At 44.0% G+C, this 115343-nt stretch carries 71 protein-coding genes and 2 riboswitches; of the genes, 23 read left to right on the plus strand and 48 right to left on the minus strand.

The genetic code is table 11. The annotated features are described in order from the left end of the window. Positions 1 to 75: 75 nt before the first annotated feature. Both AAHF22_RS18600 and AAHF22_RS18605 read right to left on the minus strand, forming a co-directional pair. A complete protein-coding gene (locus AAHF22_RS18600; RefSeq protein ID WP_347326528.1) occupies positions 76 to 294 on the minus strand; it encodes a hypothetical protein in 219 nt (72 codons plus the stop codon). A gap of 86 nt (positions 295 to 380) precedes the next feature. Continuing rightward, the gene (locus AAHF22_RS18605; protein WP_347326529.1) at positions 381 to 1253 is read right to left on the minus strand and encodes an AraC family transcriptional regulator; all 873 of its coding nucleotides are present in this window, start codon (positions 1251 to 1253) and stop codon (positions 381 to 383) included. 306 nt (positions 1254 to 1559) lie between these two features. Between AAHF22_RS18605 and AAHF22_RS18610 the strand changes: the two genes are divergently transcribed. The 3 genes from AAHF22_RS18610 to AAHF22_RS18620 all read left to right on the plus strand — a co-directional run bounded on the left by AAHF22_RS18610 (position 1560) and on the right by AAHF22_RS18620 (position 4551). Next, a complete protein-coding gene (locus AAHF22_RS18610) occupies positions 1560 to 2621 on the plus strand; it encodes a Gfo/Idh/MocA family protein (protein ID WP_347326530.1) in 1062 nt (353 codons plus the stop codon). Then, positions 2618 to 3475: a sugar phosphate isomerase/epimerase family protein gene (locus tag AAHF22_RS18615; RefSeq protein WP_347326531.1), complete on the plus strand. Its 858-nt coding sequence runs from the start codon at positions 2618 to 2620 to the stop codon at positions 3473 to 3475. The genes AAHF22_RS18610 and AAHF22_RS18615 overlap by 4 nt, the downstream gene beginning before the upstream one ends. Before the next feature lie 206 nt (positions 3476 to 3681). Beyond that, positions 3682 to 4551 carry a sugar phosphate isomerase/epimerase family protein gene (locus tag AAHF22_RS18620; RefSeq protein WP_347326532.1) on the plus strand — a complete coding sequence of 290 codons (870 nt, stop codon included), beginning with the start codon at positions 3682 to 3684 and terminating at the stop codon, positions 4549 to 4551. An 880-nt stretch (positions 4552 to 5431) separates the two neighbouring features. Here AAHF22_RS18620 and AAHF22_RS18625 read toward each other — a convergent pair. Continuing rightward, positions 5432 to 6124 (minus strand): LysE/ArgO family amino acid transporter, encoded by a 693-nt coding sequence (locus AAHF22_RS18625; RefSeq protein WP_347326533.1) that lies wholly within the window; start codon positions 6122 to 6124, stop codon positions 5432 to 5434. Between the two features lie 414 nt (positions 6125 to 6538). Between AAHF22_RS18625 and pdxR the strand changes: the two genes are divergently transcribed. The 3 genes from pdxR (at position 6539) to AAHF22_RS18640 (ending at position 10327) form a co-directional block, all read left to right on the plus strand. After that, positions 6539 to 7993 (plus strand): MocR-like pyridoxine biosynthesis transcription factor PdxR, encoded by a 1455-nt coding sequence (pdxR, locus tag AAHF22_RS18630; RefSeq protein ID WP_347326534.1) that lies wholly within the window; start codon positions 6539 to 6541, stop codon positions 7991 to 7993. A 434-nt stretch (positions 7994 to 8427) separates the two neighbouring features. Next, positions 8428 to 9084 (plus strand): class D sortase, encoded by a 657-nt coding sequence (locus AAHF22_RS18635; protein ID WP_347326535.1) that lies wholly within the window; start codon positions 8428 to 8430, stop codon positions 9082 to 9084. Positions 9085 to 9284: 200 nt separating this feature from the next. Next, positions 9285 to 9368, plus strand: a riboswitch (cyclic di-GMP riboswitch). 48 nt (positions 9369 to 9416) lie between these two features. Beyond that, a riboswitch (cyclic di-GMP riboswitch) is annotated at positions 9417 to 9504 on the plus strand. A gap of 13 nt (positions 9505 to 9517) precedes the next feature. After that, positions 9518 to 10327, plus strand: coding sequence for a transglutaminase-like domain-containing protein (locus tag AAHF22_RS18640; RefSeq protein WP_347326536.1), 810 nt, complete (start codon positions 9518 to 9520; stop codon positions 10325 to 10327). Positions 10328 to 10734: 407 nt separating this feature from the next. Here AAHF22_RS18640 and AAHF22_RS18645 read toward each other — a convergent pair whose 3' ends face one another. Together AAHF22_RS18645 and fdhF are read right to left on the minus strand one after the other, a co-directional pair. Next, a complete protein-coding gene (locus AAHF22_RS18645) occupies positions 10735 to 11310 on the minus strand; it encodes a helical membrane plugin domain-containing protein (protein WP_347326537.1) in 576 nt (191 codons plus the stop codon). Continuing rightward, positions 11294 to 14278, minus strand: coding sequence for a formate dehydrogenase subunit alpha (fdhF, locus tag AAHF22_RS18650; RefSeq protein WP_347326538.1), 2985 nt, complete (start codon positions 14276 to 14278; stop codon positions 11294 to 11296). The genes AAHF22_RS18645 and fdhF overlap by 17 nt, the downstream gene beginning before the upstream one ends. 788 nt (positions 14279 to 15066) lie before the next feature. On the opposite strand from fdhF, the gene AAHF22_RS18655 reads away from it, so the two are divergent. The 4 genes from AAHF22_RS18655 (at position 15067) to AAHF22_RS18670 (ending at position 19308) form a co-directional block, all read left to right on the plus strand. Beyond that, a complete protein-coding gene (locus tag AAHF22_RS18655) occupies positions 15067 to 16596 on the plus strand; it encodes a methyl-accepting chemotaxis protein (protein ID WP_347326539.1) in 1530 nt (509 codons plus the stop codon). Between the two features lie 386 nt (positions 16597 to 16982). Further along, entirely contained in the window at positions 16983 to 17666 is a 684-nt protein-coding gene (locus tag AAHF22_RS18660) for a futalosine hydrolase (RefSeq protein ID WP_347326540.1), read from the plus strand. After that, the gene (locus AAHF22_RS18665; protein WP_347326541.1) at positions 17667 to 18503 is read left to right on the plus strand and encodes a 1,4-dihydroxy-6-naphtoate synthase; all 837 of its coding nucleotides are present in this window, start codon (positions 17667 to 17669) and stop codon (positions 18501 to 18503) included. A 652-nt stretch (positions 18504 to 19155) separates the two neighbouring features. Further along, entirely contained in the window at positions 19156 to 19308 is a 153-nt protein-coding gene (locus AAHF22_RS18670; protein WP_347326542.1) for a DUF1540 domain-containing protein, read from the plus strand. 619 nt (positions 19309 to 19927) lie between these two features. Here the strand turns inward: AAHF22_RS18670 and AAHF22_RS18675 are convergent. From AAHF22_RS18675 to AAHF22_RS18695, 5 genes are all read right to left on the minus strand, one after another. Beyond that, positions 19928 to 21679, minus strand: a complete 1752-nt coding sequence (locus AAHF22_RS18675) for a methyl-accepting chemotaxis protein (protein WP_347326543.1) — start codon at positions 21677 to 21679, stop codon at positions 19928 to 19930. Between the two features lie 372 nt (positions 21680 to 22051). Beyond that, positions 22052 to 22897, minus strand: a complete 846-nt coding sequence (locus AAHF22_RS18680; RefSeq protein WP_347326544.1) for a rhamnogalacturonan acetylesterase — start codon at positions 22895 to 22897, stop codon at positions 22052 to 22054. A 374-nt stretch (positions 22898 to 23271) separates the two neighbouring features. Continuing rightward, entirely contained in the window at positions 23272 to 25314 is a 2043-nt protein-coding gene (locus AAHF22_RS18685; protein WP_347326545.1) for a QueT transporter family protein, read from the minus strand. Next, a complete protein-coding gene (locus tag AAHF22_RS18690; protein WP_347326546.1) occupies positions 25289 to 26194 on the minus strand; it encodes an ABC transporter ATP-binding protein in 906 nt (301 codons plus the stop codon). The genes AAHF22_RS18685 and AAHF22_RS18690 overlap by 26 nt, the downstream gene beginning before the upstream one ends. Next, entirely contained in the window at positions 26187 to 26591 is a 405-nt protein-coding gene (locus AAHF22_RS18695; RefSeq protein ID WP_347326547.1) for a GntR family transcriptional regulator, read from the minus strand. Before AAHF22_RS18695 ends, AAHF22_RS18690 begins: the two co-directional genes overlap by 8 nt. A 278-nt stretch (positions 26592 to 26869) precedes the next feature. Here AAHF22_RS18695 and AAHF22_RS18700 point away from each other — a divergent pair, with 278 nt between their 5' ends. Beyond that, complete coding sequence (locus AAHF22_RS18700) at positions 26870 to 27277, plus strand: GNAT family N-acetyltransferase (RefSeq protein ID WP_347326548.1); 408 nt, start codon at positions 26870 to 26872, stop codon at positions 27275 to 27277. 288 nt (positions 27278 to 27565) lie between these two features. Here AAHF22_RS18700 and AAHF22_RS18705 read toward each other — a convergent pair whose 3' ends face one another. From AAHF22_RS18705 to nrdI, 13 genes are all read right to left on the minus strand, one after another. Further along, the gene (locus tag AAHF22_RS18705; protein ID WP_347326549.1) at positions 27566 to 27898 is read right to left on the minus strand and encodes a thioredoxin family protein; all 333 of its coding nucleotides are present in this window, start codon (positions 27896 to 27898) and stop codon (positions 27566 to 27568) included. An 896-nt stretch (positions 27899 to 28794) separates the two neighbouring features. Continuing rightward, on the minus strand, positions 28795 to 29904 hold the full coding sequence (locus tag AAHF22_RS18710; RefSeq protein WP_347326550.1) for an endo-1,4-beta-xylanase: 1110 nt from the start codon (positions 29902 to 29904) through the stop codon (positions 28795 to 28797). A gap of 134 nt (positions 29905 to 30038) precedes the next feature. Next, the gene (locus tag AAHF22_RS18715) at positions 30039 to 32693 is read right to left on the minus strand and encodes an endo-1,4-beta-xylanase (protein WP_347326551.1); all 2655 of its coding nucleotides are present in this window, start codon (positions 32691 to 32693) and stop codon (positions 30039 to 30041) included. Positions 32694 to 32815: 122 nt separating this feature from the next. Continuing rightward, positions 32816 to 33718, minus strand: coding sequence for a carbohydrate ABC transporter permease (locus AAHF22_RS18720; RefSeq protein WP_347326552.1), 903 nt, complete (start codon positions 33716 to 33718; stop codon positions 32816 to 32818). 11 nt (positions 33719 to 33729) lie between these two features. Beyond that, entirely contained in the window at positions 33730 to 34620 is an 891-nt protein-coding gene (locus tag AAHF22_RS18725) for an ABC transporter permease (protein WP_371834088.1), read from the minus strand. A 190-nt stretch (positions 34621 to 34810) separates the two neighbouring features. Further along, positions 34811 to 36460, minus strand: a complete 1650-nt coding sequence (locus AAHF22_RS18730) for an ABC transporter substrate-binding protein (RefSeq protein ID WP_347326554.1) — start codon at positions 36458 to 36460, stop codon at positions 34811 to 34813. Between the two features lie 652 nt (positions 36461 to 37112). Next, the gene (locus tag AAHF22_RS18735) at positions 37113 to 38675 is read right to left on the minus strand and encodes a response regulator transcription factor (protein ID WP_347326555.1); all 1563 of its coding nucleotides are present in this window, start codon (positions 38673 to 38675) and stop codon (positions 37113 to 37115) included. A 12-nt stretch (positions 38676 to 38687) separates the two neighbouring features. Further along, positions 38688 to 40604 (minus strand): sensor histidine kinase, encoded by a 1917-nt coding sequence (locus tag AAHF22_RS18740; protein WP_347326556.1) that lies wholly within the window; start codon positions 40602 to 40604, stop codon positions 38688 to 38690. Positions 40605 to 40610: 6 nt separating this feature from the next. Beyond that, on the minus strand, positions 40611 to 42506 hold the full coding sequence (locus AAHF22_RS18745) for a response regulator (protein ID WP_347326557.1): 1896 nt from the start codon (positions 42504 to 42506) through the stop codon (positions 40611 to 40613). Between the two features lie 712 nt (positions 42507 to 43218). Further along, positions 43219 to 44187: a class 1b ribonucleoside-diphosphate reductase subunit beta gene (gene nrdF, locus AAHF22_RS18750; RefSeq protein ID WP_347326558.1), complete on the minus strand. Its 969-nt coding sequence runs from the start codon at positions 44185 to 44187 to the stop codon at positions 43219 to 43221. Between the two features lie 465 nt (positions 44188 to 44652). After that, positions 44653 to 45120, minus strand: a complete 468-nt coding sequence (locus AAHF22_RS18755; RefSeq protein WP_347326559.1) for a VOC family protein — start codon at positions 45118 to 45120, stop codon at positions 44653 to 44655. A gap of 203 nt (positions 45121 to 45323) precedes the next feature. Then, positions 45324 to 47408, minus strand: coding sequence for a class 1b ribonucleoside-diphosphate reductase subunit alpha (nrdE, locus tag AAHF22_RS18760; protein ID WP_347326560.1), 2085 nt, complete (start codon positions 47406 to 47408; stop codon positions 45324 to 45326). Continuing rightward, positions 47395 to 47763, minus strand: a complete 369-nt coding sequence (gene nrdI / locus AAHF22_RS18765) for a class Ib ribonucleoside-diphosphate reductase assembly flavoprotein NrdI (protein ID WP_347326561.1) — start codon at positions 47761 to 47763, stop codon at positions 47395 to 47397. Before nrdI ends, nrdE begins: the two co-directional genes overlap by 14 nt. Before the next feature lie 986 nt (positions 47764 to 48749). On the opposite strand from nrdI, the gene AAHF22_RS18770 reads away from it, so the two are divergent. The 3 genes from AAHF22_RS18770 (at position 48750) to AAHF22_RS18780 (ending at position 53174) form a co-directional block, all read left to right on the plus strand. After that, entirely contained in the window at positions 48750 to 49829 is a 1080-nt protein-coding gene (locus AAHF22_RS18770) for a glycoside hydrolase family 64 protein (RefSeq protein ID WP_347326562.1), read from the plus strand. A gap of 475 nt (positions 49830 to 50304) precedes the next feature. Further along, positions 50305 to 52134, plus strand: a complete 1830-nt coding sequence (locus tag AAHF22_RS18775) for an ATP-dependent nuclease (protein WP_347326563.1) — start codon at positions 50305 to 50307, stop codon at positions 52132 to 52134. Positions 52135 to 52160: 26 nt separating this feature from the next. Further along, positions 52161 to 53174, plus strand: a complete 1014-nt coding sequence (locus AAHF22_RS18780; RefSeq protein WP_347326564.1) for a DNA cytosine methyltransferase — start codon at positions 52161 to 52163, stop codon at positions 53172 to 53174. A 230-nt stretch (positions 53175 to 53404) separates the two neighbouring features. On the opposite strand, the gene AAHF22_RS18785 is transcribed toward AAHF22_RS18780, so the two are convergent. Continuing rightward, positions 53405 to 55741, minus strand: a complete 2337-nt coding sequence (locus AAHF22_RS18785) for a rhamnogalacturonan lyase (protein ID WP_417629382.1) — start codon at positions 55739 to 55741, stop codon at positions 53405 to 53407. 1013 nt (positions 55742 to 56754) lie between these two features. On the opposite strand from AAHF22_RS18785, the gene AAHF22_RS18790 reads away from it, so the two are divergent. After that, positions 56755 to 58098 (plus strand): nucleobase:cation symporter-2 family protein, encoded by a 1344-nt coding sequence (locus AAHF22_RS18790; RefSeq protein ID WP_347326566.1) that lies wholly within the window; start codon positions 56755 to 56757, stop codon positions 58096 to 58098. Between the two features lie 221 nt (positions 58099 to 58319). Here AAHF22_RS18790 and AAHF22_RS18795 read toward each other — a convergent pair whose 3' ends face one another. From AAHF22_RS18795 to AAHF22_RS18830, 8 genes are all read right to left on the minus strand, one after another. Beyond that, positions 58320 to 60323 carry a glycoside hydrolase family 31 protein gene (locus tag AAHF22_RS18795; RefSeq protein WP_347326567.1) on the minus strand — a complete coding sequence of 668 codons (2004 nt, stop codon included), beginning with the start codon at positions 60321 to 60323 and terminating at the stop codon, positions 58320 to 58322. Positions 60324 to 60344: 21 nt separating this feature from the next. Then, positions 60345 to 60536, minus strand: coding sequence for a hypothetical protein (locus AAHF22_RS18800; RefSeq protein WP_347326568.1), 192 nt, complete (start codon positions 60534 to 60536; stop codon positions 60345 to 60347). A 92-nt stretch (positions 60537 to 60628) separates the two neighbouring features. After that, complete coding sequence (locus AAHF22_RS18805) at positions 60629 to 61522, minus strand: carbohydrate ABC transporter permease (protein ID WP_347326569.1); 894 nt, start codon at positions 61520 to 61522, stop codon at positions 60629 to 60631. Beyond that, the gene (locus AAHF22_RS18810; protein ID WP_347326570.1) at positions 61523 to 62419 is read right to left on the minus strand and encodes a carbohydrate ABC transporter permease; all 897 of its coding nucleotides are present in this window, start codon (positions 62417 to 62419) and stop codon (positions 61523 to 61525) included. It abuts the gene before it with no gap. Positions 62420 to 62478: 59 nt separating this feature from the next. After that, complete coding sequence (locus tag AAHF22_RS18815; protein ID WP_347326607.1) at positions 62479 to 63735, minus strand: ABC transporter substrate-binding protein; 1257 nt, start codon at positions 63733 to 63735, stop codon at positions 62479 to 62481. Positions 63736 to 64204: 469 nt separating this feature from the next. Continuing rightward, positions 64205 to 65740 (minus strand): response regulator, encoded by a 1536-nt coding sequence (locus AAHF22_RS18820; RefSeq protein WP_347326571.1) that lies wholly within the window; start codon positions 65738 to 65740, stop codon positions 64205 to 64207. A gap of 30 nt (positions 65741 to 65770) precedes the next feature. Continuing rightward, the gene (locus AAHF22_RS18825) at positions 65771 to 67528 is read right to left on the minus strand and encodes a sensor histidine kinase (protein WP_347326572.1); all 1758 of its coding nucleotides are present in this window, start codon (positions 67526 to 67528) and stop codon (positions 65771 to 65773) included. 607 nt (positions 67529 to 68135) lie between these two features. After that, a complete protein-coding gene (locus tag AAHF22_RS18830) occupies positions 68136 to 72071 on the minus strand; it encodes a CBM35 domain-containing protein (RefSeq protein ID WP_347326573.1) in 3936 nt (1311 codons plus the stop codon). Between the two features lie 670 nt (positions 72072 to 72741). On the opposite strand from AAHF22_RS18830, the gene AAHF22_RS18835 reads away from it, so the two are divergent. Together AAHF22_RS18835 and AAHF22_RS18840 are read left to right on the plus strand one after the other, a co-directional pair. After that, positions 72742 to 73257 (plus strand): hypothetical protein, encoded by a 516-nt coding sequence (locus AAHF22_RS18835; RefSeq protein WP_347326574.1) that lies wholly within the window; start codon positions 72742 to 72744, stop codon positions 73255 to 73257. A gap of 492 nt (positions 73258 to 73749) precedes the next feature. Further along, the gene (locus AAHF22_RS18840) at positions 73750 to 74535 is read left to right on the plus strand and encodes a Cof-type HAD-IIB family hydrolase (RefSeq protein WP_347326575.1); all 786 of its coding nucleotides are present in this window, start codon (positions 73750 to 73752) and stop codon (positions 74533 to 74535) included. Between the two features lie 361 nt (positions 74536 to 74896). Here the strand turns inward: AAHF22_RS18840 and AAHF22_RS18845 are convergent, their stop codons facing one another. The 4 genes from AAHF22_RS18845 to AAHF22_RS18860 form a co-directional block, all read right to left on the minus strand. Next, positions 74897 to 75946 carry a FecCD family ABC transporter permease gene (locus tag AAHF22_RS18845; protein WP_347326576.1) on the minus strand — a complete coding sequence of 350 codons (1050 nt, stop codon included), beginning with the start codon at positions 75944 to 75946 and terminating at the stop codon, positions 74897 to 74899. Next, positions 75927 to 76961 (minus strand): FecCD family ABC transporter permease, encoded by a 1035-nt coding sequence (locus AAHF22_RS18850; RefSeq protein ID WP_347326577.1) that lies wholly within the window; start codon positions 76959 to 76961, stop codon positions 75927 to 75929. The genes AAHF22_RS18845 and AAHF22_RS18850 overlap by 20 nt, the downstream gene beginning before the upstream one ends. Further along, the gene (locus AAHF22_RS18855) at positions 76961 to 77998 is read right to left on the minus strand and encodes an ABC transporter substrate-binding protein (RefSeq protein WP_347326578.1); all 1038 of its coding nucleotides are present in this window, start codon (positions 77996 to 77998) and stop codon (positions 76961 to 76963) included. The genes AAHF22_RS18850 and AAHF22_RS18855 overlap by 1 nt, the downstream gene beginning before the upstream one ends. A 610-nt stretch (positions 77999 to 78608) precedes the next feature. Beyond that, the gene (locus AAHF22_RS18860; RefSeq protein WP_347326579.1) at positions 78609 to 80456 is read right to left on the minus strand and encodes an AraC family transcriptional regulator; all 1848 of its coding nucleotides are present in this window, start codon (positions 80454 to 80456) and stop codon (positions 78609 to 78611) included. A gap of 563 nt (positions 80457 to 81019) precedes the next feature. On the opposite strand from AAHF22_RS18860, the gene AAHF22_RS18865 reads away from it, so the two are divergent. Together AAHF22_RS18865 and AAHF22_RS18870 are read left to right on the plus strand one after the other, a co-directional pair. After that, positions 81020 to 81910, plus strand: coding sequence for an alpha/beta hydrolase (locus AAHF22_RS18865; RefSeq protein ID WP_347326580.1), 891 nt, complete (start codon positions 81020 to 81022; stop codon positions 81908 to 81910). 180 nt (positions 81911 to 82090) lie between these two features. After that, complete coding sequence (locus AAHF22_RS18870; RefSeq protein ID WP_347326581.1) at positions 82091 to 83269, plus strand: hypothetical protein; 1179 nt, start codon at positions 82091 to 82093, stop codon at positions 83267 to 83269. A 711-nt stretch (positions 83270 to 83980) separates the two neighbouring features. On the opposite strand, the gene AAHF22_RS18875 is transcribed toward AAHF22_RS18870, so the two are convergent. The 5 genes from AAHF22_RS18875 to AAHF22_RS24005 all read right to left on the minus strand — a co-directional run bounded on the left by AAHF22_RS18875 (position 83981) and on the right by AAHF22_RS24005 (position 96794). Then, positions 83981 to 85552: a cellulase family glycosylhydrolase gene (locus AAHF22_RS18875; protein WP_347326582.1), complete on the minus strand. Its 1572-nt coding sequence runs from the start codon at positions 85550 to 85552 to the stop codon at positions 83981 to 83983. Positions 85553 to 86846: 1294 nt separating this feature from the next. Beyond that, positions 86847 to 88967: a glycoside hydrolase family 6 protein gene (locus AAHF22_RS18880; RefSeq protein ID WP_347326608.1), complete on the minus strand. Its 2121-nt coding sequence runs from the start codon at positions 88965 to 88967 to the stop codon at positions 86847 to 86849. 608 nt (positions 88968 to 89575) lie between these two features. Then, the gene (locus AAHF22_RS18885) at positions 89576 to 89959 is read right to left on the minus strand and encodes a hypothetical protein (RefSeq protein WP_347326583.1); all 384 of its coding nucleotides are present in this window, start codon (positions 89957 to 89959) and stop codon (positions 89576 to 89578) included. 271 nt (positions 89960 to 90230) lie between these two features. Next, on the minus strand, positions 90231 to 92984 hold the full coding sequence (locus AAHF22_RS18890) for a DUF2357 domain-containing protein (RefSeq protein ID WP_347326584.1): 2754 nt from the start codon (positions 92982 to 92984) through the stop codon (positions 90231 to 90233). Positions 92985 to 93644: 660 nt separating this feature from the next. Continuing rightward, a complete protein-coding gene (locus AAHF22_RS24005) occupies positions 93645 to 96794 on the minus strand; it encodes an MrcB family domain-containing protein (protein ID WP_347326585.1) in 3150 nt (1049 codons plus the stop codon). 317 nt (positions 96795 to 97111) lie between these two features. On the opposite strand from AAHF22_RS24005, the gene dptF reads away from it, so the two are divergent. Genes dptF through AAHF22_RS18915 form a run of 4 tightly spaced genes read left to right on the plus strand, consistent with a single transcriptional unit; the run spans position 97112 to position 107326 of the window. After that, entirely contained in the window at positions 97112 to 98917 is a 1806-nt protein-coding gene (gene dptF / locus AAHF22_RS18900) for a DNA phosphorothioation-dependent restriction protein DptF (RefSeq protein WP_347326586.1), read from the plus strand. Positions 98918 to 98921: 4 nt separating this feature from the next. Further along, positions 98922 to 100328: a DNA phosphorothioation-dependent restriction protein DptG gene (dptG, locus tag AAHF22_RS18905; protein WP_347326587.1), complete on the plus strand. Its 1407-nt coding sequence runs from the start codon at positions 98922 to 98924 to the stop codon at positions 100326 to 100328. Next, positions 100309 to 105516, plus strand: coding sequence for a DNA phosphorothioation-dependent restriction protein DptH (gene dptH, locus AAHF22_RS18910; protein ID WP_347326588.1), 5208 nt, complete (start codon positions 100309 to 100311; stop codon positions 105514 to 105516). The genes dptG and dptH overlap by 20 nt, the downstream gene beginning before the upstream one ends. 43 nt (positions 105517 to 105559) lie before the next feature. Continuing rightward, positions 105560 to 107326 (plus strand): DUF262 domain-containing protein, encoded by a 1767-nt coding sequence (locus tag AAHF22_RS18915; protein ID WP_347326589.1) that lies wholly within the window; start codon positions 105560 to 105562, stop codon positions 107324 to 107326. Positions 107327 to 107354: 28 nt separating this feature from the next. Here AAHF22_RS18915 and AAHF22_RS18920 read toward each other — a convergent pair whose 3' ends face one another. The 7 genes from AAHF22_RS18920 to AAHF22_RS18950 form a co-directional block, all read right to left on the minus strand. Then, positions 107355 to 108488: a cysteine desulfurase family protein gene (locus AAHF22_RS18920; protein ID WP_347326590.1), complete on the minus strand. Its 1134-nt coding sequence runs from the start codon at positions 108486 to 108488 to the stop codon at positions 107355 to 107357. 17 nt (positions 108489 to 108505) lie between these two features. After that, positions 108506 to 108883: a DNA sulfur modification protein DndE gene (gene dndE / locus AAHF22_RS18925; RefSeq protein WP_347326591.1), complete on the minus strand. Its 378-nt coding sequence runs from the start codon at positions 108881 to 108883 to the stop codon at positions 108506 to 108508. Beyond that, positions 108880 to 110877 carry a DNA sulfur modification protein DndD gene (gene dndD, locus AAHF22_RS18930; protein WP_347326592.1) on the minus strand — a complete coding sequence of 666 codons (1998 nt, stop codon included), beginning with the start codon at positions 110875 to 110877 and terminating at the stop codon, positions 108880 to 108882. Before dndD ends, dndE begins: the two co-directional genes overlap by 4 nt. Positions 110878 to 110895: 18 nt before the next feature. Further along, positions 110896 to 112386: a DNA phosphorothioation system sulfurtransferase DndC gene (gene dndC, locus AAHF22_RS18935; RefSeq protein WP_347326593.1), complete on the minus strand. Its 1491-nt coding sequence runs from the start codon at positions 112384 to 112386 to the stop codon at positions 110896 to 110898. Beyond that, positions 112376 to 113470: a DNA sulfur modification protein DndB gene (gene dndB, locus AAHF22_RS18940; RefSeq protein WP_347326594.1), complete on the minus strand. Its 1095-nt coding sequence runs from the start codon at positions 113468 to 113470 to the stop codon at positions 112376 to 112378. The genes dndC and dndB overlap by 11 nt, the downstream gene beginning before the upstream one ends. A 262-nt stretch (positions 113471 to 113732) precedes the next feature. Next, on the minus strand, positions 113733 to 114527 hold the full coding sequence (locus tag AAHF22_RS18945; protein WP_347326595.1) for a TrmH family RNA methyltransferase: 795 nt from the start codon (positions 114525 to 114527) through the stop codon (positions 113733 to 113735). Continuing rightward, positions 114527 to 115189: a potassium channel family protein gene (locus AAHF22_RS18950; protein WP_347326596.1), complete on the minus strand. Its 663-nt coding sequence runs from the start codon at positions 115187 to 115189 to the stop codon at positions 114527 to 114529. The genes AAHF22_RS18945 and AAHF22_RS18950 overlap by 1 nt, the downstream gene beginning before the upstream one ends. Positions 115190 to 115343 lie beyond the last annotated feature (154 nt).

The raw sequence follows: 115343 nt of genomic DNA on the forward strand, positions 1-115343 counted from the left end.
CTTCTGCTTCTGCTTCTGCTTCTGCTTCTGCTTCTGCTTCTGCTTCTGCTTCTGCTTCTGCTTCTGCTTCTGCTTCTATCGCAAATTATACACCAGCAGTGCTAATGCAAACATCACAATCGATACCACCAGACACCACATCGCCCAGCGCATACGCTGTCTTTTACGGGCACGTCGTTCCTCCGCGACCGCTTCGTCCGCCTCGCTAATATAGCCGCCACCCATCCAGGAGCTGCTTAGAAACACAGCCCCTGCCATCGCTATCAAACCTGCCCACATCAATCCATTTAACATACCGTTCTGTTCCCCTTTTCCAGTTCTGAATCCAGCCTTCTATCGATTCTAGCTATTATTTAAAGCACAATTATGCAAATGCCACTTCATACCCGTCCCGCTCTTGCCTCTGAAGGCGCCTTATCCCGATATTTCTTAAACGTTCGGCTAAAATATGAAATATCGTTATACCCTGCCGCCATCGCCACCTCCGACACGGTCATACCTGTATTTAACAACAAATATTCCGCCCGATTAATGCGCACCTGATTTACATATTCCGTTACCGTGCGTCCGGTCAATTCACGGAACAATCGGCTAAAATGAAATCGACTCAAGCCTGCTAGATCGGCAAGCTGTTCAATCGTCATTTCGTCCCCATAATGCTGCTCAATATGCTGCAAAATCGGTGTAAACCGTTCCACATTGCGCATCCGATGCTCGGTATGGCGCCAGTCGGATAGATCGTCAACGTAATTACGCACAAGTAACGCAAGCAATCTGTACATCAACGACTTCACCGCCAGTTCATGCCCAATCCGGCGATTGCGAAACTCATCGATAATGTCCTCCATACATCGTTGCAGCTGCGCATCACCGCGAATACAACTATGAAATAACAGTCGATTTTGCGTCATCGGTGTAATAAAACGTGTCTCCACCGCATCCTGTAAGGGACTTTGTAGCGATTGCAAATCAGCGATCAGTGCATAATACACAAGCTCACCCGATAGGCTAATCCCCTGATGCAGATCATTGCTATTTAGCACAATCAGATCGCCAGCCGCCACTTGGATCGGCTTAGCATTACACTCGATGATCGCCTCACCACGCTCCACATACAGAAATTCCATATGACGATGCCAGTGATGCGGAAATAACACCTGCCCATATTCACGCGAACCGCAAAAATTAACTTTAATCGGAAATGAAGGGTCCGGCATACTCATCGGTTCTTGCAAATTGACAGGCCAATTCATCAGAGGAACCTCCTTTGCCAATGAAGTTAGTGCTATATTACGATTTTAAAAAAGCAAACAATCTGTTGCCTGAATTTCTCTTGCTCTTTTACAAAGGTTATCTTTTTGTTCGTGATTCTATGTCTTCTTTTCATTATACTTGATTTTTATTTCAGCTACACAGAAACGGTCTAAAAACGCTCTCAAAATAGCACAATAATACAAATAAACCGCACGTCCATTCATGCTCCAATAGGGTAAACGATTATATAATCCGAATAAATCATCCAGCTACATATTCAGCCCATGAGAACAGGAGAGTCGATCATGACAAAGACGATTGGAATTGGTGTTATTGGGACGGGCAGTATTTCGGAGTTTCATCTCGGTCCATATGCAAGACATGAAGGGGTAACGATTTATGGAGTGTGTGACCAAAATCTGGAGCGTGCGCAAACGGTAGCGGCAAGCTACGAAGGTGCGCGTGCGTATAGCAACTACAATGAATTGCTTGCTGATCCGAATATTGACGCGGTTAGCATCTGTACATGGAACAATACACATGCTGAAATTAGTATTGCTGCACTGCGAGCAGGCAAGCATGTGCTGGTGGAGAAGCCGCTCTGTCGGACGATGGAAGAAGCGCAGCAGATTGCGGCGGCGGTTCAAGAAACCGGCAAGCTGCTCATGGTCGGTTTTGTGCGTCGTTATGATAACAATGCGCAACTGCTCAAGCATTTTAGCGATCAGGGTGATTTTGGCGATATTTATTATGCAAAAGCCTCGTATATTCGCCGCTTTGGTAATCCCGGCGGCTGGTTTAGTGATATTGAACGTTCAGGTGGCGGACCACTCATCGATATCGGTGTGCATGTGATCGATCTATGCTGGTATTTGATGGGCAGACCGGAGCCATTATCCGTAAGCAGCAATACGTATTATGAGCTAGGTAACCGTGCTCATATTCAGCACTTATCCCACTACAAAGCAGCCGATTATGATGCAACTAAAAATGACGTTGAAGATATGGCTAACGTCATGATTCGCTTTAAAAATGGTGCTTCACTGCTCGTCGACGTGAGTTTCAGCCTACATGCCCGTGAAAATGAAGGCATGATCAAGCTATATGGCAGCAAAGGCGGCTTTGAAGTCGATCCGACATTATCGATCACGACGGAAAAATACAATACCGTGCTGAATGTGCAGCCACAGGTCGATCATCCAAGCTTTGATTTTGCGACCGCATTTGATAACGAAATTCGTCATTTTATCGAATGTGTGCGTACAGGCAGTCAGCCGATCAGTCCGGTTGAAGATGGCGTGCATATGATGCGGATGCTAACTGGCATTTATGAATCCGCACGCTTACGCCGGGAGGTGATTCTGTGAAGCTTGGACTGAGCACATACAGTCTGCACGGTAAGCTTGTTTCAGGTGAAATGACCGTGCCGGATGTGATCGATTACGCGGCAGAACATGGCGCAGAGCATGTGGAGATCGTACCGCTTAGCTACAATTTGACCGAGCAACCGGAACTGCTGGAGCAGATTGTAGCGCGTGCACAACAGCGCGGAATTGAGCTATCCAATTACGCGATCGGAGCTAATTTTCTCAGCGATGATGATCAGCAAGTCGAGCGGGAAATTCAGCGTGTGCTGCGTGAAGTGGATATTGCGGCGGAGCTAGGTGTGAAACTGATGCGGCATGATGTAGCTTCTTCACCGGATGTATCGATTGCGAACTTTAATCGGCATCTGGATTCGCTCGCTGCCGCCTGTCGCCGTATTGCTGACCATGCGGCACGATACGGCATCACCACAAGCGTGGAAAATCACGGCTATCTCATTCAACACGCGGATCGAGTGCAAATGCTTATTCAGGCGGTTGATCGTTCGAACTATAAAACAACACTCGATGTGGGCAATTTCGTCTGCGCAGATGAGCAGCCGCTGGCTGCTGTGCAGAAAAATCTGCCTTTTGCCTCGATGGTGCATGTGAAAGACTTTTATATTCGTCCAGCGCATCGTCCTCCAGGTGCAGGCTGGTTTACGAGCACGAGTGGAATGTATTTGCGCGGCGCGATTATCGGTCATGGCGATCTGGATATATGGGAAATTCTATGTTTGATCAAGTCATCCGGTTATGACGGTTATGTATCGGTCGAATTTGAAGGGATGGAAGATTGCCTGCACGGAGCCGCAATCGGTCTGGACAATGTACGCCGAATTTGGGATGCAGTGTAACCAAGTCATCGTGCCTTAAACGCTCTCAGGTAGAGACATGTATGGAAACAACCTGACTTTTACGTTCGTCCTCCTCTCTATATTGTTACTCCATCTATATATTCATCCTCATCTACGGATCAACTATATCTTTTCCACTTATCACCTGTATTATTCCATTGATCGAAACGATAGGGATTCGATCGATAGCGAAAGGATGGGACATCATGACAGCACTGGGCAAAATCGGCGTCATTGCCGATGCATTTAAGCTGGATTTGCATAGTAATCTTCGAAAAGCACGTGAGGTTGGTGCAGACGGTGTACAACTCTGGGCAACCGAAGGCGCAATGAACCCGGATCATTTGAATAGCGAGCAACGACGGGAATTAAAATCGTTTATTCAAGAGCTGGGACTTGAGGTGTCCGCACTGTGCGCCGATTATGGCGGTCACGGTTTTCGCCAGGAAGCGGATAATCGCTGGAAAATTGAACAATCCAAAAAGGTAATGGCGCTCGCACTAGAGCTTGGAAGCCCGATTGTAACGACTCATATCGGCATCATTCCAGCGCAAACGAGCGATCCCGAATATGCAATTATGCAAAGAGCATGTAACGAGCTAGCTTCTTTCGCCTCAAATATGGGTGGTTATTTTGCCATCGAGACAGGCCCTGAGCCTGCTGAACGCTTGAAAGTCTTCCTTGACTCACTCGATCATAAGGGCGTCGCTGTTAATTTTGATCCGGCGAATATGGTGATGGTGACTGGCGACGATCCGGTACAGGGTGTTCATATACTGCGCGAATATATCGTGCATACCCATGTGAAAGACGGCATCCGCACAGCCGAGGTCAATCCGTATGATGTGTATGGTGATCTGAGCCATGAGCAGATTGCTGCGTTTGAAGATGGTAGCATTGGCTTTCGTGAGGTAGCGCTTGGTGAAGGAACCGTCAATTTCCCTGCTTATTTTGCCGCATTGCAGGCGATTGGCTATACCGGCTATTTGACGATTGAGCGCGAGGTCGGTAACCAGCCGGAGCAGGATATTCGGCAAGCGGTAGAGTTTATTCGCGGCTGTAAAGTGAATAGCTGAAGCTTCGTGCTTTAGATGTCATAACTGCTAATTTAAGATCACATGTAAATGATACACAAATGACGATCGTCAACGATAAATGAAGAGCCAGAGCCTAGAGTGATCGGTTCTGGCTCTTTTTCATCATATTGTATTCGTTATCTAGTTGTTCTACATTATTTACTAGTTTACATTCTATCGTCTATATTCGTGTATACACTGATTACCTGCTACTACATTTCACAGCTAACCTTATACTTTTTATACTATGCTCTGTCATCCTAACTCTATTATTTTCAGATGTAACCTAATTTCACTTTGCAAAAATCCCTTCTCACTGTATCCCATGTTAGGAGATCACTAACACTGGAGCAGTATGATATTTTGCTTCGCAAAAATCCTTTTTCAGTTCACCCCGTGTTAGGAGATCGCTAACACTGGAGCAGTACGATATTTTGCTTTGCAAAAATCCTTTTTCAGTTCACCCCGTGTTAGGAGATCGCTAACACTGGAGCAGTACGATATTTTGCTTTGCAAAAATCCTTTTTCAGTTCACCCCGTGTTAGGAGATCGCTAACACTGGAGCAGTACGATATTTTGCTTTGCAAAAATCCTTTTTCAGTTCACCCCGTGTTAGGAGATCGCTAACACTGGAGCAGTACGATATTTTGCTTCGCAAAAATCCTTTTTCAGTTCACCCCGTGTTAGGAGATCACTAACACTGGAGCAGTACGATATTTTGCTTTGTAAAAATCCTTTTTCAGTTCACCTCGTGTTAGAAGATCGCTAACACTGGAGCAGTACGATATTTTGTTTCGCAAAAATCTTTTTTCAGTTCACCCCGTGTTAGGAGATCGCTAACACGGGACATGCAGATCTACACTCTATCCTACACCACTACTCACGAACCGATCATCCAGCGCAACTCGCCATATAAACTTACTAACAAATACAGCGCAATTCCCCAGATCAACAGAGCAGAGCTGCGATTCAGCCATTGGAACCATCGCCCTGTCTGATCCAAGCGACCGATCGTCATCCCTGCCACCGCCAGCAGCACAAACCATAACCACGACACAATGATACAGGTCAGCGTAAATGCCCAGCGCTCCCCACCTTCATAACGCAGCGAGCTTGTACCGATCACACCAATCGTATCCAGCAGCGCATGTGGATTCAAAAGTGATACCGACAGCGCAAACCCGATTTGTCGTTTGGCGTTCATTGGCATAGTTGCTGCCGTATCGAAAGCTTTTGTAGATTGTGTCCGTTCATTTTGCTCAGCCATCGGCAGATGAGGCGATGGTGCAGCAGCGCTTTTCCATGTCACCCAGCCCATATAGATCAAAAACAATACACCCCCACCCATCAACATGAGCTTGACGCCGGGCAGTCCAAGCACAATAACCGACACGCCTCCAACGGCAACGCTAATTAACAGCGTATCACATAGTCCCGCGGTCATCACGACAGGAAGCACAGCACGCCATTTGCGCTGAACGATACCCTGCTGAAAAATAAACACATTTTGCACACCTAGCGGTAGAATTAATCCTAACGCCAGTATAAAAGCATGTACCACTACACCAGCCATATATTCCTCCCCCTTTTACATAAAGCCCATTGTATCAATGCGGATCGTACCCTCCAACAGCCAAATCGAAATCCGCTATACCAGCCAAATACTTTATGTAAAATAGCCTGCACCCCTGTAACCTGATCGGTCTCTATTTAAATCCGATTATCCATACGATATACGCAATCCGATATACGTGCCCCGTCTGCAAATGATAGCTCCAACGTATATACGTATAAGTCCACTCTGAACAGTATACCTTCACCTGTTATACTGAAATATATAGCGTTAAGCATCGTTTATCGTAAACTAACATCAATCGCAAGATGCGAGCGATGAACCGTTTTCTGGATATGAAGAGCCAAAAGGTCATCTTCGTTTGCGGCAACAGCTCGTTCATTGTGCATCGTTTATCGTAAAGGGGAATCCGTCATGAGCAAATCCAAGCTACGCTGGCTGCTGGAGCGTGACCAGACATTACCGCTCTATCGTCAAATTGAACAGCAGCTACGGCAACGTATTAGTAACGGCGAATGGCCTGTCGGCACGCGTCTGCCTTCACAGCGTAAGCTAGCAGAGCAGCTAGGTGTGAATCGCAGTACCGTGACACAGGCGATTGACGAGCTTGCTTCCTGGGGGATCATAGCGGGAAATAAAGGTGGCGGCACACGAGTAGTCAATAATACATGGAATCGTCTGGCAGCAAACACAATTAACTGGGATCGCTATGTCGAGTCAGGAGCGCATCAACCGAATTTGCCAGCGATTCGTCAGATTAATGAAGCGGAATATCGTGCTGACATCATTCGTACAGGAACCGGTGAACCTGGTCCAGAGCTGCTGCCCACAGCGCGGATTCGCCATATTCTGGCAGATGCGAGCGATGAACCGTTTCTTGGCTATGAAGAGCCAAAAGGTAATCTTCGTTTGCGGCAACAGATTGTTCATTATGTAGCAAAACAAGGGATTCAGTGCAGTCCAGAATCGATTTTGATCGTTTCCGGTGCGCTACAAGCATTACAATTGATTGCCATTGGACTGCTTCAACGTCCTTCCAGTATTGTGGCTGAAGCGCCCTCTTATATTCAATCGGTACGTGTGTTCCAGTCTGCCGGCATCGGTGTCCATCGTGTCGCTATGGATGCGCAGGGGATCAAGATGAGTCATTTACGCCAACAGTTGACCGAGCATCAGCCTGGTTTATTGTACACGATTCCAACCTTTCATAATCCGACCGGGACGATCATGTCCAATGAACGTAGAGCCGAATTGCTGGAGCTTTCCAGTAGCTTATCTTTGCCTTTAATTGAGGACGATGTGTATCGTGAGCTGTGGCTGGATGAGGAACCGCCGCCACCGCTCAAGTCGCAGGATCGTCACGGTAATATTTTATATCTAGGCAGTTTATCAAAAATGATGTCGCCCGGCATTCGTGTAGGCTGGATAATCGCTCCTGTGCCTGTCATCGACCGACTTGCTGATATTAAAATGCAAACCGACTATGGCTCCAGCGGTCTCTCCCAGTATGTAGCCACACGCTGGCTGGCAGATGGACACCAGGCACAGCACCAGGCATGGCTACGGGAACAGCTTCAAGCACGGCGCGACCGATTGCTTGCTGCATTGGAATATCATTTTGGCGATATCGGGGCATGGAATGTACCGGCAGGCGGCTTTTATATTTGGCTGCGTCTACCTGTAACCGTTCATGTGCATCGTCTGTTCAAGCTGGCACTTCGCGAACGCATTCTGATCCATCCGGGCTATATGTATGATCGTGCGGCTGCTCATCATATCCGATTGTCGTATTCCTATGCTGAGATGGGACAACTGGAGCATAGTATACAAAGATTGCGCCAGCTCGTTAAGCAATGTATGGATGTGTAAACCTCTCATTCTGGCTTTTTCTATCTAGCTTTTTCTATCTAGCTGTTTCTACCTTATCCACATGCCACTTATACGTTATTGCTGATCGCTTCTTAACTTGTTTACCTGTCACTTGTTTGCTTATAACCGGTTTACTTGCCGTTTATTCAGTTGTCACTTGTTCATTTATCGCTTACCTGTATACAAGTTCATCTGATAAACGGGTATGTTATAAACGTTCATCCTTTACCATCTAACGATCACAATAATTTCACACCAGAATAATCCATTTTTTAAAAATAAACGTAGATATTCATATAATATTGATCATTATTTGAATCATTAGCTGAAAAGCGCTTTAATAGTATGTAAGGAGCTTAGCATTTGCAAACATCTAGTGCAGATCACACTTTTCAATACTTGTTCAAAATGTTAGAAAGGGGGCTATATTATCCGTGAAAAAATGGTCATATCTGCTCATTATGCTAGGCATTGCGGTTCTACTTTATCCTAAAGCATCCGAATGGTACGCCGACTGGCAACAGGAACGCTTGCTTGCCCAGGCGGAACAAAGTGAACAAGCTGGCTCAAGCGCCGGAAAAAATAATTTAAAAAATGAATATTCTCGCGTAAATGCTCTACTAAATGAAGGGTCTGCTGCCGATAATAACAATAGTGCTGATTCAGCTCTTACAGCGGCGGCTCAAGGCGACATCATCGGGATTATTACGATTCCTGTTATCGATGTGAAATTGCCGATCGTTGAAGGCGCTACGCGCGACAATATGCGCAGTGCTGCGGTACACATTTCCGAGACAGACCAGCTTGGGACTATTGGTAACTTTGCTGTTGCTGCTCACCGTGCTCATAAGTATGGACGACTGTTTAATCGTCTAAACGAACTCAAGCTTGAAGATACGATTCAGATTGAGGCGCAGGGGCATGTATACACCTATACAGTAGATCAAATTCACATTGTGGAACCTACAGATGTATCGGTGTTAAACGCAAATGGTAAGGAGCAAGAGTTGACGCTCGTTACGTGTGATCCGCTCATTAATCCGACCCATCGACTGATCATTCACGCTCATCGAACCGATCAGCAAAGCTGATTTTTGCAACAGGGACTAAAGTATTATTCATTTCGCGTATTTTGACGAATAGGGATTGTGATTTTCGCAAAAAGTGCTATGATTAGGTTGTGGTTACTCAGTAACTTTTTACGAACACTACAAGAACTAATTTCTCTGTTATTTGATATCGTGTACCTGGTACACATTCGCATAGCTTGAACGAATAGATCAAAGCTTTTGCACGATAATGGCAAACCTGTTGAAAAGCAGGGACGCAAAGCTATAGGGCCTTACTCATTGTGAGTTGGCAGCCAGCTACCGAATGGATAAGCTTTTTTTGTACGCTATAATTACCAATTTTTATAAAACTTAGACGATAATGGCAAAACTATTGAAAAATAGTGACGCAAAGCTAAAGGGCCTTACTTGCACCTCGCAAGTTGGCAGCCAGCTACCGAAAGGAGTTTTACCCATGAAAAAACTATTAATTGCTTGCTCGCTCGCTACATCTTTCCTGTTCGGTGCAATCAGCCCTGCATTTGCGGCTGAAACGACAAACTCCGAATGGCTGGACACTTCGAATATGACAAGCGGCTACATCGCCGTTAACTATACTCCTGCATCGGCTGCACGTACGAAAGTGATGATCGCAAAAAGTGGTACAACATACACTTACGATCTGAACACAGTAAGTACAGCATCGACCTTCCCTTTACAGCTAGGTGACGGTAAATACGAAGTTACACTGCTGGAAAACACATCCGGTAACAACTATCGCAAAGTTAGCTCGGATTCGCTGGATGTTACTCTGAACGATCCAAACAGCGTATACCTGGCTTCGACTCAAAACATCAACTGGAAAAACAGCCCTGCTGTTATTGCAAAAGCTCGTGAACTGACTGCTAACGCAACAACAGACACAGCTAAAGCACAAGCAATCTATGATTACATCACTTCGAAAGTAAAATATGACTATGCACTGGCAGCAGCATTGCCGACTGTATATGTTCCAAGCCCTGCTCAAACATTAGTTTCGAACAAAGGGATCTGCTACGATTATGCTTCGCTGAATGCAGCAATGCTGCGCAGCGTAGGCATTCCAGCAAAGCTGGATATGGGTACTACGACTAAAGTTAAACAATACCATGCATGGAACGAAGTATTCCTGAATGGCAAATGGGTTGTAGTTGACACAACTGTAGATGCATCGATGAAACAAGGTGGCAAAAAAACAACAATGACTACAGATGCTAGCCAGTACACAGCAGTCAAAGTATACTAATTCATTCGACAAGCGCTTGCTGACGATAAATGATACAAAATAAAACAACCGGCATACTGCTTTCATGAGCAGCACACCGGTTGTTTTTATTTTCGGGTTTTTATTTTGTGATTTTTATTTGCGGTTTCTATTTGGCGCCTCGTTTGTTGCGTACATCTTCAAGCGACTTATACAACAAGCGACCACAATATACTTTATCGCATCATTCGCTAGTTTATCAGGTATATATTAGTTATGTTACAAACCTATCTTCCAATACAATATAATACAATACAAAAAGCCAGATCGACTCAAGCACATGCCTAAGCCAATCTGACTCCCTCTTTCCTTCTCTCTTATTTCTTAATTTCTTATCTCTATACTTCATACTCCATACTTCATATCTTAACCTTCACTACTCCTAACGACTACACCTCTGGATAATCATTACTCTTTTTACCACGCGGATCGGAATACACATCCTCTTCCTCTGGCTTCGGCTTGTTCAGCTCGCCACCCATCGCTTTAAGAAAGTGTAGCCCAAATGTCATCGTTGTGCGCACATCTGGATCACGCATCATTTTCAACAATGCCAGCATGCCTGGTGGTTCTTTATCGATATGATCGCCATATTGACGATTGGTTGGATCAATCTCACTGATTTGACCCAGGCTGCTACCTAGCGCATTAATAAGGCGATTCATTTCGAGCGGATCAATACTACCGAACATTTGCACCATCGTCAGTCCATTTTTTAATAACGGCGGTAGATTGAGCGCATTGATCAACTGCACACCGTGCAATCCGAGTTCAGTACGATTTTCGAGTGCGGCGCTGGCAATGTCCAATATCCCGGCATCGTTCAGTTCTTTCACGATACCGATCGTCTTCACAATCGCTTCCTTGTTACTGGCAATGGCATCGATCACCTGACTAAGTGACTCGGCCTGAATTTCTGCTGCTGTCGGTTCGTGGCGTTCAATTCGATTAATGGCTCTGGCCATGCTGGGCACGCTCCTTCCGTATAGTATCCGCAATCGGCTCGTAATCGTCGCGCTTCCATTTGTCCTCTACCCGCACACTAATCTGTGGATGCCGTTTGGCAAACCGATGATTTACCTGTGGCAACGGGGATACGCCGCGATCTTCCAGTACCTCCATACGTACACTAATTTCCTTATAGCTTGGCGTATGGGTGACTTTATCGGTGTGACTGCTCGTCAGACGGTTAACCGCTTCGCTCGCCTGCTGCGTATTCATTGGCAAATACAATTCCTTGCCTCGTACTCGATCAGTCACAACGACCGACAGCTTCACCGCTCCGAATGGCGATACCAGACGTACTTGCGCCCCGGTCTCTATACCGCGCTCGGCTGCCAGCTCTGGCGATACTTCCAGCCAGGTAGACGGCACTTTATGACGAATATGTTCCGATTGATATGTCATATTGCCTTCATGGAAATGCTCCAGCAAGCGTCCATTGTTCAGGTGCAGATCGTATTCTGCTTCCGGCTCAAACGGTACTGTCCAATCAACCGGATACAGACGTGCCTTGCCATCGGGGAAAGCAAAACCGTCGGTGTACAGTAGTTCCGTACTGCTCCCATCTGGCTTCACCGGCCATACCTGACTGTTCCAGCCTTCCAGACGCTCATAGCTTACACCTGCAAACATAGGGGATAGGCTGGCCGCTTCGTCCATAATTTCGGACGGATGACGATAATTCCAGTTAGCTCCCAGTGCGTTCGCTACATCTTGAATGATGCGCCAGTCTGGACGCGAATCGCCAAGCGGTTCCAATGCCTGGTGGAAACGTTGAATACGACGCTCGGTATTCGTAAATGTACCGTCCTTCTCCAAACTTGGCGACGCAGGCAGAACGACATCCGCAAACTGCGCCGTGCGAGAGAAGAAAATATCCTGTACAACGAAAAAGTCTAGCTTGCCAAACATCTCTTCTACAAAATTAGAGTTCGAATCGACCAATGCCATCTCTTCACCAAACAGATACATGCCTTTAATACGACCATCTTCAATACCATCCACCATCTGATGATTATCCAGCCCTGGCTGATCCGGCAGCTTCACACCCCATGCCTGTTCGTACCGAGCACGCACTGCATCATCGCTCACTTTTTCATAACCAGGGAAGTAGTTCGGCATCGTACCAAAATCACATGCCCCTTGTACATTGTTATGACCACGCAGCGGATATGCACCTGTACCTGGACGGGCAAAATTGCCTGTTGTCAGCAACAAATTACAGATCGCTGTCGATGTATCTGTACCACCACGATGCTGTGTGACACCCATGGCCCATAAAATACATGTGCTGCCGGATTGATGAATCATTTCCGCCGTTTGAATCAGCTGCTCGCGCGTCAGACCGGATTTCTCTTCCGCATATTCCAGTGTGTAGGGAGCGAGCGATTCGCGGTACGCATCAAAGCCTTCCACATGCTGATCGATGAACTCCCGATTTTCCCAGCCCTGATCGATAATATACTTCGTTACCGCAGACAGCCATACCAGATCTGAGCTTGGATGCGGATGTAAATGCAGATCGGCACGCTCAGCCATTTCATTTTTACGAATATCGGATACGATCAGCTTCTGACCGTATAGCTTATGCGCTCGTTTAACACGAGTCGCCAGCACGGGATGCGATTCCGCTGGATTCGCGCCAACGATTAGCACCAGTTCGGCTTGCTGAATGTCCTGGATCGTACCAGAGTCACCGCCCAGACCGACTGTACGCATCAGTCCGGACGTGGCTGGAGATTGACAGTAGCGTGAGCAGTTGTCCACATTGTTTGTACCCATGATCGAACGGGCAAACTTTTGGAAAATATAGTTTTCTTCATTTGAACATTTGGATGATGCAATATAAGCGAGCGAATCATGACCGTGTTCGTCACGAATGCTGCCCAGCTTTTCAGCGATAAGTGACAATGCCTCATCCCATGAAGCTTCTACAAAACGATCTCCCTGACGGATAAGCGGCTTGGTCAGGCGTTCCTCGCTGTTGACGAAATCCCAGCCCCATTTACCTTTAATACAGGTCGAAATGCCATTCACCGGCGCATCGACAGACGGCTCGATTTTTAAAATATCGCGGCCTTTTGTCCATACTTCAAAGCTACAGCCTACGCCGCAATACGTGCAGACGGTTTTCGTTTTCTCAATCCGGGATTTGCGCATCGATGCTTCCATCTCAGACACCTGAAAAATGCTCGCATACCCCGGTTCTACCGCTTTCGTCAGATCGATCAATGGCTCCATCAGTCGGCTATCGATATCCGTCATAAAGCCAGCTTCACCAATCATCGACGTCTCCATCAATGCATTACATGGACATACCGTTACACAATGTCCACATGACACACAGGAAGACTGATCGATTGGCACATCGTCATCCCAGACGACACGCGGCTGTTCGCGGCTCCAATCAATCGACAGCGTCTCATTCACCTGTAGATCCTGACAGGCCTCTACACAGCGTCCGCACAAAATACATTGATCTGCATCATACCGGTAAAATGGATTCGTATTATCGATCTCATACGGCTTCTTACGAAATGGATAACTCTGGTGCTCGATGCCGAGCCGCTCGGTCGTATTATGTACGACACAGTTCCCGTTATTGTTATCACATACCGTACAATACAGCTCATGATTGCGCAAAATACGGGACATCGATTCCTGCTGTGCATCCTTTACCAGATTCGTTTGTGTGGATACACGCATACCTTGCTGCACTTCGGTGCTGCATCCACGTACCAGCTCACCATTCACCTCGACCATACAAGTGTCACAGGTGTTGATCGGACCGAGCTGCTCGTTATAGCAAATTTGAGGAATATATAGTTCAGGTACTGCATTTACAGCCTGCACAATCGTCATACCGGGATGCGCGACTACAGATTGTCCGTCTACCTCAATCGTCCATGTTTCATTGCTGTCCATTTTCATTGTGCTTGGCCCACCTCTACTTTGCAAAATAAGGTTCAGTTATTCCACTCCATCTGTTCGTCTATCCGTTGACCTGTTCATCCATTTGCCAGATCGCGCTGTTATACGATTTCTGAGTCTGCATATGATTTATATTTCCTCTAATCCAGCGTATAGCTCCAATTCGTTGCCGCCTCTACTTGATTCATAACGGTATAAATTTAGGAGGGTATCGTATTGTATACCTATGCGATTGCTTGAGCAGCGTCCTACAAATGATAGGTATACTTAGTGATTCAGCTGCGATTATAGGTGCTTCGATGCGTGTATAGGTGCTTCGATGTGTGCTTCAACTACAGGCAAGTTCAGGTTAGGCAAACAGCTTTTTGAAATGTATTACCCTGTTTGTGCAAAAGTATGCAGTAGCTTCTACAGGAATATTATTTATGTAATTACATATCACTTCGTTTACAGTCATCCATCGCATAGGTATGGATTCTGTTATTCGTACATACAACACGTATTATTTACGTATAAGGCAAGCACATAGCCTATATGACAAGTTTAAGATCTTCCATTCTTATGAATGAATTATCAATAAATATACAGATAATCATGTTTCTGTATTTTTCATGCCATAAATTTTTCTAAAAGTGTGGAATTTTAAATTTTATCTATAATCAATTCGTAATTCAGCCACCGATATAAATAACAACAACATGACTATTCAAAAGCTGTGTATGTACGCTTCTGTGTATGTTGTGTTTTGCTGATTGTTTTGTTCATTATGGTTCAGGAGGAAATCGAATATGAGTAAACAAAAAAACAATATGATGCTTTACATTTCAGCCGGGGTGCTAGCGATTTCACTGCTGGTGCACTTTCTGGCACGGCAGCTTCATTTTTTTGGCGACATGATGCATCATTCAGGCAATGCTATGATCATGAACAGCAATCCACAGGCGCTTAATTTATTACTATTGTTGCCTATTGTGATGCTAATTATCGCTTTCTGGATGTATGCACGACGTCCAGATGATCCGAAGGTTGCTTTATTTAACACACTGTCCATGGTATTCAGCAGTATGTCTATGATTTCCGGCGGCAATGGGGATGTCGTCTTTCATTTCTCGATCTTTATGGTGATTGCCATTTTATGTTTTTATGAAAATATACGCTTGATTACAATCGCTACCGTGTTATTTGCGGTGCAGCATATCGCTGGCTTTATCTGGTTTCCGCGGTTAGTGTTTGGTACAGAGACGTACTCGCTTATTATGCTCATTGGCCATGCTTTTTTTCTTATTTGTACATCGGTAGCCGTCAGTCTGCAAATTATGAGTAATCAGCGTTATAAACGTACATATCAACAGGAGCAGCAGCTAGAGCGCGGACGCATTGTCGATGCACTCACTCAGCGCCTAAATGCTGTCGTACAGGGAATTGCAAACGGCTCCTCTGAACTGATGCATATCGCGTCTTCAGCTACAATGCATGGAGAAGAAATGAATACACGGATCGATGGTGTAGCTAGAGGCTCCTCGTTGCAAAAAGATCAGGCCAGTCTCGCACTCGATGCGGTCGCGCAAAACAATCAGCAGCTAGAACAGATTCGTGCAGCGATCGATCTGGTACTTCGGCGCTCAGACGAGACAGCCAACTTTACTGAAATAAGCAATCAAAGTCTACAACAGTTAAATCAAGAAATGGAACTGCTATTACAGGCAGTTCAGCAATCACGAGCACATATTCGTTCCCTACAACAACACTCGCAAAATATTTCGCAAATTACCGGCTTTATTCAAGAAATTGCCGCTCAGACACAGTTGCTTGCTCTGAATGCATCGATTGAATCCGCACGTGCAGGTGAAGCAGGCAAAGGCTTTGCCGTAGTTGCTCAAGAAATTCAGAAGCTTGCTCACCTTTCAGCCGACTCCGCCAAGCAAATCACGTCCTTTTTAGCGGAAATGACGTCAGATACGGTAAAGTCTGCCGATTCAATGGAACAAGTAAATACCCGTTTGGATGCAGGTGTAGCCGCTACTAAGCAAACACGGGACACGCTGGAAAGCATCTGGAAGCATAGCGCTGAAGTTGGTCAGGGCGTGCAGCATATTTTACAATCAAGCCAGCTTGTATCGGCATCGTCCGTTCATATCTCTGGCTCGGTTGAGCATATCGCTGGCATTGCAACTGCGTTTGTTAATAGCTGTAATGAAGCAAAAGAAACGGCTGGCCGTCAACACACTGCGAATCAGGAAGCGGTTCGGGTTGCACATTCACTAACAACAGCATCGGAGGGCTTACAACGGGTGATCGATCAGTTACGAGCGGAATGATATGTGCTGAAACAATACACTAATGTAGGGAAATCACCATGCTAATGGATCATGATAGGATAAATATTATTTCGTATGTGATCGGCTTGGCATCGTTAGATTGATCCAGCTTGTCTGGCTGTTCTCATATCCCTTTTACCGTTACTAGGATAGGGTTGCTGATGTATGGATGTCTGTTCCTACATTAGCAGCCTTATTTTTCATACATGGTCATGTATTGCTCTGCGCATCGGATTAGCGCATATTTGAAGCATTTATATAAGCGGATAAAAGAATATATCCTCGCCACAGATAAACGATGTGCGACTTTACATCATTGCTTTTTCGGAGTAACGTTAAAGGATGGGCTTGCTGCCAAGCCTCGATTGCTAAGGAGGTTTGATTTGATGGAAGCTTCACGTTACACAAAAGCAGGTTCGCGCATCTTGATTGCCGTTGCTGTACAGGCTGAACACGATGTCATACTTCAAGCGCTACCTGATCACGCCAGACAACGCTGCGATGTGATTATCGTCGGTGTAGGCCCAGCGAGTGCTGCGGCAAGAACCGCTGCTCATCTCGCTACAGAAAGCGATCGATATCGAATGGTCATTAGTGCTGGCATTGGAGGCGGCTTTGCTCCACATGCACCGATAGGTAGCATCGTACTTGCCAATCAAATTATCGCTGCGGACCTCGGTTCCGAGACACCGGATCAAGGTTTTCTTTCCGTCGATACGCTAGGCTTTGGTCGCTCGATCATTAGCGCGGACAGACGCTATACAACAGAACTCACTTCCGCACTTCGTGCTTCCAATATCCCTGTGCATGTCGGTGCGGTGCTGACGGTATCGACGACGACAGGCTCTGCGCATACAACGGCTGCATTAGTGCAGCGTATTCCGGATGCTACAGCAGAAGGAATGGAAGGCTTCGGTGTAGCGATGGCTGCGGAGTTGTTTCGCCTGCCGATTATGGAAATGCGTGCAATTTCTAATGAAGTCGGGCCTCGTGATCGTGATAGCTGGCGTATTCCAGATGCCCTCAAGTCACTCCGGCAAGCAACCCGTATTTTAGCGGAGGTGCTCTAAATGAAAATTGCTTTTTCCCCATGTCCTAACGATACGTTTGTTTTTCATGCCTGGGTACACGGTTTAATCGACGGTGCACCAGAGCTGGAAGTCACGTATGCTGATATTGATATTACGAATAACTGGGCGGCTTCTGGTGAAGGGCCAGAAGTGCTCAAAATCTCCTATGCTGCCCTACCCTGGGTACTGGAGGACTATGCACTTATCCCTTGCGGAGGTGCGCTTGGACGCGGTTGTGGTCCACTCGTACTGACTGCTGATCCGGAAGCAAAAGATGCTTCTGCACTAACTGGTAAACGGGTCGCTGTTCCAAGCGAACGCTCAACAGCGTATTTATTATTCCGTCTATGGGCTGCACAAAATGTACCGGGCGGCATCGGCGAAGTGGTCGTGATGCCATTTGACCAGATTATGCCTGCTGTGCGCGATGGACAGATCGATGCAGGACTGGTCATCCATGAAGCACGTTTTACTTACCCTAACTATGGTCTTACCCTGCTGCAAGATATGGGCAGCTGGTGGGAACAAGATACGGGATTACCGATTCCGTTGGGCGCGATTATCGCACGTCGTTCACTGGATCGCGAGCAGATTGCAAACTGGGCACGCGCTTCGGTGGAATACGCGTGGCAGCATCCGCAAGTATCTCGTGATTATGTGCTAGAGCATGCACAGGAAATGGACCCGAACGTTGCAGATTCGCATATTGAACTGTATGTGAATGAATTTACGCGCGATCTGGGCGAAGATGGTTATGGTGCGATTGAAGCACTGCTCGGTCGTGCAGCTCGCGAAGGGCTTGTGCCTGAATTTGATCTGAGCCTGCTGCGGAAGTAAGGGGAAGCTCTATCAAGGACAGCGTTTGTTATAGCTATGGCACTCTATGGCACTCTATGGCACTCTATGGCACTCTATGGCACTCTATGGCACTCTATGGCACTCTATGGCACTCTATGGCACTCTATGGCACTCTATGGCACTCTATGGCACTAAACATAGGCATACCTTTAGACATGACTTTATAGGAGTAGCTGCAAAAACAAGTGAATCTGGAATAAAAAAGCCTTTCCCTATGAAGCTGTGGCTTCGCGGGAAGGCTTTTCATAATGTTCGGATCGCATCATTTTCAATGTTCCAATACGATCAATTTTTTCTGATGAGATTATTTTTGATGATATACTTTTTAAGATTGTGATCTTACGCTTTTTTGATGGTACGATTTTATGATAGAGGATTTTATAATAGAGAATGATGATTATATTACGAACAAACGAAAATATATATGCGCACACTTTTAGAAAACATGGCTTACGTTTATAGAAAATGGATCTTTCTTCTTTTTTTCGTAATAGCACGGTAAAAAGTTTGCCAAAGCGGGTATATATCCTGTATACTGGCAATGTAAGTATCAGATCATAGCACAAATAGCCCCTTTTGCCGAAGGGACTGTAGCTTGGCATCTGTATTCTCTTATAGGAGGTGAAACATCATGGCACAAGGCGTACTGTGTGAAGTTAACTCTTGCACTCACTGGGCAGAGCAAAACAAATGCACTGCTGAAACAATCTTCGTTACTAGCCACGCTCAACAACAAGCGACTGAAGCTCAAGAAACAGATTGTCAAACATTTGAAAAGAAATAAGCTTTGACTATTGCTTTACCGAGAGAAGGGACTTTGCCGAGTTCCTTCTTTCTTTTTATATTCTATCAACAATGATTATTATTATCAAGAGGTTTTGCAAAATTATTGAGAAAAGATTGAGAATCTTTAAAACTCCCGTTATGACTACGTTTTGCCCATCGAGATTGGTGTTTACGCGGTCATTATACCTTATAAAAACAAGGACAGCCTGCTGAAATTGCGGTTGTCCTTGTTTTTTATTGAGAATCATCGTCAAGGATATTCATATTTTCTGCGTCCGTTAACAAGTCTATTATTCGTCTTGATCGTTTCTTTACTTTTTTTGCTGCTATGGATTCCTTATGTTTGGTATATGCAGCGTCAGCTGACTTGATGGGCAACGATATAACTGTATCCGATCAGTATGCTGTTTTTATATCGATGCTTGTTGCTTTATGATGTACCCAAAGAGCCTGACATCCTCAAATGTGAGGCGTCAGGCTCTTTAGGCATAGAAGGATTAAGTTGCGTACACGCTCTAAAAGCTATAAATGATTTTACATAAAATACATTAAAAAACCATTTTAGCTACATACAAATGAATAACTTTACTTGCTTTACTTGCTTTACTTTACTTCGCTTAGCTCAGCTTAAATTTAGATACCGATTCTGCCAGACCTTCGATATCCTGCTTGGATCGATCCAGTTGTTCACTAACCCGATTCGTCTGCTGTACGATATCATCCGCTTTAGCTGCAATGACGCCTGTTCCCTGTGCCCCTTCATCTGCGGCAACGGAAATTTCGTGGATCGTTCTCACGACGTTTTCGACCGAAGCGAGCAACTCTTCCGATGTCGCGCTTAGATCGCCAGCAATCGCATCAATCTCCTGCGCACTGGTCGCATAGTGCTCGGCAGAGTTTAGCATCATCCGATAATCTTTCCAAATATTCGTATCGAACAGCTGTAGCAAGTTGTTGGAATGGGAAGACAGATTGTCTACGGAACGAGTGACCACACCCGTAATCTGATTGATGCGATCCGCCGCATTTTTGGAATCTTCAGCCAGCTTGCTGATCTCGCTGGCTACAACAGCAAAACCACGTCCTGCGTCGCCGGCACGAGCTGCCTCGATGCTTGCATTAAGCGACAACAGATTCGTCTGCGCCGCAATGTCGATAATCGAAGTAACGAGCGAGCGGATTTGCTCCACCGATTTCGATTCTTCTAGCGCTTGAATAAGATTTTCACTCGCTATTTTATACGTGCGGTCACTCTCTTCATACGATGCTTTGAATTGCTGTGTTAGCTCGGTCGCACGTCCGGTCAGCTGTTCTGCTGCACGTGCTCCCTCCTGCGCTTTGGAAGCTACCGAATGCACCGCAGCTTCAATTTCGTTCGAGGTGGCGTTCATCTCCTGTGCAGATGCTGCTGTTTCCTCCATCCCCGCTGACAACTGCTCTGTCGTCGAGGAAATATCATGTATCCCCGTATCCAGTGTATTCATCTCATGTTCTACGATCTGGATCTTCGTTTGCAGATTGGCGCTCTCTTCGATCACTTTGCTAAATGTTAAACGGAACTGTTTACGCGCTTCACCTAGCGCCTGAATGATCACAGCAAACTCATCCTTTTGCGACAAATACGGAGTGAATTTATCAACATACACCAGATCAAATCGTTCTGTGCGATTGATCAAGTCAAGTGTATCTCTCGTGCGTCTTCTCACATTCATCACAATGAAGAATACGATAATGGCTGAGATGATGGCGGCCGCAGCTAACTGTACATACGTAAGTACATACATTTGCTGTTTTAAAGCAGCGTTATGGTTTAACGAATCTGTACTGTAGCGATCAACAATATTACCAATTTGCTCGATTCTTTCTCTTGCGATATCGAACTGTTGCTCCGCATTGGCTGCATTGGCCAGTGTACGTGTATTGGCATTAAACTCCTGCTTCCAGGCCGTATAGCTTGCATTAAATTCATCCCATAGCTCAAACGTGTTTTTGCCGCTAGCCTGATCTTTATAGGCGGTAAAAATGTCCGTATGCTGCTCCATAACCGCTCTTGCTGCCTGTATACGATCAGATACTTGCGTCGTATTTTCGTTATAATCGGCAACTTGCTGCTGAATGTCCTGTTCATTTTGCAGCGTCAGCAGTTTCGTTTGTGCCAGCATCGCCTGATACAAATCGCGATCGGCATTGAGTACCAAATAATCGGCTTTATATGAAGTATCATACAAAGAAGAAACTAGCTTCTTTTCGATAGCATCCAGATTGCGCAGAGCCAGAATCGAAAATACGATCAGTGCTAGCATCAGTACGATAACAGGCACGAGCAATTTGATGCTAAGGCTCCAGTTATTAAATTTGAACATATTCATGTGACTTCCTCCTGGTAATTAAGCTAATGCGTAAGATGAGAGGAGCGAAAGTAAAATGAGTCCATAGTAACAGTCATTCTGTGCTCTCCCTACACCTATATCGGTCAATTTGCTCAGTTGTTTATGGTTAATGACTGAATTGCAAGCAATCTAATAAAATATATTGATAACAATTAACATTAATACAATTAAAATAATAAAATGTGGAAAATAAACCGATAACAACCGGTTTATCTACAGTCGTGCAGATGGATTCGCAATCGGAATACATACAAAAACCACCTTGATCACTCAAGGTGGTTTGAAGGATAGCAATTATGATTGTGTAGATTCCCTATCGCAATAACAGCTTACTTTTAATACAGTATCCATTTAAGGTGCCAGCAGATGCTGAGATAGTGGAATATTCAGGTCTTTTATGCCTGCTGCTACAAGTCCTGCAATTTGTACGGCACCCTGCTCCTGAAAATGGGTATTATCCTGTACGCCATCCGGGAAATAAGCGTACTGTCCAGGTGCCACATGCAGGAAGATCGATTTGGTGCCTTCGATTCCGGTTGCGTTGTATAGCGCTACACTGCGTGCATTCAGATCAATCAGCAGCGTGTTCGTTTCCGCAGCAACCTGTTTCATCGCCTGTACATATTCAGGAAAGCTCGGTTTAAATTGTCCGTTGGCGGCATTATAATCACGACGGGAAACGGGGGTTACCAGTATAGGCGTAGCGCCTTTGCTGCGTGCGCGATCAATATACGTTTTCAGGTAGGTGCGGTAATCATTGACCGGTGTGTAACGCTCTGGCTTGGAGGAATCGGCATCATTATGCCCGAATTGTACCATCAAATAATCGCCCGGCTGTAACAAAGATACGATCGTATCCAATCGACCTTGCTCAATAAAAGAACGCGAGCTGCGTCCGCCGATCGAATGATTACTGAACTGTACCCCCTCATCAAAATAGCTCGCAATCATCTGCCCCCATCCTGCCTGCGGTCGTTGTGAAGCGCGATACGTCTGTACGGTCGAATCGCCTGCCAGATAGACAACGGGGATATGTACAGCTGTAGCATCCGCTGTCGTTTGCACATTTACACTTAATCCATTGTTATCTGCTGCACTGACTTGATTCAAGCCTGTTGCTCCGCCACTACACCATACACTTAACAGCAACATCATCACTACCATGCCTATACCAGGTACTCGCCGATTCCGATTCATGATTCATTCATCCCTTCTACCTGAATTATGAAGCGCTTACATTATTGATCATATCGACTTCCTTCTGCATAAAGTAAGCTACGAAACCGTGCTGTTTGTTTAAAATTCAGTGTTTCCTCTGTGCACTCTCTGCATAGTGCCAGATTATACTATCGAATTTCTGCAATCTTGTATTGGCTCGTTAGGATAGGGAGTGTACGCAAATAACATATAAAGATGCACCTCTGAACTGTACTCGCCATGTAGTGGGAGTACAGAACTTGTTCAAGAGGTGCATGGGTAGCAACATATAATTTTATAATGCTATTTTCTATCGTTTTGTACTTTTATACTTCTACACTTCTACGATCTTCTAGCTCTCTCAACCTAACACTTTAGCGTGAAATCATGCTATATAACTCTGGTGTCATCTGGGCACTCGTCAGATCGCGGTAGCCGATTAATCCATTTTTGAACAGAAGCTGCACTTTATAGCCGTTCTTTTCCTGTTGATTCATATAGCGTCCACTGTAGACCTGACTGTTAGCGATAATGCGCTTCATCTGATCAGGCGAGGTGATCACAATCGCGTTTTTGTTTAACTTTTGGTAAGGTACAGTGTTATCTGGATGATGTTCTCCTTCTGATCTAGGCAGCAGCTGGATTGCTTTTAGATCCTGCGCACGGGTCGTCATTGAGAGCAAGTTCTTCTTTTGCAACCAGTTTTGTATGTCCGGTTCATTTGCGCTGACCGTGTATAGTTTTTGCGTATAAACGTCTGAGCCAGCCAGTGGAATATCAATCATAACCTGGATGACAGCGCCTGATGAATACTGGTTCCATGGATCTGGTACTTTACCTAATTCTTCTATCACAAGCTGTTTTAATACTTCTACATCTTTGGGATCACTGATTGTTTTGGGTGATGTTGTCCAGTTCGTATCTGGATTGTTAATTCGAATCACTCCTTTGTAAGTAGCCAGCTGATCTAAATGATAATACGTGTTTTTATAAGGTGACTGGCTTACGATAGGTAGTAAATATGCTTCATAGCGATCCATCGGTATAAAATAATTACGTTTCATAATGCTACCGTCTTTCAATTTATAGGCAATCTGCACTTGCTGGTTATTGTTCGCCCACGGATTATATTGCTTGCGATATTCTGAATTTGGACGCTCCGTTACAATTTGACGATGCAAATTCAGAATGGCATCCATGTATTGCGGACTATCGGACAAAGCGTTTGAATTCAAAGTTTCACCAATCTGCATACCATTGCTAGCATAAGTACGGTTGTATAAGTCACTAGATAGATCGCCGCCCATATAAACCGCTTGAATATTGGCAATAGCAGGGATTCTGGCTGCATAACCGTTAATACCAGCTACCGGTAGCCAGAGAATAAGAGCGATGATAACACCATAACCTCCAAGCATACGGAGTAGTTGCCTGTCTACTACCTGCCATGTTTTGCGAATAATCATATCGGCAACAATTCCGCCTACCAGCGCACCAACTACATAACCAACAATCGCCATGAGTGGATCATCGACAACAAGATTCGTCGAAATCACTCCAACGAACAACGACACAACAAGCATCATCAGTATACGGAAAAATGGGTTAAAGTAGCGGAATACCACACCTTCACTGGAGCTTTCTGCCGGACGTGCTCGGTAGAGTCCATAAGCAAGACCGATCAGTAGCACCGTCAGGACAGTGTAGATCCATCCCTCTTTTGCTTGCAATGCGTTGTAGCTCAGTTGTCCAATTCGGTAAATTGGAGACCATACACTGGACATCAGCATACTAGGATCACTCGTAAAATAGCCATACAGAAACATTTTTAAATGATTCTGCATGACCATCCCAAGTAGGGCTGGCAGCACCAGTATTCCTACGGACAATACCAATTGCAAAATCGATTGTCCAACACAGATACCAACCACTACGGTGAATACGAACACCAGCATCGTCAGTACCGATGTTGATACCGCCCATTCAATTAGCTGCATCTGACTGAATGATACGCGTACCAGACCGGGGCGCATGAAGGATATGATTAAAGCGATCAACCACGTTGGAAGCAGAATAATAATAGAACCGATACCTAGTATTGTACTGAGTAGTTGATGTCTTTGTAACGGTAAGCCATGCAACAGATCAGATAACTTTCGTTCCTGCATATAACGTGTCAAAAAGACGGCAACAAGCGCTGGAAAAGCAGCAATAATAATAGATTGCAATTCACCGTGGATTTGAAACAGATGATGCATGACCAGCGGTCCACGATATTCGACATACTGTTCTTCGTTAATTAAGCCAAGCGGCAATAAACACAGCATCATCAATCCGTACAATACACCGAGCCAGCCGCCCTGACGTAGCGCATACCACCATATTCCCCGATTAAAGAAGTATCGGCTGAACGTCATAACCGGCATCCCCCATTTCATATATAAAAATTTCTTCCAGTGTCATTGGCAATACATCGAATACATACGGCTCATACACCTGGAATACTCCACTAATCTGCTCTTCAGTTCCTTTAATAATGTACGTGCCTACACTGCCGCGTTGCTCCTTATGTACGATATCCAGTAAGCCTGATACCGCCTGCTCATGCCGTTCATTACGGAAAGCCACTTGAATTTTGTGCATATCTAATTTGAGATCGTCCAGCTCTCTGCTCATCAGCAGTCGTCCTTCATGCATAATGCCGACATGATCACACATATCTTCAATTTCCCGCAGATTATGCGAGGAGATTACAACGGTGACGCCATGCTCAGCCACCTCTTGAAACAGCAAATTTTTCACCTGTCTACGCATAACCGGGTCCAGCCCATCGATCGGCTCATCGAGAATAAGCAGTTGCGGCTTGCAGCTCAGCGCGAGCCATAGTGTAGCCTGTCGCTGCATACCTTTGGACATACGATGCAGCTTGCGCTTCGGATCGATGCTGTGAAATGCTGGAGCGAGCTGCTGAAAGCGTTGTTCACTCCAACTTGGGTAGATCGATCGATAAAAATTCGCCATTTGCCGAATCGTCGTCTGTGCGAAAAAAGCAGGACGATCCGCCAGAAACACAATTTGTTGCTTGGCAGCAGGGTTCTCGTACACCGTCTGTCCATCCAGCGTCACTTTACCTTGATCCGGCTTATAGATGCCTGCGAGCAACTTGAGCAGTGTCGTTTTACCTGCACCATTGGAGCCAAGCAGACCAAAAATCGAACCTTTATGTATGCGCAGAGACAAGTCTTGCACAGCATATTCTTCTTCAAATCGCTTACTGGTATGATCCAGTTCAATCATCGTGTACTCCTCCTTTACCTTCTTTATCTTCTTTTTCCATAGTGACTTGACGATACAGATTGTCGATATCCGACTGCGTAAAACCTAAATAAATCGCTTCTGCAAACAGTTTTAACAGTTGTTCTCGCATCGCTTCGCGCTGAATATCATGGGGCTGCTGATCGGCAGGTGAGACAAAGCTGCCTTTGCCTGGCTGTGAATAAATGTAGCCTTCGCGCTCCAGCTCCCGGTAAGCCTTTTGAATCGTGTTCGGATTCACCGTCAGCTGGGCAGATAACGCACGCACCGAGGGAAGCTGCTCATCCGACTTCAACACGCCATACACGATCAATTCTTTGATCTTATCCATCAGTTGCTCATAAATGGCCTTTCGACTCCGTATATCCAGCTCAAACATGGACGACCTCCTTTCACTGTATTAACTGTACTACTATTATTAATACAGTTAAAAATAATTGTCAATGCTTTCCATAAAATACATAGCTACATTTTTCGATTAATCAATGAATTGGCTACTTAGGAAGCGTCAAACGATCGATAAATTGCTTAAATAAGAATAGACATATGAATTTCAAAAATAGATCATCGGTGTCTGACTGTGCATGTAAAACAAGCAATGAACAGCTGTTAGCATACCGAGCACTACATGACCTGTACAAAGGACGGTGAACTCCAATGATCCGAGAAATTAAAAAGGAACAAGCATGGCAAATTCGACACGAGGTCATGTGGCCTGATCGCGATCTGGATGATGTGAAGCTCAAAAAAGATGATCAAGGGATCCATTACGGCTTGTTTGACGGAGATGAGCTTGTATCGGTCATTTCATTATTTTTGCATGAATCCGAAGGCCAATTCCGCAAATTCGCTACGCGTATACCGTGGCAAGGTCAGGGACATGGCAGCAGACTGCTTTCCTTTATTATGACCGAAGCCGAACGCCACGGACTACGCCGCTTGTACTGCAACGCACGCATAGAAAAAACCGCCTTCTATGAACGTTTCGACCTGAGAGCGACAGGTGAATCTTTTCAAAAAGGCGGTAAAGACTATATAATTATGGAACGATATTGGAGCGGTTGACGCTGTACAAGATGGAAAACGATTGAAGCCGTTAACGATATATGAAACCATTCCTTTACTCCAAAATTCATACCATACAATAAAGCCAGCACAATTAGCCAGCAAGCCTATGTACACCTACAGTTACAGTTACAGTTACAAATATATTTACATCTACTCCATACTTCATTCTACTGTTTAGCTTATGAAGCTCATCACACATTATATAACATAATTCATAGCAAATGAGCTTCATAAGCCAAACAAACAAGCCCCCGTCACTTCTCAACATCTTTACTCCAAACTACCCTACTCATCCGCATCCAGTAAAGAAGCATACCGACTCACCTGATGCTCCAACTCTGCCAAACGAACAAACCGAGCAGCCCGATATACTTCCTTCCCTTCATACATAAGCAACACCACCGGCGACGTAAAAATCATATACACCGCCGCCAACTCCGGCGCATCCTCCATATACAAATACGCCCCCTGCACCCTAGCATACCGCTCTAATAATCCCTCCACCTGCGGCTGAACCGCATCACACACACTACAATGCTGCGTCTTAAACAAAACCAGCACCAACCGCTCTACCTTCAATACCTCATCCAACGCCTGTGCCCCAGCAAGAGACTGCATAACAAAACAACCCCCTTCCTACTCAAGTCGTATCTTTCAATACCCCCACTATACCATGCAAATCGACACTACAATCTATATCTACATTCGTGTCTGTGTCTGTGTCTGTGTCTGTGTCTGTGTCTGTGTCTGTGTCTGTGTCTGTGTCTGTGTCTGTGTCTGTGTCTGTGTCTGTGTCTGTGTCTGTGTCTAAAAAATTATATGTATTATTTAACCAGAACGTGTACACCAACTATTTTGCTGAGGCATACACCATTCTGCAATCCATACAGGAATAAGGGGACGCACTCCAGTCTCCCATAGGAATCTATGGAACAGGAAGTCATTGTAGACTCCCCATGTCAAAGGTCGTCCTTCCCTCTTATTTCTTTCCCACAATGAAGTGCTTCTTACATATATTACGTGTTTGCTTACACGCCCTAAATAAATACTAACTTTTACGCTTTACTTATCCCTTTTCCCTTAAACTGCTCCCCCACTCCCAAGCTCGTCAGAAAGTATTTACTCACAGTTAGCCTTTAAAGTATGAGCTTACTCAATTCCAGTGAAAAGGAACGCTACAAAACTTCACTGTACAGCAGGTAAAAAGCGAGCAAGCAAATAAACATGTTGCCCCAGCACATAACGAAGGCAAGGAAATAAGGGAAAAGGACGATTTATAGTGTTAGCGATTTCCTAACACGCGGTTCAATGGAAAGTGATTTTTGCAATGCAAAATATCTTACAGTTTCCGAGGGGCGGGAATCTTCATTTCCACCTAATCCAAAAGATTCCCGCGGCTCCACCTGAGTCCGTTCCCTTATTCCTTGCCGGAGTGATTGCTGCAAAAACACCATTCATTTAGCCTTTTCGCTCTATACCAGAAAGAACACTACTTCAGAGCACCCAATAAACCTCTACTGCTCCAAATTCTGACGTGCCCTCACAATATCATAACAAACCGCCTTCGGCTGCTGCTGCTCATCAAACAACAACGGCCAATTTTTACGTCCACGCACAGGGAACCCGTCCAGCCACGTATAATCATCTGCCGCCCCCCAGAACGTTACACTGGTCAGCACCTCACGATATTCATGAAATAGTTTAAAATAATCCCGATACCGTTCCTCCTGCAATCGCACCATCTCTGCTGTCGGTGCCTTCAGATCGGTACGACGATCGTCAAACGCAAACATCGACACGTCCATTTCGGTAATTTGCAGTTGCAACCCAAGTGCCGCGTACTTCTCAATCGCGGCACGAATCTGATCCAGACTTGGATCGTGAATATTCCAGTGCGCTTGTAGTCCTACCCCATGCACCGGCACGCCTACATCCAGCAGCTCACGCATCAGCCGACAGATACGATCACATTTACCAGGATGGGATTCGTTATAATCATTGTAAAATAACAATGCCTGCGGATCGATCGCATGCGCCATTTCAAATGCACGTGCGATATAGTCTTCACCGATGCCTTCCAGCCACGGCGTCGGGCGCAAATACGTGCCGTCCTCATCGCTGATCGCCTCATTCACCACATCCCAGCAGCGAATCACATCGCGATAACGTCCCATGACCGTTTCCATATGCTGCTGGAGACGGGCAAGTAAGGTCGCACGATCTGCTTTACCGCCCTGCTCATTTTGGAATATCCAGTCCGGTGTCTGGTTATGCCATACAAACGTATGACCACGCAGGCCTAGCTGATGTTGACGAGCAAAATCGGCAATCGCATCCGCTCGTTCAAATGTGTAGCGATGCTCCTCTGGATGAATACAGATGAATTTCATTTCATTTTCCGCGGTCAGGCTATTGTATTGCTGCAATAGCAACTCGCGTTGACTATGAATCGTATGTGCGCTTACCGCTGCTCCGATTGGGAAATCAGAGCGGAACGTTTCCGCCAGACGAATATCGGTCGCAGATTGTGGCGCTGGATTAGCTGAGGATGCAGATGATCCCTGTCCTGTTTGCTGTTCCGCTTGTGCTTGCTGTGCAGAAATCGAATTCGATGGATTGCTCATAGGAACGCCTCTTTTCTGAATATTTTGAACGTTTGGATCATTTGGATCGTTTGGATCGCTGTGATCATTTAACTTATGTTGTGATGATCGTTTGGATCGTTTGAATGATGATCATTGATGTTGACTCGTCGATATTATTGTAGTTGCAGCAGACCATAACCAGCTGTGTTTTGATACGATTGACCTGTCGTATCATTCCAGATCATGACCGTATCGCGTTTACCATTACCGGTATCATCATTATTTACCTGAAGATCGAAACCGATCCATTGTCCGGCAGTCGGTGGAGTCGCACTTTTCGGCCAATCGATGGAAGCTTCAATGCGGTAGCCACCTGGGATCACTGTAGCTACCGATTTCAAACGGCTCTTCTGATCGGCTGGATTGACGCTTTCGATCCCTTTGTAATTGATACGATATTGCCCATCATCGCCCGGCTCAAAATACGGTGTACGTCCCAGATTCGGATCAACGAACAGCTCAATTGAATCTTGCTCGTATGCGTTCGGACTGCTTGCCGATAACAGCTTGTCTTTTACTTCTGCCAAAATATACAGACGATCTTTGTCCCACATCGTGCGAATTTGTGCTACGGAACCGCCCGTGCCAACGACCTGACGTGAGGTTGTAAACGCGGTTGTCTTTTGCCAGATCGCGTCCACATCACCATCGATTGTCGGTGTGCCTTTGATGGCAGTTGCTACCTGTGGACCTTGTTCCAGTGTAACTTTGCCATAATTAGCAGTGCTGCTATTTTGCGCGCCTGTCGTATCGCTCCAAAATGTGCGTGTTGGCTGGTTGCCTTTATAATCGGACAGCACCAGATCCAGCGCTAACTCTCGTCCGAGCTGATTATTCGTTACGGGCAGTCTCGCTTCAATTCGATAACCGTTATCTGTGCGAGCGGAGCGGTATGCCCATTTGGCATTATTTTGTGCACCGCTACGCTGCATGACGTAGCGATCTGGCTTACTTCCATTTCCATCATTCAGATAAACGGTGACGCTATCTTTGCCGTTCACCGCGGTATCGTTCACATCTGCCAGCACATAGACATGTTTCGCATCCCACATCAAGCGGAAGCTGCCTGCCTCGGTTCCATCTGGACGTGTCACAGGAATACGTGCGGAACGGTTCCATTCCTGTTCCATGCGCGCATCGATTTTGACCGTGCCCTGTGAAGCTTTCGCTTGTTTCGGTTCAATCGGTACTTGGGATGGATCAACGAGCGCCCAGTATGCATACTTCGCTTGTAATTGAGCGTCAAACAACAGCGGCCAATTGTTGCGAACAGTTGGGAACGTCGTCAGCCATGTGTTGCCATCATCTTTGCCCCAGAAAATAACCGCTGTAATCTGATCTCTATGCTTCAAAAACACGTTCATCATGTCCCGGTAGCGATACGCCTGACGAATCTGCTGATCCTCCGGGAATGTCTGCCATGAATCAGTATCATTGCTGTATACGCTCATATCCAGCTCGGTCACTTCCTGCTGGATACCCAGATCCGCAAACTTGCTGAACATCGCATCAACGGCTGCGGTAGATGGATACGAAGTGCTAATATGCATCTGGTGACCTACACCATCGATCGGAATGCCTTTAGCCTGTAAACGTTTGATTAACGCATACAGTGCATCACGTTTGGCCGGTTCCTCGGTATTGTAATCGTTGATGAACAGCTTCGCATTCGGATCGGCTTCATGCGCATAGATGAACGCTTTTTCGATAAATTCTTCCCCGGCGATTTGATACCAGAGACTGTTACGCAAACCATTCGGTCCAGCGGGGTCGATCACTTCATTGACGACATCCCAAGTGCCAATTTTGCCTTTATACCGTCCCATCACGGTATCGATATGCTTTTTCAAACGTTGCAGCAACACTTCTTTGCTGACGAGATTCCCTTTATTATCATGGAATACCCAGTCCGGGGTCTGACTGTGCCAGGCAAGCGTATGTCCGCGGAAGTCCATCCCATGATCCAGTGCAAACTTTACAATTTTGTCTGCTCGGGTAAAATCAAATTGGCCTTCCTTCGGCTCGGTTGCATCCCATTTCAGCTCATTGCCAGCGGTGAGCATATTAAAATGCTTTTCCAGCAATTGCGCATCCGGGCCGCTCGGATCAGCAATTTCGGAGACGAGCAGCGCACTACCGATTTTGAAATCGTTCGCATATACATCTTTTAGCGATGGAATATCCTTTTGAATCGAGATCGGTGCCTTTACTGGTGTCGGCTTAATGACCACATCATCCAGATAAAAGGAAGCGTTTGCAGATGAACTGGCTTCAAAATAGAGTGCCGAGCTATCCAGTGAATCGGTCAGCACATAGTCTGCTTGTAGTTTTGTCCATTTGTCAGCGCTAATCGACTGACTGGTCAATGCTTTGTACTCGTTATCACGTCCATATGTGCTTTGTTGTACGGACATGGAGACAGTTGTAGACGGCGCTCCTTCCGGCAGACGCAGCCATGCTGAAATCGTATAGGAACGTCCCTTTTCCAGTACAGATGTTAGCTCCAGCTGTGGTCCATGCCAGCTCTGTGTACGTCCCTTGATCTCCAGACCGTACTTGCCGCTATGTGCAGCCGTTGCGATTGCAGTAAGCTGTTCTACACCGCCGCGTCCATACCAGCCCATCGCTGTGCCGTCTTCAAAGCCGGTATTCAGCACTGTTTCATCATCGGCAGCAGACGCTGAACGTTCAGCAGGTGCCAGTAACGGCAATAGCAATAATACGGCAAGGGTAACGATGCAAATCTTCCGCCAGTGTGTATGTATCAATACAATCCCCTCATCTTTCTCATTATAGGATGCGCACTGAAAAAGGATGCCGCGTTTCTTTGCCGTGTTCCCACGCTCCGATACAGCGGCATCCCTACAGTTGCCTTAACATATGATATGGCCTATTCTTTCACACTACCTAGCTGCAAACCGTGTACAAAATACTTTTGCAGGAATGGATAAACGATCAGAATCGGCAGTGATGCAACAATCGTAATGGCTGCCCGGATCGAGACCGGAGTGACCATATTTTGCACGGCATTCAGATCAGCACCGTTCGCCATCGAGGTGCTGCTATTCGTATTCATCGACGACGATAGCAGCTTCATTAGCTCAAATTGCAGGGTGCTCAAACTTTGCTTGGACGAGGCAAACAGGAACGTATCGAACCAGGAGTTCCATTGTCCAACAGCAATAAACAGTGCAACCGTCGCCAGCACCGGCTGACAGAGCGGCAGGATGATCGAGATAAAAGTACGGAAATCACCGGCTCCGTCAATTTTGGCTGATTCGATTAGACCTTCTGGCAACGTCTGAATGTACGTCCGAATCACAATCATATTAAACGCACTGACCAGCCCTGGAATGATATACACAAGGAAGTTGTTCAGCAAATGTAGATCGCGAATTAGGAAGTAGTACGGAATCAGACCAGCGCTAAAATACATCGTGAGGACAACGATAATCGTAATCGGCTTGCGGAATACATATTCTTTACGACTGATCGTATACGCAAGCATCGAGGTCAGAAACAGACTTACCACCGTCGCAATGACCGTCCGTGCGACCGAGATCAGAAACGCATTGAAGATCGTGCCGCCGGCAAATACAGCACGGTAGTTCTGCTCTGTCCAGACGCGCGGCCATAAATAAATGCCGCCGCGGATCGTATCGTTACCGGCATTCAATGAAACCGCCAGCGTGTTCAAAAATGGATATAACGTCACAACGGCAATCAACAGCATAAAGATCGCGTTAAACGTATTGAATACAATCGGCTCCAGCTGTAACGATTTCTTTTTCATGCGTATCCCCCCTAGATCAACCGCTCGTCGCCGAAGCGCTTGGCGATCGTATTAGCGGCGAAGATCAGCGTAATGCTGACAATCGTTTTGAAAATACCGGCTGCGGTGGCAAGTGAATAGTTACCGATCTGCAAGCCGTACTTGAGCACGAAAATATCAATCGTTTGCGACCAGTCCACGACCACCCCGTTACCAAGCAGGTACTGGACTTCAAAGCCCGCTTCCAAAATCCAGCCGATATTCATAATCATCAAAATGATCACAATCGACTTGATCCCCGGCAGTGTAATATACAGCATTTTCTGATAACGATTCGCTCCATCCATCTCTGCTGCTTCATACAGCGATGGATCGATCGATGTGATCGCTGCCAGATAAATAATCGCGTTCCAGCCCACTTCTTTCCATACATGAGATGCGCCGACAATGCCCCAGAAGTATTCAGGAATACTGAGCCACATGACCGGCTGACTGATCAGTCCCAGCTTCATCAGCACCACATTCACAATCCCGTCATCAACGGACAACGAACTGGCTACAATCCCGGTTACGATAATCCATGACAGAAAGTGAGGTAAATACGAGATCGTCTGAATCGTGCGTTTGAACAGTCGCGTCTTCACTTCATTTAGCAAAATCGCAAACACAATCGCAGTCGCAAAGCCGAGTATCATATTGATCAAGCTCATCGCCAGCGTATTGCGCAATACATTCAAAAAGGTCGGGTCGGTAAATAGGAATTGAAAATGCTTAAACCCTACCCATTCTTGATCCATAAAATCACGGGCAGGCTTGTAATTCTGAAACGCCATCGTCCAGCCCCAGATCGGATAATACGAAAACACCAGCACATACAGTACGATCGGCAGCGACATCCACATTAGCTGCTTTTGCCCCTTCATGCGCCGCCATAGACTTTCCTTCGGTACGTTGAGCGATCCTGCCTTTTCTCCCTTGGCTCGGATGCTTTTCGGATAATCAGTCATACTCCACTCCCTTTCCAGTTAGGCACAAGCGCTTGAATCCCTGCGAACCATCTGGCAACGGCGGACAGCCGATCTGCCGTTATGGCAGATCAGCGTGTCGCCCTGCTTAATTGCTCGTTGCCCAGTTTTTCAGACGCCACTGAATCTGTTCATTAATGCGATCTTCATATGCTTTTACATTGATCGCTTTATAGGCGTTCACGTATTGATCCCATACACCATCGAATTGAGATGTCCCTGCCATAATCGCTTGCGGCAGGAATTTGAGCGAAGCATCGTTCATCTGCTTGTTCGCTACGGAAGCTTCCGAGCCGTCGATCAGATCGATTTGCCATGCTGGATAATAGACTGGATTCTCTGGAGCTGGTGAGAAGAAGTCTGTCCATGTTTTATGTCCATACGCATCGAGCAGTGCACGATCTTCCGGCTTCAAAGAGGCATAAAATTCTTCTGGCTGACTGCCTGCATCGGTTGCGTTACCATCGCTATACGTACCTTGCATTTTCGGTGCTGCACCGTAAAACGCATCCGCACGGTTGGCAAGCTTCCACGATGGATCTTCCTGTTGTTGACGTTGTTCTGGCGTACGATAGAATTTACCTTTGCTATCCACTTCATAGTCTTTGCCCTCTTCACCCCAGGACAGCAGCTTCTGATATTTCTCATCCATCAGTGCATCAAGGAATTTAATAATACGTTCTGGATCTTTCGCGTTCACACTAATACCAAAACCGTTGTTCAGGTTAATAACTGGACGATCTAAGTAATGATCTTTGATGCTTGTATCGTACACAAGTGGGAAGCCGACATATGTTTTACCATTTTTCTTCTGGGAAATGAGTGTGTCTTCGGCTTGTGTGAAGTTCCAGTGTTGATCGAACATACCGAGTACACGTCCACTTGCCAGCTTGGACAGGTACTGGTCATAGTTTTGGACAAATGCTTCTTTATCCATCAAGCCTTCGTTGTACAGACCGTTTAACTCTTTGTAGTAACGTTTTGCGATATCCTTATCAGCAAATACGCTCGCTACATTGTTATCTACGACAACGCCACCATCATTCGGGTGTCCGGTCAAATGCTCCGGTGCGTTCAGCAGTGGGAATACGCGCCAATCGGAAGCAAGTGTGGTGAAGCCGATCGTTGGTTGTCCATCGATCGTTGGATGCTTTTTCGCGTAATTGCGAATGAGCGTCATGTATTCATCGAGTGTTTTCGGTGTTGGATAGCCTGCTTCTTTAAGTATGTCCTTTTGAATCCAGAATGCCGGACCCGAATACGAGTTAGCATGGAATTCGCCGGAGTAAGCGCCATAGTTCGGCAGCCAGTAAATATGTCCGTCACTGGAGTCCTTCATGCGGTTCCAGTATTTTGCATAATGTTTTTTCAAGTTCGGTCCGTATTTGTCGATCAGATCTTCCAGTGGAATGACCGCCCCCGCTGTAACGAGCTTCGGATCGGCGGTGATCAGATCAGGATATTCTCCACCTGCGATCATGACGCCAAGTTTTTGCTGCAAATCACCGACCAGAAATTCCATGTCGAGCTTCACGCCTAGCTCATCCTGAATCTTTTTGTAAATCCGGTTATCCTGCGAAGGTGCCTGGTTCGGTGTACTAATAAAAGCACTAATCGTAAATGGCCCGGAATCATCTGAAGATGCGCTATCTCCACCATTACAGCCTGCCAGCACCATGCCCAGTGCCAGTACGAGCGACATGGAGCCAAAGAAGGCCCGTCGTTTCATTTTTTTCATCAATCTGCTCCCCCTTGATATGGAATCGCATTGCCTGTGGCGCATACGCAAACGGCAACTGAGCGACGACATGACGCTGCATTGCTGTCCGATTCGCTGCATGTTTGGATGCAAGCTCTGCTGTGTTTGACTGGAATGAGCGAATGGATTTGCGTGTACGGCTTATCTATTATTATGCTCAAATGTATACGCTTTCAGAATAATCAGATTAAAGAACTGTGCACCTGAAATTTAAGGTGTTGTTAGAATTGCCCAGTTCTATAACAAAAAGGTGGGGAATGAGGATGGAGTTGTGCCAGGGATGGCTTGGGTTTAGTGTGTTTAGATGTGGGATAGGGAAATGAATACGTGCTGGGAGGAGATAAAGGAATATGACGGATGGACGGTAGGGGTTTAAGGATTTGGAAGTGCTGATTGCAACAATGTTCGTTGTAAAAGTGCTGGTTGCCGAAGTGATTTTGCAGAAGAACGTATTGTGATAAGTCAGATTGGTTGGTGGGAGTCAAATCTGCTTCCTACTGCATGAAGATCATCAAGAATAATGACATCTACCACCATTAACCCCCTAGCCACATTCACAGCTATATTCATGCTCTAATCCCATTTCCATCTCACAAATAAAGCTGCTCCATTGTAGGAACAGCCCTGTCACTTAATCGTTCTGCTCTTGTTGTTGTTGTTGTTGGTAATCGCTCGGACGGTAGCCGGTTCGTTTTTCGAATTGTTTTAAAAAGTGCTGATACCCGCGATAGCCGATTTGTTCGGCGACGGTGCAGAAGGCCATGTCGGTGTTGGTTAATAGGCGTTTCGCTTCTTCGATGCGTAGCTCATGCACAAAATCAAGGATACTCATCCCATAGCGACGGGCAAAGGATTGTCCGAGGTAGACGGGATGGATATAGAATTTCTCGGCTAGCTCGCGGATGGTCCATGTTTCGGTATAATGTTGGCGCAGGAAATCAGCGACCTGTGCCTGAATGCCGCCGGTTTGTGTATCTTGCACCATCGCAACTTCCTGCTGGCAACGCAGGCAAAATTCGGTCAGACGTTTTTCCAGTACAGGCAATCCGCTATACACGCAGGTGATCTGCTCTAGCTCGGTGGGTCCTAACAAATCGCTGCTTTCGCCGCCAAGTTCAGCATATAGCGATACACAGCGCAGCACGACCTCATTGCTAAAAATGCCAACCAGTTCCGGTGCTGTGCGCTCGGTACGAAAGTGGTCAAATTGCTGCTCTAGCTGCTCGCATAGTCGGGCAGCATCGCCATTTTCGACTAGCTCGCTAATAAGCTCGGCTTTAGCGAGTAGTGAGCTGGAAGCGATATACGATGTGGCAGGCATCGTCTTCTCTGATTCCACACGCATACGATCCTGCCCACCAAAAAAGAGCAGACGGCTATGAACCTGTGCATCCTGATACGAGAAATGGAGCTGACGCAGATCGTGTACAGGCACACCTGCGCTAATCCGTGAGCCATCAGGAAGAGTCTGTTGGAGTGTACAGCAGAGCTGTTCAGCTTGCTCGGTCGCAAGCATCGAATCGTTTACCCGCCATCCTTTAACGATACCAAACGAACCACAGCGATCGGATAATACGTAGCAATCGGCTTCCTGTGCGGCTAGCCGCACCGCCTCCGTGTATGCTTCACCGCCACTGCTTATCGCGCATTGCACATGCAAATAACTCCACAATCGGGATGCCGTGCCAAACAATGTCCCTAGCTCTTGCTCTGTGGACGTGCGGCTTCTCGTATCCGGTGCAGCGATCAGCGCAGCCAATAATTGCTGAATTGCATATTCATTCGCTGTACGACGAATATGTTCGCGGCGGCTCTGTTCTTCTAATTGTTGCTGTACCCGTGTCAGCACCCCATCCACTTCAGGCCCGATCACTGGCTTGAGCAAATAATGTGCCACGCCAAGCCGCATCGCCTGGCGTGCATATTCGAAATCATGATATCCGCTGGCAATTACAAACGTACTCGTGACATTGCCCAATCGGCGTGCTTCGCGAATCAGATCCAATCCATCCATCACCGGCATACGAATATCGGTTACGATTAGCGATGGCGTCTGCTCTCGCAAATATTCAATCGCTTCTTCGCCATTGGAGCATACATGGTCGATGCGAAAGCCGTATTTATCCCAATCAATCATCAGTTCCATTCCTTCCAGCGCGAATGGTTCATCATCTACTAGCAATACATTGTGCATAACGCACCTCCTTTACCCCGACTCGCTACGTCGGAAATGTCGTTCTCCATCCAGCTCAGCACGCGCAATCCGAAATCCTGCTTTCGTGCCTGTACCTGCTTCACTATGCAAAATAAACTCCGCTTCGCCTTCATAAAATAACTCCAGTCGACGGTACACGTTACGAATACCGATATGCCCTTCCATCGCTTCATCGGACTTCATATTTTCCAGCAGTTGTTGCAAACGTTCCGCGGGCATACCGATACCGTTATCGATCACCATCACATTCAAACCGTATTTGTCCATCTGTGCGGTAATGCGGATCGTGCGATCACTTTTGCGCGCCTGCAAACCATGTTTGCAGGCATTTTCGACCAGCGGCTGAATGCTCATCCGCGGAATACGCTGCTGTAGCGCAGCCGGATCGATATCAAATGTATAATCGAACAGATCACCAAAGCGGAACTTCTCAATTTGCAGATACATCGACGTAAACTGTAGCTCCTCCTCCAACAGCACCAATCCATCCGCACGACTAAGAAGCTGACGCATCATGAGCGACAGATTTTTAATAATGCCGGTCACATCGGTATAGCCGTTTTTTGTACAGACGACGAGCAGCGCATTTAACGTATTAAACAGAAAATGCGGATTCACCTGACTTTGTAGCATCGATAGTTCGGTACGTACACGCTCCAGCTCAAAGCTCTTTTGCCGAATTTCCAGCTTGTATACATCGTTGATCAGCGTTGTAATCCGCATCGTCATCACGTTAAATGTACGAATCAGCTCGCCAATCTCATCGCTACCCTCCGGCATATTGATCGGCTCGAAGCGTTCATGCCGTATATTTTCCATATGATCCGATAACCGTTTCACCCGATCATGATACGAGCGCAAAATGACAAAAATAAGCAATGACGGAATGACAGTACTGAAAATTGCCAGCAGCAAAATCGAACGATGTGCCTCATTCAGCAAGTTATCAATCCGCCGTGTATCCGCAATCCCGATCAGCTTCCAGCCCTTCACATAATTAAAATCCCCCAGGCTGCGCTCCACTACATAACCTGTCTGATCCTCATGCTCCGGTAGCGGTGGGTTAGGAATAATCGCCAGATCGTCCTCATTGCTATCTCCGCTGGCGGCTACGACACGATTTTGATTATCGACAAGTCGCAATTGCAAACTGTCCCGCTCTCGGTTCAAAATATCATATACCTTGCTCACGGTCAGATCGACCCGGGAGTATTTGTCATAATGCGCATGGGAGATGTACGTATTCATTTTGCTCACAATGCTAAGGCGTTTGCCAGGATTCAGTCCCGACTTCTCATCATAGGCAGCGACTGTAATATTGCCGCCAGAGCGCGCTAATTGTTGAAGCCACGGCTCACTGCCGAGTGAGCTGCTGCTCATCACATAATAATTCGCCCCCGTCTGAATCGTCTGATTATCCGTATACACACGGACTTCGGTAATGTTAGCCGACATATAACGGGTCAGCTTATCCCGCAGGAAGCCATAATATTCGTCATAATAGGCTGAAGGCGAAGGATACGAACGATCCAGCGCCTCATAAATAGAGTTATCCATCCCAATCGAATGATTGAGCGCAATGCCTTCATTGATCATGCCAAGCAATTCGCCGGAAGCGCGATCGATCGATTTACGCAAGTTTTCCACTTCGCGTGCCTGAATGTCTTCAGAATTACGCTGATAAAAAAAGCTGTTAATCGCGATAATCGGCAACAGCACACAGAGCAAATAAATGAGCAAAAATTTATATTTGAGCGGAATATCATTAACTCTGTGAAACAGGAACCGCTGTCGTCCACGAGCCGGCTTTTTCTGTATCGGCTGAAATTCAGCAGGTGGACCTCCTTCCCGCTGACGACGCTTCCGCTCACCCTTTTGCCGTCGATTCGGCTTGTGGCTTGACCACATGATGCATCATCCTTGCTTTCTCGATTTATAAACAGATGGAAGTTCCCCTGTAAGCGCTTTATATTTATTTGTAAAATAATCGCTATCATGATATCCGAGCCATGCCGCAATCTCAGCCACCTTCATATCGGTGCGCCGCAATAGCTTTTGCGCTTCTTCGATACGTAGCCGATGCACATAATCGTTAAAGCTACAGCCCAGCTCCCGTTTGAATTGCTGTCCAAAATAGACCGCATTCAGATTAAAACGCTGTGCCAGCTCCTGTAGCTGCATTTTCTCGCGATAATGCTCCTGCATATACTGCTTTGCTTCGGATATAATGCTAGCCGCTGTGCCTTTGGCTCGTCCAGGCTTCGGCATATGATGCTCGGCTGCCCGTAAACACAATCGCTTGAGCGTATCCAGACTCCAACCCGCAGGATCATCTGCATGTGTACCGAGCAGATGGCGTAGCCAGCTCGCACTGTCGATAGCGTCTGACGCTTCACGCTGCTGAGTCTGTCGTAGCAGTTCTCCAAGCAGATGACGAATAAGCACACGCAACATACGATCCGGAACCGCTTGCCTGCCCCAGCGTTTGGGTAGCTGCTCGATCGTCGTCCAGATGCCATCGATATCACCACGTTGCACTAGTTTTAACAAATGCTGTGTACATTCCTGTACTTCATCCAAACGATAATCCGTTAGCTGTTCGTGATCACTCATCGTATCAGTATCCATCGTAATGCTGTGTGTAGAGCTGGAACAACGTCTTAGCTCCATCGCTCGCGCATAGATACCGGGTAATTGCTCTAATTGTGCTGCTGCTTGACTGCAATAAAGTCGATAAGCTGTCTGATTAGTACTGGATGCCGTTGCCGTCGTTTGACAAGCTTCCAGCACGGATATCAACTCTGCGTTGCTAAGCCGCTCGGTAATAAGCAGCATCCCGGTATGTCCAGGACTATCGGTAAATGTCCATGCCATGTAACCAGCAGCACGACATGCCGCTGCGAGATGTACCATTGGTGCTTCATGCTGCCAGTGGTGATCCGTATGCCAGCGCTGTTGTTCAGAAACGGGATCGATAGGTGCATAATGCATATTAGCGATCGCTGCGGTACCATCTGTCAATTGCTGAGCAGGTTGGTGAGTAGACAGAGCGATCGCCGAGCCGATATCGCTCCGTTGCCGGTGACCGCGCGGTATGCGCAGACTGGATGACGGTACGGCATTCTGATGAGGTGGATCATATTTCTCATTCATGTTACCCGATAATGGAGACGTCGTATGTTCGGATTCATTTATTATCGATTTTTCTAGGTCATCTATGTGTGGTAACTCCGTTGTGGATACATATCGTTTCGTATGTTCTTCATCCGTTGTCGCGCCTACGACAATACGTAGCTGTACATCCGGCTTGATCCCGAGCAGATCGATCATATACTCCGGTATGGTCGCCTCCTCTGCACGCAGTAATCGCAAAATAGCTGCCGCCGCTGCTGCTTCCGTCTGCTGCCGTAACCGCTCCTGCTCCGCGCAACTTTGATCCAGCACCAGCTTAAGCTCAGCCAGCAGTTCATGCATTTCCTCACCCAGTACAGGTTTGAGCAAATAATGATCCACTTTACATTGCAATGCCTGCCGTACATAATCAAATTCAGAGTAACCGCTTACAATAATCGTTCGCATCGATAGATCTGGCTCCTGATGTAACGCTTTGATCAGGCCAATCCCATCCAGTACAGGCATCGAAATATCTGTGATCAACAGTTCAGGACGTAACCGTTTAGCCAATTCTAGCCCTTCCTGTCCATCCGTCGCCATGCCACATAGCTCAAATCCGTATGCTTCCCAATCCACCATCGTCTGCCAGCCTTCCAGCATCATCGGCTCATCATCTACCACAACAACTCTGTACATGTCTGATCACCGCCTGTCCGATTTTGATTGAGTTCACGCCATCACTTGCAGGGAATGTCGATTCCTCATATGCATACAGCAACCTGTTATCCGTTATGTTTCATCATCGTCCATCATGAGCCGGACACGATATTCATTCATTCTGGATGCTCTATATACGATTTAGTATGGCATAACTACCCGTATCCAACAATATAAAATTTACTTATATTGGAATAGCGCACTCCAACGTACAGCTTCCCGTCCATTTTTGCATCGTGATCAAGCTTTGTTTCCGCATTGTTGTCAATTCCGTTTTAACCGTCTCTCATTCAGTAAAAATGACTATTACGTTACGATTTCCATCCCTTTTTGCGCTGGAAGTGGACGCTGCACATTTCGAAATTCCAACTTACTACTGCTACTCTCCTTACTCCTGTATGCTGCTGCCATACGATAATCTGGAACCGTACACGTTCATATCGACATACGTAAGAAGGCTACCTTGCCAGCGCATTATGCGCAGCAAAGCAGCCTTCTCTTATCCCCTTTTATACCGTACCTTTATATTTCTACAGGCGCCTATTTTTATATGTGTTCGGCTTTTCTTTTTATCGGCCGCAGGCTACCTATTTTTTAGCTTGTTTTACGTTTTATTGATCTTTAGTAATCATCGTCTACTTTAACATCGAGGCGAATAAATCCATTAGAATGCATCCAAACGAATTCGTGATTACATATCGAATTTGAAGTCTTCGTCTGTCAGACGCTCCACATTGATCGCGCGCACATACCCATTTCCTTTTTTGGAGAAAAAGTCATGCTGCTTCGTGTGTGTACTAATACCGTTAAATACGATTGGGTTTACTTCTTCATCCGGGAACAATGGATCAAAGCCCAGATTCATAAACGCCTTATTCGCATTGTAGCGCAGGAAGATATTAACTTCTTCCGTCAAACCGATCGGGTCATACACTTCCGCCGTGTAGCCTTCTTCGTTCTCATGCAGGTAACGGAACAGTCCTTCTAATGTCTCGTAAGCATCTTTTTGCTCATGCTCGTCCAGATCGTTGTAAATTTCCTGTGCCAGTACACCTACATATACGCCGTGGATACTTTCGTCACGCAAAATCAGGTCGATAATCTCGCCGCTGCACGTCATTTTACCCTGGCCTGCCAGATAGAGCGGATAGAAGAAGCCGCTGTAGAACAGATAGCTTTCCAGCAATACCGAAGCAGACATCGCCAGGAACAGCTCTTTTGGCGAATTAATGTTGTTATAATACTGACGCACCGTCTCTGCTTTGCGTTGCAGACGTGGATGCTCTTCTACCCATTTAAAAATGCTATCGATCTCTTCGGTAGAAGACAATGTGGTGAAAATACTGCTGTACGATTTCGCATGAATCTGCTCCATCATCGCCATAAAACCAAGTACGGCTTTACGCTGCAATCCATCCACATGCTCCAAAATTTGCGGCATGCCGATTCCGCCTTGAATCGTATCGAGCAATGTCAAACCGCCCAGCACCTTCATATAGGTCTCACGTTCAGCATCGCTCAGCTGAATCCAGGACATTTTATCATCGGACAACGGAATTTCGTCATCCGTCCAAAATTGCATAATATTCTGATTCCAGAACATCATCGTAAAATCATCATCCGGACGGTTCCAGTTGACTGCCTTGATTGGCTCACTCATCGGTAGGTTGCCCCTTTCCTGTGGACTGTTTCGAGAAACTAGCCCCTGTTCAAAATAGTACATACATAACAATACATACACATGCAATACATACACATGTCGAATATTTAGCAGTAGATATTTATAAAATCATCGTCCAGCGATGTCGCGGTAGTGGTATGAAAAACCGTTATGTACGGATGTATCGCTACCAGAAGCAGACAACAGCGGACAAACTGTATCATCATAAATTAGAGTAGATAGCATCGCTCCGATAGAGTTGCAAAGCCAGTCATACTGTAGCTGACTAGCAAAAGTCTGTCGCACGGCAACTAGATTAGAATCATCGTACATCGTTATAGCTATGATCCGCCTCATAGTAATTATAAGCGCAACATAAGGACAGCATGCAAAAGAAATCAGGAACGCGTCGTCCTTGAGAACGTTCTTTTGCAAGCTGTATGAAATGAAATATAAATATTCCGTTCACCCTTGTTGCTGTAGTGATTCCCATTCGTCCCATGTCATGAGCGGTTGCTCCGGCCTTGCCGAATGGGACAACATCGCGATCAACTCAAGGGAATGTCCGTCTGGATCATCAAAATAGATCGACACCGCGGGCATAAAAGGGAATACGATCAGCTCACCGGCATGCTGCACCGGTTCACCGTGAAAATTTTGAGCAGTAATGCCCAGCCCTGCCAGCTCTGTAGCAGCGTTATGCAATTGCTCCACATCGGTCGTAAACGCAAAATGCTGGCGCTGTACGAGCGGAGACGGATAGTTCTCACGGATACCGAGCATCGACGTTCCCGGCTCACCAATCCAGTAAAAACGGCTCTTCCGCTGCGCATCATAATGCAACAGAGTAACGCCCGGTAATCGTTCGTAAAACCGGGCGGATCTCTCGAAATCGCTAACATTAATATGCGTTTCAAAAATACCTTTAATCATAGCTGCACACTTTCTGTCAGCGGATGGCTGGCGATAGAATCATCCGAAAATTAGCTTGTATGCTCAAGCTCGACTTCCGTCCTTACACTTCATCGTTCTTTGCATTCCATCTCAACGATGCTAGTTAACGACGCTGGCGGAATTAATCTGTTGCATGCAATGTACATCAACGATTGCTATTTCGCCGCATCCGTTCATTTCCGTTAGATCGAGCAGCTAATGCACTCTTCCACAGTCAGACGCTTGGTACGTGTGTAGTACAGAGACTTCAAACCTTTATGAGCTGCATACAGATAGTAACGTGCCAGCTGGCGTGTCGTTACGTCACTGCTTACGTGCAGGACAGTCGAGATCCCTTGATCCACATGCTGCTGAATTTCAGCAATCAGATCAAGCACTTTAAACTGATCCATCTGGTATGCCGATTTGTAGAAGAAGAAGTTATCTTGCTGCATGTAAGGCATTGGATAGTATGTCGTCGAGTTCGCATAGGTGCGTGTCTCGATTTGCTCAACAATCGGCATAACGCTGGACGTTGCATTTTGAATATAGGAAATACTTGCTGTAGGCGCAATCGCCAGACGGTATGCATGGTACAGACCATTTTTCATCACATCTGCTTTCAGGTTTTGCCAGTCGGCAGGACCTGGAATGTACATGCTGCCAAACAGTTCCTGTACGCGTGCACTCACCGGACGATAATCCGTCGACAGGTAACGGTCGAAGTATACACCGCTCGCATAGTCGGATTTTTCAAAGTCCATAAATGTTTCCTGTTGCTCACGCGCGATTTCCATACTCTTCTCAAGCGAATAGAAATTCATCATCATGAAGAATGTACGCACGAATTCTTTCGCTTCGTTGCTTTCGTAAGCGATTTTGTTTTTCGCCAGATAGCCGTGCAGGTTCATCACGCCCAGACCGACGGAACGCATCTCACGGTTCGCTTTCGCCACACCCGGTGCATTCGCGATATTCGTCATATCGCTAACTGCCGTCAAACCCATAATGCCTTCATGGACAGATTCACGGATTTTGCCCAGTTCCATCACATTCACAATGTTCAGGGAACCGAGGTTACAGCTAATATCGCGGCGGATAATGTCTTCTGTACCGTAATCGGTAATTTCGGTTGTCTCCTGTAACTGGAAGATTTCCGTACACAGATTGGACATTTTAACAGAACCGATATTGTTCAAAGCATGGAATTTATTCGCATTACTTTTGTTCATAATATATGGATAGCCAGATTCCAGCTGGATGCTTGCAATCTTAGTCAGCATATCGCGTGCGCTCATAATGGCTTTTTTCTTCACGCGCTCATCAGCAAGCAGTGTATCGTACATCTCATCGATATTCATATCGTCCAGATGCTTACCGTATGCTTTGAAGACGCTATATGGAGCGAATACGTGCAGCATTTCATTGTCTGCTGCCAGTTTATAGAATCGGTTCGGTACGATCAGACCGATCGACAGAGTTTTCAGACGTGTACGCTCATCCGCATTGATCTTTTTGCTATCCAAAAACTCTAAAATGTCCCAGCCGAAGATGTTGTAGTATGCCGCACCAGAGCCTTTACGTTGACCCATTTGATCCGCATAGGAAAAAGCATCTTCCATCAGCTTCAGTACAGGCATAATGCCTTTCGCTGCGCCTTCTACGCCTTTGATTGGCTCGCCGCGTCCACGTAGTTTGGACAGGTTTACCGCTACGCCGCCGCCAATTTTGGACAGCTGCATACATGTATTCAGTACATAATTGATCGAATTCAGGGAATCGTCCATTTCGAGCAGGAAACAGGATACCATTTCACCACGACGACTTTTACCTGCATTTAGAAATGTTGGCGTTGCTGGTTGCAGACGCTGCTCCATCATGGAACGTGCTAGCGTCTTCGCGTTTTCCGCGTTACCGCGACCGAGATGCAAAGCGACAACAGCTACGCGATCTGGATAGTGCTCCAAATACTGGGCACGATCATTCGTTTTTACTGCATAGTCTTTATAAAATTTGGAAGCCGCCATATAGGAAGGGAATTGGAAGCCGTAGCTATGTGTGATCGCGTATACTTCTTCCACCGCATCCGGACTGTAATGTGCATACATGTCCTCATAGTAATCGTTGTCGATCATGTACCGCACTTTAGACGCTGTGTCCTGGAAGTGCATACTTTTCTCGTCCACTTCTTTCATATATTCCTGTACCGCTTCTTTATCTTTATCCAATCGGAAAAAACCGTTCGCGTCGCGTTGCATCAATAAGTTGTTCAATTCAATATGCCGCAATTTTTTCTACCTCCTGTACGAATCGTTGAGCATCACCCGTGGTGCCCGACAGTTCAAATTTATATACAACTGGAACACCGTAGCGCTCCGAGATTAAATCCGCACTTTTGCCAAAATTGTCACCCCAGTTACGATTGCCGCTGGCAGCAACTCCAAGCAGACGCTGATGGTTCTTTTCCAGAAAATGATTCACTTTTTCAGGAATCTGACCGAAGCCTGTCGTATACGTGATCAATACAAAAGGTTCATTCAACTGGAGTGCTTCTTCAATCTGCACCGCCTGGACGGATGAATGCTTCAGTTTTCCGATAAACCGTTTAACATTGCCTGTTTTGGAATCATATGCAATCAGCATAGGTGACATCTCCTTCTCCACTCAATATATAGTAGCTATATGTAGTGCCATGTTGCAGGGATTCAAGGCGGTTTGGTACGTCCAAATCGCGGCTAACCTGCTGCCGTAGCGCTCTTATGTAGCAATTACCCATATACTGCACATTCAAACACCGTGACTCAATATATGGAGGATGCTTTTGAGTTTACCCTCTATATATTGTGTTGTCAAGGCAACTTGCCTATCATTTGAACGGTCGAAAAAGGAGGCTTCTGGAGCGAATCCTCCCTGAAATGGCATAGCTACGCCTTCCGTTCACACGTCTTCCTCAGATGAGTATGAACGAAAAATATTTCGCTTGACACACCATATGTTGTATGGTTGCTATTTACTACAAATTTCATTTTTTTCACTGAAATCTGGAGATCAACCACTTCAAATTGTGGACACTCAAGTATAAAACTTTACTGCTTTCAAACCAAAAAAGCAAATGAAAATTACAACCTTTTGAGAAAGTTCATAATTGAAAAAGCTTGCAAAATTCATTTTTATTTCTTGGTGTCTCATTCGTATGTAAATCAAATTTGAAGATTCGTCGCTAGACCGCCTTTTGAGAGCGAATTCAAAGTAAATGGCTGGAATGATCACAATGAAAATAATCATGAGGAGGCAAAATAAAATATTTTATAGTTGACGAAGTTATGTCAGTGTATTTGAAGTGCTTTTTATGTATTTAACATTTATTGGATTCCAGTTCGCATTCTTTATTTTGTGGAGTTATCCATTTACATGTACGATTTATTAATTTTAGTCGATTTTAATCATTCCATTTACTTTTATAAAATGGAGATCGAACTTCTCTTTTATTTTTTGTCGACGTGTATGATCGTATATAGCAGACATAAATGTCTATATTTTCATTCTACATTCTATAATTTTAAATAATTTACATATAATATATAATCAAAACGTAATATGAAAGCGTATACAAAATAAGGAGGGATTTCATGTTATCCTGGATTGGAAAATGGTTTCTACTCGCTTCGCTCGTCATTGCCGGTTTTACATCAGGGTCAGCTCAGTATGCTTCGGCTGCTGCACCTTCGGTCGGCTCTATTCCGGCTTCCTCTATTCCGGCTCCCACGGGAAGCGGTGTGATGACGTTCAAACTGATGAATGCGACGAATGGTGCGTATTCGGATAGTCAAGTGTACTGGGGCATTCTCGGCATTAATCCAGCAACGAAACAATGGAGTTATCTGACCAGCTCGGGTGAACTGCGCCCGATCTCGGCAGCACTTAATGATGCTTCCGGGCATCTAACTAAGAACGGCGTGAACTACGCGAATATTTACAGCACGATCGCACAAAAGGAATGGGTCAGCTTACCGAAGATGGATTCGGGTCGCATGTTCATCTGTGTCGGTTCTCCATGTTACATCAAAACGTACAATGATGGCTTTGCCGGACCTGATATTAACAATCCGTCTGATCCGAATTTGAATGTGTATTTTGATTTTGTCGAGTTTACCGTGAATGATTCTGGCTATCATGGGAATACGACACGTGTCGATGGCTTCGGTTTTCCGTTACAGCATCGCCTTGTGAACCGTGCTGGCAACTATGACCGCACCGTAGGCGAGCAGGAATCCGAAACACGCGCTAGCCTCTTTAGCAAATATCGCAGTGAAGTGCCGTCGGCGTTTAAAGGTCTGGCTGATGTGCAGGCACCTTACCGTATCGTTGCTCCAATTCATGGCTCGTTCAAGGCTGGCGGCGCGAACGCAAATTATTTTGCCGGTTATGCCAATTATTCGACACAGGAGATTCTACTCTGTAATGGTGCATTGCAGGAATCCCCGGGCATCTGCTCCGCGATCAATCGTCATGTGTATAACAATCAAGCCGATTGGAACAATGTAGCCGCTTATTACAAAGCAGCTCCAGCGAATTATTATGCTAAGTTCTGGCATGATCATAGTATCGGCGGACTGGCGTATGGATTTGCTTATGACGATTATAATCAGCAGGCAGCTTATCTTGAGGTGGGTGATCCGAAAGGGTTGATCGTTCGAGTGGGCTGGTGAGGTTGGTTTGCTGCTTCATTTCTGCCTGCTATGTATTATTGAAAATTCAATCTGCTTAATTATCGTAGAATCGCTTGCTCGAAAATGCATATAGTGAGTTGTGATGCAAACCTTGGTGCTTTTTGCAACAATCACTTCAAAAAGGAAAAAGAGATCAGAACTTGGGTGGAGGTACGAGAATCTGCGCATTAGCAGTTAATGTAGATTCTCGTACCTCTAAAATCGTTTCTTTTACCTTTTTCGTTGTGCACATCTGCATCGCAAGATTGTTAAAAACAAATAAATATATAAATTCGAGATCATTTATATGTAAACAACAGATACGCTTTATATAGAAGGAAAGTTTATATTAAAGTAATAGAAATATAAAAATTCTAAATTTTTCGTAATACATAGAATAAATTCTTTTATTATATATAGGTATAATGTACTATAGATAAGTAATGTTAATTTTTTACTTTAGGGAGGAACAATGTTGGTTACTGAGCAAGAACAAGAATTAAAAACTTTAATTGCAACAATAGAAAATATCAAAAGTAATTTAAATCTATTTGACACTTTTATAACTAAAATCGCCTTTCCTTACTATAAACATTTCACATTCAACTCCTATATCAACTTTAAATTTCCATTGACTATTTTAGTTGGTAAAAATGGTTCAGGTAAAACTTCTGCTATTCACGCGTTGTATGGATCTCCAAAAAACAAAAGTATAAGCGACTATTGGTTTTCTTCTAAATTGGATCCTATCGAAGATTTTAGAGAAGATATTCAAGAAAGACCTTGCTTCTTTTATGAATACTATAGTAAGGAAAAAAATAAATTAGATTCCAATTATAATGCTGTACTTTATCACCGAATCAAACATAAAAATTCAAAAGTTTCAGACTATTGGGAAACTGCCAGACCTAAAAAAAAGTACCAAATGAATACAAAAGAACGTTTTTCTCCTGTTGATAAAAATTTAGTATATATTGATTTCAGAAAAGAATTAAGTGCATTTGATAAGTTTTTTTATTTTGGTAATGTAGATAATTTACGTTCTGCTGGTGTTCAAGATTATTTAAGAACACAGTCTAAGAAATTAAAAAACGTAATTGATTCAGGCAATATAGTTAATCTAAAAAGTAAAACTGGAACAGATAATCCTCAAAACAAAAAAGTAGTTACATTAAGTAAAGAAGAAGTTGAAGCAATATCAGACATTTTCCAAGAAGAGTATAATGAAATTAAAATTATAAAACATAAATTTTTTCATGATTGGGGTACCTCTGTAATTTTACAACGTAAAGGGTTTACTTATTCAGAAGCGCATGCTGGTAGTGGAGAAATTGCAATTGTTATTCTAGTTCATAAAATTTTGAACGCTGCACCTAATAGTCTAATTTTGTTGGATGAACCTGAAGTTTCTTTGCATCCTGGTGCTCAAAAAAGACTGCTTATATTTTTGCTAAAACAAATCGTAAGATATAAACATCAAATTGTGCTGTCTACTCATTCCCCCGTCTTTGCAGAAGACATGCCTAAAGATGCAATCAAACGTTTTTCAAGAAATCCTGATACTCATAGAATTGACATTTTAGATGAGTGTTTTCCAAGTGAAGCTTTTAAGTTTCTAGGTCTATCCTCTAAATATGATAATGCTAAAATTCATGTGGAAGATGGTCTAGCTGCTAGAATCTTAGAAAAGGTTATAAAAGTCTCCTCAGATAGATTTGATGCTTTTGAAGTCTTTTTTCAACCCGGTGGAGCAACCTATTTAAAACAAAACTATATTCTTCATTATTCAAAACAAATGGAAAATAAAATTTTTGTTGTGTTAGATGGTGATCAAAAGCTTGGGGACATCATAGATTATGATACAATTCCTCCTTCAAATTTGACAAAGAATTATTTGCAAAAAGAAATCGATAACTTTACTGGTACAACAATCTCATTTGCTAAAGATGGTGGTGCTGGTCATAGTAGAGATGACCAAGTTTTGGTTGCCCAGAAACAATATATCGACTATTACAAAAATCATGTATACTTTCTACCTAAACAAACCCCTGAGGAAATTATTTGGGATGATGAAATAATTTTAAAGTGGATCGATAATAACGATGTATTACAGGAGATTTCTCAAAAAAATACATTTAAAGATAAAATCTTCTGTGCTGCTAAAGCGATATTTGACGATACCGAAAAAGATACAATTACAGCAATGGAAAATATGTTAATTAAAAATTGGATTCAAAAAAATGATGATAGTCAACGTGAAATAAAAAATATATTATTAGAGCTTATGGATGCAATAAACAATTAATTTGTTGCACAAAGGAGTGAGTAATTTTGACTTTGAATGCTATTGATCTATTTTCTGGATGTGGCGGCTTAACACAAGGGCTAAAACAAGCCAACATAAATGTAGTTGGTGCAGTTGAAATTGATAAATATGCTGCTAAAACATATTCTTTAAATCATCCAGAAGTGAGTTTAATAGAGGAAGATATAAGAAAAGTATCTGCACAGAATATATTGGATAAAATCCAGGTAGAAAAAATAGATTTGGTCGCTGGCTGTCCACCATGTCAAGGCTTCTCAAATATACGGAATTTCAATCGAAAAACGATTATTGAAGATACAAGGAATGAGCTAATACTTGACTTTCTACGAATTATTGAAGGTATACTTCCTACATTTGTTATGATGGAAAATGTTCCTGGAATTATTGAATACGATTATTTTAAAAATACCGTCAATAGACTTAAACAATTAGGATATAGCTTAGATTATAAAATTGTAAATGTAGAGAAGTATGGTGTTCCTCAGAGAAGAAAGCGATTAGTTCTCTTAGGATCACGTCTAGGTGATGTAGAAATTCCTTCACATGCTATCGATCAACATTTTACTGTAAGAGACTATATTTACGATCTGCCTTCGCCTAATGAAAGTGATGATCCAGTTCATAAAATTCATTCTAACCATACTGAAAGAATTCAAAAACTGATATCATTGATTCCTAAGAATGGAGGTAACAGAAAAGATCTACCTTTTGAATTGTGGTTAGATTGTCACAAAAAAAAGGGCGTTGGATTTGATGATATATACGGTCGTTTAAGTTGGGACAAAGTCTCTTCAACTATTACTGGCGGCTGTTTAAATCCATCCAAAGGACGTTTTTTACATCCAACAGAAAATCGAAGTATTAGCGCTAGAGAAGCTGCTTTATTGCAAACTTTTCCTATAGATTATAAATTCCCTACAGATATTTCGAAAACTGAAATTGCAAAAATGATTGGAAATTCCTTTCCTCCAAAATTCTCAGAACTCCAAGCAAAATATTTACAATCTTTATTAGCATGATTTAAAAAATTGCATAAATTCATTTTAAAATCCTTCTGTATTTTTTTTGATAAATTAATAATATGTAAAAAAGCAAGTTTCCTTCAAAGTGGAAACTTGCTTTTCTATATTAGTAACTGTAACAAATTCTGTTTAAACATATTAGATTTAGTTTTTTAATTCGTAGCTTTTATATTTCTCAATTTATTTCCTAATTAGTATTAATCTAAAGTCGCTTCTACACCTACTCCTCATTTCCCTTTCCCCGGCAAATTCAATTGCGGAACCGGCACCTTTGACCAATCCATGTCGGAAGCGAAATAAAAACTTGGATAGCTTGGTTGATTGTACGTTGTATTTTGACGGGCGATGCCTGTACGGTACTGGGTGTCATGCATCAACGTATACAGTTTATGATCGGTCACTTCTGAGCTAAGATAGATGCGGATGGCTGAACTATCGGCGGTGCGCAGCAGCAGTTCTTCTCTCCAATCGCCAAAAATGTCCGCGACGAGCGATGGATTGCCTTTCGTTCCGTTATTGCTCAGTGTGCCATTAGCTACAAGTACGACACCACGCTGCCAGTCTTTGATGGCTGGCGTTGATTCCAGTGAGCCGTCAACAATCTGAGTGGTCAGTTTCGAACTCCATTTGATATTCATATTGGTGCCTGGATAACTTTTACCAATCAGTGTTCCTGTAGCGGTGCGCAGATCGGTTGCCCATGTCTCGATGCCCGGACGCGTTGGATCGATATCGCCGATCATGCCGCGTCCGGTATCGCGTCCCGTATAGGCACCATAGATCACTTTTCCAGTTGCCGCATCACGCAATGCGTAGCCATAAGGTGCATAAGCACCGCCTTCATGTACCATATAAATTTCCTGACCTGGACGGGTCGGATCGATATCAGCGACATGCAAGGCATCACCATGTCCGAGCTTAGCGATCTGACCTGGAATCGCGCTTCCGGCAGGCATCACATCGCTGGAGCTATACAGCAATGTTCCATCATGATCGACTGTGCCAGAGCCATACACAATCTCATCCTTACCATCTCCATCCACATCGGCGGCAGTCAGAGAGTGTGCGCCCTGTCCAGCGAGTGGTCCTAGATCGGGATCGGTGCCATCTCGGCCATGAGGGCCATCGTTAAATGGATTGCTCATCACCACCCAGCCTGTATCGGCTGTCCAATCTTTACTCAGTTTCTTTCCGTCCCAGCTATACGATACAAGTGCAGCGCGTGTATAGTAGCCCCGTGCAAATACAGCTGAAGGCGTCTTGCCATTCACATAGGCGACTGTCGCCAGAAAACGATCGACCCGATTGCCCGGCTCGATCCGGCTCATCGCATAATCCCCCCACATCAAGCCATCATCATAACGCTCCGGCTCGTAGGATACCGTCTGCTCTTCTTTACCGCTGCGCCCGTCAAATACCGTCAGGTATTCCGGCCCACTCACGATAAAGCCTTCAAAGTCGCGCAGATTGTTACGTGTGCTTCTTGCTGGTGCATACACATCGATAAAATAATCGGCTAATGCTTTCGCATCATCAAGCGATAGAGGATAGCTATACTTTGGTGCAATGCCAAATGCTTGCTCCAGCGTTGCTGGCCAGTGACCATTTTTCACTTCAGGATGCTCGCTCCAGCCCTGGAACATGTTCACCAGATGGTTGTAATAGTCTGTACTGCTCATCCGGTAATCGTCGGTGTTGGAATAACCGGCCTGACGATCTGCCTTTGGCAATGAGATATACTGCTCGGATACGACATTGCCACGCGAGCCGTAACGTGTAATTTTGGTGCCTGGTGCTGTTTTCATCATCAGCTCGGCTTTGCCATTACCGTCAAAATCATATACGAGGAATTGCGTGTAATGCGCGCCAGAGCGAATGTTTACCCCAAGATCAATGCGGTACAATAATGTTCCATCCAGCCGGTACGCATCGATGTACGTATTGCCGGTATACCCCTTTTGCGAAACGTCTTTGGCGTTGGATGGATACCATTTGACGAAATACTCGTATTCGCCATCTCCGTCCACATCGCCGACGCTCATATCGTTAGCGGAATAGGTGTAACTTTCTCCGGCAGGCGTGACACCATCAGCAGGCTTTTGCAGCGGCAGATCATAATACGTATCATTCCAAACCGATACAGGTGCAGTCAGCTTGCTTTTGTCTGGTTTGAGCAATGTATTGACGCTGATCCCATAGTGCTGTGCAGCCTCCGTAGCCGAAAGATCGCCGCTCATGCCCGTTCCTCCGTATGTAGCTTCGACGACAGTAGCGGCTGTATCGGAATCGGCGCCGTATACGGCTGCTGTTGCCCCATCATGTATACGAGAGGATGCTGAAATCGGCAATAGACGATAACGGTCATCCGGTTTGCCTGTACGATCCAAATAATTCGTACTGTCACGAACAACAGCTACAAATGTTCCATTACGATATACAGCAAAATCAGTGCCGGTTAGCCCTGTATCCGAATAACCACTCACCTCATTGCCAAGCAAGCGCCAGCTTAAAAAATTGCCTTCTTCCGTGCGCGCCGCTACCAGTCCACGATCCAAACGTTCCAGTTGTACGCCCTGCTTGCTGCTAGCAGTTAATGAAAAACGATCTGCTGTCGTCGTTTCCTCCGCCGCAGTTGCTACGTCTGCGATCGGCAGGATCAAGACGATACCCAGTGCTGCCGCCAGAATGCGTGTCGTTAAACAATGCTGCTTATGACTCACCGTATTCACGCTCCTTTTCCAATTTTGATAACGCTTACAAAATCAAAAAAATTGAATCGAGCTAACCTTTTCTTTTACGTGTACTCTTTTGTGCCTGTACTTTTTTCGTATGCACGCCATTGTGCATGTACGCCTTTGCTATTACCTGCGACTCCTTTCCGTTGCCAACTAACTATAAAACTTTAACTGTATCTCAGACAAAAGTATCTGATATTTTTTATTATAAAATTGTTATTATGTAAGCGCGTTCAAAAATCAGATTGAACTGTTTAAATAACCGATTGAATCGCGTATCTCCTCATGTTTCACCATTTGCTAAGCGGTAGCTTGCTGGATGGATGAAACCTGTAATGACTCTGTTACCAGAAGGATGCTGATTATGTGCCCGCTTTTTTGATAACGTTTCTGCTGCTTTTGTTTCTGCTACTCTTGTTTCTGCTGCTTTGCTTTATTGAGGGTTTGTACTTTTTATTGAGGGTTTGCAATTTTTTATTGAGAGTTTGTAATTTTCTATTGAAGGGCTTGTACTGTTCTCTGCTGATTTTGTCTTATAGATCCCCCTCATCCAACAAACTGATCTCCTATGCTCCATCATGTAGATAGGTTCCACTATTTATAATTTAGACTATACACGCATTTCTATTTTGATCTGTACATATATTGCCTTGATGTAACTTTAATTAACATAAAATTATATTTTCCGCCTAATTAAAGATCATATTCTTATGTTTATTTACAAATAAGCGCAGTAAAGCTCTTAAAAAGGAACAATTCCAGCTACTATGTTATTAATCATTCGTATTTTGATAGTTTTCCTTACACAAATAAATATTTTATCTACTTAAGGGGTGCTGTTGATGGAAACTAAGGTTAGTGGAGGCAAAATTTTCTCACTCGGGTTACAGCATGTATTGGCTATGTATGCAGGTGCGATCCTCGTTCCGCTGCTCGTAGGACGTGCACTTCAACTAACTAGCGAACAGCTTGCTTATCTGGTCGGTATTGATCTGCTCACCTGCGGGATCGCTACTTTGTTTCAGGCGTGGAAAACAAAGTATCTTGGGATCGGACTTCCGGTTATGCTGGGCAGCTCTTTTGTAGCGATTACGCCGATGATTGGCATCGGCAATCAATACGGACTGGGTGCTGTCTATGGCGCGATCATTGCGGCTGGATTGTTTATTGCTGTATTTGCCGGCTGGCTCGGTAAAATCATTCGCCTGTTTCCACCCGTGGTCACAGGTACAGTCGTCACGGTTATCGGTTTATCGCTCGTACCGACAGGCATTAAAAATATGGCGGGCGGTGTAGCCAATAAAGACTTTGGCAGCTTGCAAAATTTCTTGCTATCCTTTGGCGTACTGGCGTTCATTCTGATCATCAATCGCTTTTTTAAAGGCTTTATGCGTTCGCTGTCTGTACTGCTTGGCATTATCGCAGGCACCGTTGTAGCAGCACTGCTTGGCAAAGTGAATATGGCGGCTGTTGCCGAAGCGTCCTGGTTCCATTTTCCACAGCTATTCGCCTTCGGCATGCCTGAATTTCGCCTCGCGCCGATCATTACGATGATTATCGTCTGCATGGTCATCGTCGTGGAATCGACTGGCGTATTTCTAGCGCTGGGACGTATCTGTGATCAGAAGCTAACGCCGCAGGATATGACACGCGGCTATCGTACAGAAGGTCTGGCAATTGTGCTGGGCGGTTTGTTTAACGCTTTTCCGTATAATACATTTGCGCAAAATGTCGGACTGGTCGAACTGTCTCGTGTCAAAACACGCAACGTCATTTTCATGGCATCCGGCATTCTAATTGTACTCGGATTCGTACCGAAAATTGCGGCGCTGGCGACGATCATTCCGCCTGCTGTACTCGGTGGTGCAACGGTTGTACTGTTCGGCATGGTAATTGCGTCAGGTATTCGGATGCTGACCGAAGTCGACTTTAAAGACCAGCGCAATCTGCTCATTGTTGCCTGCTCGCTCTCGCTTGGGATCGGTGCGACCGTTGTACCCGAGCTATTCGCAGGTTTGCCGTCTGCGCTGCGTATTATTGTGAGCGATGGTACGATTACAGGTAGCCTGACGGCGATCGTGCTGAATTTATTTTTCCATATGACTGCTCGTAAGTCTGATAACAGCATAAATGAGAGTGAATTAAGTAAGCGAGAAACTTCGCTTGTAAAAGAACAGGTATCTTAGAATCTGTTTCGATCCCTATATAGAAGCTAAACAGCGTCTCTAACATGCAGTCATTATGTATGATCTCAATAGACGCTAATAAGTAGCACTACATCTTTAATCTTTATCTTTAATCTTTATCTGAAACTTCAACTTCAACTTCAATAAAATAGTATGCCAAAAAGCTACCGAGCATCACTACATCACTCGGTAGCTTTTTGATATTGGAGATGATAGACTACTCATTCATATAGCGGCAGCTCTACCCCATCGCGCAAAAATAACGGAATCCGATCGATTGGAGCATCACACTTCAACCATTGACCACCTGCATGCGTTTCGCCGCTATACGCTTCTTTCCATGTCGCTCCAGCTGGCAAATACACATTCCGTTGGCGCTCTCCTTCATATAATATAGGCGCAACTAATAAATCCGGTCCAAACATAAATTGATCTTCAATATTCCATGTCTCGCCATCCTGTGAAAAATCATAAAACAACGGACGCATCGGCGGTGTTCCTTTTTCATGTGCTGCTCGCATACATTCCGTAATATACGGACGTAAGCGCTCCCGAATAAGCATATATGTTTTGAAAATCGTATACGCCTCATCGCCAAAGCTCCACACTTCATTGTCTGCACCACTACCGAACAACCCACCGCCACTTGTACCGAGCGGCTCCGAATGCGGCTCACGATCACCGTGCAGACGGAAAACCGGACAAAAGGCACCGTACTGGAACCAGCGAATGGCACATTCCTGAAACGCTGGATCGGTCGGATCGCCACCGTGGAAGCCGCCGATATCAGTCGTCCACCACGGGATGCCTGCCAGACCCATATTCAACCCTGCTTTAAACTGATTACGCAGCGAAGCAAAGCTGGAATCGATATCACCTGACCATACAAGCGCACCGTAACGCTGACTGCCTGCCCAGGCGCAACGCAGCAAATTCACAACATTGTCCTGACCTTCTGCCGTCATGCCCTCATAAAAGGTCTGTGCATAATTGACCGGATACTGATTGCCGATCTGCACATTGGGACCGAGATGATAACGGTAATTTTCAAAATCGTATACGGTATATTCAGGCTCTGCTTCATCCAGCCAGAACACTTTGATCCCATAATCATAATAATTCGCTTTCGCTTTATTCCATACAAACTCGCGCGCTTTGGGATGGGTCGCATCGTAAAAGACCGAATCGGCTACAAAATCCATCGATGTGCGAATACCGCGCTCCGTGCGGATCAGATAACCTTTACGTAGCATCTCCTCATAGTTCTCGCTCGTTTTGTCGACAGTTGGCCAGATCGATACCATCAGTTCGATGCCCATTTCCTGTAGCTCCTGCACCATCGCCTTCGGATCAGGCCAATACTCCGGATCAAAGCGCCAATCCCCTTGCTTCGGCCAGTGGAAAAAGTCGATTACGATCACCGAAATGGGCAGCTCTCTGCGCTTGTATTCGCGTGCCACGGACAGCAGTTCCTCCTGCGTCTGATACCTCAGCTTACATTGCCAGAAGCCCATCCCATAATCCGGCATCATCGGCACGGTCCCGGTCGCAGCACCATAGGCCTCCACGATATCCGCCGGTGTATCGCCTGCCGTAATCCAGTAATCAATCACTTTCGTCGAATGGGCAAACCATTCCGTCACGTTTTTGCCAAACGTAACCTGCCCGATCGCTGGATTGTTCCATAGAAATCCATAACCGAGACTGGACACCGCGAACGGTACACTTGCCTGCGAATTGCGATGTGCCAGCTCTAATGTACAATTTTTCAAATCAAGATACGGATGCTGATATTGTCCCATCCCAAACAGTTTCTCCTGCGGCTCGGATTCAAAACGCACGGTTAACTGGTAATCGCCACCAATATGCGGCTTCATTTCCCTTGCTTCAATATTTAACGCACTGTTAAACTCGCCAGGCACGGTGCGATTGCGTACATATTCTTGCAACAGCACTTCATCATGCTGATTGTAAAAGGTAATTTTGCCAGCGGCAGATACATCGGCACGAATATTGCCATTGCGAATCGAAGCGATATGTTCATCAAGCGTAATATGTGACATAGGTGTAGTGGACGGCAACAATGCCCAGTCTTCCGCTGGCATCTGTGCCATATGTGTCGCTCGAATTCGTAAGCTGTTCTCCCCCCACGGTTCAATCCATAATTGTTCTGAATCATACTGACGAACAAGTCGATGACCTGCTACTGAAAACACATCTTTCATTACTATTCCTCCTCAGCCATTTCATGATTGTACGTTTCTGTCCACATCGATACATCGTATCGATGCAGCGTTGTCGATCGTAACATTCAAATACCATTGATAGGTTGAATTGCTGCTGATGAAGCTGACACGTTTGCATTGAATTACCGTATCCAGTCGATCCAGATCGCCTGTGCATGGCTCCAATGCTGTCACACGACGATCTCCAATCATGCCGTCCCATACTCCAACATACGGGACCTATGCAATCGGATACGATAATCCAATCGTATACCCGGTCAACGGATTGTGCAACGCGCCCCCCATTATCCTTTTACCGCACCGTTCGTCAAACCGCTGACAATAAAACGCTGGATAAAAATGAAGATCAACACGACTGGCAAAATGCTAACCGTTCCGAAGGCCATAATATTGTTCCATGATGTACTCTGGAAGCCGAGGAAGTTGTAAATGCCGGCTGTGATTGGACGCATTGATTCCGAGCCGATAAAGGTCATACCGAAGATCAGATCGCCCCAGGCAAACAGGAACGAGAATACCATCGCGACGACGACACCTGGAATCGCAATCGGAATCATAATGCGCAAAAAGGTCGTGAGCACACTACAACCATCGATCTTCGCTGATTCTTCCAATTCCTTCGGCAATGTTGCAAAATAAGTGCGCAATATGATGACGGAAAACGGAATACCAGCCGTCGCATTCGCTAGAATCGCTCCCCAGTACGTATTACCGATCAATCCCAGATGCTTGAACTGAATAAACAGCGGTGTCAAAATGAGCGATGAAGGCAACATTTGTGTGACTAGAAATAGCAATACAATCACATTCACGCCCGGAAATTTAAAGCGTGCTACTCCGTAAGCTGCCGGAATCGACAGCACCGTTGAAATGATCAATGTGCCAAAAGCGATAATCGCGCTGTTACGGAAGCCGAGTAAAATATTGTACGATGACCCGTCGAGCTGATCGCTGTACGCCTGAAATGTCCAGTGCTGCGGCAACAGTGTAATATGATGGGCGAAAATTTCACTTTCCGTTTTGAACGAGGTAATCACTAGCCAGTACAACGGGAACAGAAATACCGCGACGATCATAATTCCGATGATATTAAGCATCCATTGGGCCTTTGATTTAGCCGACGTTTGCATCGTGCGCGTATTCGACGTTCGTTTGGCGGAAGATTGAAGAATGCCCATTTAGCTTACCTCCTCTTTGTGCACAACGCGGAAATACCAGAAGCCTACAATTAACAGCACGATAAACATAATGTTGGCAACAGCTGCGCCCTGGCTAAATTGGAACTGATCAAATGACATTTTATAAGCAAAGGTCGACATCATTTCGGTCGAGTTGACCGGACCTCCTTTGGTCATAATGACGACGAGTTCAAACACTTTAAACGTATAAATGAATCCAAGCACGAGCAGTGACAAAATCGCCGGACGAAGTAATGGTAAGGTGAGCCGGAAAAAGCGCTGAATCGCATTCGCTCCATCAATCGAAGCACTCTCATAAATATCTTTAGGAATCGTCGTCAAACCGGTCGTTAGCAAAATCATATTAAACGGAATCCCGATCCATGTGTTAGCGATAACGAGTGACAGCATCGCCAGTTCAGGCTGTACAAGCCAGCCAATCGGCGCATTGATCAAATGTAGACTCATCAGTGCATTGTTAATAATGCCGCCATCCAGTGCAAACATATACTTGAACACCATCGCTGTAATCGTCGCCGGAATGAGCCAGCTAATCATAACCAGCCCACGTAACCGACTGGCGAGCGCAAATTTCTGATTAAAAAATAGCGCTAACGAAATCCCGATCACAAACTGTAAAGCGATACATAAGACGGTATACACTACCGTATTGAACAATGTGCGTAGTATTGTCCCATCTTTGAACAGATCGATATAGTTCTGGAAACCGACAAATTGATGATCGGACTGAATAAAGTTGGACATATCTACATTTTGAAATCCGAGCCGCACATTGTCGATGATCGGATAACCGACCAGCAGCAGCATATACAGGAGTGCTGGTAAAACGAACGTATAGCCGATCGTCCATGTTTTAAGTTTATTTACCCTGTTCATTTTGTCACCACCTGTGAAGAGAGTGTACATGTGCTGAACATGTACACTCTCTATTTGATTTATTTTTGATTAATAATCGAATCGATTTTCGTTTGCGCATCTGTAGCAGCCGCTTGTGGTGTACTTTCTCCCGTCAAGGAACGCTGCATTGCATCATAGATCGCCTGCGAAATTTCAGGCCATTGTGGACTTGGACCACGCGGTTCAGCCGTTGTCAGGCTATTTGCAAATACTTTCAGCTTGGCATTATCCTGCCAGTATGCATCTTGCGCAAGATCTTTGCGTGCTGGGAAATAACCAAATTTGATCAGGAATTGTTTGTTCACATCCGGCGAAGCGACATATTTAATAAATTGTACCGCTTCGTCCACATTCGGGCCGTTCACAACGCCCAGATTTTCGCCGCCCAGTACAGAAGCATATTTTTGATCTTTTGGAATCGGAGCGATGCCGTATTTCAGATTAGGCGCATCGCTAGCGAGTGTTGGCAATTGCCACGGACCGTTCAACATCATCGCGATATTACCTGCGGCAAATTGTTTTTCGACATCGGATTGTGTCCAGTTGATCACGTCTTTACTCATCGATCCATCCTGGATCAGATCCGTCAGCAAGCCAAGCGCTTTCGCTCCTGAACCATTACCGAATGTGTTATAGTTGCCACCCGCAGACAGCAGCCACGGTAAGAATTGGAATGTACCTTCCTCTGAAGCGGTAGCGCTCTGACCAAAACCAGTCACGCCATTGCCCGTCAATTTCTTAGCAGCAACTTTCAGCTCATCCCATGTTTGCGGTGGCTTTACGCCTGCTTTTTGCAGCATCGATTCGTTGTAGAACAATGCCAGATCGTTACTGCCGAGCGGAATACCATAGATTTTGTTATTATAGGTAACCGATTTCCACGGACCTGGGAAGTATTCGTCTTTGTCTTTCCAGTCTGCCAGTTTGTCGGTAATGTCAGCGAAGAGACCGAGTTTGGCATAAGCAGCATGATCCGGGTTATCGATAATAACGATATCCGGTAGATCGGATGAAGCAAGCCCAATCGATAAACGCTTTTTAAAATCAGCGAACGGTACATAGACCGGATCGACTTCGATATTCGGATTTTTGGCTGTAAATCCATCCGTTAATTTCTTCACTTCATCAAAGCGATCTTTACCTTCCCAGTAAAACCATAGCTTTAAATGTTTTTTAGCTGTCGAATCACTTGTATTGGTTGCGCTTGCATTTTGATCTGAATTTCCAGAACCACATCCAGCTGCTAGCAAACTAAGTACCAATAACACACTGATCAGCAATCCTATTTTCTTCACCAACATTCGCCCCCCTCAGTTTGTCTACGCCTTTATCTTAGCCGAATGAAAGCGCTTTTAAAATTTTAAATAACTAAGATTATTGTATAAAAATAAGATGAATATGACAGCAATGATTAGCCGATTTCCAAATCATACGACGTACAGCGATTCCCTTCTTTTGCTAAGGAATCGCTGGATCATCTTATCATTATTGCGACACTCTACCAGAGCATATATTTTCATGCAGTTGAGCTAGCGCATATACGCAAACTATTTTGCTAGAGCATGTACGTAGACTGTTTTACTAGAGCATACACCAGTCTCGGAAGGACTGCGGCAGGCGAATCCGATCTGTGCGGCTTATACACGCGCATATCAGTTTTTAGATACGCATATAAGTTTTTCGATGCGTATCTAAGCTTTTCGATGCGTATATAAGTTTGCGAACACGCTCTAGCATTCGTTTGCGAACGTATTCCTCCTGCCTTCACCTGTGTAGCTTCTGGTACTCTACCGGTGACATGCCCGTCGCTTCCTTGAACACTCGCGAAAAGTAAGTCGAATCTGAATATCCAATCTGGCTTGCCACTTCATACGCCTTCAATCCGCTCACAATGAGCAGTTCTTTCGCTTTATTAATGCGTAACTCTTTCATATACGCAGAGAATGAACGTTTTACTTCTTTATTAAAAAGTGAACTTAAATATTCAGGTGTAATATGCAGCGTACTTGCAATCTCATCCAGTGTAATGCCTTCCTGATAATGCTGATGAATCAGATGCAGCGCTTTGTTTACCGTCAAATTTAGCGAATTTACCTGCGGCTTGTGCATATTCGAAATCCAGCTCAGGATCGCCTCGTAGGCATCATGTAGCTCAAAACAAGTCTGCGATTGTAGCAGTGGTAATAACAATTCATGTTGCTGTACTGCCAGCTCACTACTGTGCATTTCGGTTGCCGTATGGGTTAATGCGGTAAAAAAGCGCGTATACGACTCGAATACATCCTGCGGGCGATAGACTGCTCCTGCACATTCATTCACAAATTCAGTCACATAACGGTTTAATACATCCCATTTGGAAGCGATAATAGCAGAGCGTGCCTTTTGCTCCAGATGCAGTGGATAGTGGAACGTTTGAGGTTGAAGACCTTCAATCCGTTCTCTGTAAATCACGTCCTGATTGCCTAGCACCATAGACCATTTGCGTAGCTTGCGAAGCTCGATCAGACAACGTTTAAGTTCAGATAGATGCTCTAATCCACGATAACAGCAAATCGTTTGTGCGCCCTGCTGATTCATCGTTTCCGTCAAACGGGATACATACTGCTGGATCGGCTGCTCTCCGGCAAGCTGAAAAATCGCTACCAGCTCCTGATAGGCTGCCAGCTCGCATATTACGTATACGGTGTCCGGTTGCTGCTGTAATGCCTGCTTCAAACGGGCTTTATGTTCGTGTAATGCCTGCTCCTCCCCATTGCCCAAATAAACGTTAAACACTTGAATATGACCGGTACGTAATCCGATCAGCGATTGCAGCTTGGAAATCATCATGTTTGGCTCTACCGACTCGCTCTCACTCAGCATATAACGCTGTAACATATGCTGTATTTTCTCTGTCGTATTGCCACCGCGAATGCCAAGCAGACAATCATACATTAACTCCTGCTCTACTTTTTCCAGAATCAATTGCAGATTTTTGGCAGTGATCGGCTTTTCCAAATATTCATATACTTTCATCTGGATCGCTTTACGTGCATATTCAAATTCCGAATATCCGGTTAAAATGACCGTTTTGGGCGTGATGCCCTGCTCAGTTAATCGTTCCAGCATTTCAATCCCGGTCATCAGAGGCATCTTAATATCCATAAATACGAGATCCGGGCGAAGTCGTTCGATCAGCTCCAGTCCAGCCAATCCATTTTCCGCTTCACCCACCACTTCATAGTGATCACTCAGTTTGCGAATTAATTGCACAATCCCGGTTCGTGTTCTCGGTTCATCTTCCACAACGACAATTCGCATCGCTGAGCCTCCTTTTCTATACATCTGTTCTTATTCACACGGCAGCCATAAGCGCACTTCGGTTCCTTCACCAATCGTGCTGCTCAGCTCATACCTTGCACGTTCGCCATAATACATATGGATTCGATCAAGCGCATTACGCACGCCCATACCGGATCGTTGTGGCTGTAACGATGAGGTTGGCTGACCCTGTATAATGCGATTTAATACGTCCGGCTCCATGCCGCAGCCATTATCGCGAATGACGATATGCAGCATCGATTGACTGTCCACTCTGGCAGTTAGTTGTAGCAACCCTCCACTCGACATGCCTGCAAAGCCATGAATAATCGCATTTTCAATAAACGGTTGCAGCAATAGCTTGTAGATGTGCACATGCAACACCTCAGGCTCATCATCCATATCAAATGTAAACGAGGAGCAAAAGCGATGCTGTTGCAACATAATATACTGTTCGATCCAGCTCAGTTCCTGTTCCAGTGTGACCATTTTGTTGCTGTCTTTAATGCTATATCTTAAAATTTGCGCCAACCCCTGTAGCATCTCACTAATCTCATGCTCATCTTTCTCAATCGCCAGCCAATTGATCGAATCTAGCGTATTGTACAGAAAATGCGGGTTAATTTGCGCTTCCAGTGCGCGAATCTCTGATTCCTTTTTCTTGTGCTCCGACTGCTTCACTTCCGATACTAGCTCATTGATCCGATTCATCATCCGGTTAAAACCGGATGTGATTAGTGCCATTTCATCCTTTGAATCTTCCGTAATCTGTACAGTGAGCGTACCGTTTTGCGCCATTTTCATCGCACGTAAAATATTTTGGATCGATCGCGTCAAATTACCGGAAAAATAAATAATGAGCAACGTGGAGAACAATATCGCGAGCGAGCCGACAATCAGGCTTACCCTTTGCATCGCATACAGCTCGCGAAATAAATCCTGCTTCATCGTGATGTTCGTAATATTAAAATTGTTATTTTTATCCGCATACGTATTGCTGATCGTTTCTTTTGTCATAATCGTATCGATCGGCTTATCGATAAACGCTTCATCAGGTGAAGATACAATACGATTGCTATTATCCACGAGATAGTTCACACTGTGAATCTGATTTTTGCCAGTGGAGGAAACAGTTGCCGAATTGATCGCATCGGAAAGCACCGATTCGTATAAAGTGATCACAACGACTCCGATTCCATCTTCATTTAGTTGGAAATCGTTCAACTTGCGACCGATATGGAACATATAGTGTTCGTTATTATTAATCGAATCCATCTGTTGCGGAAGGGTCATCGTAACGATCTGTTTGTTTTGCATAATTTGCTGGTAGATTGGCAGCTTTAAAATATCGCCTGCGCCTGTCCATAAATTTTGATACGGGGAGCCGGTTTGCAGATCATAACACACGGGTACGCCGCTTTTCGTAAAGATCGTCACGCTGCGAATACCCTGCTTGGCGTAGGAGTAGCCGGATAATAGATTGATTAGCCGGTTTCGACTCAACTCTACATTCGTCCCGTTATTCATTTTGCGCACAAGTTGTACAACCTCATCATTCGCAAAAATTTGAAATAAAATATCTTCATACGAATCGAGCGTAATATCGAGACCTTTAGCCGTTTGCATCAAGCTGTTTTGCACGACATGATTAATTTTCGTTTCTAAGACTTGAGAGGAAAAATAATAAGAGAGCGCTTGCACAATTAAAACCGGCAGCAGGCTCACATAGACAAAAGCAATGATTAGCTTTTTGCGAAAACCCGGTCTGTTGGTAAACCATCTTCTCACTTGCATCGCTCCTTCTGTCTGCCACAGCGGGTATGATTCGGTTTTATGCTTTACTTTCACGTTCACTTTTAGTGTTCAATATAAGCACCAAACATAAGTACCAGACTACAAATACATTAATAGCTTAACTACATCATAGGAGAGAATGATGTATTTTTCTACCTCAGCATACAAATAGGGCGTTCCGAATGGCGATTTGGGCCGCTCATTCGGAACACCCACTTTGGACTCCGCATCAAACGTACTGGCTATGCTGAGTCGGTGATCCTTTTACTGCTGCTACTTGGTGTTGCGAATTGCTATTAAATTGCCCTAGTTCATGTCTGCAAACTCGCTTAAACTCATGTTCCACCGCTTTACTGACTTCTCTTATTATGCCATGACTTCGCCTGTAGACAATGCCCTGAATCTGGCAAGCTCATTCAGCAGCATGGGCAACCTTTGAGATTTCAGTCGCTTCCTACTTGTTGTTCCTATCGATTTGGTTTCTTCATTATGATTGATGCTTTCTACTCTAAACATGCGGCTCGACCACAGTCATGCTGTTAGACCACGCTATCGGATCGAATAAAGATCATTTACCAGCACTACAAAAGTAAAGCTCGATTTAGGAGCCGCTTACCGTGACGCTTCGTTCATTCCAGATCGAGCTGTCACCAAACTGATTGGTGGCAACAACGCTGAAATAATACGTGCCTGGAGGCAAGTTTTTAATCTCATACGGGCTGGACGTTACGTCAGTAATGGTTTGATTTAATTGTCCTGGCTCGGTACCGTATTTGATTTTGTACGATGTCGCGCCGCTCGACTCGTCAAACCACAGTGTCACATTGTTGCCTGTTGCATATTCGGCATACAGCAGTGGAGCGCTTGGAACCGCTTCGGTCGTGAACATGTGGATGCCATTGCTAGCCGGTTGCGATTTGCTCAAATCTTGGCTGTACGCGGTCACTCTCCAATAATAGGGTGTGCCGGATTTCAGCAGATTTGGTTCGACTGTATATTTGGTATAAATCATACGATCTCTAACGATGACCGGATTGGACATATCCGCATTTGGAGATACTTCCAGCTTGTAGAAGAACGCGTTTTTGGATGTCTGCCAGGTCAGTACCGCACGAGTCGATACATCCAGTGTGCCTGTTGCTGGTCCAAGCAAATTGAACGTCGCTGGAGCATCACCCGGTATTTTGGTTGTGAACGTATTCAGCGGCCCATTCATCGGTCTTTCGCCACTGTCATTCACAGCGAACACTTTCCAATAATACGGCGTATCATTTTCCAGTGCTGTCGTCGGTTGATAGTAGGCTTGCGAGTTCGGTCCGAATTGTGCGGTATCGCGAATATTCGTAATACCCGACACATTCAGCACCGGATTGCTTAGATCTTTATTTTTGGATACAACTAGACGGTACGATGTGGCATTGTACGCTGGCGACCAGTCAAATTCCGGCTGTGTCGATACATTTTGTGCATTGATCGATGGCAGGTAGGGACCGAATTGGCCCGGTACATCTGGATTACCCACGATAAATTGATACACAGCATGGTGACTAGCTGCTGTAGAGCCGTTCGCATTTACCGCTTTAACTGTCCAATAGTATGTTGCACCATTGTTCAGTGCGTTTGAAACGGTATACTTCGTATCGGTAATGCCCGATTCTTGAATGACCGGGTTGGACAGATCTTTGTTCGCCGATACGATCACCGTGTAGCTTGTCGCACCTTGTGACGGTGACCATGTGAATGTAGGCGTACTTGCCGCTACTTCGCCATCGTCCGGTGTCATTTGATGCAAAAAGCTTGGCTGGTCAGTCGATACTTTTTTCACGATAGCAAACCATGTTTCGTTGGCAGCCGCATTTGGGATTTCCAGTTTCAGATTGCTAGTCGATGCAGGTGTAGCGCTGAACTGGTACTGTAGTCCATTGTTTTCGGTATTGGTGATTTTATAGAAATCGACCTTGATGTTTTGACCGCTGTACGGTTGATTTTGCAGATTCAGATATACAGGACCATCGACGTTATTTTTTGCAATGATGATTTTCGATTCGTTCGTGTCTTTACTTGCCGTTGCTGTAAAATCTTCACCGACATTGGTCGATACGTTCACATAGTCGCCCGACATTTGCGAGAACATGTAATATACCCACCACATGCTTGTTCGTTGCGCAGCGTTTTGTGCTTTTTTATCGATTTTAAGCAGATCGCTCATACCGTTCCAGTTGTAATTTTGCAAGCAGCCTTTAATATTCTGGGTGATGCCGACACGAATTACATTTGCCATGCTGCGTGTCCAATCGGTTGGGTTGGTAGAACCGGCATTATTTTCTTCCCAAATAATATATTTGCCGTTTGCTTGCGGATATTGCTTTTGATAGCCGGACACTTGATTGACCCAGCTCTGTTGCTGACTTAATGGCGCATACGTATTGTCTGTCCAGAACTCATGCCATGAAGGGCCTTCTACGGTTAACTTATTTTTACTGGCAAATGGAATATACAGATCTGGAGCGCCATTAATGCCGATCGCACCAGGGCCAACAGCCGGTACAAATTCTGGATACACTTCTCTTACAGCTTCCCATACCGCTTTATACGTTTCTTCATTGCCTGTCCAGCTTTCATTCGTCAAATCGGCGAAGTCCGGTGTGGCACCGTTATCGCGTAAATATTGAAGTACATCTTTGATATACTGCTTGAATTCGGGCATACTCGTCGGCGCGCCGCCCCACGGGCCTTTACTTGGCATCGTCCATGATGGATGCATACCGAGCAGCATATACCATTTTAGCCCGTTATCTTTAGCATGTTTGTAAGCGTCTAACAGTCTAGGCAGTACACTCGATTCATTATTGTATTGATCTTTATTGCCATCCGACACCGCCTGGAAGTTTTGCACTGGAATCGTTTCGCGGTTAATGATCGGTCCAAGCAATGTCATACGACTGTTCGGCACATCATAGTTCGGGGTCAAAATATAACCAAACATGCTTGGATCAACTTTAGTTGTCGGTTTGGAGAAGTCGACGGTTACGGTTGGTGTTTCGAGTACCTGTACCGTTGTTGTGGCGGAATAGTCGTCGCTTTTCGCAGTAATCGTAACTTTGCCTGCTTTAATGCCGGTGACTTTACCGGAATCATCCACAGTAGCGATGGATGTGTCAGACGAGCTGTACGTTACTTTTGTTTCAGATGGATATAATTTCTCGTCTGTTTTCACATCATATAATTTGGTTTGTACCACATTATCATTGTCATTCACCGTATAGTTTTGTTGATCAAAACGGATAGTGTATACGGTTGGATTGCTACTGTTCGTCCACAATGCCAGCTTGTCCAGATTGATCACATCGGAGTTGTCATTACTGGTCAACGCAGTAATTGCAATCGTATTGGAGCCGGGTTTCAAATTCACGGTTTGAATACTGTCTGCCCAATCTTCCCATGTGCCTGTGCCTTTTAGCGTAATATTGCTCGTATTGCCGTCGTTAACGATCAGCCCTACCGTGCGATCGGTTGGCCAGCCATTCACTTCACCTGCGGAATAACGCAGACCGATATTGTAGTCACCACCATTTTTGACATTCACGGTAAAAGTCGTTTTGGCGGTGCTGCTGCCATCATAACCTGCGACAAATCCAGTGCCTGTATAGCCGGTATGATTCGTCGCTACATTTGCGCCACCGGACAGGCTTCCATCTTCAGCTTGATAAACGGTAGCATTAGAAGGTACAGTGTTGGCATCTGTAACATCCACTGTTGCGCTTGCTTGATACGAACCGTATGTAGCCGACACTACGGTTGTACCTCCTTTCACACCTGTAACCGTTCCGTCCGAATCAATGCTGGCAATCGTATCGTCTTTGGACGCATACGCTACACCTTTGTCCAGCTTGCCTGTGCCGTCATTATCATATTTGGCGATAACGGTCGTCGGCGTTGTACTGCCGACATCCACATTCACCTGCTGGGGCTGGAATTGAATCGACTGTACGGCAGCCTGATTTTGGCTGAACCAGTAGTATAAATAATCGATACAAATCCCGTTTTGTGTGCCATTCGTTTCCAGAGTGATCGTGTTATCACCTGCTGCAAACTGAACAGAAGTTTTGAAATACTGCCAGTCATCCCATGAGCTAGTGCCTGGGAAGGTTATTGTTTTCACTTTTTGTCCGTTCACGTATAGATTGATGGAACGATCATTGTTCCAGCCGCTAACCGGACCGGCAATATAGTTGAAGGCAAAGTCATACGTACCCTCATCTTGTACCGATACATTGTAGGTCACTTTAGCATTCGCACTACCGCCATCCAGCACTGCAAACCCTGTACCGGAATACGCATGGTCATCAGCTGTTCTTGCACCATTCGCATACGTACCGCTTTCGCCTTCAACCGATATCGCACTGGATGTCGCATCAGACGGCGGTTCTGGCGTTCGAGTCGCAGCCGCAAATACAGCCTGCACCGGAAGCATGGTCATCAGCAAGGTAACGATCACCATGATAGACATCGATGATCTAAACGTAAGTCTTCTCAAAATAACTCCTCCAATCGTTATGATTTAGTTGTTTCGTTATTCTGTTGAGCACATCGGTTCTTCTGAACATCACTGCACTACAGCACATTACGATCCATAGGCATCGTATACCTGCTTAGGACACCTCCTGCTTCGCTAGTATGATCCGATCATCCGAATGTTGGAATAATACGCGATATAAAGGATGGTTTATTAGACAGGTTATTCCATTACCAAAAAGAGCATTGAGCATTGGTCATTGGGATGATTTCATGTTTATCTTAGACCAATGTAAGCGCTTTTATAATTTTGAATTTCTAAGATTCATGCACTTATTTAATATTTTTGATTAAAATTGAACTATTTATACGTTATTTGCACCTTAATATGGCTATTCATGTAGTTGTTTGAGTCTGATGTATGAACGCTTCACCTCACACTCTTATCGTTATGTATAAATTATCCATAGCCGTCTATAAAATTAGGTAAAAGCAATGCTAACGTGTAGCTAAGAATCGATACTATCAGCTATACAATGATAGAATCAGAAGCAATAACATAAAATACGTTACATACTTCTACGAAGGGAGTCCTTTTATTTCCACAGTTCCCTACTTTACGATCCCATCCGTCCAAAGCGGCGGTGAGTATGGTATAATCACCACTATTGATAGTTAAGAAGGAGATGCTCATGCTTACTTTTGAACAAAAACTGGATGTACTACAATCCTATCCGCAATTACAGCGCAAAAATGTTTCCCTCGGACGGGTAAATTTCCACTTTGAAGAAAGCACGGTTGAAAAGAAAATTGTCGCTTTTCACATTCATCCGAACGGTAATGGATTTGTCTACGCAGGCTTGCTGCATGAATACGAAACGGACGATAAAGGCTTTATCAATATACGCGATTATTCGGAAGAACAGCTGCGTGCCCTGCTGAATGCAACCATCGAGGCGATGTCCAGTCAGCCGCAGCCCGTACACGAAGTTGTGGAAACGAAAGCTCCATCCGTGATCCCCTTCCCTGCTGGTTCATCGGCAGGCGGCAATTGGATCAATGATGAAGGGCATACATTAATTCTGAAATATGAGGATGATATGTGGTGTCTGTATGCTGGCAACAATCTCGATATGGCATTTGAATCACGCCGTGAAGCGGATGATTATTTGCGAGAAGAAGGCTTTAAGCCGAATGTAAAAGCGTAATAGTTGTTCGTTAAACGCTGTTAAACGCTTATTGTCGAACTTTTATTTTATGGAACGATTATTATTGGGTCTGATGAATGTAAGACTCATCCAAAAGAATACACAAACAACGCCATGCGTATAACTGATGGCGTTGTTTTGATGTTCTATTTTGTATATTCTGTTTTTTTATGTTCTGTGGCGTTCTGTGGCGCTGCTTTCTTGTGGTAGCAACGTTGAGAGAAGCAGACTGCCTTATTCATTCCAAGCATTCCAAGCAAAGATTCATTTGCTGTTTGCTAGTTGCTATAGCGATAAGACGCTCTCGCTTGTTACAGTCGATCTGTGCTTCTTTCAAACACGTTACTTTGCTGCAATATCCTTCATCTCAGGACAACCTACACTTTGACTGGTATAATATAACCGACTGCGAATATGGAGATCTCTCTATTCGTACTGTTAATGCATGATGGAACGGCATCACCAATACAGAGACAAGGATAGGAGCTGCTTATGTCTGATCAAAGTATTATCTTTTTCGATATCGATGGAACATTGCTGGACTTTAACAAGCAAATCCCTGCTTCCACCAAGCAAGCGATTGCTGATTTGCGTGCACGCGGACATGAGGTAGCGATCGCTACGGGACGTGCTCCGTTTATGTTTGAAAAGATTCGGAAGGAGCTGGATATCGACACGTATGTTAGCTATAACGGACAATATGTCGTATTGCGCGGCGAGGTTGTGTATCGTAATCCGCTCCATGCCGATGCGCTGGTGGCATTGACAGAGACGGCGATCCAGAACGATAATCCGATCGTCTATATGGATGCAGACGATATGCGTGCCAATGTACCGGAAGAACATGAATATATTACGACCAGTATTAGCACACTACAGGTCGATAAATTCCCAACCTATGATCCTGCTTATTATCAGCAGCGTGAAATGTACCAGTGTCTGCTGTTCTGCCTTGAAGGTGCGGAGCAACAATATGAAGCGAATTTTAAAGACTTTGACTTTATTCGCTGGCATCCGATGTCGGTGGACGTACTGCCTGCTGGCGGCTCGAAAGCACATGGTATCGCCAAAATTACCGAAAAACTCGGCTTCCCTGCGGAACGCCAGTATGCATTTGGCGATGGGTTGAACGATGTGGAAATGCTCAAACAGATTCATCACAGTGTAGCGATGGGCAATGCGGAGCCAGAAGCGAAGGCTGTCGCGCGTTATGTGACCAAGCCGGTTGATGAAGATGGCATTTTGCACGGTTTGCGTATGGTTGGCTTGCTGGATTAAGCATCTGTATACACAATTAAATAAGCATATAGTGGTTGTTGGAGTAAGACCGTGCGTATCTTAAGCATGTAGACTCACAATAAAACAGGGCTTGTATCGCAAACCAATACGATACAAGCCCTGTTTATATAAACAAATGTAGATTAGACGCGTCTATTGCTCGCTGACCATATTCGATAAAGATAGGTGTGAGCATGTTATTTTTGCTCATACACACCACTCGTCTACTTAGTCCTTCGTTTCTTATTCACTTCTACTATATAGTTATTCTGTCTATATAGTTCTTTCTTCACGTGTATCGTCATTGTCTCTTCATTGCCCTGTCTTTTCCATGCCTTTCTTTGCCTTTTTCGCTTTCATCTTATACCCGACTCCGAAATAGCAAATAGACAAAGTATGGCACACCAATCAATGAAATAACGATACCTGCCGCCAGTTGCGCTGGAGCAAAGATTGTTTTACCGATCAGATCTGCCAGCACCACCATAAGCATGCCAATCAATCCCGATATCGGCAACATATAACGATGATGGACACCGACGAGTCGACGCGCAATATGTGGTGCGATCAAGCCGACAAAACCGATTCCACCCGATACCGACACACATGCTGCTACAATACCTACGGCAGCCAAAATAAGCTGCCGACGCTGTCTACCCAGTCCAACTCCGAGGCTCAACGCGGATTCATCATGTAGCTGTAGCACATCCAGCATGCGAGAGCGATACCATAAATACGGCGTGAATACGAGTAGCCACGGCAATGTCGCTCCAATATAGCGCCAATTCGCACTATGCAAACTCCCTGCCAGCCAGACCGCCGCAGCCTCAAAGTCATTCGGATTCATTTTCAAGGATACATACAGCGTAATGGCCCCAAATCCAGAGCTGACCGCAATCCCGACCAAAATCAATTGCTGTGGATCTAGCACACCATTACTGCGCGCCAGCCAGAAAATAACGCCAACCGCCAGCATCCCTCCTGCCAGTCCGAATAATGGCATCGCCATATAGGCAAGCCAACCGCTTAGCTCCAGCGTATGGCGAAATAGCAGCATGAACAATACGACAGCCATACTTGCGCCGGCATTGATACCGAGCATGCCCGGATCAGCCAGCCCATTGCGTGTCACGCCTTGAATGACCGCTCCTGCAATACCGAGTCCAAAGCCAACGAGCAAGGCCAGCACAATCCGGGGTAAACGAAAATCAAACACAACCAGATCATACTGTGGCGAAGGATCAATACGCAGCAGCGTGCGCGCAACATCAACCACTGACATATCAAACGCACCGTTGGTCACACTAATATAGACGGTGATAAAGGTAACGAGCAGCAGAAGCGTAGCTATCCACCACGCACGTCTACCGTGCGAAGTGTGTGCATAGAGATCATTTGGCTGAAGCTTCATACGCTTTCCCTCCTTTGCGGCGAATGAGATAGAGGAAAAACGGCACACCGAATAATGCGGTCACCACACCGATCGGCGTTTCAAATGGTGTGTTGAGCCAGCGGCTGATCAGATCGCACCAGCCAAGAAATAACGCGCCCAGCCAGGCGCAGCATGGAATGACTTTGCGATAATCCGTGCCTACCAGATAACGCGTCATATGCGGCACGATCAGACCGACAAAAGCTATTTTACCTGCAATCGCCACAGCACTTCCTGTCAGCAGCACGACTGCGAGCATTGCAAGTCCTTTAATGAATACGGTGCGCTGACCGAGTCCAGCCGCAATCTCATCGCCCATCGCGAGCACGGTAATGGAGCGCGCTAACAGTAGAGCAAGCACCAGACCTGCCAGAGCAAGGGGTAGCACAAGCTTCAGCAACGCCGGATCGATCTGATTCAGCCGAGCATTGTACCAGAAGCTAACCGATTGCGATATTTGAAAATACGTGGCTGCCGCTTCTGCAATCCCGCCAAGAAACGTACCTACAATCGTACCCAAAATCGCCATGCGTACCGGCGATGTACCGCCCGGTAACAACCATGCCAGCCCAAATACGATCCCGGCTCCGACCGCTGAGCCGAGTAGTGAATAGATGACCATCGCTAGCGAAGACGCACCAGGCAGCATAATCATACATAATGTAATCGCCACAACCGAGCCATCCGACACCCCCATAATTGATGGGGAAGCGAGCGGATTGCGCGTCATGCCTTGCATTAAAGCGCCTGCGACAGCCAGTAGCGCTCCGATCAGCAACGCCCCACATACACGTGGCAGACGAGAGTGGATAATAATCTGGTGCTGGATATTATTTTCATCAAAATGAAGCAGTGCCTGCATCACTGTATTCAAGTCGATTCCACTGGCGCCATACCATACGGAAATGCCAATAGTGAGCGCTACCGAGATCGGTACGCCCACTATGAACAACAGCGGATATCCTAATGAAATACCGCCGAACCGCTTATTCATTATTTCGTCAGTTCCTTCACCGCAGCCTGTAGAAATTGATCGCGGCTCCAGGCAGGTCCACCTTCAGACAATGGATCGATCACATTCACATACACATGCTGGTTCTGGAAGGCTTTCGTTTTGTTCAAAATCGGATTGTTTTGCAGGGCAGTCAGCGCTTCCGGTGTATCTGCATTTTCATCCTCGGCAAATTGGATAAACAGATGGTCCGGATTGAGCTGAGCGAGCTGTTCAATCGATATTTCTTGCTGTGCCTTCGTCTGCTGGATCATATCGGGCACTTTCAAACCGAGGTCTTCGTACAAGGCAGCATTTACGAATACATTGGATGGATACACGCATACCGCTCCCTGGCGAATACGTACAGCAAGCACGGTGTCGGTTTGCGCTCTAGCGCCAAGCTGCTCCTTCGCCTTAGCAACATCACGCTCGTAAGTGCTAATCGCCGTGTTCGCCTGTTCTAATTTACCGGACAACTCGCCCATTAACTTCAGATTATCCTGCCAGTTATCGGAAATATGGGAAACCGGAATCGTCGGTGCAATTTTGTTCAATTGCTCGACTACAGCCGCATCGAATTTGGTCGTACCTAGAATAACATCGGGCTTGAGCGACAGAATCGTTTCAAAGTTCGGTTCTGTCTTTTCGCCGATCGATTGTGCATCCTTCGTAATGGAAGCGAATTTCTCCGGGAATTTGCCGCGGTATGTAATTGCACCTACCGGATGGACATCGAGTGACAATGCATCTTCCATCGCTTCCATCGAACCGGTAATCACGATGCGCTTGGCGGTTACAGGTACCGTATACGTTTTGCCCAGATAGTTGATTGTATGAGTCTGCTCGTCTGTATGGGTGCCTGCTGTTGAAGCTGTCGTGCCACTTGAATTCGATTCGTTCGTATGGCTTGCTCCGGTACTACTATTACCACAGGCAGCGAGCATCGAAGTTACCGCTAATATAAAGATGATGGACAGCAAACCGGTCATCCGATGCCGGTGTCCTCTGTTGGAATGGTTATAATATGGATCATTCATAATGGATATACGCCCCTTTCAGCATGGAGAACACTTGATAATCATTCTCAATAAAGATCATAGTATGGATATGACTTTAGGAACATGGACAATGTACGCAAAAGGCATGGACGATATTATGCAGAGGATTATATAGAAGAACGGCGCATGAATGATAGGGCATGCTGGAATATCAATCACTCTGAGAAGGAATAACGGAACAAACTCCAGTGGAGCCGCGAGCATCTATAGATTAGGCGTTTATTGTAGATCCTCGTCCCTACCAAATCGTCCTTATCTCTTATTTCTTTCCCTCCGTTCTGTGCTTGTCGCATCCGTATTGAAGTGCTGGTGAGCATTAATCTCTAGTGTTTATTTGAGTACAATTTGAACTGGATGGCTTTTCATCTACATTATCTATGGTGTTAGATCGATTTCATCTTGAATGCCCCTATTTTCTCCAAGGTATGCGCAAGCAAAATGCCGCCGATCTGCACCTTAACCTCCGATACACTCTTAGAGCGAACTTGAGTCAGGGCGAACCGACGGAACAAAAAGAAATCCATCTTCCTAAATGGGAGTTGCTCCCTTTCAATAAACATTCATTTAGCGCCACATTATAGCTTGTTATCTAACGTTTCAATGTTTGTTGAAGCCGTGTATCCAGATCCAACGCCATGCGCTTGTAGGCTTCGGGGGAACGGTCACGCCACGGGTCGGAAGGGAGTACATGTAAAGTTTGTTGTTGTACGGCTCGTAGGGAAAGCCATATCGAATCGCTTTGTAGCTCGCGCCAGTGTTGTAACGTTTCACTTTCCTGGCATACGAGCAGGAGCAGGCGATCGATGTTTCGTTTAGCTAGATGTTCCGCAGAGAGCGGCATGCCTTCATCCTCTACTTCATCCGGGGTCAAATGTAATAATGACATGCCTAGATCATCGCGTAGCATATAGGCAGCTTCGGAAAAATAGCAGGAATAGAAATTCCCTTTCCAGTAGCGTGCAAAAGCGATTCGCTCCTGTTGCTTCATCCAACTTTGCTCCAGCCGCTCACGAATCGGTTGTACTTGTTGGTGATATTCATTGAGCCATACTTTAGCGTTTTGTTCTGCTTGCGAACCTAAGGTGGTAGCGAGCTGAAATAGCTGTTGTTTCCATGTGCGAGCACTACTATCGATATAATACACTTCGGCAATTTGCTGGAGCAGCTCTTTTTCATGATCGCTAATATGATCGGGTGCGATAATCCATTCCGGTGCACAGCGACGCAAAATGTCCAGATTGTTCTGCCAGTGCATCGTAGCACGCTGTACATTTAGATGGACAGGAATATTGGCAGCGTAACGCTTTTCATCATGTGCCGTCCATTTAGGATGTAGGGGTGCAGCATACGGCATCACGCCAAGCGCCAACAAATATCCGGTCGTAATCGGATCGTACGAAGCCAGCTTACGTGTATGATTGCGAATATAGGCGGATGGTGTAATGCCTGTCTCTTGCTTAAATTTGCGGCTAAAATAAAATTCATCATTGTACCCTATCTGATGAGCAATATCACGCAAACGTAGCTCAGGATTCGCCATTAAGCGGCGTGCATGTTCCATCCGCAGATGGGTGATATAATGCACCACACTTTCGCCATATTGCTTTTTAAACAGACTTACATAGTAGTTTCGACTTAAGCCTGCCATCTCAGCAAGTTGCTCTAATGTTAACGGCTCGCGATAATGCTGCTCGATATATACTCGCGTTCGTTGCAGCTTCATGCTGGCGTCTCCCTCTTCCACTTGCTCCTGCCCATGCAGATCACATAATAATTGTAAAAAGAGTCCATTTGCCCGTGTTCGACTTCCTGTGGTTTCAGCATGCCAGTGGGTATACAATTCCTCGCAGATCGGTAATAGCCATGTGCCGGAGATCGGACAGTCCCATGTCTGAATACGCTCATCTTTGCCGCCTTGCATCTCGTCCATACTTTGTGCTGGCTCGCTATTGCGCTTCATATATGTGTTCGGGTGATCATGCTCCTGCGGTTGTTGGCGACCTTTTTCTTCGTTTCCACGTAGGCTTGCTTGCTCTTGGACCAGCTCCTGACCAGCGTTCGTTTCACGATAACAATCGAAACGTAGCAAATAGATACTCAATCCTTTGCGTCCCCATGAACGCAGCCCTAATGTACTGCCTGGTGCAAACCAGTACACACTTTGCGACTGAACACGTACCCGTTCATGCTCACGCGTCAACAATCCACTACCTTCCGCAATAATGAGTAATGTGTGAGTAGATATATATTGCTGGGGTAGCCGAAAATCGCCTTTGCCGCGTATTTTCTCCACATCACGGATGCGAAATACATACTCGTCCAGCTCTTGCAGCATAAACGGTTTGTACTTGAACAGGTTCGTATGATCTGTTGCAGGATGGGGCTTTGTTGTACTTGATATCGGTGTAGAGTGTACCTGCTGTTGTATGTGTTTCATTGTGTATGTCCTCCTTACGTAAAACGATCACTTGTATCCAATACCTTATGAATAGATAAGCCGCTATTTTATAAAGAAAGCTGTCATTGTAGTGAGCGTCTATATACTGTTTGTGCTTTGTCTGTATTCCTGCATATGCACCATTCGCATTGGGTTTGTAATTGATCTGTGATTGTTCTGTACTTGTTCTACATTGGATCTAAACTTGATCTTCACTCGATCTGTAATCCATCTATTTCAAGCTCTAGCCGTCTCGAAATCACCAGTATTCATTTTATAAATGATAATAATTCTCATTAATCTCTATCCGTAACTGTACCCTTTCCAGCCTGTAACGTCAACGTAAGTGAGATTTTTTCCAATCTTTGTCCATGAATGAAGCGTATATTGTGCATGGTCGTTGCAGTATATAGTCGTTATGCTGGAAAGTGACCATCATCGCGCATCTATACTCGTATCTATACTAATGTTCTATTTTATAGAAGCTTTACGATCGTCATATTAATCACACACGTATTGTTTGCATATTCACCATTTATAGCTAACCAGGAGGTACTACATAGATGAATACTTCACATCATGCACAGCATGCGAATGATCCCAATCCTACCCCATCCGAACGACAACTAATTTCCTCGACTGAGGTTCGTCTGAGGGGAACGATGCAACTTGATCTCACATCTGCTGAAGGCAGACTCTACCGTATTCTCGTTTCCTTGCCGGATGCGCCGCCTCCACCGGAAGGTTATCCGATTATCTATATGCTGGATGGGCATTATTTATTTGCTACGATGCTGGAAGCAGAGCGCTCTCAATCACGTCGTACCGAAAAGACAGGCGCCACTGCTTCGATTATTGTTGGGATTGGCTATCCGTCAGAGCTGCCTAATTCACCGGAACGGCATTTTGATTACACGCTGCCTGTGCCACCGCAACAGTTGCCTGCTTCGCGAGATGGACAACCGTGGCCGGCTCATGGTGGAGCTGATCTGTTTTTACAATTTATCGAGCAGGTGCTCAAACCAGAGATTGAATGCCGTTTACCCGTGAATCAGGCTCACCAGACACTGCTGGGACATTCGTTTGGAGGTCTGTTTACATTGCATGCACTATTTAGCTCTCCGCAATCGTTTCGCAATTATGTCGCAGCCAGTCCATCGCTACACTGGGCACAGCCACTCATTGCCGATGAAGAACAGCAATTCGTTCACACTATACAAAAGCAGCACCGAGAACAGGCACAGACGGATCCGCATCATCTGCTCATCGTAGCGGGCGAATTGGAATGTGCAGCACCATTCTATATGTTGCAAAATGCTCGCACACTCGCAGAACGTCTGTCCGGACTGGAGGCATATGGACTTCATGTACGTTTCCGCGAATATCCAGAGGAAAATCACGGCTCGGTCGTGCCGTCTATGATTAGCGCTGCCCTGCGCACGGCTTCGTTATAAACGGGAACGCTCCTTTTATTTGTACCGGATGACATTATACCTTTGAGCTGTGTACCCGATCTGCAATATCCCTTTATAATGACTCCATATTTTCCGATATTAGGAATAGATTGCAGAAACGATATCGATCATGACACGTCTGCAACTATAGAGAGATAGTATAGAAAAGGGGAATATTGCATGTCCACACGTTCACAGATTGACCCGCATTACTATGAAGCTTCATCGGATGCTATGCAGCAGCACCATTTTTTTACTTTTAAAAACTGGCTTCGTCCGCTAGCTGTTGTATTCGCCGCTCTGCTCGTATGCATTGCCTACTCCAGCTTCATACCATCCGCAAGTGCAGATACAAAAGGTAATACATACCACTCCGTTTCCCTGTACGTAAACGGCGAACTGCAAATTATGCCGCAACTGGCAGAGCTGATGAATAGCGATACACTGTATATTCCGGTAAAACAACTGGATCGTATCCCTGGCATTACTGTAAATTATGGCAGTCCGCTCAGCTTGACCGGCAGTCGTGGCAATGCAACGATCAATAGTGCGAATTCTTTTGTCTATGCAGGCACGACTTATGTAAAATACAAAACGTTGCTCGCGATCAGCGAACTGGACGGACGCTATGCTTCCAGCGCCTACACACTATTCGTCTGGACAACCGATGAAGGAGAAGCCAATTCTGCTAAAGTGTTAGCGAATATTAGCCAGCTTCCAGCTGGTGCAGGCCCACTGCTCGGACAGAAAATCTATCCGTTTCGCGAGCCAGGTTCCTATTGGATCACCGATGTAGCGTATGATCCGGGCAGCACGATCTACTATATAACGGCACGCAATTCGGGCGGCGCAGAGATTCATCTGAACAGCAATTATGCAGCATTCGATTTTGTACTGGCAGCTGCTCTAACCCAGGCTCAAAACGAACTCCGCGGCCAAACGATCTGGTACGATAACCGCACCATCCAGGTGGAGAAGATTGGTCATCTGGATAAACTAACCTTTGTTAGCTTTCAAATCGAAGACGATAATACAATTCGTGCAGTCGTGCGCAAAACGAACAATAATCTGTACGCGTTCGAGCTGGAGCCTCATTTTGATGTGACCGATATGCTAAAAGACCGCATTTTTGTTAAAAATCCGCGTTCTGTTTACAAATGGAGCAATAAGGTGTGGAATGCAATTACTGCGAATGAAGTATTTGCAGGCATGACGCGCGAACAGGTCATCCTCTCATGGGGTGTACCGTCTGATTACAATACATATCAATCGTCAAATCTGACGTATGAGCAATGGATTTACCGGCATAACTATCTGTACTTCTGGAACGGCAAGCTTAGTTCGATGCAGAGCTTTTAATTCCGAACGGTCAATACTAGAGCGTGTACGCAAACTGTTTTGCTGGGAGACACATTACTCTAGTAAGCAATCAAGGGACGAACTGACTTACACATGTATACGAGTTTGCGTACACTCTAGTTTTAATCGATCAGGTTGTATAGTGTCGGTGTAAAGTAGCATGTCATAGCGATCAGATCGTTTATCTTTGGTTCTGCTCTTTTCCGATCTTGCTGCACATGATAAAAAGACATATACCACATTAAGGGTATATGTCTTTTTGCTTTGTTCAGTTCACTGCGCTATATTCCTCGCACGAATCACACAAATGTACTCGTAATCCTCATTCGCTAGCTACTCCATATTCGTTCGCTTTAACCCGTTGACCTCTGTACATCCATTTGGTATCTGTTAAAATTCACCGCGCACTTTGCGTTCACTTCATAGTCGATACACCTCACGAATCGCTTTGCCTCTACTACGTATTCGGTACGCTCTAGCGATCGCTTTGTATCCCACTTCATATCTAATGCAACCTATGAAGAACTTCGCGTTCACTTCATACCCGATACAACTCCCGAATTACTTTGCCGCTACTACGTATTCGGTACACCCTAGCGATCGCTTTGCATCTATTTCATATTCGGTATCTCTACCGATCACTTTGTATCCCACTTCATATCTAACGCAACCTATAAAGCACTTTGCAGCCATTTATTTCATCCATAACGGTTACTTCGGCTCCACGCCCCATACAAGCTTCCCTTGCTCATACACCGTCATTTTAGTCCAATCACCAAATGAAGTGCTACCATACGAATAATCGTTACTTTCATCATAGTTACTCCAGTCAGTCGGGTGAATACGCGCATGGACTTCACCACTCTGGCCGCCTGCCGGAATAGTACCGGCTGCACTATTAAACGAGAACTCTACATAACGATTCGCTGTCGCCGTGCTGTTAGTTACCGCTGCCGATGTCGTTGTTACATTGGAGCCACCTATATTTGCCCAATCGATAAATGTCTGATCACCGGATTTACCATCATTATTAAAATAATAGCGTACCTTCAGATCACTCCATTTCACCGCAGTACTGCCATTGTTTTTAATTTTGAAAATAGGACGCAGCGCATTGTCAGCGACATTATTGTCGGCACTGCGATATTGCAGCACCAGCGATCCATTGGTCGGATTGGATGGCTCAGAAGGGGTGGTTCCACCACCATTGCCTGGCTCGCTACCACTACCGCCACTACCAGTCCCTGGATCTGGTGTCGTGCCCGAATCCAGATTGGTGCTGCCTGCACGAGTCTGCTCACGTACAAATTTACCGGAAGTCGTCAGGTTATTCGTACTCCAGCCACCCGTTGAGCTTGCACCTGGTAACAGTGCTGCCGATGCTTCTGTTTTATCTGACAATGACCAGTTCACCCAGCTGACACCACGACTGTTCAGGAAATCGATCCATGTTTTTGAATCAGACAGATACGGTCCGCCATTACCAGAAGCATCACTTGTTCCCCATTCAGTAACGAAAATAGCTGCCTTTTTCCCCAGCGCATAATCCAGTCGATCACGCAAATACTGTCCATGCGTGCCTGCATAGAAATGCAGTGCATACAGCGTATTTTTATCAGGCAACTGATTGTCCGCGGCATCTTGAATGTCCTGACTCCATGTGCCTGTACCTACAATGATCGGGTTGTCCGGATCTTTGGCACGAATCGTTTGTGTCACTTCTAGTGCGTAAGGACGAATCTGTCCATTCCACGTTACGCCCCCATTTGGCTCATTGGCAATCTCATAGATTACATTTGGCAGGTTACCATATAAGCCGGCCATTTCGCTAAAAAAGCTTTTCGCCTGTGTTTTATAGATGTTCGGATCATTATCGGATAGGATATGCCAATCGATAATGATGTATACACCGAGATCTTTGGCGGCGGCAACAGCTTCTTTAACCTTATTGGCTACGGATGGATTGGAAATGTATCCGTTTTCCGCTGTATACATCGCTACCCGAAATACCGAGATGCCCCAGTCGTCGCGCAGCCATTTCATCGTATCGCGATTCACATAGTTTCCATACCACTGTATTCCATGCGAACTCATCCCCCGTAACTGTAAAGGCTTACCGCTGGCATCGACCAGCTTCCCATTTGCTACCGACAACTGACCATGCTTAGAGACAGGCGTTGTTGCTGCCGAGACAGGCGATGACCATGCCGACATGCCGAGCGATAACGCTAATACGGCTGCCGAAGCGCCAGCTGTCCACCTTTTCCACGAGTTCATCCACATTACGTAACACTCCTTTTCCCGTTGAGTTACTTTTGTTTCATGCTCAAGTGTTGATGTGTACTCCATTCTGTGTCTAAATTAGTTGCATATATTAGGCCACTTTAATTGCTTGTTTGATGAAGAACAGTGTATACATCCATCATATAACCAAATTAATATATTTTTACCATAAAATGAATATAAACATTACGAAATTCAACCACGCCGATCAGAGGAAAATAGCGCTCTCTGTAAAATAAAGCGCTTTGCTCCTGTGCCTCCATATCCCATCAAGCTTTATGCAGCATTCATCTATCTACGATTCTATCTACGATTGTTGCGTCTGAACAGTTGAAGCATACTCACAATTACAAATATAGCGATGATCACAAAGATTATCCCTAACCCTTGCAGCACAGAATATACGATATTCATCATCCCAAGCTCCTTTTATTTTCAAATCCGATTTGGACCTGTATACCTACTTGTATCTATATGACTATTTATACCGATCGATCCGACACTGCTTATATATTCACCTTATCATAGCATAATTGAATAAAAGAACGCAGATGTTGCGGCAATCGATCAGGATCGAGCAATGACGTAGGATATACGACTACATTACGGATTGGGATCGAATAAAAGAATTGGGTAACTGCGAAATTCGTATTTCCATCTACTTTGCCCATCATCGCTATATAATGATCAGCTTCATCCTTAGGCTCCTCAAACAATGGAGACTGTCACCATGCAACGGATCGCATTTACCAAATAAGAAGTATCTGCAAACTCTACAGGATATAAAAGACGCGAAAAACGCAGCTTATGCCGAATTGTCGTTTTACGTTTTCTGTTTCACATTTTACGTTTTACAGTTTACGCTTTAAAGTTTACGTTTTAAGAAGCTTTTTCTCCAACCATGTAGCACTCACTATATCAAAGTCAACTGACAAAGCAAGCACACAAAGGTAATGAGACATGCGTTGCAGCAAGCTTTCAGACACAACCTACGCCGATCATCAAAACCTCTGCCTATTATCAAAATCGGGCCTCCCTTCATTACCAACCTGGAAGGAAGACCCGACACACATCATACCTTATCGTGATGCTCGTTCCTAACACACCGCCATACATCATTTCTGACGTACACTTCCTGTGCAAACGTATAGCTTGAAAGTTGTTACACGCACTTCGGCTGCATCCTTAATCGGACTGCTCTCTGCTGCATATCATGGGCTAATAGCTAGCCTACTCGCTCTGTGCTTATATGCACACTATAGCAACATCTTTCGTCCGTTCATATTGCTATCCGTTACGGAGCAATCCCCCATACCAGCTTGCCATCCTGATACAATGTCACTTTGTTCCAATCCGCATAAGATGTTTTGGTTGCATCAAATGAATAGTCATTACTTTCATCCAGTGCAGACCAATCGGACTTCGCCATCCGCAGTTGAATTTCACCTGTGCTTGCGCCTGGCTGCAATTGTCCGGCTGCCGCGGTGAAGCCCAGCTCAACATAACCATTGCCAAATGTGCGCGTAATATGGTCCTGACCGACCTGTGCCCAGTCGATCCACGAACTCATCGCTCCTCCACCTTCTACACTGAAGTAGTAACGCAGCTTCAATGCGCTCAGATCGACAGCGGATGTACCGTTATTTTTAATATTAAAATACGGCTTGATCTGTGAATCGGTCGCATTCGTATCTGCTGCACGGTACTGTACAACCAGATCGGAAGACGCTGGCGGTGTTGTAGGCGGTTCGGTTGGTGGCACTTCAATCGCTGCTGGTTTAGCATTCACCGCAGCGGAATCATTACTGCTGCCAACTGCATTCGTCGCGCTCACTTTATAATAATACGTTGTACCATTGACGACATTGCTGTCCGTGTACAGCGTTGTCGTTACATTGCTGCCGACTGTCGTAAATGGCCCTGCTGCATCGGTTGCCCGTTTGACCGTATAGCTTGTTGCACCCGTTACCGACGACCAGCTCAGCTTCACCTGTGCATCGCCAGCCGTTGCTTGCAGACCGGACGGTACAGCTGGTGCTGTTGGCGTTACCGGAGGTGGAGTTGTACTACCTGTCGTTAGGACAGGGAATGAATTGTTAACGAGTGTGACAAATTGATCATGGAACCATGCACCAGAGATCGGCGCATTCGGCAGAGCGCCGGTCAGTACACCATCTGGTGTTGTGTACGTTGGATCACACATCCGGTCAAAGCCTTTGCCTTCATTGTTCGGGATCAACGAGCTGGAGCCATCCGATTCACCGGGAGGCTTCACCCATACATACGCATCCAGATGAGCAGCTGGTGCAGCTGTAGGCGGTGCACCGATACCGGCACCACTCACATTACACCAGTTGCCCCGGTGCGAACGACGATCGATACGTCCCGAATTTACGTATGAATTGATATCACTACCTGATGCCATCGTTGGACGGTTCGGTCCACCCCAGCCATTACGTCCGGTATCGATCAGCATCCCGATACTGCTTGGGAAACCTGCATTGACAAAGTCAGAGTACAGTACACTCGTAAAATCCGATTCGTCAAAATACGGATTCCACTCATAATACTTCGCTGACTTGATCGGTTGTCCCCCGACATTCAGATCCGGATTCGGCAGATTCGGTTCAGTCAGCGGAGTCGTATTCGCCGTATTGGTCACAAAGCCATCAATACTGGACAGACCTGCTGTTGTACCACCCACGACTGTTTTGTACAGAGCAACAGCCGCGGTGCGGTTGTTATCCCAGCCCATCCAGCCGGAGTGACCGATATCCAGGTAGTTGTATGTGTTCGAAACCGCGTGCAGCTTGTTCAGCGCATATTGGATACCATCCACATAAATGCCGCTGGAATTAGCTGCCGCACAACGTGCATCATTCAAATTCGTTACTAGATTCGGCAAACTATCCGGCTCGATGATGTTGACGATCCGAATATCTTTATATTTAGGATTCGCAAAAGTTTGGGCGATAACATCGATATACTCTGTTTTATAACGCTGTAAAGCCGCCTGAGTAAGCGGTAACTCCCCGTTAGACGCAAGTGCATGGCAATCACGTCCCGGTAGATCATAAATGACGAACATCGCTGTAATCGGCGTCTTGCCTTTCTTTTGTGCCAGTGCTGTATCCAGATGTTGTTCCAGACTCAGTCTGCCTGCGTTAGCCGATCCACCCTCAATCGCATCGATCCGATCCAGCCAGACGGCAGTTGGATAGGATTTGACCGTAGCCATCTTCGCTTTTAGGGTCGTATCAGTCACTTTGGCGATTGAGCCATCCACCTCTTTGGCATAATCCGGGTTAATATAAGCTGTAGCTCCGACAAACGGATTGTCCACATGCGATTCCGCGTAAACTGGTGAAGCAGTCATGGCAGGCAATAGGCTTCCTGCGAGTAACGATACAGCCATCGTGTACTTAAATCCTTGCCACAATCCTTTTTTAGACTTCAATCCATTCACCTTTCTTTCTGTGGATTTGTTTGAAGCAAGCCGTTCATTCTGAGTAAGCGTTTTCGTTTCGTCTGACAGCTTACTGCTACCCCTTTTTGAATCACCTCCTTTACTGTCGATTATATGAAATCTAAATTTTGGTGTATATTTTAAAATATGGATTTTAATTTCAATTTTTAATATCTTATATTAATAATGGACGTTTTTGTTATATGGTAATATTTTCTATTTTAAAATTGAATTTCTCGCTGTCTTGCTGGCTACTTGTACGATGCAAACGACAATAATTCATAAACAAACAGGCTCGGACATGCAAAAAGACCAAAAGTCTCCTTTTGGTCTCGTTTTGTATCTGCTTTTTTGTTTGTCATCGCGTATCGGAACCGCTATAGTGAATGCTTACATTCACCTGCCTGCGTTCATATTTTAAATGATCGATCCCTATCGCTCCGTGAAAGCTTCCTCATTTCACTACTCTATTCGCTAGATCAAGCACCATCCGATAGAACAATATCACCATTTTCGATCATTATACCGATTATAAATTCCATATTTTACTATTAATTTTAAATAGAGTCTGCTATTTTCATACTCGCCTGCCGTTTAGCAGTCTCCCGAACCATGCGAACTGCGCCATAAAAGCAAAAGCTCCAGAACAACACCATAAATAACTGGAACCACCATGTGTTATATTCCGCCCAGAACGCATTGGCGATACTGCCCAGTGTAACAACTCCCGTCGCTGCCGCGAGAGCAAAACGCTTTTTAATCGCTTCTGGCTCCAGATCTTTTTGCCGTTCGTACAATTGATGAAACAGCAATTGGAGCATCAAGGCAACTCCAAACCATGCCATATGCGACATCATACCGAAAATCCGCCCTAACACGATCCAGACGACGAGCACCTCAATCCAGCGCATCATACGCCCTTTGCCAAAAAAGTATTTCATCCTATCCCTCCACCGCCGCGTAGCGTTTATGTTCTGTTACCACTATTACGCGACGAACACCTACCGGTTACACGATATTGGAGAAAATGGGCGTCATTTATGGAGTTGTTCAACATTTGGACTAATTTGAGCTTACATGAAGGATATTACTATATATTTCACCCTATACCTCATACCTCATACCTCATACCTCATACCTCATACCTCATACCTCATACCTCATACCTCATACCTCATACCTCATACCTCATACCTCATACCTCATACCTCATTATTCTGGCTGCGGCTCGACCGTGATGTCCAGCACCTTTTCTGCCAGATCGGCATAATGCTGATCCAGTGTTACTTTTACTCGGCCCTGGCGGCGCTTCTCTCGCCACTCTGTCAGCTGCTCATCTGTCTCCAGTCGCAGCTCGGCAAGCTCATCCGCTCGATCGAATATATACTTGCTCGTTAACAGCAGTGTATAAATGCCCTGCCCGCCGGGCATAATTGCCGGTGTGCGTGTTTGCCACTGCTCCACATTCAACTTCACATACAACTGATCCTGCTTGCGCTCATCCGGCTTCAGCTCTGTCATATCGCCGCGCCGCATAATCTGCCAGCCGGTAATACGTCCATAATAGCGGATGCCCTCCTGTCCTGCGGCACCAAAGCGTCGCTTGGATTGATACATCGCGACATATTGCAACTGCGTCACTACCTGCACATCGTTCAAATTACGCAGCGGCACATGATAAAAACGATGCTTCAAAGCCAGCTCCACCTGCTCCGGCCCACGCACAGCGCCAACCAGCATATTCCGTTGCCGCTGCTGCATCGCGTCCTCATAATATTCGTCCGTCCGCTGCGGCACCGTCGCACGCTGGTACGCCTTTTCCGGGCTATCTGCGATTAGCTCATCCAGAAATTCCTCCACCAGCGAAGTGGCATTCGGCAAGAAGGGTAAAGCCCCTACATTAATCTGACGAATACTTTTATAAAAATGATGCTCCCGATACTGCTGCTCATCTCCATACGGAAACAGCACATATGCTCCATACATCGTGCGCTCATAACGTTCCTGTTGTTCAGCGGACGCGCCTATCCGATGCACCATTGCATCCCGATAACGGTGCATTGTATTAATATCGTCTTCCTGCGGTCCCGGTTGCCTGTACATCGCTCGATACGCCGAGCCTTCTTCCGCCACATGGAGACGATATTTAGCATCGAAAATAAAATTGTACGTTTTCTGCTCGCCTGCATCCTGCTTGCTCAGCGATAACACATTATCCGGACGCTGCGCCAGCGTAGGCGAAGATGCGCGATCTGGTGCACTGTTATAGTACAGTACAAACCGCTCCCCTGTCCGCGGATGACGATACTCCATTCGTGATCGCTGTCCCCGATCCAATGTGACAAATAAACCCGCATGATTAAGCTTAATCACATTTTGCTGGACTAATGAATATTTACGTGCCATCAGTTCATTCAATTTGAGGAAGCACCAGTATTCATACAGCTCCGAAATTTCTTTCATCGATAGCCGCAACAGATCGCTTTGAATCGATAATCCTTTGAGCAGGGTCAAATAATACCGATACATTTCCCGATACCCCGGCGCCATCTGCATAACCAGACTAATGCTCATACTACGCATGGGGGTCAGCTCGCGTAACCATTCCGTATTCAACATACGCTCCATCCGCCGAATCATTTGCCCTACCGTTAGACTGAATTGTTCATCATAGCTGCGACTACGATAGTTCGAAGGACGGCTCAGCTGCTCGTATTGATCGCGTAGCTGTTCCAGTCGCACTAGAATACGCTCTAACATCCAGCGTAAGAAGCGATTTTCCGCTGTGTCGTAGGAAAGTCGCTTGACGGTATCGAGCAGACGGGTTGGGTGGTACGCTTCGCCTGCGATGGGGATGGTGCCGGGTGGGATAGACGACTGTCGATTCCCATGCTTCCGATCCATATGTGATGCTGATCTCGATCCTGCTACCTGATTATGCGAACGAGCATTGAAAGAAGTTTCCCTGTCTAACCTGGCATTGGAATGAGCACCTGACTGTTGGCTGTACGTAGCATTCGAATGGGCTTCGGACTGCTGACCATATATAGATTTCGGATTGGTTTCTGTCTGCTGTCTATAGATAGCCTTTGGATTGATTTTTGGCTGCTGTCTATAGGTAGCATTGGAATCAATTCCAGATCGCTGCCCATTTCGACCGCGCTCCAGATCAAGTTTCTCCAAGTATTGTGGATGGCTGGACAAATACTGGCTATTTTTCCGCGACGGTCTGCGTGCCTGTGCTGCCTTGCGCACTTCCGTATGGTGCTCCATCCGATGATGCGGTTGCACGGCAATTCGTTCCATCGCCCGTTCCATATGATCGAAAATATGCGTAATAATTGAGAAAAATTCCGTCAAGCTCTGATGCTCGGTCTCCCGTAGTGTCGTCGACTGATACGTCCGTTTCAAAAAGTCAAAGCTCAGATTGTAGATCTGCCCGTTCACTTCCTGCAACAAACGTACATAGTCCTCCCGATAATCCAGCTTGGACGGAAATACCTCCAGCTCCACCGATATCAATCGCTGTCCACCTGACCGCAGCTCCAACTCACTAAAACCAACCTCATTGCGGAAATTAAGCAGCCCGGACAAAATGCGCGTCCCTTTCCACGTGACCGCTTCACGCAAATGCCGATTCACATGGTAAAAGCGAATCGGCATCGTGGCATCATCCTGGCGCTCATAGATCCATTCATACGTCTGCTGCTCGTAAAAGCACGGCAATACCGCAGTCTGCCGATCCCAATCGACCAATCCCCCCGTAAGTGGCGAAAAGACCCGGATCGACTGCACCTTCACTTCAGGTGTGAATGAGACACATTTCAAATGCGCTTCCACCCACTCCCCTTCCTGCCGATGTAGCTCCAACGCTTCCACCGCTGGATGATACGGCTTACCTTCGATATAAATGTCACCAATCGTCGTCGATATTTGCAGTAACCGCACCGTTTGCTCCGGGTTCATATGCTCACCTCCTGGTTGTGATTGTTGGGGCTATATACGTAAACTTGAAATAATTAAGAAGTAATTAAGAAGTAGTTAAATAGGCGTACAGTGTTGTAGCTGTAATTGATAGATAGGATAACTTACTCTATAGGATACAGCCTAAACGTCTGCCCCCAAAGCCAACACTACCGGTACGATAACTTACTTTTATACAAAATAGACCCTACTAAGAAATATCAAACAAACATCTGCTTCGCACAGTCCTAGACATCTACAGCTCAAAAATAATGCAGATTCATATGCCTACAGAAAGGAAGATTTCACTGTGTACAATCCATATTCATCGGAATACATATTACAACATCATGAACAGAATAAGCAGTTACATATCAGGACGCACCACAACCACTTTTGATTGAACCTCCCACTAAATCTCGTACCCCAAAATCTCTAACACGATCATTCATCCGTTCCCTTATGGGCTGTCCGCAGTGAGGTATCGTTTATATCTATACAAGTATGGTTTATATCTGTACAAGTTCCCGTACATGTCTTCACTGTATGAACGAACGGAGACTGGGTTTCCAAATAGATCGAAGAAGGTAGAATCGCTTACTTCCAATATAAAGGAACATCGTCTACTGCCATCCTCACGGTTTCATTACTGGACAGCACCGATTACGACACCCAGTACGAAGTAAACCCATCCTCATCCAATCTGCGAATCATATACGCCAGCTTACGCGCACTCTCTGGATAATAAGCCTCCGGCGCGGTCTGACCATACTCCCACTGACTCCAAAAATCTTCATCATCTTCAAGCGGCGAAGGCACACGCACATTGTCCTTCAAACAAAGCTCCAACAACCGCACCAGCGCACGCCGTACCACAGCCTGACTTCCTTGAATACGTGGCAAAATCTTTTGCAGCAATTGCAGATCAAATGCCTCGTCCTCACCCATCAATCCAAAACGCTGGTTATACACCAGATAAAAGCAAATCGTATCCCGAATCCGGTATCCGACATGAGCATGAATATTTTCCAAAATACGATTGATCTCCACCAACCGCTCTGTTGTGCGTATAATCAATTCCTCATGTTCATCCATCGCATCAATAAGCTGCAAATAATCACTTCGCAAAAACGGCTGTTCAATCGGCACAATTTCAGCCGCAGCATTCGCACTACCTTTACGTGGTAACTGCATCAGATCAATTGTATGAAACTCAATCGTATTCGCCCGATCCAGCACACGTTTGCTAAACGGATACGTCGTTTCATCCATATTCACTGTACCTACAATGTACACATTATCCGGTATGCCTAGCTGCCCATACATCATCCGATCCTCTTCCAATTGCAGCATGCCTGCGGCGATTAGAGGGTCAGTTACAATGCGCCGCTCTGTTTTGCGCATATTTCCCTGTCCAGCAGCAGAATGAGACGTCATATTTGTGGTAGCTCTATTTTCTGCACCTGCATCTGTATAATCTACGTGCGACTGTAAACCATCTACACGATACGAAGGATTCTGGCTAGACGTGCTACCAGAAGCAGGCGTACGTGCACTACCTGCAACCTGTGTGTTGATATTACCCATATTGCTAGAAGCCTGTGTATTCGTATTACCAGAAGTCGTATCACGTCTATGTTCGTTATGATCCCCATTACGATTTCCATTATTACGCTGTTGCTGTTCACCCTCGTTACCTGTCCCGTACACACCATGTATTCCAGGCAAACGATCATTCTGTTTCCTGCTGCTCATTTCATCTTTTCGGGTATGGCTTTGTACATGATGATCTTCATACCGTTCATCATCTTCACTATCTGCATTCGTGTATCCAGTATTCGTATACCCAGCATCCATATATCCATCATCGTCAGCCGAATCCTGTTCACCCCGACGCGCCAAATGTTCCGTCCTTTTGCGTTCTTCTAGTGTAGATGTAACTGGTATAGATTTAAAAGGCGTAGAATCTACATCAGAAGAGTCAGAACGTGTACAATCTACAAATCCAGAGGATTCAGAACCTATAGGTGCAGAATCTATAGGTGTAGAATTAGAAAGATTGTTGCTCATAGGATCAGCGCTATTCTCATTACTACGATTCACATTTACCTGCTCAACCTCCTGGTTAGCATTACGTTTCACGCTCATATGCTCAATATCCCGGTCAGCATTATGTTTCATACTCATATGCTCAATATCCCGGTCAACATCACGCTTCACGCTCATATGCTTGGCATCCTGCTGCCCCGTATACACATACTCCTGCCTGCGCTCTGGTGAAGAATACGGATGCTCCATTTCTTCCCGCCATTTCTGCGTCTCTAACAGACTCATCATATCGCTAAAATAATGCTCCACCCGTGCCAGATTCATCTCATCCAGACAGACAAAATAAGGCTTTTTCCGGTTTTCCGGCCGGGAAGCCTCGCGAATCACGAGCGTGAGCGGTCCCGGCTGAAACATCCCCGACAGATCACGGTACCCGATCAACTCCGCCGGATCACTCCAATCCGGTCGCACCGGAATCAGCGTAAACTGCCCATTCTCCGCCGTCGCCCCAATCGCCTCGGCAAATAGCCGCACAAGCCGCGTCTTGCCCGTACCCGATATGCCTGCCAAAATAACAAAAGGCCGCGTTTTCAGCGACAAATAGAAGTTATGCGTAAGCTGCGCCGGAAAATAAAAACCACTCCCCGATACATAGTCCCCGATCCGTTCCAGCACATCCGCCACATCCCGATCGCGCAAACGAGGCACATACACCTCACCGCCATCATCTTCCTGCACCTGAACCGCCCACATCGTATTCGGCGTAATCGCAGTGCTCTCAATGTAAAACATATAACTATCCATCGCATCCCACAAATCCGTCACCAGCTGTTCATTATCCGGTAACTGCGCCGTATCATAGGCAAAATAGGCAATAGTCGACGTCTGGTAATCATCCCCAAGCCGCCCATCACCCAGATTCATCTCATCATCCGTCCGCATCCGCCCAGCCGGCAACTTCTCCCGGATCTCCTGCGCCCGTTCCTGCAAATACGCCTGACTATCACTGCGCCCCAGATGACTGCGCACCTCACCCAACCCTTGATTGAGCGTCAAATAAAGCCGCTGCATATCCGCCGAAAACAAATACGCCACATACACCCCACGCTGAATCGTATCCGTGAGCTGCGGATACATCACCGCAATCCACGGAATCGTCGCCCAGTTATTGCCCCGACCGACGGAGCCACGTACTTTGAAGTGATTATGTACAAAAGGCAACGACCGCAAATGCTCCGGTACGACCTTCCGCACATACTCTGCCAACGGATGCCCGGTCAGTGGCTGCTGTTTGGCAGGAAGATAGTTGCGAATGATGTTGAGCAGATCTTCGCGTAGGGAAAAGTCGGACTGTGGTGGTGCATAGTAGATATCCAGTTCGTCCAGCGTGAAGTGGTACAGTTCGTCCAGTACGGCTGGGGTGAGCTGGGTGTAGATGTCGGGTTTGAAGCCGATGGTGTAGCCGGAGCTGGGGTAGTCGAGGATGGGCATAAGCGATTCAATGGTTGAATCTACAATGTACTGCACTCGATTCACAACAACATCTGCCCAACGAAATGCAATACGTGAAGGCGGCGCATCGACAGGTAAGCTACGAGCTTCGCGCTTCTGGAAGTAGTCAAGGAAACGTTCTTTGATGCGTGTCATAGAAACTTCGCGTTCACGGCTTGCCCGCATTTCGTCGATGAGGACGAGAATGAAAACCATTTTGTATGATTTTTGGCGGTGTAGGAAGATGTTTTGGAGTTCTATTGGTAAGGTCATGGGTAGTCTCCTTTATTATTCAATAATATAAAAATGCTATTTAGATCAACCTGAAAATTCATCTATTTATATGCACATTCAATCGTAGAGGTTATCAAAAACCTTTAAAACACTCAATATTTTAATGTTCCAACAAAATAATACATTTCTTCATTCCCATTTTAAGTCAAAGAAGATACAATAAAGTAAGTTAAAAGCAACTTTTGAACTATAAGTCAGGTTCTTTAGACTTACATATATTTCTGACTATAGTTTTTGTATAAATATGACCTTATATTAATTCATTATGGCTCATTTCAAATGATGGAGGATTGACCATGGCTGATACTGTATCAGAACATTTTATTGATATACTTAAACGTTGTAAACAATCATCAAAAGAAGCAGTAGAAAATCTAGAAAGCTTTAGTGCATTTAAAACATATATGCACATTCAGCGTCCTGTTGAACTGGAACTAGAAAGCCATATCAACAACGCTTATACTGCTTTGAATGCTCGTTTGATTTTAATATGTGGTGGCGTTGGAGACGGCAAGTCACATATTTTGTCTTATTTAAAAAACAAATACGACTTTCTGAATGATCCTACCGTTTTTTACTTACACAATGATGCTACAGAGAGCTTTTCTCCACACAAAACATCTATTGAAACGTTAGCATCTGTATTGAGAAACTTCTCAGATGAAGGATTACAACAAAACAATCCTCAAAATATCATTTTGGCTATTAATCTGGGTGCTTTGAATAACTTTATCGATTCAGAATATGGAGAATCTTTTAAAAGACTTCGTGCCTATGTAGAGCAAAAAAAGATTCTAGAATCAGTTATTTCAAATGAAGCTAGCGAAGACGATCATATTTTCCAGTACGTTAACTTTAGTGATTACCACATGTACCAGTTAACAGATCAAGGCCCTAAATCTAGTTATATCGAAGGGATTCTCAATAAGATTACCCAAAAAACAGAGGATAATCCGTTCTATCAAGCCTATTTAAGCGATGTAGCAGAGAACAAGGAACTCGCTGCTAAAAATCCTATTCTCCAAAACTATGAATTATTACAGCAAGATACTATACAACAACGAATCATCGATCTACTCATTCAAGCCATGGTAAAGGAAAAACTTCTTATATCAACGAGAGCTTTATTGGACTTTATTTATAATATCTTAGTTCCATCTAACATGGAGAATGCAACCCATCAGCAAATACAAAATATGATCCATTCACAAGACTTCGAATCATATACTAAATGCCTGTTACCATTTCAATTATTTGAAAAGGTAGATGCTTCTGCCATCCATCAAGCCATTGATCGAATTAATCCTACGAGAATCCGAAGCGAAGTTTTAGATGATCATCTTATAGGTTTTAAATCACGTAAAGATGGAGCATATTTATTTGCCCAGTATATCGATATTAATCACTTATCTTATTTCGCTAGAGGTCTGATTCCCAATTCTCCTTGGCGTAATCCTGAAGATAAGAGTCAGGATTTCAAACGAACACTTACCAAGCTATTCGTTTACCTTTACTACTTAATTCCTAAAGCGTCGCATAGATCTTTCAATGATAAAGTTTATGAAGAGTTTATGCGTAATCTATTTTATTGGAATAAGAAAGAAATCAGCAAACTTTCCAAACTATACCGAGAAGATGTTAAAGATGCTATATATAAATGGAATGGAGAAGGTAATTCAGACCTTATTTATGTACAAATTGGTCAACCACAAACTCAATACTATGCACTGCAAAAGTTAGAAATTGAGCCACATATTACACGTACTAGCTCTACTACAGAGAATGAACTGTATAAATTTTTGACTATGATGACATTACAATTCAAAGTTCGCAATGTTAACTATATAGATGATAATACGATTCCATCGATTGATATCGATTTTTCACTTTACTCACTTTTACTCCAAATTAAAAATGGATATCGACCAAATAAGAAGGATAAGTTCCAATTTATCAAATTTGTAGAGTTTATTGATAAGCTCAGTAATGTTGGCAATCAAGGTGAAGAAATCGTATTCGAAAGTAAGCAATTTGGTAAATCAACCCGATACCGACTAAAATATGATGCTACATTTGATCAATATTCATTTATGGAGACGTGAACCTATGAGTTATAAATTAGACTTAGACACCATTCGGGAAAAATTCAAATTCACTTCTTCCATTCGTCATAATCCTAAAATCGAGTTAGAATTTCTTCCTTATAATACAAAATTCAAAGACACTCAGTACAACTTTAGAGAAGTTATTGGAGAGTTTATTCGTTTAATTGGGCAAAAGAAATTAGACGAAATCGTCAATACAGATGAACTTATTAATACGGTTTTGGATTCAATTAATTTTGAAGAAGTACACCAACGCAGTGAATTTAGACAAATGATCAAAACATTATTTATAGATGAAAACAATCAACTTTATCTTTTTCATCCACAAACGTTGTACTACATAAACACTGTAGACAATGAAAATAAAAAGCTGGCCACCTTTCTATACAATGTACTTTGGAGGAATCAACAACCCTGGAATATAACAAGTAATACGGATTATCATTCTGATTTGATGAGTACATTGTTGTTCAAATCCTTACCACAATTAAACGATAATACCAAAGATCCTAAAAGTTATAACACTATTATTCCTATGGTATCTGACTTATTTATTAAAGATTTCACATGGCTGTCTACAAAAAGTGAACTGTTTACAAGTCAAGTTGAGAAGCTGATCTCTTATTATTACTTTCTATATGTCACTCAATTTGCACGTAAAAACGAACTACTATTTAAAGTTACAGATATGGAGATCCATCCAGTATATTTTACATTTGAAGGCGAAGAACGCCTGTCTAAAACAAGAGTCAGCTATGAATTCGGTTGGAAAAGTATCGAACGCGCCATCAACCAAACATTTGCTCATGTAAATTTTCTTAAAATGATTAATTTCACTGAATCCGGCTCTACTGATTCAGACAATGGTAAATTGCTATCCTATCAGCAAATTGCAGAACAAGTTCAAACGATGTCTTTAGAAGAACAAATAGAATTAGAACAACAAGTGGATACATTGATTCAAGAGTATAAGGAGAACTTATCCGGTGATATTAAATGGGAGCAACTTGGGACATTTCATTCATCATCTCATATACCTGCATTGCAAAAATTAGACTCTTTATTTCATATGATCGATCATCAGTTCAATAATAGCAGTCGCTCTAAACCATACAACGAGTTCAAACAATGGTTTGTATACTTTTGCCAAAAGACATTCTTAAAATCGCGCGGCAGATCGGGCAAAATGCTCATCTTAGATACAGACTATTTACTTTTCTTAACCAAACTTATGATTAAAAACGAATCTAAAATCCGGCTGAAAAATTTATTTTTAGAGTTAGAAGCTAGAGGTATTATTTTTGACCGTGATACTCAAACTTCGATTGTAGATTACTTCGAAAAATTAAACTTGCTAGAGAAAAAAAGCGATAGTGGGGATGCTATATATGTCAAAGCATTTTTATAGTTACTTGGCACAACAGATTCAGCAATTTTTCACTCGTATTAGTGTGCAACCAGGTGAAAAATATCATATTCAATTTGAGCGTTCTGAACAAGTACTGGATCTGGTCAATGAAGTGAAAAATCTTGCAAACATTGAACCTTTCTCTATGACAACTCCGGATGGTTTTTATCAATCAATATGCTTAGACAATGGTTCAGCTAAAGTATTAATAGCATCAAATACGGATGATATTACACCTGACTTTTTGACTACACTTCGTAACAAAGTAGGGACTCAGGAATATCCTTTTGTAGATAAGGCAATGCTGTTAATTCATAATTCTAACTTGGACAGTCTAGTTCAAGGAATGACTTCATTTGCCAAAGAAGGGATGCCATTTCATATTCATGAAATCGAAAGCAACCTTCAAGAAGCAATGAAGATCTCTGTTCTTTCTAAAGAAGAAAAGCAAATTTTAGAATTCAGCATGTCCTCTAATAAAGCCCAACAAGGTCTTCATGAACAAGTAACTTTATTTGATTATGAGAAAATTTTGACTGTGTTAAATAATCAGATTTTAGAGCCTTCTGATTATAAAGACTTAGGATTATTCTACGATTCTGAATTGCTCAATACCGCTATGACTGCGAAACAAATCAAAGAACGTCTAAATCATAACCAATCTTTATTCAGTGATGTTGAAATGGCTCATCAGTATGGTCCGGTTGATATTAGTCTGGAACGACATTTTGATGATGCCGGAGTAAGAGTACTTTCGGCTATAGAGTGGCAAGAAACAGACTTTGGTATGGTTCGCCGCTCTAATGATAAAAAGCTTGAAGGAAAAGGATTGGAGTACTTAGAACCAACTAAAAAAGTCGCTTTAGAAGGGTTAGTATATTGGGAACGCCCAGAAGGCGAAACAAAAAGTAAACAACGTAAGCGAAACATCATTATATTTAATCCCGAACAACAAAATACCATTACCATCGAATTGCCTTTTAATGATTTTGTGAAAACTGAATTTATCAATCGAACCGAAATCAAACAAAGAATTGTGGCAGAGCAATCTGGTAAAAAATTAAAAGTCAAACTACAATTCGAACCCGGTCAAACATGCTTTTATGGTGTAAGGTATAAAACCGATATATCACCTGCATACGAATTTAAAATTGCAGTTGTTGAGACATACGAAAAGTTTATTAGCGCCGTACAAACTTCTTATACTATCTATCTTTCTAAAACGAAAGGTTCCTATATTTTAATCAATTCAGATGATGAGCAATGGATTTTCAATAAGGGAGCAGAAGAAGTAGCTCAAGCAGCACTTCAAGTCGACGGGACAGCTAACGCATTTGAAATGAGTGAATTTGAAGAATTAGTAATCAGCAAAAATGCAGACAATACTGGAGAAGAAGATCTCATTCCATTCTCTATTAAACTACCTCATACCGAGATTCCGTTTGCAGTCCAAGATGTAGTAGAAAGACCGGTACCTATTGGTGGCTTTAGCGTCTGGAAATTGAAACGTGAAAAACAAGAGCATTTTGTATATCGTATTGAAAACGACAAAATGAAAATCATACAAGGCACTCGTGAAACATACGCTCAAGGAGAGTTCAAAAAGAATCTAGAACGTGAACTGACATTGATCGAGGATAACCACTTGTATTTTATTGAAGAAACTGGAGAGCTTACTCCCGAACCGATTGCAGTGAAAGAAAATGTACGTGAAGCTTATTTAGATTTGCTTCGCTACTTTAGAACGAATCAACTTTTGCCAAGCTTAGCTTATTTTGATGACGAATATACCGCCTTAGCTCAAAATTTTGTTAATGCTTACTTACAAGAGTTACAACAACTGAATAATGGTCAGTCTTTGGATCAAACTCAGCGCGATTTGGTATTGATTGGAACGATACGCAAAGGACTTAAAGAACCAGAATGGCTGTATACGCCATTACATCCACTTCATCTGGCTTATCAATTACAGTTGAATAAGCTTATTGATTCAGAAATCATTAATGATGAACTTCTCCGTTCATTACGTCCAACCAATTTATTACCATATGTATCGTTCAATAATTCCAAACTTTATAAAGCAATCGAGCAAAGCGATTCTTTTGAATGGACGACTTACATCGATCAAAGTCTTCCTCGCTTTGAGACCTCTAAATTTTTTGTGAGCAAGTTAGTCCAAGAAAAAATCGAGGAGTTTACGGAGCATTTTTCATATTTATTTGATCTGGACTATAGAGCACCACTAAAGATCAATACAATGAACATGGGTGATTGCCAAGAGATTCTTCAGGGCTTATTTGAATATTATAAGCGGCAATTACGGAGAAATGTAGAGAAAACAGAGCTGCTGCCTATAGAGCTTCATATTTATGCTGAAAAAGGAATCAACAATGCCTTTGAAGAGATGTCTCAATATTCTAATGCTGAAGACATCGCCAAAAATTTCAATTTAAAATTAGAATTGGAAGGATATCATCCAGAAGAATTGCTTAATATTTTCCGTGATCAAGTTAAATTTTATTCCCAAGATATCAAATCCAGTCAATATGAATACAGTCACATTACGTTCTACCAAATGAATAAGATTGAACAAATCGCTACAAGCAATGCTTCTGAAATTATTACAGGGGTATCTTTATTTGGATTAGTATCGGGTATTCCCTCTGTCTTTATCAATGAAGACTACAAGACAGGATTTGGAACTAAATATTATCCAGTAAAAGATACACCACTGCTGGCAATAGTACCTAAACTGAACTCGTTATTACGTGTTGCTCGTACTTTGGATAACTATCAGGAAGATATGAATATCGTAACTGCAATCTCAGCTACCCATAAACAAAAGCTGGATCTTGTATACGACTCTGCACATTGGGTTACGTTTATCGAACCTAAAGTAGACTTAAGTTTCTTCAAAAACAATGATCTACAGAAAGAACTTCTTGTTATTCATTACAGTGATCAGTACACATCTTCAAGTGGATTTGATGCTATTACGGTAACGAGACGCTCAGATCAATATCAGCGTTTAATAAACGAGTTTCTGCGTTCTCATCAAATTGATGTTCATGCTGACTTGCTCCCTCCAATCATTAATTTCTTTAATGCAATTAACGGGAACTGGCTGTTACGTTTATTAGCGCAAAAAAATCAATTTCCTAGAGAAAAAATCAGTATTTTATCTGCGGTGAAATTGGCATTGGCTGCCTTTGCTCACTCAGATATTATATGGGTTCCAATATCGATGGAAGAAATCCTTCGTATATCTGGTGGAACTGGATTGCGGCAAAGTGATGGGTTATTTTCAGCGAAAAATCTAGGCAAACTTGGATCGTACAGCGATGATCTATTACTGATCGGTATCGAACAACAAGAAGAGCAAGTTTACGTTCATTACTATCCAATTGAAGTGAAGATCGGAAACAACCCTAGTGGTGTATATGAGAAAGCGATCAATCAAGTAAAACAAACACAACAATTATTGATCGATTTCTTGACTGATACAGACAACTTTACAGCTAAACTTTATCGCAATTTCTTTATTCAACTTGCAATTGCAAGTGCGGAAAAAATGGATTTGTATAATATATGGCCAGAACAGTATTGGCAGAATATCACAAACAGCGAACTCAGAGGCCGTTTGCTTAATGATGACTATACAATCTCAACTCATTTACAAAATTATATTGGTAATGGATCTGTTATCTCTTTTAAGAAAGATACGATATTTAATGAGATTAAGCATACGGATCAAGTGATGATATTTAACTATCCTGAAACAAGCGGCTATGACTTTATTATTAAAAGTATTGAAGATATAAAAAACCATCTTCAAAGCGCTTATGGTGACATTCCTAGGGAGCAGCTCTTGTGTAACTTGTATTCATCGGATACGACAATTCAACAAACCAATGATAGTGAGGATGAATTATCTTCTAAAGAAAAGATTATATCTGCTGTAATAATGAAGAGCAGATTAGGGTCAAAGCAAACTCCAGAAGAATCTCCTCCTAATATGGAAATAAATATCGAAGTCAATGAACCTGTTCGCAAGCCGTTGGAAGTACTGTTCGGTCATAATGCTCAAAACAATGAAGAAATAAAATGGTACCCTACTACTACGGATAAAGTAATGCACACTAATACAGGGATCATTGGAACAATGGGGACAGGAAAAACACAGTTTACTAAGTCTCTCATTACACAGTTATCTCGTAATAGCCAGGATAATGTAAACGGTACGCCTATTGGTATTTTAATCTTTGATTACAAAGGTGATTATATCAAGCCAGAATTCACGGAAGTTACCAATGCTAAAGTATACGATTTGTACCATCTTCCATATAATCCGCTATCTCTCTATGTAACGCAGCCGTTTAAGCCACTGTTACCTGTCCACACAAGTAGTTCCCTTACGGATACAGTTGCTAAATCATTTGGTCTTGGACAAGTACAGTCTATTATTCTTAAAGGTACGATTATGGAGGCTTATGCTAAGAAAGGCATCATCAAAAACGATGCTTCTACCTGGAGTCAACCTGCCCCTACACTGAGTGATGTGTATGATCTCTTTGTAAGTAAAGAAGATACCAAGGTAGATAGCCTTTATGCTGCGCTACAAGAACTATACGAGACAGAGGTATTTGAACCAGATTCAACCAAAACAATCTCTTTGTTTGACATGATTGATGGTATTACCGTAATTAACCTGTCTGGCTTTAACGAGAGCATTCAAAACTTAGTTGTATCCATTACGTTAGATGTGTTCTACAACCAAATGCAGATGCAAGGGCATAGCGCTATTGAAGGCACCTATCGCGAGATCACTAAAATGATTCTAGTCGATGAAGCGGATAACTTCTTGAGCAAGGATTTTACATCGATCAAGAAGATTTTGAAAGAAGGACGGGAGTACGGAGTCGGTACGATCCTCTCTACTCAGTTTATGAATCACTTCTCGACTTCGGATAACGATTATGCCAATTACATTCTCACTTGGATTGTGCATAGTGTGGCTGAAATGTCGGCTAAAGAGATTCGGATGGTGTTTAGTACTCAGAGTAAGGCTGAGGAAGAGAGTATTATGAATCGAATTAAGTCATTGCAGAAGCATTATAGTATTGTGAAGGCTGGAGCTGGGCAGCCGATTTGGATGAGGGATAAGGCGTTTTGGGAATTGAATATTTAAATATAAATACACAAAAATTTATTATAAAGGAAGTTAAACAACCATGGCTATTTTAAATAATGATAAACACAGTATAGGAGATCTATTTAGTAACAGAAACCCTTTTATCATTCCAAAACATCAAAGAGCTTATAGTTGGGAAGAAGGGGAAATCGAATCTTTTTGTCAGGATATTCAAGAAGTTGAAGATGAATATTTTTTTGGTGGAATCGTCAGTGTTCATGAACATACTACTAATGTCACAGGAAGAACTTATAGAGTAGTAGATGGGCAACAAAGATTAGCTACCTTCACAATATTATTAGCAGTTTTAAGAAAAGCCTTTCAAACATTAGCTCTTCAAGCAAAAGAGGAAAAAGATGCTACTACTGAAGAAACTGCAAATTCACTAGCTGAAGATCTTTATGATAATTATCTAACTTATAAAAATACTAGAAAAAAGCCTCCTGTGAGAGAATATCGTCTTACATTATCGAAAGTTGATAGAGGTTATTTTTCAGAACTTTTGGATGAAGAAGATCCTGAAATTAGAGCAGAATCCCATAGAAGACTTAATCAGGCATGGCAATCAATGAACAATCATTTAATAGTTCCTATTTTAAAAAATTCACAAATACAAGTGGAAAAAAAACTTGATCAATTATTATTATTAAAAGAAAAGTTGTTAGAACATTCAGTGGTAATTCATATTACCTGTGACGAACTAGATGAAGCATATCAATTATTTGAAGTACTAAATGACAGAGGAAAAGAATTAGCAATAGGCGATTATTTAAGATCTTCTACTCTAGAGCAACTAGATAATAATACTGCCTATCAAGACAAAGCTTCTGAATGTTGGGATGAAATTCTCGCCAAGAAAAACTCAGAAAAATATATAAAAATCTATTTAACATCTCATTTAGCTTCTATTAAAAAAAGCAACATTCATCGACAATTTCAAAAGGCTTTTTTTTCTAATTCTGATAATAAATTAGAAATAAAACAGCAAATTCTTAATATAAGGGATATGTTTGAAGTATATGAATCAATTTCAGAAGGGATTTTCCCCTATGAGAATTCCCAAACTACTAGTTGGGAAAAAAATAGATTGTCTATATTAATTCATCAGCTAGATCACAAATTATGTATTCCTTTTTTACTTTCTTTATATGAATGTGCTAGCGAGACTGATTTTAAAAATTCAATACTATATATAGAAAAATTTGTATTTAGATATATAACTGTCTCTGGATTAAGGGCAAATAGGTTATCTGATATATACAAAAAACATATTTTATCTATGAGAAGGAATAATTTATTTGATATTAACGACTTTAAGCTTGATCTTAAAAATATTCTAAATTCACAATGTAAAGATCAGTTTTTTATAGAAAAGATAGAAAGTGGTCTTTCATACAAAAAAAATTCTAAATCCATTAAAAAAATCAGGTATTTTTTAACTACATTAGAGACGTATTATAGCTCTTATAATAGAATGGATCCTACACAAGCTTTAAAACCAAGTATGGATATTCAATACAACATTGATAGTATAGACATTGAACATGTATATCCTCAAAATCCAAAAGTAAAATTAACTTTTTTAGAACCATATACACATGATATTGGAAATTTAACTTTCTGGTCTCCTAATGATAATAAAGCAGCTAGTAATGAAGAATTTTCAAAAAAAGAGACTTATTATAAAGACTCAAATATAGGACTTACTAGACATCTAACAATTCATAGCAAATGGGATGTTATGGAGATAGAAAATCGTAAAGAATTATATTTTGATATGGCCAAAAAAATATTTTATATCGATTAAATAAAAGAGCCTATTATAATAGGCTCTTTTATTTAATTTTATCAAAAACTTTCAAATCAGATTCATCTATCTTAGAATCCAAAGTTATCCTTATAGTTTGCCTTACTTCTTCTAAACTCTTTCCTGCTGCATTTAATACATGACTAGGTTTACTTGAACTACATGCTGACCCAGAGGATAATGCAATATAAGCAGATAATTTTTTAATAAGTAACTCATTATTAACTCCAATAAATTGTAAACTAATCAATCCAGGAATTTTATCTTGCTCATCGCTATTAAACTTAACTTTCCCGGTTAGATTTTTCTTAAAAATATCCGTTAAATAGTTTTCTAATTCTTTTAATCGCTGAACATTATTTTCAAGGTTAGTTTCTGCAACCTCAGCAGCTTTACCCAACCCAACAATATTATGCACAGCTAACGTACCACTACGATAATTATTCTCCTGCCCTCCACCATGCATCAGCGGAGTCAAGCGAGTATAAATCTCTTTCGACTGCTTCCGAATAATAGCAGCTCCAACACCTTTTGGACCACCAATCTTATGTCCAGACATCGAAAGAAAACGAAGACCTGGCATTTTGCTCATATCTACTGGTACTTTACCAATCACTTGCGTAGCATCAGTATGAAAGAACTGTCTATTCTCTTCAAAAACCTTTGCTAGCTCTTCAATCGGATTAAGTGACCCAATCTCATTATTTCCCCACATAATCGAAGTAAGAAGTGGCTGCATTTTTGCAGCCGCTTCTTTTACTTGCTCTACTCCTACTCGTGCATATTGATCCACATCCAAGAAGGATACATTATAACCACGTTCTCCGAGAAAATTAAACGTTTCAATAACAGATGGATGCTCTACTTTAGTCGTTAATAAGCGATTATTAGCTCCTGCTTCACGTCCATAATAGTCTGCAATCCCTTTAATAATCATATTATTACTTTCTGTAGCACCACTTGTGAAAACAACTTCATCTGGATCGCAGCCTAATAAAGTGGCTACTTGTTCTCTTGCTTTAGCTACAGCTTTTTTCGCATTCTCAGCTAGTGAATAAAATTTGCTAGACGGATTGCCATACTCTTCTTGAAGATAAGGCATCATCGCTTCTAATACCTCTGGATGAATCTTAGTTGTTGCACTATTATCTAAATACAGCATAATCATGCCCCACTTTCTTAGAGTAATAACGCACGAATAAAGCGCTCAAAGTTTCCTGCACTCTTATATTCCGAAGCAAGTGAACGAATCCCACGTTCCAAATGAGCATTAAAATAACCAGGGAAGTACTCTTCATCCGATAACTCTTTTCCTGCTACCTGCGTAATCAATGCCTTGAATACATAGTCATGTTCTCCAGTAACTGTATTCCGATTAAGTACCAGACCATCTGCGAAATCTTTCGTTACAGGCTCTACACTTCCATCTAATATACTATTTCTAAGTGAAAGACTAACCGCATAACGAATTAAAATATTTGGCGTAATTCCTGTTGATGCATGCAATTGAGTGAGAACATCTTTCGCATATTTAGAAGTTTTTAGAGTAAAGTTCATGATAGGCTGCTCTCCTCACTGATCGTAAAGTAGCGACCTTTTTCAATTTTAGCGCTATGTGTAATTGAATCAAATTCTAGTGTGTAACATTTTGCTGTAAAATCTTTCAATAAAGCAAACTGTTCTGCACCAACTTCGGAATCTGTTGTAAACATTAATACTTGTTCACCACATCTTGGAATGAAGTGTTGAATCAATGCTCGCTTATGATCTTGATCTAGTCGGCCCATTAAAGTATCGAAAACAAAAGGCAGTTTCCATCCTGACACCTTAAACATCGCCCAGATGATCGTTAGCATCAGCATTTCTTTTTCCCCTGCGGAAAGGCGCTCTTTAGTAATATGATGTTGACGATTATATAGATGTAATTCAAAAGTCAAGTGATCAATATGAATACGGTCAATATATTCTTTTTTACGGAAAAGAATATTGACCATTTTGGTTGCTTCTTTCGCTACATCATCCAGTTTCTTACGCCATTGACGTTCTCTGAATCGTTGGCTAACTAATAGCAATTTTTCAGTCATGACAAAAGAATTCTCTGCTTTATGATATTCCCGTATTTTATCTGTAATTTTGTTTGAAGCCAAAGTATGCAAACGAATCGTCTCATTAGCTTCGTGAACCTCTTTATTATATTGTTCGATTAACAAACGTAGTTGCTCAACACGTTTAGTTTTGATCTCAATTTGTTCTAGTATTTCTTTAAACTCACTAGATTGGTCATTATTCTCGATCAATTTACGTAGTTTTTGAGATTGTTCCAGCATCTTAGCATTCTGATCAAAGCGTTGAATATAATCTTGAGCATCAATCTTTTGAATTTGATTGAATAGATTTTGGATCTCGCTGCGTTGTGCAAATGATGCTCTGTGAATCAATTTGATATTTTCGGGCTGCATAATAGATAGAATACCTTTATGCAGATGATCGATATCATACGTCACATGGATTTGACCAATACTCTGTTGCAGCTCGTGAATCAGATCATTTAATTTATTTTTATCTAAAGCAGAAGATGCATACTCAAACGACTCATTCTCTTTTTCCAAGTTAAGTTGCTTTACCACCCTACCTAATAAATCTCTAGTCATATAAAAAGGCATTAGAGAAGTTATAAATGAACGAATCTGTTCTGTATTTGCTTTTCTCTTACTTTCAATAGTATTTACTTCATTTAATAGTTGTTGCCTTTCATCTCGAAGCAAACCACCATGCTCCTCAAAATCTTTTTTATGCTGCTTTATTTCATCATTTAAACGAAAAGTTTCATCTTCGCTAGATTCAATACGCATTTGCCGTTCTTCAATGAACTTTTGCAATTCATTTATTTGGCTGATCAGGCTTTCTTGCTCCGTAATTTCTTTAGCTGCACTAGCATTCTTTTGAGCATACTGCAATCGATAAGCTTGTAGATCTTTTTCTAAATTCATAAAAAGATCCAAATTAAACAAAATCTTACCCGCATCATTCAGATACTCTGGGATCTTTTCGTCAGAAACAATCCTCGAAACATCTTCTCCATCAAAAAGACAAAGTTCAAAAAGACGTGGAGGCATTTCTTCACGTAATCTATTTTGAAAATCAGATTGTTGTTGAGTACTTAGATGCTTACCATTTTTCAATACGCTAAATCTTTCTCTTATCTTCTCATTTTTGAAATACCACTCTCGCATTAGTACATAATGAACGTTTTCGAATTCTTCTGTAGCCGTATATTCTAATTTAATTTGAAATTCGCTACTATTACTTTCCATAGCGGAACGATTGAGTAAAGAATGAATTTCACGAAAATACGGCTCATTGTCATTAACAAACCCATAAGCTAAAGAACCAAATAATACGATTCGTAAAGACTCTAAAATAGTTGTTTTACCAGCACCATTTTTACCACCGATCAGAATAACATTTTTATCAGATGTGGTATTAAAATCAAAGTTATGTGGCCCATGATAGGCCCCTATATTACGAAGCAACAGTTTAGTGATTTGCATGAAAAGCTAGTCCACCTTTTAAAGATGCAAGAAGTCTTGCTTCAGAGTTTTATCGAAGGCCTGGAAAAGGCCACGTCTTACCTTAACACCAGAATAATCCTTTTCTACTGAAATTAATTGTTTGAGAACACTTAAATTCACGCCTTCTTCTTGGCAAAGTGTCTCCAGATCAGTCAATTGATCTTCTTTAAATACAGGACGATCGTTATGATCCCAATCATACGTTTCGCCGGTTTCTTCTTCAACAATTAAAGGCAGTCGGTCTTCCCATTGCAGATCATCATGCCAATATTTGCGAATAGCTTTTAATTCTTCAACTGTAATTAACTCTATATTTGGATCATGTAGTTCACGTATCTGTTTCTGAGTACGCAATAGTTGTCGTAGAATCTCTTCACGAGCTTTAATAGTGAATGGTCCAACACCAAAACGTTTAAGAGAACCATCCTCGTCTCTAACTAACATATTCAATTCTTCTACAGTAGCTAAATTAATATTATTATCATCTAAATATTGTTTGATTTCGGACTTCAATATAACCATTTCTCCATATTCTGGCTCATCACTATGATATGGCAGCAAATATACTTCACCATTCATCCGTTGCTTTTGTCTTTTAGAATAATCTTCTCTAATTTGAACTAAGAAACTTCTAAAATCATACAATGGACGAAGCCAATCTATGCCATTATTAATAAATCCACTTAGAGCCTTATCTTCACTCACTACTGTACACGTCCAGCAGCCAAACCGACTATTCCCGCAAGAACCCGCACTCTCTTTTACTTCTTTATCTACAATCAATGGACACTCGCTATTGGAACTTTGATAAAGCTCAAGTAGTTCATTGTTATCATCGCCCCAAGGTGATTCATATTGGAGCAAAAACTCCCATACATCATCCACATCAAACGTACGAATTGGCGCAAACACGAATGCATTTCTCAAAGTAGAGTGTCGCATAAGCTTTTTCCCTTCGATCGTATGAGACTGCATAACAGCAGCACGAGTTGCACTTTCTGAATCCCGAACTCCAAGTAGCATAATCACTTCGCCAAACTGATCTACTTTATCTAAAATAAATCGATTCGCAGGCTCAATTTTCAGCCGATCTGTACACCATCTGAATTTCTGACGTGGAGTTGGATATCCTTTACCAATAATAGAAGACCAAAATGTTTGATCCACTTTAGGACGCACTTTTTGCGTTTCAAAGGGTAATCCGAGTTCTAAAGCTTTCTTTTGAATTCTACCTAGCGTGCGCGTAATTTTATCAATAATAAGCGGCGTCTCTACTTGAGTATCTGACGAAATCACATATACTTTTTTATGCAGTTGAGATGCATCAAGCTCCTGAAGAGCCTGAAATACAAGCTGAACGACAGCAGTAGAATCTTTACCTCCACTGAAGCCAACTACCCATGGACGTTCATCTGTCAGATATACTTCTTTTACTAATTCCTTCGCTTCAGTAAATTTCGTGCCTGTATTAAATATATTAAGTTCCAAGAGAAGGAACCTCCTTTATTTTGTCTTCAATTTTCTGTTCTTGTTCCGTAAGAGGTAACCCAATCTTCAATTTAATTTTGTTAGAAGTTAATTGTATCGTTTCATTGTTCTTATTAATTCGACCTGTTGGTCCATATGCTCGACTTTCCCAGTCTGCTTTATTGTCTCGTTGCCAATCGATACCTTTGAGTTTGCTAATATATTTGGCCCATTCATCTGGATGATATATATACAAGTAGTGTCCTATAATACCGATAGCTTCTAAAAAGATACCGTGGGCTACAACAGAAGTTGCTCTTAGTTCTCTCGAAGAGGCTTTTTTTTGCAATACATCTTCCCATTCTGGGATCGAAGCGCAAAGTGTTTCCCAGAATTTCACCACGAACTCTTTTTCTTGTTCCGAAACGATTTCGCCTTTCTTTTTACCTAATAAGCGACAATTGGTATTAAAGATATGGTTAAGCGCGAACAGCTTAGGCGAATTTTTCGAAAGATTTACTTTCTCCCGATCTACATACCTTTCTAGCAAAGGGATTTTTGTTAAAAGATCCTTTGTAATAAGCGAAAGTTGATCTCGATGATCATATAAGATTCCGATCGATGAAGTCGTGTTGACCGCATGTCGATTCAGATCTGAAAACATCTGCTGAGAGCGAGTAAGTCCAAGATCATGGAAAAAGACCACCGATATCGTCTCGTCTCCCAGATCAGGTGAAATTTTCAATGCTTCTTCAATCGCTGCTCTACGATGTTGACCATCATTGATTAGAAATTTCGAATCCAGAGATATAGTAAGATGACCAATATCTTTCAAATCCTTAGAATGTTCTTTGAAGACCATCTCGCCATCTACAGAAGCAGTTAGCGAAGAAAATATGTAGTCTTTAGGATTTTCTAGGATGTAGTTTGTCATTTCTGGAATCCTGGCTTTATTCATCAATCGTTGAGCACGATGCTCTGCTGGAATTTCTTCCTCATCGAATAAAAATATTTTAGGAATCAAGCGTAAAGGACACATTACAGTATAGAATTCTCTACTTGCTTGAAGGCCTCTAAGAGCAGGAAAAGTATAACTGAAGTTCATCAGCATCCTCCTTAATTACGTACGTAATTTTAGTTTTTGCAGTTATCATTTTACATGAGAGATAAATATTATTCAATGCATTCAAACAAAGGTTTAACTTAATTTTCAATAAAGTTCTGATGAAATAGAAAGCAGAGTATCGTATTTAATCGATACTCTGCTTGAGTAATTTATCATCAATTATATGTTTAAAATCTATAGATTCATAGCCTTGAAGCCAGCTTGTTGAAGTTCACTAAGCTATTTATATTATAGCATAGATTTACATTAATGTCCGCTGCCGCATCCCTTCAAACAACAACACCGTAGCCGCCATCGCCGCATTCAATGACTCCGCCTGCCCTTGCATCGGAATCAACACATGCTCCTCCACCAACTCTGCCGTCTCCGCCGATATCCCTTTCCCTTCATTCCCAATCACAATCCAGCCACCACTGCGAAAATCATACTCATAACACGAAGTCTCCGCCTGTAGCGACGTACTCACCAGCTTTACCCCCTGCTCCTTCGCCGCAGGCAATACCTCTTTCAAATCCGCCTCCAACACCGGCACATGAAACAACGATCCCATCGTCGACCGAATCGTCTTCGGATTGTACAGATCCGCACAGCCCTTACCGAGCACAATCCCCTTCGCACCAGACGCGTCCGCACTGCGAATAATCGTCCCTACATTTCCTGGGTCCTGCACGCCATCCAGTACCATCACGATCGCCGAGTCTTCCTTCAGCAAGCTGGACAGCAACGCATTCCGCTTATGCACAATCGCAAACACCGGCTGTGGTGTACGTGTATCGGTACACTTTTCCAGCACCGCCTGCGATACCGCCACATACTGCGCTCCGCCATCATAAGCGGCAATATCTTCTTTTAACTCCGCCGGAATGCCTTTTTCCGTATCATACACAATATATTGAATATCCCAGTCACTACGCAGCGCTTCGCTAACGAGGTGAATGCCTTCGATAATAAACTTATTCAGTTTGTCGCGATGCTTCTTGTCCAGCAGGCTTGCCCATTCTTTCACACGGGCATTTTGTGTCGATAGTATCTCCATTAGTCCTCCATGTCCATTTCCAGTTTGATCAGGTCGTGCTTTTGACCGACGATAACGACGATGTCGTCTGGTTGCAGCTGTTCTTCTGGTGCAGGCGCGATATTCATATGATTGTTCCGTTTGATCGCCATTACATTACACTGATAACGAGCACGGATGTTGAGTTCGATCAGGTTACGGCCGATCATCGAATCAGATGCTTTCATTTCGACAATGCTGTAGTCATCAGATAATTCGATATAGTCGAGTACATTCGGTGAGGTCAGATGGTGGGCAACACGTATCCCCATATCGCGCTCTGGGAAAATGACTTTATCTGCACCGATTCGCTGTACGACTTTGGCATGCAGATCGTTTTGCGCTTTCACCAGCACGGTCGGTACTTCCATTTCTTTGAGGATCAGCGTCGTGAGAATACTCGATTGAATATCTTCCCCAATCGCCACGACGACCACGTCAAAGTTACGCAAACCGATCGCTCGCAGCGCTTCTTCATCCGTCGAGTCTGCGACTACCGCCTGGGTAACGATATGCGATACTTCCTGTACACGCTGTTCATCTGAATCGATCGCCAGCACGTCAAAGCCCATCTCGCTCAGTGTACGGGCAATGCTAGAGCCGAAACGCCCGATTCCGATAATTGCATACTGCTTTCTTGCCATGTTTTACCTCCATCTGATGTTCAAAATAAAAACAGATTGTCCGGCAGGCAGTGATACCGTTGTAGGCTGCCGGACAATCTGCGGTTATAGATCCGTTTCGAGTTTCTAATTCGAATGATTGATGTTGAAAATAACATATCTATTCGGATGATAC

It is taken from the genome of Paenibacillus wenxiniae (assembly GCF_039822605.1).
GTDB classification, from domain to species: Bacteria; Bacillota; Bacilli; order Paenibacillales; family Paenibacillaceae; genus Saccharibacillus; species Saccharibacillus wenxiniae.

Bases quoted from the DNA above. Each gene is read 5' to 3' on its own strand.
- AAHF22_RS18600 (WP_347326528.1), bottom strand. From the start codon at position 294: ATGTTAAATGGATTGATGTGGGCAGGTTTGATAGCGATGGCAGGGGCT.
- AAHF22_RS18605 (WP_347326529.1), bottom strand. From the start codon at position 1,253: ATGAATTGGCCTGTCAATTTGCAAGAACCGATGAGTATGCCGGACCCT.
- AAHF22_RS18610 (WP_347326530.1), top strand. From the start codon at position 1,560: ATGACAAAGACGATTGGAATTGGTGTTATTGGGACGGGCAGTATTTCG.
- AAHF22_RS18620 (WP_347326532.1), top strand. From the start codon at position 3,682: ATGACAGCACTGGGCAAAATCGGCGTCATTGCCGATGCATTTAAGCTG.
- AAHF22_RS18625 (WP_347326533.1), bottom strand. From the start codon at position 6,124: ATGGCTGGTGTAGTGGTACATGCTTTTATACTGGCGTTAGGATTAATT.
- pdxR (WP_347326534.1), top strand. From the start codon at position 6,539: ATGAGCAAATCCAAGCTACGCTGGCTGCTGGAGCGTGACCAGACATTA.
- AAHF22_RS18640 (WP_347326536.1), top strand. From the start codon at position 9,518: ATGAAAAAACTATTAATTGCTTGCTCGCTCGCTACATCTTTCCTGTTC.
- AAHF22_RS18645 (WP_347326537.1), bottom strand. From the start codon at position 11,310: ATGGCCAGAGCCATTAATCGAATTGAACGCCACGAACCGACAGCAGCA.
- fdhF (WP_347326538.1), bottom strand. From the start codon at position 14,278: ATGAAAATGGACAGCAATGAAACATGGACGATTGAGGTAGACGGACAA.
- AAHF22_RS18655 (WP_347326539.1), top strand. From the start codon at position 15,067: ATGAGTAAACAAAAAAACAATATGATGCTTTACATTTCAGCCGGGGTG.
- AAHF22_RS18660 (WP_347326540.1), top strand. From the start codon at position 16,983: ATGGAAGCTTCACGTTACACAAAAGCAGGTTCGCGCATCTTGATTGCC.
- AAHF22_RS18665 (WP_347326541.1), top strand. From the start codon at position 17,667: ATGAAAATTGCTTTTTCCCCATGTCCTAACGATACGTTTGTTTTTCAT.
- AAHF22_RS18670 (WP_347326542.1), top strand. From the start codon at position 19,156: ATGGCACAAGGCGTACTGTGTGAAGTTAACTCTTGCACTCACTGGGCA.
- AAHF22_RS18675 (WP_347326543.1), bottom strand. From the start codon at position 21,679: ATGAATATGTTCAAATTTAATAACTGGAGCCTTAGCATCAAATTGCTC.
- AAHF22_RS18680 (WP_347326544.1), bottom strand. From the start codon at position 22,897: ATGAATCGGAATCGGCGAGTACCTGGTATAGGCATGGTAGTGATGATG.
- AAHF22_RS18685 (WP_347326545.1), bottom strand. From the start codon at position 25,314: ATGACGTTCAGCCGATACTTCTTTAATCGGGGAATATGGTGGTATGCG.
- AAHF22_RS18690 (WP_347326546.1), bottom strand. From the start codon at position 26,194: ATGATTGAACTGGATCATACCAGTAAGCGATTTGAAGAAGAATATGCT.
- AAHF22_RS18695 (WP_347326547.1), bottom strand. From the start codon at position 26,591: ATGTTTGAGCTGGATATACGGAGTCGAAAGGCCATTTATGAGCAACTG.
- AAHF22_RS18700 (WP_347326548.1), top strand. From the start codon at position 26,870: ATGATCCGAGAAATTAAAAAGGAACAAGCATGGCAAATTCGACACGAG.
- AAHF22_RS18705 (WP_347326549.1), bottom strand. From the start codon at position 27,898: ATGCAGTCTCTTGCTGGGGCACAGGCGTTGGATGAGGTATTGAAGGTA.
- AAHF22_RS18710 (WP_347326550.1), bottom strand. From the start codon at position 29,904: ATGAGCAATCCATCGAATTCGATTTCTGCACAGCAAGCACAAGCGGAA.
- AAHF22_RS18720 (WP_347326552.1), bottom strand. From the start codon at position 33,718: ATGAAAAAGAAATCGTTACAGCTGGAGCCGATTGTATTCAATACGTTT.
- AAHF22_RS18725 (WP_371834088.1), bottom strand. From the start codon at position 34,620: ATGAAGGGGCAAAAGCAGCTAATGTGGATGTCGCTGCCGATCGTACTG.
- AAHF22_RS18730 (WP_347326554.1), bottom strand. From the start codon at position 36,460: ATGAAAAAAATGAAACGACGGGCCTTCTTTGGCTCCATGTCGCTCGTA.
- AAHF22_RS18735 (WP_347326555.1), bottom strand. From the start codon at position 38,675: ATGCACAATGTATTGCTAGTAGATGATGAACCATTCGCGCTGGAAGGA.
- AAHF22_RS18740 (WP_347326556.1), bottom strand. From the start codon at position 40,604: ATGTGGTCAAGCCACAAGCCGAATCGACGGCAAAAGGGTGAGCGGAAG.
- AAHF22_RS18745 (WP_347326557.1), bottom strand. From the start codon at position 42,506: ATGTACAGAGTTGTTGTGGTAGATGATGAGCCGATGATGCTGGAAGGC.
- nrdF (WP_347326558.1), bottom strand. From the start codon at position 44,187: ATGAGTGAGCCAATCAAGGCAGTCAACTGGAACCGTCCGGATGATGAT.
- AAHF22_RS18755 (WP_347326559.1), bottom strand. From the start codon at position 45,120: ATGATTAAAGGTATTTTTGAAACGCATATTAATGTTAGCGATTTCGAG.
- nrdI (WP_347326561.1), bottom strand. From the start codon at position 47,763: ATGCTGATTGCATATGATTCCAAAACAGGCAATGTTAAACGGTTTATC.
- AAHF22_RS18770 (WP_347326562.1), top strand. From the start codon at position 48,750: ATGTTATCCTGGATTGGAAAATGGTTTCTACTCGCTTCGCTCGTCATT.
- AAHF22_RS18790 (WP_347326566.1), top strand. From the start codon at position 56,755: ATGGAAACTAAGGTTAGTGGAGGCAAAATTTTCTCACTCGGGTTACAG.
- AAHF22_RS18795 (WP_347326567.1), bottom strand. From the start codon at position 60,323: ATGAAAGATGTGTTTTCAGTAGCAGGTCATCGACTTGTTCGTCAGTAT.
- AAHF22_RS18800 (WP_347326568.1), bottom strand. From the start codon at position 60,536: ATGATTGGAGATCGTCGTGTGACAGCATTGGAGCCATGCACAGGCGAT.
- AAHF22_RS18805 (WP_347326569.1), bottom strand. From the start codon at position 61,522: ATGGGCATTCTTCAATCTTCCGCCAAACGAACGTCGAATACGCGCACG.
- AAHF22_RS18810 (WP_347326570.1), bottom strand. From the start codon at position 62,419: ATGAACAGGGTAAATAAACTTAAAACATGGACGATCGGCTATACGTTC.
- AAHF22_RS18820 (WP_347326571.1), bottom strand. From the start codon at position 65,740: ATGCGAATTGTCGTTGTGGAAGATGAACCGAGAACACGAACCGGGATT.
- AAHF22_RS18835 (WP_347326574.1), top strand. From the start codon at position 72,742: ATGCTTACTTTTGAACAAAAACTGGATGTACTACAATCCTATCCGCAA.
- AAHF22_RS18840 (WP_347326575.1), top strand. From the start codon at position 73,750: ATGTCTGATCAAAGTATTATCTTTTTCGATATCGATGGAACATTGCTG.
- AAHF22_RS18845 (WP_347326576.1), bottom strand. From the start codon at position 75,946: ATGAAGCTTCAGCCAAATGATCTCTATGCACACACTTCGCACGGTAGA.
- AAHF22_RS18850 (WP_347326577.1), bottom strand. From the start codon at position 76,961: ATGAATAAGCGGTTCGGCGGTATTTCATTAGGATATCCGCTGTTGTTC.
- AAHF22_RS18855 (WP_347326578.1), bottom strand. From the start codon at position 77,998: ATGAATGATCCATATTATAACCATTCCAACAGAGGACACCGGCATCGG.
- AAHF22_RS18860 (WP_347326579.1), bottom strand. From the start codon at position 80,456: ATGAAACACATACAACAGCAGGTACACTCTACACCGATATCAAGTACA.
- AAHF22_RS18865 (WP_347326580.1), top strand. From the start codon at position 81,020: ATGAATACTTCACATCATGCACAGCATGCGAATGATCCCAATCCTACC.
- AAHF22_RS18870 (WP_347326581.1), top strand. From the start codon at position 82,091: ATGTCCACACGTTCACAGATTGACCCGCATTACTATGAAGCTTCATCG.
- AAHF22_RS18875 (WP_347326582.1), bottom strand. From the start codon at position 85,552: ATGTGGATGAACTCGTGGAAAAGGTGGACAGCTGGCGCTTCGGCAGCC.
- AAHF22_RS18880 (WP_347326608.1), bottom strand. From the start codon at position 88,967: ATGGCTGTATCGTTACTCGCAGGAAGCCTATTGCCTGCCATGACTGCT.
- AAHF22_RS18885 (WP_347326583.1), bottom strand. From the start codon at position 89,959: ATGAAATACTTTTTTGGCAAAGGGCGTATGATGCGCTGGATTGAGGTG.
- AAHF22_RS18890 (WP_347326584.1), bottom strand. From the start codon at position 92,984: ATGAACCCGGAGCAAACGGTGCGGTTACTGCAAATATCGACGACGATT.
- AAHF22_RS24005 (WP_347326585.1), bottom strand. From the start codon at position 96,794: ATGACCTTACCAATAGAACTCCAAAACATCTTCCTACACCGCCAAAAA.
- dptF (WP_347326586.1), top strand. From the start codon at position 97,112: ATGGCTGATACTGTATCAGAACATTTTATTGATATACTTAAACGTTGT.
- dptG (WP_347326587.1), top strand. From the start codon at position 98,922: ATGAGTTATAAATTAGACTTAGACACCATTCGGGAAAAATTCAAATTC.
- dptH (WP_347326588.1), top strand. From the start codon at position 100,309: ATGTCAAAGCATTTTTATAGTTACTTGGCACAACAGATTCAGCAATTT.
- AAHF22_RS18915 (WP_347326589.1), top strand. From the start codon at position 105,560: ATGGCTATTTTAAATAATGATAAACACAGTATAGGAGATCTATTTAGT.
- AAHF22_RS18920 (WP_347326590.1), bottom strand. From the start codon at position 108,488: ATGCTGTATTTAGATAATAGTGCAACAACTAAGATTCATCCAGAGGTA.
- dndE (WP_347326591.1), bottom strand. From the start codon at position 108,883: ATGAACTTTACTCTAAAAACTTCTAAATATGCGAAAGATGTTCTCACT.
- dndD (WP_347326592.1), bottom strand. From the start codon at position 110,877: ATGCAAATCACTAAACTGTTGCTTCGTAATATAGGGGCCTATCATGGG.
- dndB (WP_347326594.1), bottom strand. From the start codon at position 113,470: ATGAACTTCAGTTATACTTTTCCTGCTCTTAGAGGCCTTCAAGCAAGT.
- AAHF22_RS18945 (WP_347326595.1), bottom strand. From the start codon at position 114,527: ATGGAGATACTATCGACACAAAATGCCCGTGTGAAAGAATGGGCAAGC.
- AAHF22_RS18950 (WP_347326596.1), bottom strand. From the start codon at position 115,189: ATGGCAAGAAAGCAGTATGCAATTATCGGAATCGGGCGTTTCGGCTCT.